This window comes from Rhodanobacter sp. C03 (genome assembly GCF_002001175.1).
Classification (GTDB): Bacteria; Pseudomonadota; Gammaproteobacteria; order Xanthomonadales; family Rhodanobacteraceae; genus Rhodanobacter.
On the sequence record NZ_MUNT01000005.1, the window covers coordinates 171,809 to 283,916 of the forward strand.

At 64.0% G+C, this 112,108-nt stretch carries 114 protein-coding genes and 1 pseudogene (2 of these 115 cut by a window edge); 54 read left to right on the forward strand and 61 right to left on the reverse strand.

Features of this window, described 5'->3' with window-relative positions; genetic code table 11:
- The 8 genes from B0E48_RS07575 to efp form a co-directional block, all read right to left on the reverse strand.
- Nucleotides 1-499, reverse strand: partial view of a DUF1294 domain-containing protein gene (locus B0E48_RS07575; protein WP_077517494.1) — the 5' portion only. Its footprint begins 86 nt before the window's first position; 499 of the gene's 585 nt are visible here — the first part of the coding sequence; the start codon lies at nt 497-499; its stop codon lies off the left edge, out of view.
- Between the two features lie 29 nt (nt 500-528).
- On the reverse strand, nt 529-1,476 hold the full coding sequence (folE2, locus tag B0E48_RS07580; protein ID WP_077517496.1) for a GTP cyclohydrolase FolE2: 948 nt from the start codon (nt 1,474-1,476) through the stop codon (nt 529-531).
- A 108-nt stretch (nt 1,477-1,584) separates the two neighbouring features.
- On the reverse strand, nt 1,585-2,439 hold the full coding sequence (locus tag B0E48_RS07585) for a phytoene synthase (protein WP_077517498.1): 855 nt from the start codon (nt 2,437-2,439) through the stop codon (nt 1,585-1,587).
- Entirely contained in the window at nt 2,436-3,116 is a 681-nt protein-coding gene (gene gph, locus B0E48_RS07590) for a phosphoglycolate phosphatase (RefSeq protein ID WP_077517499.1), read from the reverse strand. Before gph ends, B0E48_RS07585 begins: the two co-directional genes overlap by 4 nt.
- Nucleotides 3,113-3,820, reverse strand: a complete 708-nt coding sequence (gene ubiG, locus B0E48_RS07595) for a bifunctional 2-polyprenyl-6-hydroxyphenol methylase/3-demethylubiquinol 3-O-methyltransferase UbiG (protein ID WP_077517501.1) — start codon at nt 3,818-3,820, stop codon at nt 3,113-3,115. The genes gph and ubiG overlap by 4 nt, the downstream gene beginning before the upstream one ends.
- 28 nt (nt 3,821-3,848) lie before the next feature.
- Nucleotides 3,849-4,103 (reverse strand): YciI family protein, encoded by a 255-nt coding sequence (locus B0E48_RS07600; RefSeq protein ID WP_077517503.1) that lies wholly within the window; start codon nt 4,101-4,103, stop codon nt 3,849-3,851.
- 12 nt (nt 4,104-4,115) lie between these two features.
- Complete coding sequence (locus tag B0E48_RS07605) at nt 4,116-5,447, reverse strand: TRZ/ATZ family hydrolase (RefSeq protein ID WP_077517505.1); 1,332 nt, start codon at nt 5,445-5,447, stop codon at nt 4,116-4,118.
- A 167-nt stretch (nt 5,448-5,614) separates the two neighbouring features.
- A complete protein-coding gene (efp, locus tag B0E48_RS07610) occupies nt 5,615-6,193 on the reverse strand; it encodes an elongation factor P (protein ID WP_077517506.1) in 579 nt (192 codons plus the stop codon).
- A gap of 89 nt (nt 6,194-6,282) precedes the next feature.
- On the opposite strand from efp, the gene epmB reads away from it, so the two are divergent.
- Together epmB and B0E48_RS07620 are read left to right on the forward strand one after the other, a co-directional pair.
- Nucleotides 6,283-7,293 carry an EF-P beta-lysylation protein EpmB gene (gene epmB, locus B0E48_RS07615; RefSeq protein WP_077517508.1) on the forward strand — a complete coding sequence of 337 codons (1,011 nt, stop codon included), beginning with the start codon at nt 6,283-6,285 and terminating at the stop codon, nt 7,291-7,293.
- Between the two features lie 134 nt (nt 7,294-7,427).
- A complete protein-coding gene (locus B0E48_RS07620; protein WP_077517510.1) occupies nt 7,428-9,470 on the forward strand; it encodes a bifunctional diguanylate cyclase/phosphodiesterase in 2,043 nt (680 codons plus the stop codon).
- Nucleotides 9,471-9,568: 98 nt separating this feature from the next.
- On the opposite strand, the gene rplS is transcribed toward B0E48_RS07620, so the two are convergent.
- The 5 genes from rplS to ffh all read right to left on the reverse strand — a co-directional run bounded on the left by rplS (nt 9,569) and on the right by ffh (nt 13,165).
- Complete coding sequence (rplS, locus tag B0E48_RS07625) at nt 9,569-9,973, reverse strand: 50S ribosomal protein L19 (RefSeq protein WP_077517512.1); 405 nt, start codon at nt 9,971-9,973, stop codon at nt 9,569-9,571.
- A 44-nt stretch (nt 9,974-10,017) separates the two neighbouring features.
- The gene (gene trmD / locus B0E48_RS07630; RefSeq protein ID WP_077517514.1) at nt 10,018-10,791 is read right to left on the reverse strand and encodes a tRNA (guanosine(37)-N1)-methyltransferase TrmD; all 774 of its coding nucleotides are present in this window, start codon (nt 10,789-10,791) and stop codon (nt 10,018-10,020) included.
- A gap of 35 nt (nt 10,792-10,826) precedes the next feature.
- The gene (rimM, locus tag B0E48_RS07635; protein WP_077517516.1) at nt 10,827-11,348 is read right to left on the reverse strand and encodes a ribosome maturation factor RimM; all 522 of its coding nucleotides are present in this window, start codon (nt 11,346-11,348) and stop codon (nt 10,827-10,829) included.
- Nucleotides 11,349-11,359: 11 nt separating this feature from the next.
- Nucleotides 11,360-11,614, reverse strand: a complete 255-nt coding sequence (gene rpsP / locus B0E48_RS07640; protein WP_077444504.1) for a 30S ribosomal protein S16 — start codon at nt 11,612-11,614, stop codon at nt 11,360-11,362.
- Nucleotides 11,615-11,776: 162 nt separating this feature from the next.
- A complete protein-coding gene (ffh, locus tag B0E48_RS07645) occupies nt 11,777-13,165 on the reverse strand; it encodes a signal recognition particle protein (protein ID WP_077517518.1) in 1,389 nt (462 codons plus the stop codon).
- A 96-nt stretch (nt 13,166-13,261) separates the two neighbouring features.
- Between ffh and ccsA the strand changes: the two genes are divergently transcribed.
- Entirely contained in the window at nt 13,262-14,059 is a 798-nt protein-coding gene (gene ccsA, locus B0E48_RS07650; protein ID WP_077517520.1) for a cytochrome c biogenesis protein CcsA, read from the forward strand.
- A gap of 1 nt (nt 14,060) precedes the next feature.
- The gene (gene purU, locus B0E48_RS07655; protein ID WP_077517522.1) at nt 14,061-14,915 is read left to right on the forward strand and encodes a formyltetrahydrofolate deformylase; all 855 of its coding nucleotides are present in this window, start codon (nt 14,061-14,063) and stop codon (nt 14,913-14,915) included.
- A gap of 8 nt (nt 14,916-14,923) precedes the next feature.
- Here the strand turns inward: purU and radA are convergent, their stop codons facing one another.
- The 7 genes from radA to B0E48_RS07690 all read right to left on the reverse strand — a co-directional run bounded on the left by radA (nt 14,924) and on the right by B0E48_RS07690 (nt 20,966).
- Nucleotides 14,924-16,309: a DNA repair protein RadA gene (gene radA, locus B0E48_RS07660; protein WP_077517524.1), complete on the reverse strand. Its 1,386-nt coding sequence runs from the start codon at nt 16,307-16,309 to the stop codon at nt 14,924-14,926.
- 85 nt (nt 16,310-16,394) lie between these two features.
- Nucleotides 16,395-17,483 carry an alanine racemase gene (gene alr / locus B0E48_RS07665; RefSeq protein ID WP_077517526.1) on the reverse strand — a complete coding sequence of 363 codons (1,089 nt, stop codon included), beginning with the start codon at nt 17,481-17,483 and terminating at the stop codon, nt 16,395-16,397.
- A gap of 19 nt (nt 17,484-17,502) precedes the next feature.
- The gene (locus B0E48_RS07670) at nt 17,503-18,897 is read right to left on the reverse strand and encodes a replicative DNA helicase (protein ID WP_077517528.1); all 1,395 of its coding nucleotides are present in this window, start codon (nt 18,895-18,897) and stop codon (nt 17,503-17,505) included.
- 302 nt (nt 18,898-19,199) lie between these two features.
- Nucleotides 19,200-19,658, reverse strand: a complete 459-nt coding sequence (rplI, locus tag B0E48_RS07675) for a 50S ribosomal protein L9 (RefSeq protein WP_077517530.1) — start codon at nt 19,656-19,658, stop codon at nt 19,200-19,202.
- A gap of 134 nt (nt 19,659-19,792) precedes the next feature.
- On the reverse strand, nt 19,793-20,023 hold the full coding sequence (gene rpsR, locus B0E48_RS07680; RefSeq protein WP_007081973.1) for a 30S ribosomal protein S18: 231 nt from the start codon (nt 20,021-20,023) through the stop codon (nt 19,793-19,795).
- Nucleotides 20,024-20,035: 12 nt separating this feature from the next.
- The gene (gene rpsF / locus B0E48_RS07685) at nt 20,036-20,485 is read right to left on the reverse strand and encodes a 30S ribosomal protein S6 (RefSeq protein ID WP_077517532.1); all 450 of its coding nucleotides are present in this window, start codon (nt 20,483-20,485) and stop codon (nt 20,036-20,038) included.
- 154 nt (nt 20,486-20,639) lie between these two features.
- On the reverse strand, nt 20,640-20,966 hold the full coding sequence (locus B0E48_RS07690) for an iron-sulfur cluster assembly accessory protein (RefSeq protein WP_077517534.1): 327 nt from the start codon (nt 20,964-20,966) through the stop codon (nt 20,640-20,642).
- A gap of 156 nt (nt 20,967-21,122) precedes the next feature.
- Here B0E48_RS07690 and asnS point away from each other — a divergent pair, with 156 nt between their 5' ends.
- From asnS to B0E48_RS07725, 7 genes are all read left to right on the forward strand, one after another.
- Nucleotides 21,123-22,523: an asparagine--tRNA ligase gene (asnS, locus tag B0E48_RS07695; RefSeq protein ID WP_077517669.1), complete on the forward strand. Its 1,401-nt coding sequence runs from the start codon at nt 21,123-21,125 to the stop codon at nt 22,521-22,523.
- Between the two features lie 14 nt (nt 22,524-22,537).
- Nucleotides 22,538-23,383, forward strand: coding sequence for a MalM family protein (locus B0E48_RS07700; RefSeq protein ID WP_077517536.1), 846 nt, complete (start codon nt 22,538-22,540; stop codon nt 23,381-23,383).
- Nucleotides 23,380-23,694 (forward strand): hypothetical protein, encoded by a 315-nt coding sequence (locus B0E48_RS07705; protein WP_077517537.1) that lies wholly within the window; start codon nt 23,380-23,382, stop codon nt 23,692-23,694. The genes B0E48_RS07700 and B0E48_RS07705 overlap by 4 nt, the downstream gene beginning before the upstream one ends.
- Before the next feature lie 19 nt (nt 23,695-23,713).
- The gene (locus tag B0E48_RS07710; RefSeq protein WP_077517539.1) at nt 23,714-24,505 is read left to right on the forward strand and encodes an SDR family NAD(P)-dependent oxidoreductase; all 792 of its coding nucleotides are present in this window, start codon (nt 23,714-23,716) and stop codon (nt 24,503-24,505) included.
- Between the two features lie 60 nt (nt 24,506-24,565).
- Entirely contained in the window at nt 24,566-26,032 is a 1,467-nt protein-coding gene (locus tag B0E48_RS07715; protein WP_077517540.1) for an aldehyde dehydrogenase, read from the forward strand.
- Nucleotides 26,033-26,100: 68 nt separating this feature from the next.
- Nucleotides 26,101-26,769: a carbonate dehydratase gene (can, locus tag B0E48_RS07720; protein WP_077517542.1), complete on the forward strand. Its 669-nt coding sequence runs from the start codon at nt 26,101-26,103 to the stop codon at nt 26,767-26,769.
- Nucleotides 26,766-27,194 carry a Rid family hydrolase gene (locus B0E48_RS07725; RefSeq protein ID WP_077517544.1) on the forward strand — a complete coding sequence of 143 codons (429 nt, stop codon included), beginning with the start codon at nt 26,766-26,768 and terminating at the stop codon, nt 27,192-27,194. The genes can and B0E48_RS07725 overlap by 4 nt, the downstream gene beginning before the upstream one ends.
- A 97-nt stretch (nt 27,195-27,291) precedes the next feature.
- Here B0E48_RS07725 and B0E48_RS07730 read toward each other — a convergent pair whose 3' ends face one another.
- The 4 genes from B0E48_RS07730 to B0E48_RS07745 all read right to left on the reverse strand — a co-directional run bounded on the left by B0E48_RS07730 (nt 27,292) and on the right by B0E48_RS07745 (nt 31,321).
- Complete coding sequence (locus B0E48_RS07730) at nt 27,292-27,546, reverse strand: hypothetical protein (RefSeq protein WP_217317868.1); 255 nt, start codon at nt 27,544-27,546, stop codon at nt 27,292-27,294.
- Between the two features lie 188 nt (nt 27,547-27,734).
- Nucleotides 27,735-28,514, reverse strand: a complete 780-nt coding sequence (gene hutG / locus B0E48_RS07735; protein WP_077517671.1) for an N-formylglutamate deformylase — start codon at nt 28,512-28,514, stop codon at nt 27,735-27,737.
- A gap of 30 nt (nt 28,515-28,544) precedes the next feature.
- Nucleotides 28,545-29,891 (reverse strand): glutathione-disulfide reductase, encoded by a 1,347-nt coding sequence (gorA, locus tag B0E48_RS07740; RefSeq protein ID WP_077517546.1) that lies wholly within the window; start codon nt 29,889-29,891, stop codon nt 28,545-28,547.
- A 98-nt stretch (nt 29,892-29,989) separates the two neighbouring features.
- The gene (locus tag B0E48_RS07745; RefSeq protein WP_254423892.1) at nt 29,990-31,321 is read right to left on the reverse strand and encodes an FAD-dependent oxidoreductase; all 1,332 of its coding nucleotides are present in this window, start codon (nt 31,319-31,321) and stop codon (nt 29,990-29,992) included.
- Nucleotides 31,322-31,356: 35 nt separating this feature from the next.
- Here B0E48_RS07745 and B0E48_RS07750 point away from each other — a divergent pair, with 35 nt between their 5' ends.
- The 3 genes from B0E48_RS07750 (at nt 31,357) to B0E48_RS07760 (ending at nt 33,644) form a co-directional block, all read left to right on the forward strand.
- Nucleotides 31,357-31,743, forward strand: a complete 387-nt coding sequence (locus B0E48_RS07750) for a BlaI/MecI/CopY family transcriptional regulator (protein WP_077517548.1) — start codon at nt 31,357-31,359, stop codon at nt 31,741-31,743.
- Between the two features lie 2 nt (nt 31,744-31,745).
- Nucleotides 31,746-32,981 carry a M56 family metallopeptidase gene (locus B0E48_RS07755; protein ID WP_077517550.1) on the forward strand — a complete coding sequence of 412 codons (1,236 nt, stop codon included), beginning with the start codon at nt 31,746-31,748 and terminating at the stop codon, nt 32,979-32,981.
- An 87-nt stretch (nt 32,982-33,068) separates the two neighbouring features.
- The gene (locus B0E48_RS07760) at nt 33,069-33,644 is read left to right on the forward strand and encodes a C40 family peptidase (RefSeq protein ID WP_139350198.1); all 576 of its coding nucleotides are present in this window, start codon (nt 33,069-33,071) and stop codon (nt 33,642-33,644) included.
- 113 nt (nt 33,645-33,757) lie between these two features.
- Here the strand turns inward: B0E48_RS07760 and B0E48_RS07765 are convergent, their stop codons facing one another.
- The 3 genes from B0E48_RS07765 to B0E48_RS07775 all read right to left on the reverse strand — a co-directional run bounded on the left by B0E48_RS07765 (nt 33,758) and on the right by B0E48_RS07775 (nt 35,985).
- Nucleotides 33,758-34,243 carry a peptidylprolyl isomerase gene (locus B0E48_RS07765; protein ID WP_077517552.1) on the reverse strand — a complete coding sequence of 162 codons (486 nt, stop codon included), beginning with the start codon at nt 34,241-34,243 and terminating at the stop codon, nt 33,758-33,760.
- A gap of 97 nt (nt 34,244-34,340) precedes the next feature.
- On the reverse strand, nt 34,341-34,874 hold the full coding sequence (locus B0E48_RS07770) for a DUF2335 domain-containing protein (RefSeq protein ID WP_077517554.1): 534 nt from the start codon (nt 34,872-34,874) through the stop codon (nt 34,341-34,343).
- A gap of 232 nt (nt 34,875-35,106) precedes the next feature.
- Nucleotides 35,107-35,985, reverse strand: a complete 879-nt coding sequence (locus tag B0E48_RS07775; protein ID WP_139350199.1) for an IS1 family transposase — start codon at nt 35,983-35,985, stop codon at nt 35,107-35,109.
- Nucleotides 35,986-36,129: 144 nt separating this feature from the next.
- On the opposite strand from B0E48_RS07775, the gene B0E48_RS07780 reads away from it, so the two are divergent.
- Nucleotides 36,130-36,942, forward strand: coding sequence for a hypothetical protein (locus tag B0E48_RS07780; RefSeq protein ID WP_139350200.1), 813 nt, complete (start codon nt 36,130-36,132; stop codon nt 36,940-36,942).
- Nucleotides 36,943-37,569: 627 nt separating this feature from the next.
- Here the strand turns inward: B0E48_RS07780 and B0E48_RS07790 are convergent.
- The gene (locus tag B0E48_RS07790; protein ID WP_077517560.1) at nt 37,570-38,790 is read right to left on the reverse strand and encodes an MFS transporter; all 1,221 of its coding nucleotides are present in this window, start codon (nt 38,788-38,790) and stop codon (nt 37,570-37,572) included.
- 138 nt (nt 38,791-38,928) lie between these two features.
- Here B0E48_RS07790 and B0E48_RS07795 point away from each other — a divergent pair, with 138 nt between their 5' ends.
- Together B0E48_RS07795 and B0E48_RS07800 are read left to right on the forward strand one after the other, a co-directional pair.
- Nucleotides 38,929-39,585 (forward strand): class I SAM-dependent methyltransferase, encoded by a 657-nt coding sequence (locus tag B0E48_RS07795; protein WP_077517562.1) that lies wholly within the window; start codon nt 38,929-38,931, stop codon nt 39,583-39,585.
- Nucleotides 39,586-39,749: 164 nt separating this feature from the next.
- Nucleotides 39,750-41,084 carry a DEAD/DEAH box helicase gene (locus tag B0E48_RS07800; RefSeq protein WP_077517564.1) on the forward strand — a complete coding sequence of 445 codons (1,335 nt, stop codon included), beginning with the start codon at nt 39,750-39,752 and terminating at the stop codon, nt 41,082-41,084.
- A gap of 110 nt (nt 41,085-41,194) precedes the next feature.
- On the opposite strand, the gene fghA is transcribed toward B0E48_RS07800, so the two are convergent.
- Nucleotides 41,195-42,043 carry an S-formylglutathione hydrolase gene (fghA, locus tag B0E48_RS07805; RefSeq protein ID WP_077517566.1) on the reverse strand — a complete coding sequence of 283 codons (849 nt, stop codon included), beginning with the start codon at nt 42,041-42,043 and terminating at the stop codon, nt 41,195-41,197.
- Nucleotides 42,044-42,185: 142 nt separating this feature from the next.
- Here fghA and B0E48_RS07810 point away from each other — a divergent pair, with 142 nt between their 5' ends.
- Both B0E48_RS07810 and B0E48_RS07815 read left to right on the forward strand, forming a co-directional pair.
- Nucleotides 42,186-44,144: a DEAD/DEAH box helicase gene (locus tag B0E48_RS07810; RefSeq protein WP_077517568.1), complete on the forward strand. Its 1,959-nt coding sequence runs from the start codon at nt 42,186-42,188 to the stop codon at nt 44,142-44,144.
- A gap of 126 nt (nt 44,145-44,270) precedes the next feature.
- Nucleotides 44,271-45,053 carry a class III extradiol ring-cleavage dioxygenase gene (locus B0E48_RS07815; protein ID WP_077517674.1) on the forward strand — a complete coding sequence of 261 codons (783 nt, stop codon included), beginning with the start codon at nt 44,271-44,273 and terminating at the stop codon, nt 45,051-45,053.
- A gap of 43 nt (nt 45,054-45,096) precedes the next feature.
- Here B0E48_RS07815 and B0E48_RS07820 read toward each other — a convergent pair whose 3' ends face one another.
- Together B0E48_RS07820 and B0E48_RS07825 are read right to left on the reverse strand one after the other, a co-directional pair.
- Entirely contained in the window at nt 45,097-45,483 is a 387-nt protein-coding gene (locus tag B0E48_RS07820) for a YkgJ family cysteine cluster protein (protein WP_077517570.1), read from the reverse strand.
- Nucleotides 45,484-45,583: 100 nt separating this feature from the next.
- On the reverse strand, nt 45,584-46,453 hold the full coding sequence (locus B0E48_RS07825; RefSeq protein WP_077517675.1) for a neutral zinc metallopeptidase: 870 nt from the start codon (nt 46,451-46,453) through the stop codon (nt 45,584-45,586).
- Nucleotides 46,454-46,575: 122 nt separating this feature from the next.
- On the opposite strand from B0E48_RS07825, the gene B0E48_RS07830 reads away from it, so the two are divergent.
- Complete coding sequence (locus B0E48_RS07830; RefSeq protein WP_077517572.1) at nt 46,576-46,968, forward strand: MAPEG family protein; 393 nt, start codon at nt 46,576-46,578, stop codon at nt 46,966-46,968.
- 5 nt (nt 46,969-46,973) lie between these two features.
- Here the strand turns inward: B0E48_RS07830 and B0E48_RS07835 are convergent, their stop codons facing one another.
- Entirely contained in the window at nt 46,974-47,750 is a 777-nt protein-coding gene (locus B0E48_RS07835) for a class I SAM-dependent methyltransferase (protein ID WP_077517574.1), read from the reverse strand.
- Between the two features lie 205 nt (nt 47,751-47,955).
- Between B0E48_RS07835 and B0E48_RS07840 the strand changes: the two genes are divergently transcribed.
- Nucleotides 47,956-48,795, forward strand: coding sequence for a type II CAAX endopeptidase family protein (locus B0E48_RS07840; RefSeq protein ID WP_254423893.1), 840 nt, complete (start codon nt 47,956-47,958; stop codon nt 48,793-48,795).
- On the opposite strand, the gene B0E48_RS07845 is transcribed toward B0E48_RS07840, so the two are convergent.
- The 8 genes from B0E48_RS07845 to B0E48_RS07880 all read right to left on the reverse strand — a co-directional run bounded on the left by B0E48_RS07845 (nt 48,770) and on the right by B0E48_RS07880 (nt 53,562).
- Entirely contained in the window at nt 48,770-49,372 is a 603-nt protein-coding gene (locus B0E48_RS07845; protein ID WP_077517576.1) for a Maf family protein, read from the reverse strand. The genes B0E48_RS07840 and B0E48_RS07845 overlap by 26 nt on opposite strands.
- Nucleotides 49,373-49,411: 39 nt before the next feature.
- Complete coding sequence (locus B0E48_RS07850) at nt 49,412-49,861, reverse strand: GNAT family N-acetyltransferase (RefSeq protein ID WP_077517578.1); 450 nt, start codon at nt 49,859-49,861, stop codon at nt 49,412-49,414.
- 30 nt (nt 49,862-49,891) lie between these two features.
- Entirely contained in the window at nt 49,892-50,362 is a 471-nt protein-coding gene (rlmH, locus tag B0E48_RS07855; protein WP_077517580.1) for a 23S rRNA (pseudouridine(1915)-N(3))-methyltransferase RlmH, read from the reverse strand.
- Nucleotides 50,363-50,376: 14 nt separating this feature from the next.
- Nucleotides 50,377-50,763, reverse strand: a complete 387-nt coding sequence (rsfS, locus tag B0E48_RS07860; protein WP_077517582.1) for a ribosome silencing factor — start codon at nt 50,761-50,763, stop codon at nt 50,377-50,379.
- Between the two features lie 85 nt (nt 50,764-50,848).
- Entirely contained in the window at nt 50,849-51,931 is a 1,083-nt protein-coding gene (locus B0E48_RS07865; RefSeq protein WP_077517584.1) for a nitronate monooxygenase, read from the reverse strand.
- A gap of 126 nt (nt 51,932-52,057) precedes the next feature.
- The gene (locus B0E48_RS07870; RefSeq protein ID WP_077517586.1) at nt 52,058-52,339 is read right to left on the reverse strand and encodes a pentapeptide MXKDX repeat protein; all 282 of its coding nucleotides are present in this window, start codon (nt 52,337-52,339) and stop codon (nt 52,058-52,060) included.
- Between the two features lie 114 nt (nt 52,340-52,453).
- Complete coding sequence (locus tag B0E48_RS07875; RefSeq protein ID WP_077517588.1) at nt 52,454-53,155, reverse strand: DUF1345 domain-containing protein; 702 nt, start codon at nt 53,153-53,155, stop codon at nt 52,454-52,456.
- A gap of 131 nt (nt 53,156-53,286) precedes the next feature.
- A complete protein-coding gene (locus B0E48_RS07880) occupies nt 53,287-53,562 on the reverse strand; it encodes a GNAT family N-acetyltransferase (protein WP_077517590.1) in 276 nt (91 codons plus the stop codon).
- A 151-nt stretch (nt 53,563-53,713) separates the two neighbouring features.
- Here B0E48_RS07880 and B0E48_RS07885 point away from each other — a divergent pair, with 151 nt between their 5' ends.
- Nucleotides 53,714-54,139 (forward strand): OsmC family protein, encoded by a 426-nt coding sequence (locus tag B0E48_RS07885; protein WP_077517591.1) that lies wholly within the window; start codon nt 53,714-53,716, stop codon nt 54,137-54,139.
- 16 nt (nt 54,140-54,155) lie between these two features.
- On the opposite strand, the gene B0E48_RS07890 is transcribed toward B0E48_RS07885, so the two are convergent.
- Nucleotides 54,156-55,253: a 3-deoxy-7-phosphoheptulonate synthase gene (locus B0E48_RS07890; RefSeq protein WP_077517592.1), complete on the reverse strand. Its 1,098-nt coding sequence runs from the start codon at nt 55,251-55,253 to the stop codon at nt 54,156-54,158.
- A gap of 239 nt (nt 55,254-55,492) precedes the next feature.
- Between B0E48_RS07890 and B0E48_RS07895 the strand changes: the two genes are divergently transcribed.
- The 7 genes from B0E48_RS07895 (at nt 55,493) to B0E48_RS07925 (ending at nt 64,640) form a co-directional block, all read left to right on the forward strand.
- Complete coding sequence (locus B0E48_RS07895) at nt 55,493-56,416, forward strand: oxygenase MpaB family protein (RefSeq protein WP_077517594.1); 924 nt, start codon at nt 55,493-55,495, stop codon at nt 56,414-56,416.
- Nucleotides 56,417-56,494: 78 nt separating this feature from the next.
- Nucleotides 56,495-58,366, forward strand: a complete 1,872-nt coding sequence (locus B0E48_RS07900) for a 3'-5' exonuclease (RefSeq protein WP_217317871.1) — start codon at nt 56,495-56,497, stop codon at nt 58,364-58,366.
- Nucleotides 58,367-58,417: 51 nt separating this feature from the next.
- Nucleotides 58,418-59,992 carry an FAD-dependent monooxygenase gene (locus tag B0E48_RS07905; protein WP_077517596.1) on the forward strand — a complete coding sequence of 525 codons (1,575 nt, stop codon included), beginning with the start codon at nt 58,418-58,420 and terminating at the stop codon, nt 59,990-59,992.
- A gap of 330 nt (nt 59,993-60,322) precedes the next feature.
- Nucleotides 60,323-62,476: a TonB-dependent siderophore receptor gene (locus tag B0E48_RS07910; RefSeq protein ID WP_139350201.1), complete on the forward strand. Its 2,154-nt coding sequence runs from the start codon at nt 60,323-60,325 to the stop codon at nt 62,474-62,476.
- Between the two features lie 10 nt (nt 62,477-62,486).
- On the forward strand, nt 62,487-62,783 hold the full coding sequence (locus tag B0E48_RS07915) for a hypothetical protein (protein WP_077517600.1): 297 nt from the start codon (nt 62,487-62,489) through the stop codon (nt 62,781-62,783).
- The gene (locus B0E48_RS07920; protein ID WP_077517601.1) at nt 62,783-63,046 is read left to right on the forward strand and encodes a hypothetical protein; all 264 of its coding nucleotides are present in this window, start codon (nt 62,783-62,785) and stop codon (nt 63,044-63,046) included. Before B0E48_RS07915 ends, B0E48_RS07920 begins: the two co-directional genes overlap by 1 nt.
- Nucleotides 63,047-63,056: 10 nt before the next feature.
- Nucleotides 63,057-64,640 (forward strand): PepSY-associated TM helix domain-containing protein, encoded by a 1,584-nt coding sequence (locus B0E48_RS07925; RefSeq protein WP_077517602.1) that lies wholly within the window; start codon nt 63,057-63,059, stop codon nt 64,638-64,640.
- Nucleotides 64,641-64,664: 24 nt separating this feature from the next.
- Here B0E48_RS07925 and nadD read toward each other — a convergent pair whose 3' ends face one another.
- From nadD to B0E48_RS07965, 8 genes are all read right to left on the reverse strand, one after another.
- Nucleotides 64,665-65,297, reverse strand: a complete 633-nt coding sequence (gene nadD / locus B0E48_RS07930) for a nicotinate-nucleotide adenylyltransferase (RefSeq protein ID WP_083743672.1) — start codon at nt 65,295-65,297, stop codon at nt 64,665-64,667.
- On the reverse strand, nt 65,294-66,304 hold the full coding sequence (holA, locus tag B0E48_RS07935) for a DNA polymerase III subunit delta (protein ID WP_083743673.1): 1,011 nt from the start codon (nt 66,302-66,304) through the stop codon (nt 65,294-65,296). The genes nadD and holA overlap by 4 nt, the downstream gene beginning before the upstream one ends.
- A complete protein-coding gene (gene lptE, locus B0E48_RS07940; RefSeq protein ID WP_077517604.1) occupies nt 66,304-66,852 on the reverse strand; it encodes an LPS assembly lipoprotein LptE in 549 nt (182 codons plus the stop codon). The genes holA and lptE overlap by 1 nt, the downstream gene beginning before the upstream one ends.
- Nucleotides 66,853-66,857: 5 nt before the next feature.
- Complete coding sequence (gene leuS, locus B0E48_RS07945) at nt 66,858-69,632, reverse strand: leucine--tRNA ligase (RefSeq protein WP_077517605.1); 2,775 nt, start codon at nt 69,630-69,632, stop codon at nt 66,858-66,860.
- Between the two features lie 103 nt (nt 69,633-69,735).
- On the reverse strand, nt 69,736-70,359 hold the full coding sequence (locus B0E48_RS07950) for a PqiC family protein (protein ID WP_077517606.1): 624 nt from the start codon (nt 70,357-70,359) through the stop codon (nt 69,736-69,738).
- Complete coding sequence (locus B0E48_RS07955) at nt 70,356-72,068, reverse strand: MlaD family protein (RefSeq protein WP_077517607.1); 1,713 nt, start codon at nt 72,066-72,068, stop codon at nt 70,356-70,358. The genes B0E48_RS07950 and B0E48_RS07955 overlap by 4 nt, the downstream gene beginning before the upstream one ends.
- Nucleotides 72,061-72,702, reverse strand: a complete 642-nt coding sequence (locus B0E48_RS07960; protein ID WP_077517608.1) for a paraquat-inducible protein A — start codon at nt 72,700-72,702, stop codon at nt 72,061-72,063. Before B0E48_RS07960 ends, B0E48_RS07955 begins: the two co-directional genes overlap by 8 nt.
- Entirely contained in the window at nt 72,699-73,316 is a 618-nt protein-coding gene (locus B0E48_RS07965; protein WP_077517609.1) for a paraquat-inducible protein A, read from the reverse strand. Before B0E48_RS07965 ends, B0E48_RS07960 begins: the two co-directional genes overlap by 4 nt.
- Nucleotides 73,317-73,443: 127 nt before the next feature.
- Here B0E48_RS07965 and trxA point away from each other — a divergent pair, with 127 nt between their 5' ends.
- A complete protein-coding gene (gene trxA, locus B0E48_RS07970) occupies nt 73,444-74,313 on the forward strand; it encodes a thioredoxin (protein ID WP_077517610.1) in 870 nt (289 codons plus the stop codon).
- Nucleotides 74,314-74,454: 141 nt separating this feature from the next.
- The gene (locus B0E48_RS07975; RefSeq protein ID WP_077517611.1) at nt 74,455-74,907 is read left to right on the forward strand and encodes a DUF4442 domain-containing protein; all 453 of its coding nucleotides are present in this window, start codon (nt 74,455-74,457) and stop codon (nt 74,905-74,907) included.
- A 4-nt stretch (nt 74,908-74,911) separates the two neighbouring features.
- On the opposite strand, the gene B0E48_RS07980 is transcribed toward B0E48_RS07975, so the two are convergent.
- The 3 genes from B0E48_RS07980 to B0E48_RS07990 form a co-directional block, all read right to left on the reverse strand.
- The gene (locus B0E48_RS07980) at nt 74,912-75,577 is read right to left on the reverse strand and encodes a hypothetical protein (protein ID WP_254423894.1); all 666 of its coding nucleotides are present in this window, start codon (nt 75,575-75,577) and stop codon (nt 74,912-74,914) included.
- Between the two features lie 2 nt (nt 75,578-75,579).
- On the reverse strand, nt 75,580-76,107 hold the full coding sequence (locus B0E48_RS07985; RefSeq protein WP_077517613.1) for a sigma-70 family RNA polymerase sigma factor: 528 nt from the start codon (nt 76,105-76,107) through the stop codon (nt 75,580-75,582).
- 133 nt (nt 76,108-76,240) lie between these two features.
- Nucleotides 76,241-76,606, reverse strand: a complete 366-nt coding sequence (locus tag B0E48_RS07990) for a VOC family protein (protein ID WP_077517614.1) — start codon at nt 76,604-76,606, stop codon at nt 76,241-76,243.
- Nucleotides 76,607-76,869: 263 nt separating this feature from the next.
- Between B0E48_RS07990 and B0E48_RS07995 the strand changes: the two genes are divergently transcribed.
- The 6 genes from B0E48_RS07995 to rapA all read left to right on the forward strand — a co-directional run bounded on the left by B0E48_RS07995 (nt 76,870) and on the right by rapA (nt 88,098).
- A complete protein-coding gene (locus tag B0E48_RS07995; protein WP_077517615.1) occupies nt 76,870-77,547 on the forward strand; it encodes a DUF502 domain-containing protein in 678 nt (225 codons plus the stop codon).
- Nucleotides 77,544-79,379: a M14 family metallopeptidase gene (locus B0E48_RS08000; RefSeq protein ID WP_077517616.1), complete on the forward strand. Its 1,836-nt coding sequence runs from the start codon at nt 77,544-77,546 to the stop codon at nt 79,377-79,379. Before B0E48_RS07995 ends, B0E48_RS08000 begins: the two co-directional genes overlap by 4 nt.
- A 140-nt stretch (nt 79,380-79,519) precedes the next feature.
- Nucleotides 79,520-81,664 carry a M13 family metallopeptidase gene (locus tag B0E48_RS08005; RefSeq protein WP_077517617.1) on the forward strand — a complete coding sequence of 715 codons (2,145 nt, stop codon included), beginning with the start codon at nt 79,520-79,522 and terminating at the stop codon, nt 81,662-81,664.
- Between the two features lie 388 nt (nt 81,665-82,052).
- Nucleotides 82,053-84,401, forward strand: a complete 2,349-nt coding sequence (locus B0E48_RS08010) for a catecholate siderophore receptor Fiu (protein WP_077517618.1) — start codon at nt 82,053-82,055, stop codon at nt 84,399-84,401.
- Between the two features lie 53 nt (nt 84,402-84,454).
- Complete coding sequence (locus tag B0E48_RS08015; RefSeq protein WP_077517619.1) at nt 84,455-85,135, forward strand: Fe2+-dependent dioxygenase; 681 nt, start codon at nt 84,455-84,457, stop codon at nt 85,133-85,135.
- A 122-nt stretch (nt 85,136-85,257) separates the two neighbouring features.
- A complete protein-coding gene (rapA, locus tag B0E48_RS08020; RefSeq protein WP_077517620.1) occupies nt 85,258-88,098 on the forward strand; it encodes an RNA polymerase-associated protein RapA in 2,841 nt (946 codons plus the stop codon).
- A gap of 49 nt (nt 88,099-88,147) precedes the next feature.
- On the opposite strand, the gene B0E48_RS08025 is transcribed toward rapA, so the two are convergent.
- From B0E48_RS08025 to B0E48_RS08045, 5 genes and pseudogenes are all read right to left on the reverse strand, one after another.
- Nucleotides 88,148-89,515, reverse strand: a complete 1,368-nt coding sequence (locus B0E48_RS08025; protein WP_077517621.1) for an amino acid permease — start codon at nt 89,513-89,515, stop codon at nt 88,148-88,150.
- A gap of 26 nt (nt 89,516-89,541) precedes the next feature.
- Nucleotides 89,542-90,159, reverse strand: coding sequence for a rhomboid family intramembrane serine protease (locus B0E48_RS08030; RefSeq protein ID WP_077517622.1), 618 nt, complete (start codon nt 90,157-90,159; stop codon nt 89,542-89,544).
- Between the two features lie 189 nt (nt 90,160-90,348).
- Nucleotides 90,349-90,777 (reverse strand): annotated as a pseudogene (locus tag B0E48_RS08035) (C40 family peptidase); the annotation flags it as partial.
- Between the two features lie 770 nt (nt 90,778-91,547).
- On the reverse strand, nt 91,548-92,243 hold the full coding sequence (locus B0E48_RS08040) for a YggS family pyridoxal phosphate-dependent enzyme (RefSeq protein WP_077517623.1): 696 nt from the start codon (nt 92,241-92,243) through the stop codon (nt 91,548-91,550).
- A gap of 14 nt (nt 92,244-92,257) precedes the next feature.
- A complete protein-coding gene (locus B0E48_RS08045) occupies nt 92,258-93,682 on the reverse strand; it encodes a M20 family metallopeptidase (protein WP_077517624.1) in 1,425 nt (474 codons plus the stop codon).
- Between the two features lie 230 nt (nt 93,683-93,912).
- Here B0E48_RS08045 and B0E48_RS08050 point away from each other — a divergent pair, with 230 nt between their 5' ends.
- From B0E48_RS08050 to B0E48_RS08110, 13 genes are all read left to right on the forward strand, one after another.
- Nucleotides 93,913-94,275, forward strand: coding sequence for a ComEA family DNA-binding protein (locus tag B0E48_RS08050; RefSeq protein ID WP_077517625.1), 363 nt, complete (start codon nt 93,913-93,915; stop codon nt 94,273-94,275).
- A 105-nt stretch (nt 94,276-94,380) separates the two neighbouring features.
- Nucleotides 94,381-94,854: an SET domain-containing protein gene (locus tag B0E48_RS08055; RefSeq protein WP_077517626.1), complete on the forward strand. Its 474-nt coding sequence runs from the start codon at nt 94,381-94,383 to the stop codon at nt 94,852-94,854.
- A 5-nt stretch (nt 94,855-94,859) separates the two neighbouring features.
- Nucleotides 94,860-95,399 carry a GNAT family N-acetyltransferase gene (locus B0E48_RS08060; RefSeq protein ID WP_077517627.1) on the forward strand — a complete coding sequence of 180 codons (540 nt, stop codon included), beginning with the start codon at nt 94,860-94,862 and terminating at the stop codon, nt 95,397-95,399.
- Between the two features lie 303 nt (nt 95,400-95,702).
- Nucleotides 95,703-96,392, forward strand: coding sequence for a response regulator (locus B0E48_RS08065; protein WP_077517628.1), 690 nt, complete (start codon nt 95,703-95,705; stop codon nt 96,390-96,392).
- Nucleotides 96,389-97,789 (forward strand): sensor histidine kinase, encoded by a 1,401-nt coding sequence (locus tag B0E48_RS08070; protein ID WP_077517629.1) that lies wholly within the window; start codon nt 96,389-96,391, stop codon nt 97,787-97,789. Before B0E48_RS08065 ends, B0E48_RS08070 begins: the two co-directional genes overlap by 4 nt.
- A gap of 198 nt (nt 97,790-97,987) precedes the next feature.
- Nucleotides 97,988-99,427 carry a TolC family protein gene (locus tag B0E48_RS08075; protein ID WP_139350202.1) on the forward strand — a complete coding sequence of 480 codons (1,440 nt, stop codon included), beginning with the start codon at nt 97,988-97,990 and terminating at the stop codon, nt 99,425-99,427.
- Entirely contained in the window at nt 99,427-100,557 is a 1,131-nt protein-coding gene (locus B0E48_RS08080; protein WP_077517631.1) for an ABC transporter permease, read from the forward strand. The genes B0E48_RS08075 and B0E48_RS08080 overlap by 1 nt, the downstream gene beginning before the upstream one ends.
- A gap of 5 nt (nt 100,558-100,562) precedes the next feature.
- The gene (locus B0E48_RS08085; RefSeq protein ID WP_077517632.1) at nt 100,563-101,315 is read left to right on the forward strand and encodes an ABC transporter ATP-binding protein; all 753 of its coding nucleotides are present in this window, start codon (nt 100,563-100,565) and stop codon (nt 101,313-101,315) included.
- Nucleotides 101,312-102,283: a biotin/lipoyl-binding protein gene (locus B0E48_RS08090; RefSeq protein WP_077517633.1), complete on the forward strand. Its 972-nt coding sequence runs from the start codon at nt 101,312-101,314 to the stop codon at nt 102,281-102,283. Before B0E48_RS08085 ends, B0E48_RS08090 begins: the two co-directional genes overlap by 4 nt.
- Before the next feature lie 83 nt (nt 102,284-102,366).
- The gene (locus B0E48_RS08095; RefSeq protein WP_077517634.1) at nt 102,367-103,203 is read left to right on the forward strand and encodes an alpha/beta fold hydrolase; all 837 of its coding nucleotides are present in this window, start codon (nt 102,367-102,369) and stop codon (nt 103,201-103,203) included.
- Nucleotides 103,203-103,583, forward strand: a complete 381-nt coding sequence (locus B0E48_RS08100) for an EamA family transporter (protein WP_077517635.1) — start codon at nt 103,203-103,205, stop codon at nt 103,581-103,583. The genes B0E48_RS08095 and B0E48_RS08100 overlap by 1 nt, the downstream gene beginning before the upstream one ends.
- The gene (locus tag B0E48_RS08105; protein WP_077517636.1) at nt 103,580-103,987 is read left to right on the forward strand and encodes an EamA family transporter; all 408 of its coding nucleotides are present in this window, start codon (nt 103,580-103,582) and stop codon (nt 103,985-103,987) included. Before B0E48_RS08100 ends, B0E48_RS08105 begins: the two co-directional genes overlap by 4 nt.
- A 20-nt stretch (nt 103,988-104,007) precedes the next feature.
- Nucleotides 104,008-105,219, forward strand: coding sequence for a DegT/DnrJ/EryC1/StrS family aminotransferase (locus tag B0E48_RS08110; RefSeq protein ID WP_077517637.1), 1,212 nt, complete (start codon nt 104,008-104,010; stop codon nt 105,217-105,219).
- A 1-nt stretch (nt 105,220) separates the two neighbouring features.
- Here the strand turns inward: B0E48_RS08110 and B0E48_RS08115 are convergent, their stop codons facing one another.
- Together B0E48_RS08115 and B0E48_RS08120 are read right to left on the reverse strand one after the other, a co-directional pair.
- Nucleotides 105,221-106,102 (reverse strand): arginase family protein, encoded by an 882-nt coding sequence (locus B0E48_RS08115; protein WP_077517638.1) that lies wholly within the window; start codon nt 106,100-106,102, stop codon nt 105,221-105,223.
- A complete protein-coding gene (locus B0E48_RS08120; protein WP_077517639.1) occupies nt 106,095-107,165 on the reverse strand; it encodes a GNAT family N-acetyltransferase in 1,071 nt (356 codons plus the stop codon). The genes B0E48_RS08115 and B0E48_RS08120 overlap by 8 nt, the downstream gene beginning before the upstream one ends.
- 68 nt (nt 107,166-107,233) lie before the next feature.
- On the opposite strand from B0E48_RS08120, the gene B0E48_RS08125 reads away from it, so the two are divergent.
- Nucleotides 107,234-107,506 carry a phosphopantetheine-binding protein gene (locus tag B0E48_RS08125; protein WP_077517640.1) on the forward strand — a complete coding sequence of 91 codons (273 nt, stop codon included), beginning with the start codon at nt 107,234-107,236 and terminating at the stop codon, nt 107,504-107,506.
- Nucleotides 107,506-108,738 carry a beta-ketoacyl-[acyl-carrier-protein] synthase family protein gene (locus B0E48_RS08130; RefSeq protein WP_077517641.1) on the forward strand — a complete coding sequence of 411 codons (1,233 nt, stop codon included), beginning with the start codon at nt 107,506-107,508 and terminating at the stop codon, nt 108,736-108,738. The genes B0E48_RS08125 and B0E48_RS08130 overlap by 1 nt, the downstream gene beginning before the upstream one ends.
- Nucleotides 108,739-108,824: 86 nt before the next feature.
- Here the strand turns inward: B0E48_RS08130 and B0E48_RS08135 are convergent, their stop codons facing one another.
- On the reverse strand, nt 108,825-110,225 hold the full coding sequence (locus tag B0E48_RS08135) for an aminotransferase class III-fold pyridoxal phosphate-dependent enzyme (RefSeq protein WP_077517642.1): 1,401 nt from the start codon (nt 110,223-110,225) through the stop codon (nt 108,825-108,827).
- A gap of 55 nt (nt 110,226-110,280) precedes the next feature.
- Nucleotides 110,281-110,982: an MtnX-like HAD-IB family phosphatase gene (locus tag B0E48_RS08140; protein WP_077517643.1), complete on the reverse strand. Its 702-nt coding sequence runs from the start codon at nt 110,980-110,982 to the stop codon at nt 110,281-110,283.
- Nucleotides 110,983-111,122: 140 nt separating this feature from the next.
- On the opposite strand from B0E48_RS08140, the gene B0E48_RS08145 reads away from it, so the two are divergent.
- Together B0E48_RS08145 and B0E48_RS08150 are read left to right on the forward strand one after the other, a co-directional pair.
- Nucleotides 111,123-111,920, forward strand: coding sequence for a MipA/OmpV family protein (locus B0E48_RS08145; protein ID WP_077517644.1), 798 nt, complete (start codon nt 111,123-111,125; stop codon nt 111,918-111,920).
- A 102-nt stretch (nt 111,921-112,022) separates the two neighbouring features.
- Nucleotides 112,023-112,108 carry the 5' portion of a hypothetical protein gene (locus B0E48_RS08150; RefSeq protein ID WP_077517645.1) on the forward strand. It continues 529 nt past the right edge of the window, so only the first 86 of its 615 coding nucleotides appear in the window; it begins with the start codon at nt 112,023-112,025; its stop codon lies off the right edge, out of view.

Genomic DNA, 112,108 nt, shown 5'->3' on the forward strand with positions numbered 1-112,108 from the left:
TATGCCGAAGATGCTTTTGTGCCAGCCACGCTCCGGGCCAACCCCCAAGCAAAGCCAGTACCTGCAAAGTGTTTTCCGGTGTTCGCCAGCGACCTGCCGCTGCTGCCTGCTTGTCGTGACGATAGACCAGGAAGGTCACACAGCTGAGCAGGATGTAGCCCGCGATCACGAACCACGGCAACGTGACCCTCCATACTGCCCATGCCAGCAGCAAGCCGAACGCCACCAGCGCGACCTCGGCAAATCCCATGCGTGAACTCGTTGATATCGCGGAACGCGACTTTCTCATCCTGGCAAAGGCCACCACGCCAGCCACGAGTCTCCCGCGATCATCCGGCTTCAGCGCATAAGTGAGGATGTCGCCGACTTTGGGCCGATGCAGGCGGTTCGTCGCGAAATGCTTGATATGCAGAAAGATGCGCTGCTCCGTACCGTGCGTGACGACAAAGCCGTAACCACGCGAGTCGTCCCATTCGACGACTCTCCCTTGCTGCCGCATAAAGCCCCCGAAAGTCCGATCAATTCGAACTATACGGAAGAGCCGTAGCCGCCTTCCACACCCTTGCTGGCGTACGCCACTGCGTCGTGCGGGTGCAGGCTTTCCTGGTGTTCGACGCGGATATGGAAATCGCTCAGAGCAGCGTCCGCATCGAGCGCTTTCTGGATACGCCGGGCTGCATCCTCGCAGAACATCAGGTTGCCGCCGTTGGCTAGCGCGAAGGCCTGTTCGTCCTCGCGCTTCACCGCCGTCTGCACCGGCGTGCCGAGTGCATGTTCGACGCGATCGATCAGACCGATCAGATGAAAGGCAGCGCCCGCGACGGGACGCGTGCGCAGACGCGCCACGCTGCGCTGGGCGTGCGGCGTGGCGACGATGCCGTGCTCGCTGCCGAGCCACGCCAGCACGGCGGCATGGTCGACCGGCTTGCCAGCAACAAAGTCGTTGGCGAACTGGTCCTGGATCAGCTGGCGCGACAACGCGGCCGAGGCGGGACAGGTGGAGGAATAAACCACTTCGGTACCGAATTCGAGCAGGAACTCCTCGCCAGTCAGGCTCGCCTCAATGCACACCGGATAGGCGCGCCAGCCGCTGTTGGCACTGCGCAGGGCCGGGCGACGCACCAGTTGCTCGAAATGGATGCTGAGACAGGCGCGATCGGACAGATCCTTGTGCGAATCGAGGAAGCCGCGCAGCAGCGCGTGCAGTGAATCGGCCGTGAGCACTTGCGTGCTCAGCGCCTGTTCGACCTGCAGATACAGCCGTGACATGTGGATGCCGCGCTTGTCCGGCCGGTTCAGATTGACGAAGGCACCGACCCGCGCGCTGGCCCGCTGCACCTCACCATCGCCCGCATCGAACAGCACCGGCACCTGGATATCGGCCATGCCGACCCAGTCCAGCGCGCCGGCAAGATGCGGCTGCGCGTGCACGGCAACGTCGGGGAGCAGGCGAGCGGTATTTTCCTGGTTTGGCATCGTTGGATCCTGACATCGGCGAACATGTCGCCGCGAAGCAGACAATCTTGGGGCAGCTAGGCTACCGCGCAATAGTGGCGTGGCGGAAACGCTGCGTCTTGAGACGAATTACACCACCTGCCGGCGCCATGCACGGGCAGCCTGCCACGCCTGCAACGTGGTAGCCAACCCGGTGCGCGGCTGTCCCGTCTGCAACACGGCCAGTGCATCGTCAGTGAGTGCCGCGCGCCGTGCCAATTGGTTGCCATGCCGCGATTCCAGCGCGCGAAAGACGCTGAGCGGCCCGGCCAGGGTAGCCGAGTCGCGCCAGCTGACCAGCAGATCGTCCAGTTGTGCCTTGACCGCCTGTTGCCGCGCTTGACTGGGGGCGCGCAGTTGCGTGCGACTCAGGCTGTGCCGCGCCAGCCGCGCCATCGGCAGCGGCAGACGGTCGCGCTCGGCATCCTGCTCCAGTCGCAGCAGCGCGTACAGCAGGTGATTGAGCGTGGCGACCCGCGCTGCCCGCACCGGTGACGCCTCGTTGCCGTACCACCAGGCGGTTTCCAGTGTGGCCAGCGCACCATGCAGTGGCATCGCGGCAGCGAGCTGGGCGGGGAAATCCGCGGCGGTGCCCTGTTCCAGCTGGGCCATCGCGGCCAGCACCGGCGCCAGCCAGAGATCGCTGGCGATGGCGTGCGCACGTTCGTCGTCGAACAGCACCTGGGTCAACGGATGGCGTCCGCCGCTGGCCGCTGCGCCACTCAGCTCCTCGGCCCACCAGTTGAGTTTGGCTACCGCCACCTGCGGTTCGCGGATGCCGTAGGCGGCGCCGAGCAGCTCTTGCTCCAGCGCGGCCAGCGCGACGTGTCCGGGATAGCGCCGGCCATCGACGAATACCAGCGCGATGCGCTGCTGCGGCTGCACCGCCAGCCACTTGTCGATGAAGCCTTGCAGTACAGCGCTTTGTTCGACCAGCTCGATCATGCGGCGACCGGTTGCAGTTGCAGCAGATCGGCCAGCTCGGCCGGATGATCGAGCACCGCGTCGGCACCCCAGGTATGCGGATCGCCACCGTCGAGATAACCCCAGCTCACGGCGACCGTATACAAGCCGGCGGCCGCACCGGCCTGGATGTCGCGGCGGTCGTCGCCGACGAACAGGCAACGTGCCGGTTCCACGCCGGCGCGTTCGCAAGCCAGCAACACCGGCGCGGGGTCGGGCTTCTTCACCGGCAGCGTATCGCCGGACACCACGGCGCTGGCGCGGTTGGCCCAACCGATACGGCTGACCAGCTCGTCGGTGAGAAACGCCGCCTTGTTGGTGACGATGCCCCAGCGCAGGCCTTGCGCTTCGATGCGTGCGAGCAAGTCGTCGATGCCATCGAACGCGCTGGTCTGCTGCGCCATCACCTGCTGGTACAACTCCAGATAGCGCGGCATCAGCAGCTCCAGCGCGGGCTCGCCACGTTCGGCAAACGCGCAGCGCAGAACCGCCCGCGCGCCGCGCGAAACCACCTCGCGCACCGGTGCATACGGTGGCGGTGGCACACCCTCTTCCACGCACTGCGCGACCAGCGCCGCATAAAGATCCGGCGCGCTATCGAGCAAGGTGCCATCCAGATCGAACAGCACGCCCTGGATATTCTTTGGTACCGACTTCATGCTGGCTTGTATGCACTGAGCAGGTAATTGACCGCAGTGAAGCGGCTGAGCCACGCCTTGCGCTGCAACGGGTTGTAGCCGAGGCCAGAGACGTCCTCCAGCTCCAGCCCGGCCTGCCGCAGCAGCCGACCGAGTTCGGACGGCTTCAGGAATTGTGCGTAGTGATGGGTGCCACGCGGCAGCATGCGCATGACGTATTCGGCACCGAGGATGGCTGCGCCGAATGCAGCCGGCGTGCGATTCAGAGTGGACATGAATAGCCGGCCGCCGGGCTTCAACATGGCCGCCAGATCATGCACCAGCGCCACCGGGTCAGGCACGTGCTCGATCAGCTCCATGCAACACACCGCGTCGAAGCTCGCCGGTTCGGCAGCAGCCAGATCCGCCGAGGATTGCACGCGGTAGTCCACGTTGAGATTCGACTCGTGCAGGTGCAAGCGGGCCACGTCGATCACCTTCTGCCCCAGGTCGATGCCGGTGACCTTCGCGCCAGCGCGCGCCAGCGCCTCGCTCAACAGGCCGCCGCCGCAACCGACATCGGCCACGCGGGCGCTACGCAGATCGACGCGAGCTGCGATATAAGCCGCACGCACTGGATTGAGGTCGTGCAGCGGACGCGATTCACCGTCCGGATCCCACCAGCGCGCAGCCAGCTGGTCGAAACGGGCGATTTCCTCGGGACTGACATTGGCGGTCTGTGACATGGTTATGTACTCAAGAAGTGCCGACAGCCTAACTGGCCTGCCATTCGCGGACGGTGATCTCCCAACCGCCACTGATCGACGCCGGATCGCGCTGCACGATGGCGATCGCCTCGTCCAGATCGTTCGCGCGCAGCAGATACGCACCACCGGATCCGTCACCGAACGGCCCGTTCATTGCATTGCGACCCTGGGCGCGCAGTTCGGCAAGAAAATCTCGGTGCGCCGATACCACGGTCGGGTCGACATGCGGCTTGCGCAGCAGGATGACGAGATAGCGGTTCACGAGTTCTCCGGATCAGCCCGCGACGATGCGTTCGCGCCAGGCGCGGGTCCGAGCAAGGATGGCGTCGGTGTCCATGTCGATCAGCACGCGCTCGGCCAGCTTGCGCTTGCCGGCGATCCACACGTCGCTGACCTGATGGCGACCCGTGGCGTAAACCAGCTGCGAGATGACATGAAACATCGGCTGGGTTTCCAGATCGCTCAGCCGCACGGCCGCGAAGTCGGCCTGCTTGCCGATCTCGATCGAGCCGATCTTCGCTTCCAGCCCGATCGCCTTCGCGCCGTTGAACGTTGCGGCACGCAACGCAAACGCCGCATCGAACGCTGCCGCGTCACCGGCCACGGCTTTCGCCAGCAGCGCGGCGGTACGCATCTCGCCGAACATGTCCAGATCGTTGTTCGACGCACAGCCATCGGTGCCAAGCGCCACATTGACGCCGGCCTGACGCAGCTTTTCCGCCGGGCAGAAACCGGAGGCCAGCTTCAGATTCGATTCCGGGCAATGCACCACCGACACGCCGGCCTCGGCACAGGCGGCGATCTCGCCGTCGGTCAGCTGGGTCATGTGCACCGCAATCAGACGGTCGTTGACCAGGCCGAGTTTCTGCAGGCGCTGGAACGGACGCAATCCGCTCTTCTTCTTTTCTTCCTCGACCTCATGCGCGGTCTCATGCGTATGCAGGTGCACCGGAATATCGAGCTGGTCGGCCAGCATGCGGATGCGCTCAAAGCTCTCGTCCGAAACCGTATACGGCGCATGCGGCGCGAACGCGGTGCTGACCAGGCCATCGCCGCGGAAGCTGTCGTGCACTTCGCCTGCCCGCTCGAAGTATTCGTCCTGACTCCTGGCCCATGCCGTGGGAAACTCGATCACCGGCAAACCGACCACGGCACGGAAGCCGAGCTTGCGGTAGGTGGCGCCGATCACGTCGGGGAAGAAATAGTTCTCGTTGGCGCAGGTGGTGCCACCGCGCAGCATCTCGGCCACCGCCAGCTCGACGCCGTCACGCACGAACTCCGGCCCGATCACCTTCGCCTCGGCCGGCCAGATGTGCTGCTGCAGCCACACCATCAGCGGCAGGTCATCGGCCAAGCCGCGCAGCAGGGTCATCGGGTTGTGCGTATGCGCATTGACCAGACCCGGGATCAGCGCGTGCTCACCCAACTCAATCCGCTCGCGCGGTACGTAGGCGGCGCGTGCCTCGGCAATCGGCAGCAGCGCGACGATGCGATCGCCCTGCACCACCACGGCGTGGTCCTCCAGCACGACGGCGTGCGGCTCGACCGGCACCACCCAGCGGGCCTCGATCATCAGGTCGACTGGCTGCGGTGTCGTCGGACTCATCATCAACTCGCTCTGTCAGTTTGGGTACGACCAGTTCGTATACGGCCGGTTTGTATACGTCATGGGGCGGTACCTTGCGGTGGCCGCCCCATGCTTTGGTTCGTCATTCCGGTTTCACCAGGATGACCGCTGGCAAACGTGCGAGCGAAGCTCGCGCGCCAGACTCGTCATTTCACGCGGCTGTCGTAATCGCCGGTGCGGGTATCGACCTTGATGATTTCGTCCTGATTGACGAACAGCGGCACGCGCACCACGGCACCGGTCTCCAGCGTGGCCGGCTTGCCACCGCCACCCGAGGTATCGCCGCGTACGCCCGGATCGGTCTCGGTGATCTTCAACTCGACGAACTTCGGCGCCTGCACGGCGATGATCCCGCCATTGAACAGTGTGACCACGCACTCTTCCTCACCCTTGAGCCACTTCCACGTGTCGCCCATGGCCGCCAGGGAAGCCGGCACCATCTCGAACGTCTCCATGTTCATGAAGTGCCAGACGCGATCCTTGCCGATGCCGTCGATAAACGAAAGCTGCATGTCGGTATCGGTGGCATCGGCTTCCTCGAAGGAGTCGCTGGACTTCAGCGTCTGCTCGGTGGTGCGGCCGTCCTTCAGGTTGCGGATGCGGATGCGGGTGAACGCCTGGCCCTTGCCCGGCTTGACGAAGTCCGCTTCGGTGATGAGCCACGGATCACCGTTATGAAGGATCTTCTTACCCGTTTTGACGTCATTGAGGCCAAGGGTCGCCATGCGCTATCTGCTCCGGAGTCAATTTCGCCCAAGAGGGCGGCTAAAATGGATATCTGTCACGGGCTTCAGCGCCCGCTCCAAGGCCCATCATGATAACCGCAAGCCCCCATTCCCGCCTATCGTCGCCTGCTCCCGGCTGGCGCGAGCTATGGCGGGATGCCATCACCGATGCCGGCGAGCTGCTGCAGGCGGTGGGCTTGGGTGACCGCACCGATCTGCTGCCGACCGACGATGCTGGCTTCGCTTTGCGGGTTCCGCGTGGATTTGTCGCACGAATGCGCCATAACGACCCGACCGATCCGCTGCTGCTGCAGGTGCTTCCGCAGCGGGCCGAGCACGACCAGGTCGAAGGTTTCACGATGGACGCGGTGGGTGACCTGGCGTCCAAGGCCGGGCACGGCATCCTGCACAAATACGACGGTCGCGCGCTGCTGATCGCCAGCGGCAGCTGTGCGGTGAACTGCCGCTATTGTTTCCGCCGGCATTTCCCCTACGGCGAGGAAATCGCCGCCGCATCGCAGTGGCGCGATGCCCTGGCCCATGTAAGGGCCGACCCGTCGATCCGCGAACTGATCCTGTCCGGCGGTGATCCACTGGCGTTGGCCACGCACAAACTCGAGGAGCTGACCCGCGGCCTGGCCGATCTGCCCCAAGTGATCCGCCTGCGCATCCATACACGCCTGCCGGTGGTGCTGCCCGAGCGGATCGACGACGCCTTCGTCGCGTGGCTGGCCGCGCTGCCACTGCAGAAAGTGGTGGTGCTGCATGTCAATCACGCCAATGAACTGGATGCCAGTGTCGATGCCGCCTGCGCCCGTCTGCGTGATGCCGGCGCCAGCCTGCTCAACCAGTCGGTGCTGCTGCGTGGAGTCAATGACAATGCCGGTGCATTGGTCGATTTGTCCGAACGGCTGTTTGCGGGCGGCGTGCTGCCCTACTACCTGCATCAGCTCGACCGGGTACAAGGCACAGCTCATTTCGAGGTGGATGACGCCCGCGCGCTGGCGCTGATGGACGCATTGCGCGCGCGATTGCCAGGCTATCTGGTGCCTCGGCTGGTGCGCGAAATGCGCGGGGATGCCTCCAAGCGGCCACTGTGAACTAGGTCAATGGTCACTGTTATGCGGCTTTCCGCTGGCGGCCACTGACGGAATCCGTTACAAACATCGATGGTGAACGCCCCTGCAGGTCGCTTCGCCCAGCCCGCGGTGATCAACGGACAGCTCAACGCCCCATGAAAAAAGATTACGTCATCAAGATTCTCTTCGTCGAAAGCTCGCTCGAGGAGGCGGAACAGATCATCAGCCTGCTGCGCAATACCGGTATCGCGGTACGGCCGGCACGCGCCACCCAGGTCGAACAACTGCGGGCAGCAGTGAACGAACTGGAGCCTGACATTGTGATGTTCGATCCGGCGGTCACCACCATCACCATCGACGAAGTGGTGATGGTGCTCGAGGCCTACGGCCGTGACTACGCCCTGCTGGGCCTCGTCCAGACCATCGACAACCAGAGCGTGGCGGACCTGTTCGTGCATGGTGCCCGCGGCGTCGCCGCACGCAGCCAGCCGAAGCAGCTGGTTGCGGTGCTGCAGCGTGAATTCGAATCGTTGCAGACTCGCCGCCAGGTGCGCTGGCTGCACACGGCGCTGCGCGAGACGGAACGGCGCTGCGATGCCTTGCTCGACTCCTCCACCGATGCGATTGCCTATGTCCATGAAGGCATGCATGTGCGCGCCAACCACGCCTACCTGGAAACCTTCGGCTACGAGAGTTTCGACGACCTGCTGGGACTGCCGTTGCTGGACATGATCGATGCAGCCAATGCCGATGAGATGAAGGCCCTCCTCAAGGGGCAGGCCCATCAAGGCAAGTTCCCCGCCCAGCTCACGCTGCGTGCGCGTCGTGCCGACGACAGCCGCTTTGATGCCACGGTGGAATTTGCCCCAGCTACCTTCGAAGGCGAGCGTTGCCTGCAGATCGTGTTCCGCAGACAGATGATCGACCCCGCCGTGCTGGAACAGCTTCAGCGAGATCCAGTCACCGGGCTGTACAACCGCTCACATATGCTGGTCTGTATCGATGACGCGGTGACCGCGGCAGCCAAGGGCAAGAATGGTCAGTCCCTGTTGTTGATCGAACCCGATAACTGGGCGTCACTGGTCGCCGGCATTGGCCTGAGCAAGGCTGATGAGCTGCTGGCCGCCTTTGCCGGCCGCATCCGCATGCTGCTGGGCACCGACGATATCGCCGGCATGCTCGCCGAGCACACCTTCGGCGTGGCGCTGGATTCACGACCTGATGAAACGATCAGGGAATGGATCACCAAACTTCAGCACAGCATCAGCAGCGATATCTTTGATGCCGGCGCGCGCTCGATCACCGTCACCGCCAGCATCGGTGGCAGCATGCTGGGCGAAAAGAATGCGAATGCCGAAACGCTGCTCAACCAGGCCAGCCATGCCTTGCGCACCGCACAAAGCCTCGGCGGCAGCAAGGTGGAACTGCACGACCCGGCCGCGCGCGAAAAGGCCGACGAGGAACGCGACCGCTACTGGCTTGACCTGCTGCAGAAGGGCCTGACCCAGGACGACTTCGTGCTCTATCACCAGCAGACCATCAGCCTGCAGGATGCCGAGGGCGAATACTCGGAAATTCTGCTGCGCATGAATGGTCCGCAAGGCGAAGTGCTGCCTGGCTTCTTCATGCCGATCGCCGAAAAACACAACCTCACTGGTGCGATCGACCGCTGGGTACTCGACCGTGCCATCAGTGCGCTGCAGGCACGCGAAAGTCAGGGCCAGCCGACCACGTTCTTCATCAAGCTCACCGCCGCCTCGCTGCAGGACGACACCCTGCTGCCATGGCTGGACGGGCGACTCAAGCAGGCAGCACTCAAGCACGGCCAGCTCGTGCTGGAGATGACCGAGAGCAAGGTGATGACTCTGCTGCGTCCGGCACAGGAGTTCGTCAAGGGCTGGAAGAAGCTGGGTGGTCGTTTCGCACTCGAGCAGTTCGGCTCGGGCCTGAACTCGTTCCAGATGCTCACCCACATCGACGCCGACTACCTGAAGATCGACCGCAGCTACATGGCCGAACTCCCACGGCATCCGGAAAGCCAGAAGAAGGTCGCCGAGATCTGCCAGCAGGCGCGCGAACTGAAGCGCCAGACCATCGCCGAATGGGTCGAGGACGCTACCAGCACGTCGCTGCTGTTCGCCTGCGGCGTGGACTTCGTGCAGGGCAACTTCCTGCAGCCGCCGCAACCGCTGGAATAAACAGCGGACCTGTTTAACCTCATTGCCGACAGGCCGGCATAAAGAAGCCCGCGGAGCGATCCGCGGGCTTCTTCGTTGCAACCCACTGGCGGCGAGAATTACTCGGCGGCGGCAGCGGCGGCAGCGGCCTTCGCACTGGCCTTGGCGGCAGCGGCAGCGGCGACGTCTTCCTTGATGCGGGCAGCCTTGCCTTCCAGGCCACGCAGGTAATACAGCTTGGCGCCACGCACCTTGCCCTTGCGCTTCACCGTCAGCGAATCGATCGCCTGACTATGCGCCTGGAACACGCGCTCCACGCCGGTGCCATGTGAAATCTTGCGCACGGTGAAGGCCGAATGCAGGCCGCGGCTGCGCTTGGCGATGACAATGCCCTCGAACGCCTGCACGCGCTCGCGGTTGCCTTCCTTCACCTTGACGTTGACCACAACGGTGTCGCCGGGGCTGAATTCCGGCAACTGGCGGGTGATCTGCTCGGATTCGAACTGTTCAATGATCTTGTTCATGGCGCACCTGTCGGTTCACTTTAGCGATATCAATGCTGCGGTCGTCATTCGGCCGCATCGTCTTGCCGCAACCGCTCCTGTTGAGCATGTTCACGGCGGAATTCATCCAGCAAGGCCCGGGATTTCGCATCCAGCCCATGCTGTGACAACAAGTCCGGGCGACGCAACCAGGTTCGTCCCAGCGATTGCTTGAGGCGCCAGCGGGCGATCGCCGCATGGTCACCGGACAGCAACACCTCCGGTACATCACCCAGCGCATCGTGCACCGGTTTTCCATAATGCGGACAATCCAGCAGGCCATCCGAGAATGAATCCTGCTCGGCCGACTGCGCGTCGTTCAACGCACCGTCCTGCAAGCGTCCCACTGCATCGATGATCACCGCAGCGGCCAGCTCACCGCCGGACAGCACATAATCGCCGATGGAAAGCTCCTCGTCGACCTCGTGAGCCAGCAGACGCTCGTCCACACCTTCGTAACGTCCGCAGAGCAAGGCGATGCGCGGCCGTTTCGCCAGCGCTTCCACCCGTCCCTGCGTCAGCCGCGCTCCCTGCGGACTGAGATAAATCAGATGCACCGGTTCCGGTACGGCGTCACGCATGGCCTCCAGGGTCGTGCGCAACGGTTCAATCATCATCACCATGCCGGGACCGCCGCCATACGAGCTGCTGTCCACGCTGCGGTGCTTGTCGGTGGCGTAGTCGCGCGGATTCCAGGTTTCCACCTGCAGCAACTCGCGTTGCTGCGCGCGTCCCACCACACCGACAGCAGCACACTGGCGCACGAAGTCGGGAAACAAGGTGACTACGTCGATGCGCATGAATCCTCAACCCTTTGTCGCGATGCGATGCAACGTCAGAATTCAGGATCCCAGTCCACCACCATGCGCCCTGCGGACAAGTCCACCGAACGCACATACGAACCCTGGATGAAAGGAATCAGCCGCTCGCGCTCGCCGTCCCTCACTACCACGACGTCGTTGGCACCGGTGGCGAACAGGTGACTGACCCGCCCCAGCTTCACGTCTTCCGTGGTGACGACCTCAACTCCTTCGAGATCGACCCAGTAATACTCATCCTTCGCGGGAGGGGGCAACTGGTCACGGGTGACATATATGTCATGGCCGATCAACGCTGCCGCCTGTTCCCGGTCGTCCACACCGGGCAATTGGGCCACCATGCCCTTACCCTGCGTACGACCCTTCGCTCCCGAGATCTGCGTCTCCACACCCGGCGCTGCAGTGAGCAGCCACGGCTGGTAGTCGAAGATCCGCATGCGTGGCTCAGCCCAGGATTCGATCTTGAGCCAACCCTGCACACCGTACAGCCCGACGATGCGCCCGATCAGGACGCGCCGACTGGCTGCTGCAGCACTCATAAGTGCCGTACTCAGGCAGCCTGCTGCTTGCCGGCTTCCTTCACCAGCGCGGCGACCTTGTCGGTCAGCTGGGCGCCCTTGCTGACCCATTCCTTGACGCGCTCGACGTTCAGCTCAAGGCGCTTGTCCTTGCCCGAAGCAACCGGGTTGTAGTAACCGATGTTCTCGATGTTGCGGCCGTCGCGCTTGCTGCGCTGATCGGTCACGACGACGTGGTAGAACGGACGGCCCTTGGCGCCACCGCGCGAAAGACGAATCTTGACCATGGTAAAACTCCAGAATTGCCGAATGAGCGGCAGGCACACGAGAGACGTGCGCGGTAAACGGGGCATTTTAGCGGTTTTTCGGAAAAAGGGAATAGGGAATGGGCTTCGAGGGCTTTTGCAGACTCATTGCGATGCATGATCGGCCCAGCATTCCCGGATCGATCAGCGCGGCGGCGGCAAACCGCCCATGCCACCCATGCCGCCCATACCCTTCATGGCACCGCGCATCTGCCGCATCAGCCCCTTGCTGCCACCCTTGGACAGCTTGGACATCATCTTTTCCATCTGCATGTACTGCTTGAGCAGGCGGTTGACGTCAGCCGGCTGGGTGCCAGAACCGCGCGCCACGCGGGCACGGCGTGAACCGTTCAGCAGATCCGGGTGACGGCGTTCTTTCTTGGTCATCGAGTTGATTATCGCGACCATCCGGTTCATCTCACCGTCGTTGACTTTCGACTTGACGCTGTCCGGCAGGTTGCCCATACCCGGCAGCTTGTCCATCAGGCCGGCCAGACCGCCCATATTGCCCATCTGCTCCAGCTGGTCCTTCATGTCGTTCAGGTCGAAGCGCTTGCCTTTCATCACCTTCTGGGCGAGTTTCTGCGCCTTCTCCTGATCGACCTTGCGCTCGACTTCCTCGACCAGCGACAGCACGTCGCCCATGCCGAGGATGCGTTGCGCCAGGCGATCCGGGTGGAACGGCTCCAGCGCGTCGGTCTTCTCGCCAGCGCCGAGGAACTTGATCGGCTTGCCGGTGACATAACGCACCGACAATGCGGCACCGCCGCGGGCGTCACCGTCGGTCTTGGTCAGGATCACGCCGGTCAGCGGCAACGCCTCGCTGAATGCCTTGGCGGTGTTAGCGGCGTCCTGGCCGGTCATCGAGTCGACCACGAACAGGGTTTCGACCGGCGTGATCGCGGCGTGCAAGGCCTTGATCTCGGCCATCATCGCCTCGTCCACGTGCAGACGGCCGGCGGTATCGACGATCAGCACATCGATCACTTCACGACGCGCCGCAGCCACCGCCGCCTTGGCGATGGCGACCGGATCCTGGCCTGCCTCGGACGGGAAGAACTTCACCCCGACCTGCTCGGCCAGCGTGCGCAATTGCTCGATCGCCGCCGGACGATAGACGTCGCAGCTGACCACCATCACCTTTTTCTTCTTGCGCTCGGTCAGCAGGCGCGCCAGCTTGGCCACCGTGGTGGTCTTGCCGGCGCCCTGCAGGCCGGCCATCAGCACCACCGCAGGCGGCGTCTGCGCCAGATTCAATTCGGTGTTGGCCGTGCCCATCACCACGGTCAGCTCGTCGCTGACCACCTTGACCAGCGCCTGACCCGGCGACAGGCTCTTCATGACGTCCTGGCCGACTGCGCGCACCTTGATCCGCTGGATCAGCGCCTGCACCACCGGCAGCGCGACGTCCGCTTCCAGCAGCGCGATGCGCACTTCGCGCAACGACTCGCGGATGTTCTCCTCGGTCAGCCGGCCGCGGCCGCGCAGGCGATTGACAGTGGTGGAAAGACGTTGGCTGAGCGACTCGAACATGACGGAACCGGCAAACAGGAAAGTCCCTGATTATAGCGGACGGATCGGCCTGCTCCGCATGCACGGCCGCCGGAGCCTGTGCGACACTTCAAGGCTATGGCCATCCACGTCTTTGCCCTGCTCGCCATCGTGCTTTATCTTGCCGCCGCCGCAGGGCTGGCACGGCCGCTGCTGAGTGGCGGCCAACCGCTGAACCGACTGGCGCTGGGCGTGGCCGGCGGCGCCGTATTGATCCACGCCGGGATCCTGCTCGGCATGCACAGAGGCGCGCTGGATCTGCATTTCTTCGCCGCGCTGTCGCTGGTCGCGTTCGTGGTATCGACACTGACCCTGCTGGTGAATCTTTCGCGCCCGGTCGCCGCACTCGGTGTGATCGTATTTCCGCTGACCGCCTTGCTAATCGCGGTGGACAGTTTCCTGGCACCGCCCACGCTGCCGCTGACGATGGACTGGCAGATCAAGCTGCATGTCACCGTGGCGCTGATCGCGTTCAGCGTGCTGTCGATCGCAACCGTGCTGGCGATCCTGCTGGCGGTGCAGGAACGCGCGTTGCGCCATCGCCAGTTCGGTCCGTGGCTGCGCGCGCTGCCGCCACTGACGCTGACCGAAACCTTGCTGTTCCGGCTGATCGGTGCCGGATTCCTGTTGCTGACACTGACCCTGATCACCGGCGCACTATTCGTCGACAACCTGTTCGGCCAGCATCTGGCGCACAAGACGATCCTGTCGATCGTGGCGTGGCTGGTGTTCGGTGTGCTGCTGTACGGCCGCTGGCGGCATGGCTGGCGCGGCCAGCAGGCGGTGAACCTGACCCTGATCGGCATGGCGGTGCTACTGCTCGCCTTCTTCGGCACCAAGGCGGTACTGGAACTGATCCTGCACCGCACCGCCTGACATGACCACGACCGAATTCGTACTGACGCTGTCGTGCCCGGATCGCCCGGGCATCTTCGCGGCAGTCTCAGGCCACCTCGCTGCGCGCGGCGACAACGTGCTGGAAGCGCAGCAGTTCGGCGACACCGAAACCGGGCGCTTCTTCATGCGCCTGGTCTTCCAGCCGCTGCCGTCCGAGATGATGCTGGTCCGCCGGCAGGCGGATTTCAGCGTCATCGCCGGCCCATTCGACATGCAGTGGCAGTTGCGTGACCGCAACGAGCGCCATCGTGTACTGCTGCTGGTGTCGAAATTCGACCACTGCCTGGTCGACGTGCTTTATCGCTGGCGCATCGGTGAACTGCCGATGGAGATTTCCGGCATCGTCGCCAACCATCCCCGCGAAACCTATCGGCACCTCGATTTCGACGACATCCCGTTCCATTACCTGCCGGCCGATGCGGCCAGCAAGGATGCCGAGCTGTGGGCGTTGATCCAGCAAAGCCGCACCGACCTGATCGTGCTCGCCCGCTACATGCAGGTGTTGTCCAGCACCTTGGCGGCGAAGCTGGCCGGGCGCTGCATCAATATCCACCACTCCTTCCTGCCCGGCTTCAAGGGTGCCCGGCCCTACCATCAGGCACACCGGCGTGGGGTCAAGCTGATCGGCGCGACCACTCATTTCGTCACCGCCGCGCTGGATGAAGGGCCGATCATCGAGCAGGACATCGAGCGCGTCAGTCACCATCACACCCCCGAAGACATGATCCGCATCGGCCGCGACATCGAGCGGCGCGTGCTGGCGCGCACCCTGCGGCTCTATCTGGACGATCGCATCCTGCTCAACGGCAACAAGACCGTGGTGTTCAGCTCGTAAGCCAACCCTCAGCGACAGGCATCGATCGCCTCGGCCAGTCGCTCCACCCCGATCACCTCCATCTCGCCGACCTTGCCCTTCTTTGGCGCATTCGCCTTCGGCACGATCGCGCGGCGGAAGCCATGATGCGCGGCCTCCTTCAGACGCTCCTCGCCATTCGGTACCGGGCGAATCTCGCCGGACAGGCCAACCTCGCCGAACGCCACGGTGTGTTCCGGCAACGGCCGGTCACGCAGCGACGACAACACCGCCAGCAGCACCGGCAGATCGACCGCCGTCTCCTGCACGCGGATGCCGCCGACCACGTTGACGAACACGTCCTGGTCGTACGCCGCCACGCCGCCATGCCGGTGCAGCACGGCCAGCAGCATGGCCAGCCGGTTCTGTTCCAGCCCGAGGGTGACGCGGCGCGGATTGCCCAGCGAGGACTGATCCACCAGCGCCTGCACTTCGACCAGCAACGGGCGGGTGCCTTCGCGCGTCACCATCACCGCGCTGCCCGAGGTGGGACCGCTGTGCGAGGACAGGAAGATCGCCGAGGGATTCGGCACTTCGCGCAGGCCCTTGTCGGACATCGCGAACACTCCCAGTTCGTTCACCGCGCCGAAGCGGTTCTTGAACGCACGCAGGATGCGGAAGCGGCTGCCGGATTCGCCCTCGAAATACAGCACCGCATCGACCATGTGCTCGAGCACGCGCGGGCCGGCGATGCCGCCCTCCTTGGTGACATGACCGACCAGGAACACCGAGGTGCCGGTTTCCTTCGCGAAACGGGTGAGCTTGGCGGCGGACTCACGCACCTGGCTTACCGAACCGGGCGCCGCGGCGAGCAACTCGGTCCAGATCGTCTGGATCGAATCGATCACCAGCACGCGCGGCCGCGAGGCCATCGCCTGTTCGAGGATGCGTTCGATGCAGGTTTCGGCCAGCGCCTGCAACGGCTCCAATGGAAGGCCCAGCCGTTGTGCGCGCGACGCCACCTGCGACAGCGACTCTTCACCGGTGACATACACGCTGGGCAGATGCGCGCCCAGCGTGCCGAGCATCTGCAACAGCAAGGTCGACTTGCCGATACCGGGATCGCCGCCGATCAGCACCACCGAGCCTTGCACCAGACCACCACCGAGTACCCGATCCAGCTCGCCGATGCCGGTCAGCGTGCGCGCCTCGGTGGTCAACGCCACTTCGGTCAGCGGCGTGATGCGCGCCACACCGGCGGCGTTGCCCGCGTAGCTGGAACGCTGCGCGCCGACGGACGACATGGCTGCTGACGCCGGCGTCAGCACGATCGCGCTGAGCGTGTTCCACACCCCGCATTCGACACATTGCCCCTGCCACTTGTTGTGCTCGGCGCCGCACTCGGTGCAGACGTAGGCGGTCTTGGCTTTGGCCATGCGGGTTTCCGGCTGGATGGTAATGATGCAGGCAGCTTAGCTTGCGCCCATCGCAAACCACGAGACGCCGTGGCGTCAGATGCTGTCAGCTTTCGTCTTCGACGAACAGCACACGGCGGGTCATGCCACAGGTGAGGTCATAGGAGATCGTGCCGGCTTGCGCGGCGATGATTTCCACCGGCAGTTGCGGCCCCCACAGGGTGACGCGATCGCCCACCTTCGCCTGCGGCGCATCGCGCAGGTCCAGCGTAATCAGGTCCATCGAGACGCGACCGATCAACGCCACGCGCTGCTCGCCGACCAGTACCGGCGTGCCGGCTGCAGCACTGCGCGGATAGCCATCGCCGTAACCGACTGCAGCCACGCCGACCAGCATGTCTTCCGGACAGGTCCATATGCCGTTGTAGCCGATGCGCTCGCCCTTGCTGATCCGGTTAATCGCGATCAACCGCGTGCCCAGCGTCATTGCTGGACGAAAGCCGAGGTCGGCACCGCTTTTCCCTTCGACCACCGACAGACCGTAAAGCAGGCCACCGGTGCGCACCCAATCGCCGCGTGCATCCGGCCAGCCGAGTACAGCGGCGGAGTTGGACAGCGAACGCGGGCCACTGAACGTCTTGGTCGCCTCGACAAAGCAGGCGATCTGCTCCGCCGTCTGCTCACCTTCGAACACTTCGGATTCGGAAAAATGCGTGAGCAGGCCGATCTCGGGGTCGATGCCGGGCATCGCAGAAAGCCGCGCATGCACGTCGGTCACGCGCTCCGGTGCAAAGCCCAGTCGATGCATGCCGCTGTCGACCTTCAGCCAGACACGCAGACGACCCCTTGCCGGCGAGGCCTGCGCCAGCCATTGCAACTGCGCCTCGTGATGAATCGCCGCATCCAGTTGCAGTCGCTGCATCTCGACCAGATCGCTGGCATTGTCCGGGCCGGACAGCACCACGATGCGCTGTCGGTGCCCGGCCGCACGCAGACGCAAACCATCACCGAGCGCGGCCACCGCAAACGCCTCGGCCTCGTCATCGAGCGCGCGGGCAACCCGCTCCAGTCCGTGGCCGTAGGCATCAGCCTTGACCACTGCCATCACCTTCGCCGGTGCAGCGAGCGCCTTCAGCCGCGCCAGGTTGTGGCGCAGCGCACCGAGATGGATGGTGGCGACGGTGGTACGGCTCATCGTGAGCGGGAACCCGGCATCAATCGAACGACCCGACGAAGGAATCCGGCGCGTAGTTCTCGAACTTGGTGTAGTGGCCGAGGAAGGTCAGCTTGCAGGTGTCGGTGGGGCCGTTGCGCTGCTTGCCGATGATGATTTCGGCCATGCCCTTGTCCGGCGATTCCTTGTTGTAGTAGTCGTCGCGGTAGATGAACATGATCACGTCGGCATCCTGCTCGATCGCGCCGGACTCGCGCAGATCGGACATCATCGGGCGCTTGTCGGCACGCTGTTCCAGCGAACGGTTCAACTGCGAGAGGGCGATCACCGGCACGTTCAACTCCTTGGCGAGGCCTTTGAGTGAACGCGAAATTTCTGAAATTTCGGTGGCGCGATTCTCCTTGTTGCCGGGCACCTGCATCAACTGCAGGTAATCGATCACGATCAGACCCAGGCCGCCGTGCTCGCGGTGCAGCCGGCGCGAACGCGAACGCAGCTCCACCGGCGACAGGCTGGGCGTGTCGTCGATGAAGATCTTCGCCTCGGACAGGATCGAGATCGCGTTGGAGACGCGCGGCCAGTCCTCCTCCTGCAGGTCGCCGTTGCGCAGGTGCTGCTGGTGGATGCGGCCGACCGAGGAGATCAGACGGAACGCCAGCTGCGAGGCGGACATTTCCATCGAGAACACCACCACCGCCTTCTTGCTGCGGATCGCGGCGGTCTCGGCGATGTTCAGTGCGAACGCGGTCTTGCCCATTGATGGACGCGCCGCCACGATGATCAGGTCCGACGGCTGCAGGCCGGAAGTCAGGTTGTCCAGGTCGGTGAAGCCGGTGGTGATGCCGGTGAGCTGGCCACGATTCTGGTAACGCTCGTGCAGCAGGCGGAACGCATCCTTCACCGCCTCGCGCATCGAGACCGAATCCTTCTTGCCACGCGCACCGGATTCGGCGATGTGGAACACGCGCTGTTCGGCACTTTCCAGCACCTCCTGCACGCTCTTGCCTTCGGGCCGGTAGCCGTCCTCGGTGATCGAGGTGCCGGCATCGATCAGCTGGCGCATCACCGACTTCTCGCGCACGATCTCCGCATACGCGGCGATATTGGCCGCGCTCGGCGTGCTGTTGGCCAGTTCGATCAGATAGCTGGCACCACCGACCATCTCGGCCAGACCGTTGCTCTCGAACCAGTCGCCCAGGGTCACCGCATCACACGGCATGCCCTTGTTCGCCAGCTCGTTGATCGCGCGCCAGATCAGGCGGTGATCCTTGCGGTAGAAGTCAGCCTCGGCCAGCCGGTCGGCCACCTTGTCCAGCGCATCCGGCGCCAGCATCAGGCCGCCGAGGACGGCCTGTTCGGCATCGATGGAATGCGGCGGTACCCGGAGCGCCTCGATGGCAGAGGACGAGGATTTGCGTTCGGGCACGAAGGACATCGACTTACCTCACGGAGGGTTACCTCACGGAGAATGACTCCATGAAAGCGGGCAGCGCACCGACGTCGGTCGGGCGACTGCACCGATAACCATCATACGCGGCAGCATCTCACCCGCCGAGACAATAACTCTGTGGATAAGCTGTGGGTTGCTGGGGATAAAACGGGGCAAGGGGAACAGGGGCGAAAGCACCGCGTTGCTTCTTGCTGTCCCCGTGCCCCGTTCCCAGTGCTTCCGCATCACCAAAACAAACGGGCGCCTCGCGGCGCCCGTCGGTTTCCATCACGTGGATGGCGTATGGCTTATTTGTCGCTCTTGTCGCTGACCACGATCACCTTGACGCTGGTGTGTACGTCGGCATGCAAGTGGATCGCCACGTCGAATTCACCGGTGTGACGCAGCGGGCCTTCACCCAGGATCACTTCGCCCTTGTGGACGGTGTGACCGGCGGCAGCCAGCGCTTCGGCGATATCACGCGGACCCACCGAGCCGAACAGCTTGCCTTCCGCACTGGAATGCGCGGAGATCGTCACGGCAGCACCGTCGAGCTTGGTCTTGCGTGCCTCGGCATCGGCCAGTGCGGTGTTGGCCTTGGCTTCGTATTCGGCACGACGCTGTTCGAACGCAGCCAGGTTGGCGGCATTGACGCGTACGGCCTTGCCCTGCGGCAGGAGGAAATTGCGGCCGTAGCCCGGCTTCACGTTGACCTTGTCGCCAAGCGTGCCGAGGTTGCGGACTTTCTGCAGAAGAATGAGTTCCATGTTGATTCCTTTTCGTTAGCGCCGGTGTGGCCCGACGCAGCCAGAGGACGGTTGTCCGAAGGATGTCCGAGATTTCGCCCAGCCAGGCCGGGCGAAACCACTGACCGCAACCCCAAGGCTGCGGTCAGTCACGATCAGACGTCGTGGTTGTCGGTGTACGGCAGCAGCGAGAGGAAGCGTGCGCGCTTGATCGCGGTGGCCAGCTGACGCTGATAACGCGCCTTGGTACCGGTGATGCGGCTCGGCACGATCTTGCCGTTCTCGGTGACGTACTGACGCAGGGTGTTGAGATCCTTGTAGTCGATCTCCTTCACGTCTTCGGCAGTGAAGCGGCAGAACTTGCGGCGGCGGAAAAACTTGGACATGGTCTGGATTCCTTATCGGTCGTCGCTGTCGCGATCGTTGTCGCGGTCGTCGCGGTCACGCCCACGCGGGCGGCCCTCGCCTTCACCGTCGCTGTCATCGTCGTCGCGGCGACGCGAGGACTTGGCGTCATCCTTTTCCTTGGACTTCAGGATGAAGGACGGCTCGGTGTCGGCTTCGTCACGGCGCACAACCAGGTGGCGCAGCACGGCGTCGTTGAAGCGGAAACCCGACTCCAGCTCGTTCAGCGCGTTCTGGCTCACTTCGATATTGAGCAGCACGTAATGTGCCTTGGCCAGGTTCACGATCGGATAGGCCAGCTGACGACGGCCCCAATCTTCCAGACGGTGGATCTTGCCGCCGTCGGTCTCGATCAGCGCCTTGTAGCGCTCGAGCATCGCCGGAACCTGCTCGCTCTGGTCAGGGTGGACCATGAACACAACTTCGTAATGACGCAGGGTCATTGTGGTTTGACTCCTTGTGGATGCGGCCTTGCGGCCTCGCAGCCTCCCGCCGATGCGGTGAGGCAAGTGCCCATCCATGACCTTTCGGGCATGGACAGAAGCGGAATTGTAGGATGCCACAAGGGTTTAACGCAAGTGACTGAAAAGCAAAGGCTCAGCCGACCGTAAAACTCTCGCCGCAGCCGCATTCGCCGGTGGCATTGGGATTGTGGAACACGAAGCTGGCGTTGAGGCCCTGGCGCTGGAAGTCGATGACGGTGCCCTCGACCAGGGCCAGGTTCTTGTCATTGACGATCAACGGCACGCCGTCCACGTCGACCAGCCGGTCGCCCTCACCGACTGCCTCGGCCAGATCCACCACATAGGCGAACCCGGAGCAACCGGTGCGCTTGACGCCGAAGCGCACGCCGGCCGCCGCCGGAGTGGCTGCCAGGAAGTGGCGCATGCGCTCGTTGGCGGCAGGGGTGATGCTGATGCTCATGGTGGGTGGATCCAACCTCAGTTAATGGCCTGGAAAGTCGCAGCCCAGGCAACAGCTACATTATCATGGAGGTCTTGCGCGTATGTTTTTACTGCGCGCGTCCTTCATCAACGACTCATGCGTCGATATGCGGCGCCCCAGCAGGAGTTTCAATTCATGGCAGTGGCAAGTGTGAAGCAGGCTTTATCCGGCAAGATCGAAGCCGGCAGCACGGTGACCGTGCGCGGCTGGGTGCGCACGCGCCGCGATTCCAAGGCTGGCCTGTCCTTCGTCAATGTCACCGACGGCTCCTGCTTCGACCCGATCCAGGCGGTGGTGCCGGCCACGCTGGGCAACTACCACAGTGAAGTCCTGCATCTCACCGCCGGTGCCGGCGTGATCGTCTCGGGAACCCTGGTGCCGTCGCAGGGCAAGGGCCAGAGCTTCGAGCTGCAGGCGGACGAGGTGATCGTCACCGGTCTGGTCGACGATCCGGAAACCTACCCGATCCAGCCCAAGCAGCACTCGATGGAATTTCTGCGCGAGGTCGCCCATCTGCGTCCGCGCACCAACCTGTTCGGCGCGGTGACGCGCGTGCGCCACACGATGATGACGGCGATCCATCGTCATCTGACCGAGCAGGGGTTTTTCTGGATCAACACGCCGATCATCACCACCTCGGACGCCGAGGGTGCCGGCGACATGTTCCGCTTGTCCACCCTGGACCTGGCCAACCTTCCGCGCGACGACAAGGGCAAGATCGACTTCCGCAAGGATTTCTTCGGCCGCGAGGCCTTCCTAACCGTGTCCGGCCAGCTCAACGTCGAGGCGTACTGCCTGGCGATGAGCAAGGTCTATACGTTCGGCCCGACCTTCCGCGCGGAGAACTCCAACACGCCGCGCCATCTGGCCGAGTTCTGGATGGTCGAGCCGGAGATCGCGTTCGCCGATCTCACTGCGGATGCCGATTGCGCCGAAGGTTTCCTCAAGGCGATTTTCAAGGCGGTGCTGGACGAGCGTGCCGACGACATGGCGTTCTTCGCCGAGCGCGTGCAGCCGGATGCGATCAGCCGGATGGAGGCGTTCATTGCCCAGCCGTTCGAGCGCATCGACTACACCGACGCGATCGAGATCCTGAAGAAGTCGGGCCAGAAGTTCGACTACCCGGTCGCCTGGGGCATCGACCTGCAGACCGAACACGAACGCTACCTGGCCGAGAAACATATCGGCCGCCCCGTGGTCGTAATGAACTACCCCGAGGCGATCAAGGCGTTCTACATGCGCTTGAACGATGATGAGAAGACCGTTGCCGCGATGGACGTGCTGGCCCCGGGCATCGGCGAGATCATCGGCGGCAGCCAGCGTGAGGAACGGCTGGACTACCTCGATCGCCGCATGATCCAGTTCGGTCTCGATCCCGCTTCCTATGGCTGGTACCGTGACCTGCGCCGGTATGGCACGGTGCCGCATGCCGGTTTCGGCCTCGGCTTCGAGCGCCTGCTGGTCTACGTCTGCGGCCTTTCCAACATCCGCGATGCCATCCCCTACCCGCGTGCCGCTGGAACGGCCGAATTCTGAGTACCCCGCCTGTCATGTCGCATCGATTTCCCACCATCCTCGCCGCACTGGCTTTCAGCGTGCTGCTGGGTGGCTGTCACACCGCCAAGGTACTGATCCCGCCGAACCTGCGGCCGCCCGAGGAAGACAACGGCAAGGCACTGAAACTGGCCCAGCAGCAGTTGCTGCAGGCCTCGCCATGCTGCAGCAGCTTCGCGGACTTCTCCTACAGCAGCATGCTGCCGTGGCAGCCGCAGAAGTTCGTCCTCGGCAGTGGCAGCATGGTCGCCAACCTCAATGGCGCGCACAGTTATTACCTTGCATTCCGCCTGCCGAGCGACGTCAAGCTGCCGTACCAGGTGGCCTTGAAATCGGAATTGAATGGTCGCTGGCTGCATGCCAGTTACCTATTCGCGCCCACCATCGTGCTGCTGGACGAAGGCTTCCAGCCGATTCGCTCCGACGACATCGAGTTGTGCGAACACATGGGCTGGAGCGATGAAACCACCGGCGCCTTCGGCAGCATCAAGATCGACAGCGACAAGGCGCGCTACCTGCTGGTCTACAGCTCGGCGGCGCAGCAATCGGGCAAGACCTACTGGGAACAGTCACCTGCGTCGATCTCCAACACGACCGCAGCGACGCTCCAGATGAACTCCGCGGGCAGCTTCAGCATTCCGCACGGCCCGGATGGCACGCTGTGGGTCGGCATGATGAACAAGACCTACGCCAAGGCCGTCGACAGCGCGATCTGCAAGAAAGCAGCCAAAGGTGATGGCGTGCTCAATACGCTGCGCACCGCGCTGCCGCTGCCCTGGAGCAGCAGCAATACCAGCAGCGGCAGCAGCAATGGCAGCAGCGCCAGCGGCAGTCACCCGTGATCACTCTGTATCTCGCGCTGCTGGCCGCCGGCATCGGTCTGTTCGTGCTGTCCTACGTGGCCCAGTTCCGGCTCGCGGCCCTGTTGCGCCAACGCTACCCGCAGCAATGGAAGATCATTGCCGAGCCCGAACAGGGCAAGACCACGGCATTTCGTATCTGGATTCGCATGCAGCATGTGTTGCGTTCACCTGCACTGCCTGCACTGGGCGATGCGACCATCAACCGCTGGCAACAGGTGTGGCGTTACAGCCCGTGGCTGGGCTGGGTGTGCTGGCTCGCCGCCTTGGCGATGCGTCTGCTGCTGCGCTGAAATCCGACCGGAGAATCCCATGCAACTGGATCTGAGTGGGCGCCATGCGCTGGTCTGCGGTGCGTCGCAAGGCATCGGCCACGCCAGCGCGATCGAACTGGCGGAGCTGGGGGCCAACGTCACCCTGCTGGCGCGCTCGGTCGACGCGCTGCAGACGATAGCCGCGGGTCTGCCGCGGCCCCATGCCGGCCAGCGGCACGACTGGCGCAGCGTCGACATGCTGGACATCACCAGTCTGCAGGCGGTGGCCAGCGAGATCGCCGCCGATCAACCCGTTCAGATCCTGATCAACAACACCGGCGGACCACCTGGCGGCCCGGCACATACGGCGACGGCGGCCGCGTTCGAGACGGCATTCCGCCAGCATCTGCTCGCCGGCCAGACCCTGCTGCAGACGCTGCTGCCCGGCATGCGCGCCAGTGGCTACGGGCGCATCGTCAACGTGATTTCCACCTCGGTGAAAGAGCCGATCGTCGGCCTCGGCGTCTCCAACACGGTGCGCGCCGCGGTCGCCGGCTGGGCCAAGACGCTGTCCGCGGAACTGGCTGCTGACGGTATCACCGTCAACAATGTGCTGCCCGGTTATACCCGCACCCAGCGTCTCGCTGGCCTGCTGGCCGCGCAAGCCGCGGCCAGCGGCCGCAACGAGGACGAGGTCGCCCAAGGCATGCTGGCCACCGTTCCGGCGCGCCGCTTCGGCGAAGCGAGCGAAATCGCGGCGGTGATCGCGTTCCTGTGCACGCCGGCGGCAGCCTATGTCAACGGCGTCAGCATTGCGGTGGATGGCGGCCGGACACGGGCGCTGAGTTGAGGGGGCAGTCGCTCGCACAAGCCAGTGCATTTGCAGCACGCTGGTTTTAAGCTTGCGCGGATGTCTATTCCGCGCCTAGCCAATCTGATCGATGGTCGTCTGCAGGTGCCGCAGCACGACGCCTGGCTGAATGTGCATGAGCCCGCCACCGGTGCGGTGTTCGCACACTGCCCCGATTCCTCTTCCGCCGATGTCGAGATCGCCGTCGCGGCGGCCAGCCGCGCTGCCGCCAGCTGGGCGAACACGCCGGTCGAGCAGCGCGCACAGCGGCTGCAGCGACTGGCCGATCTGATCGAGGCGCGACTGGAAGAATTCGCGCTGCTGGAATCACGCGACAGCGGCAAGCCACTCGCCCTCGCGCGCGCACTCGACATCCCGCGCGCGATCAGCAACCTGCGCCACTTCGCCGCCGCGGTCATGACCTGGGGCAGCGAATCGCACGCGATGGCCACCGGCACCACGGACACCGGCGCGATCAACTACACCTTGCGCCAGCCGCTCGGCGTGGTGGGCTGCATCAGTCCGTGGAACCTGCCGCTGTACCTGTTCACCTGGAAGATCGCCCCCGCGTTGGCCACTGGCAACACGGTGGTGGCCAAGCCATCGGAAGTGACGCCGTGCACCGCCGCCCTGCTCGGCGAACTGAGCATCGAGGCGGGTTTTCCGCCCGGCGTGTTGAACATCGTGCAGGGCCGCGGCCCGAGCGTGGGCCACGCGATCGTGGAACATCCGCGGGTGAAGGCGGTTTCCTTCACCGGCAGCACCGCCACCGGCACGCAGATCGCCCGCGCTGCCGCACCGCAGTTCAAGAAAGTGTCGCTGGAGATGGGTGGCAAGAATCCGGCGATCGTATTCGCCGATGCCGATCTTTCCGAGGCGAACCTGGACACTGTCGTGCGCTCAGGCTTCGCCAACCAGGGCGAGATCTGCCTGTGCGGCTCGCGACTGCTGGTGCAACGCTCGATTTACGAGACCTTCCGCGCACGTTATCTCGCGCGGGTGCAGGCGCTACGGGTCGGCGATCCGTCGGATGCTGGCAGCAATCTCGGTGCGATGGTTTCCCAGATGCATTACGACAAGGTGCTCGGCTGCATCGAACAGGCTCGTGCTGAAGGCGGCCACGTGCTGTGTGGCGGCCACGCGATCCATTTATCGGGCCGCTGTGCCGATGGCTGGTTCATCGCACCCACGGTGATCGAAGGCCTGCCGTCCGCGGCGCAGACCAACCAGCAGGAAATCTTCGGCCCGGTGGTCAGCCTGATTCCGTTCGAGGACGAGGCCGAAGCATTGGCGATCGCCAACAACAGCCACTACGGCCTTGCCGCTTCGCTGTGGACGCAGGACCTGTCACGCGCGCACCGATTCGCCGCTCAGCTCGAGTTCGGCATCGTCTGGATCAACTGCTGGCTGTTGCGCGATCTGCGCACACCGTTCGGTGGCACCAAGCAATCCGGACTCGGCCGCGAAGGCGGCAGTGATGCGCTGCACTTCTTCACCGAGCCGAAAAATATCTGCATCCGCTATTGATCAGGTGTTACCAATCAGATGCTTTTGATCCACCCCGCGGCGCAAGCCGCACCGAAGAGTACACAACCGTGACCAGTCCCCTGCAAGAACTGCTCGATGGCAACCGTCGCTGGTCCGCTGCCAGACATGCGGAAGATCCGCACTTCTTCGAACACCTGGCAAAGCAGCAATCGCCGAAATATCTGTGGATCGGCTGTTCCGACTCACGCGTGCCCGCGACCCAGATCGTCGACCTGCCACCAGGCGAGATCTTCGTGCAGCGCAATGTGGCGAACGTGGTCTCGCACAGCGACCTCAACTGCCTCAGTGCGATCCAGTTCGCGGTGGACATCCTCAAGGTCGAACACATCATCATCGTCGGCCATTACGGCTGCGGCGGCATCCAGGCGGTGCTGGACGAGCGCCGGCTCGGCCTGGTCGACAACTGGTTGCGGCATGTCGGCGATGTGGCGGAGAAACATTCCTCGCTGCTCGCCTCCATGGACTTGATGTCGCTGCGCAATACCCGCCTGTGTGAACTCAATGCGATCGAACAAGTGACCAATACCTGCCGCACCACGGTGGTGATGGACGCTTGGGAACGCGGCCAGAAACTCGCGGTACATGCGTGGTGCTACAGCCTCGACAATGGTCATATGCACGATCTGAACATGCACGTCGACTCGCGCACGGCGCTGGAGCCGGCTTACGAAAACGCCCTGCAGCGATTGACGCGGCTGCCGGCAGTGCGCGCATGAGCGGAGTCATTCGTACCGATGCCGCACCGGCGCCAGTCGGCGCCTACCCGCACGCGCGACGCGTCGGCGACCTGTTGTTCCTGTCCGGCGTCGGCCCGCGTCAGCCCGGCAGCAACACGATTCCCGGCAACGTGCACGATGCAGCCGGCCAGTTGGTCGAATACGACTTCGAGGCGCAATGCCGACAGGTCTTCACCAATGTACGCGCGGTGCTGGAGGCCAGCGGCGGCGCCTGGACCGACCTGGTCGACATCACCGTGTTCCTGACCGACATGCAGCGGGACTTCGCTAGCTACAACCGTTTGTACGCGGAGTATTTCGCCGGTGTCGACGCCTGTCGCACCACGCTGGGTATCACGGCATTGCCGACGCCGATCGCGATCGAACTGAAATGTGTGGCAGCGTTGACCGCGTCGACACGCTGAGCGTCCACTACAACAAACCGCGACCACGGATCAGCCATGAAAAAACCCCGCCGGCGATGCCGACGGGGTTTTTGATTCACAACAGCCGGGCCGACTATCAGCCCGCGGTGCTGGCAGCAGCCGGAGCAGCAGCCTTCTTGTGGCTCTTGTGCTTCTTGTGGTGAGTCGTGGTGGTGGCAGCCTTCGGCGCATCGGCCTTCATCGCATCAGCCGGAGCAGCTGCGGGAGCAGCGGCCGGAGCGCTCTGCTGGGTCGCTGCCGCTGCCTGCGGGGCAGCAGCCTGAGCCAGTACAGAACCGGAAAGAGCCACGCCCGCCACGAGCAGGGAAGCGATCGCAAGTTTACGCATCATGATGTTGAGCCTCGGATCATTGGATATCGCGAACCCGGCCGGAACCCGGCAACTCGGGTGGCGCGACGAGCCAACAATAGCAGCAGGAAGGACGTACGACGACTGAACGGAACACGGTATTTTCACGGCAACCGGATCGCTGGTTCTTGACATTCATTCGCGCCGATTTCACGCGCATAAACTTGCGATTACTGCAGGCTGACCTGCAGCAATTGAGCGATCAGTTCCTGCACCACCGTCGCCCGATCTTCGTCGTAGTCAAAGCTCTCCTCGTCCATGTAATTGAGCTGGGCGAGTTCCAGCTGCACTGCCTGCACACCCGCGGCGGGGTTGCCGTATTGACGGGTGATGTAGCCACCCTTGAAGCGGCCGTTGACGGCAAAACTGAAGCGCGACTGTGATTCCAGGCACGCCTGCAGTCGTCCCTGCAATGGCGCGTCGCAGCTTGCTCCAGAGACCGTGCCGAGATTGAAGTCCGGCAGCTGGCCGTCGAACAGCATCGGTACCCGGCTGCGGATGGAGTGACCTTCCCACAGCACCACGCGGCCATGCTCGGCATGCAGTCTCGCAAGTTCGTGCGTTATGGCCTGATGGTAGGGCTGCCAGTAATCGTTTATCCGCTGTTGAACTTCGGCGGCATCGGGCGAACCACCGTCCAGATACAGCGGCTCGCCATTGAAGCCGATGGTGGATACCAGGCCGGTTTCGCGCTGCCCCGGATACAGCGCATGGCCATCGGCCGGCCGGTTCAGATCGATCACATAACGCGAGGCCAGCGGCTTCAGCACGCTGGCGCCCAGCGCTTCGGCCAGCGGCCCGTACAAACGCCCCACATGCCAGTCGGTGTCCGGCGAGCGGCGTGCGGCCGGATGCATGCGCGCGGCGATGTCGTCGGGAATGAAGCTGCCGTCGTGCGGCAGGCTGATCAACAGCGGTACGCGACCGCGCTGCAAGGTGAAATTGGCCATGCGCGTCATTCTACTGGCGCCGGCGCGCGTTCACCCCATCAGCACCAGTTCTTCCGCCGACGTCGGATGGATTGCCACGGTCGCCTCCAGGTCGCGCTTGTGCAGGCCGAGCTTCAAAGCCACCGCGAAACCCTGCAGCATTTCATCGATACCGGGGCCCAGCGCATGGATGCCAACCACCCGCTCCTCGGTGCCCACGCAGACCAGTTTCATCACACTCTGCTCGCGCCGACCGGCGAGGGCCCACTGCATCGGCGTGAACCGGCTGCAATGGACGGTCACCTGCCCCCCATACTGACGACGGGCCTGCGCCTCGGTCAGCCCGACCATGCCTAGCGGCGGCTCGGCAAAGACCACACTGGGGATGTTCTCGTAATCCAGCTGCGCATCCGGCTGACCGCCGAACAGCCGATCCGCCAGCCGCCGGCCGGCGGCGACCGCTACCGGCGTCAACGCCTTGCGCGCGGTGACATCACCTACCGCATGGATGCCCGTAACGTTGGTGTCCTGCCGCACATTGGTCCGCACATGGCCGTGATCGTCGACTTGCACACCGGCTGCGTCGAGTCCCAATGCCTCGGTGTTGGGCACGCGGCCCACCGCCCACAGCAACGCATCGTAGGGACCGTGCGAACCAGCCGACGCATCGTCCAGCATGATGCCATCAGGCGTGCGGTGCGCGGCCTGGACTGCACTGTGATGGCTGAGGCGTATGCCCTGCACTTCCATCTGCTGCGTCAAGGCCTGCACCAGCTCCTCGTCAAAACCTTCCAGCAAGCGCTCATGCGCCAGCACCTCCACTTCGCTGCCGAGCGCACGCAGCAAGCCGGCGAATTCCACCGCCACATAGCCACCGCCCACGATCGCGATACGACGAGGCGGTGCCTCCAGCACAAACACGTCGTCCGAGACCATGCCCAGCTCGAAACCCGGGAGTGCCAGCCGACGTGGCCGTGCACCGGTGGCGATCACGATCTGCGCCGCCTGCAGTCGGCTGCCATCAGCCAGCTCGATCACATCCGTCGCTACAAAGCGTCCGGCCTGCCGCAACAGTTGCACGCCAGCTTCCTGCAGACGTTGTGCATAACGTTGATCGATCGCGTCGATGTAGCGCTGGCGCAAGCCGCGGAAGTGCTCCCAGTCGAGCGGTCCCGGCTGCGAGGCAAAACCGAATTCGACGGCGAGCAGCTGTGACTGCGCCAGCTGCGCAGCAAACCACAACGCCTTCTTCGGCACGCAGCCGCGGTGCACACACGTGCCGCCCAACGCACCAGGGTCGAGCAGGGCTACGCGGGCACCATGCTGCGCGGCGCGGAAAGCGGTCGCCAGGCCCGCGGAACCAGCGCCCAGCACGATCAGGTCATGGCTTGCGGTCATCGCTTCGCCCTCGATAGTTCGGGCGAAGCTAGCAGCTAACCGCTGAAATCGCCGTCAAACGATCAGGCGGATATGCACCAGCCACAGCTAGACGTTGTCTACAGTCCGAAGCGCGCCGGCGCATAAGGCGTCGCGTCGATCGGCGAAGCCGAGCCGCCCAGCATCGACGCAACCAGCTCGCCGGTCGCCGTCGACATGCTTACACCGAGCATGCCGTGCGCTGTCGCCAGCAGCAGGTTCGACCAGCGTGTGCTGGGGCCGATGATCGGCACTTCATCCACGCTCATCGGTCGCCAACCCCACCATTCCTCCAACAACTCCGGACCTTCCGGTTCGTGCAAGCCGGTCGCCGCGCCACGCCGCAACGCATCCAGCCGGGCCCGATTGAGCCCTTCGCTGTAACCGGAAAACTCCATGGTGCTGCCCAGTCGATAACCGTCGGCCCAGGTGGTTACGCATACCGCGGCTTCGCGCAATGCCAGTGCATGCCGCGGCGCCAATGCGGGTCGACTATAGGTCAACGAATAGCCCTTGCCCGGCTGCATCGGCAGACGCAGGTCCAGCTTTTTTGCCAACAATGGCGACCAGGCACCGAGCGCCAGCAGTACGCGCTCACCTTCGAAGGTGCCGCGGCTACTGTGCACCTGCGTGATACGACCGTCGGCGGTTCCGAAGTCTTCAATCCGCGTAGCCGTCTCGATGACTCCACCAAGCTCGGTCACGCGCCGTGCCAGTTCGGCCGCATAACGATCCGGCCGCAACCGCGCATCGCCGGGATGAAACAGGCCGCCGCATACGCCAGGCTTCAGCGCGGGCTCCATCGCCTCCACTTCGTCGCCACGCAGGCGTTGCACGTCGATGCCTAGACGCTCCAGTACAGCGACATGATCACGTTGATCGGCCGCCTGCTTTTGTACCGAGCGGTAGACGTACAACGTGCCCGCTTCGCTGAATTCGCAATCCAGCGGCTCGTCGCGCACCAGCTCGGCCAGCAGCTGACGTGAACGCTGCAGGATCGCCGCCCGCGCCGTGGTCGCGCTGGCAAAGTCACGCCAATTGCAGTGCCGCGCAAAGCCCAGCAACCAGCGCAGCCGCGGCCCGTCGAAACGCGGATTGAGATACAGCGGCGCATCCGCCGTCAGCATCGAGCGCAGTGCCAGGCCGATCATGCCGGGCATCGCCAGCGGTGCTGCGTGACTGGGCGTGATCGTGCCGCAGTTGCCGTGCGAGCTGCCGCAACCGGGTGTGCCCTGTTCAAGCACCCGCACGCCGGCACCGGCCTTGAGCAGATACAGCGCACACGCCAGGCCGATGACACCGCCGCCGAGGATCAACACATCACTGCGCGAAGCATTCATCCATTCATTGTAGCGGCCGAGCGTGCCGTACCAAGCCACTTGCATCGCATAAATTACGCGCGTAATCTTCATTACGACTACACGTGTAATCCATCCAGGGAACAGCCATGTCGAATCCGCCAGTCACCATCAGCGATGCCGAAAGCCGGGTGATGGAAGTGCTGTGGCAGCAGGCACCACAGACTTCCGAAGACATCGTCGCCGCCCTGCTGGAACCCACGGGCTGGCATGAGAAAACCATCAAGACCCTGCTCAACCGCCTGCTCGGCAAGGGCGCAATCGGCGCCGAAAAGGATGGCCGGCGCTATCTGTATTCGCCGCTGCTGCGGCGCGAGGAGTGGCAACAACAGGAAAGCCGCAGTCTGCTCGACCGCGTATTCGGCGGCAAGCTGACACCACTGCTGACGCACTTCAGCCAGCACGAAAAACTGAGCGCGAAAGAGATCGCCGAGTTGCGCAAATTGATCGATGCAATCGACCGGAAGGGGCACTGACCATGTTCGTCATGCTGCTGTACGTCACCTTCGGGCTGCTTCTGGTGCTGACATTGCGCTGGCTGGCACGACAGTGGTTCGGCGCCGGGCCGGCATTCACGTTGTGGCTGTTGCCGCCACTGTTGGCGATGCTGCCGTGGCTACCGACGCTGCCATCCGCATGGGCCGTCACACCGACCCTGCTGGTGCTGCCCACCACGCCAAGCTTCGTCGCGCAGGTCATGCCGGCCTCCTCGAGGCTACCCTGGCCATTGCTGCTATGGCTGGCCGGCACGGTCTGCTGTCTGCTGCGACTGACATTCCACTACGGCCGATTGCGGCGGCAGAGCTGCCGACTGCCCGCTGCGATGTGCCACACCCTGCAACGAGATTTGCACGGTCTGGACCCGCTCCGACTGCGGCTGCACCCGGCCGGGCCGGCCGTACTGTGGGCACCGCGCAGCCTGGTGCTGTTGCCGGCGAGTTTTCTCGAACGCTTCGATGCCGACGAACGGCGGCTGGTGCTGCAACACGAATACATGCACCTGCGTCGTGGCGACGCGCTGTGGAGCCTGCTCGCGGAGCTTGCGGTCGCGCTGTTGTGGTTCCACCCGCTGGCGTGGCTGGCGTTGCCGCGGCTAAGGCTGGATCAGGAACTGGCTTGCGACGAACGCGTGCTGCGCCAGTCACCGCAGGATGAGACGAAGTACGCCTACACCCTGCTGCACAGCACCGGCATGGATGCCACGCCGGTACTCATCCCCTGGCTTGACCAGCCACAACTGAAGGAGCGATTGAACATGATCCAGCGTCATCGTCCCGGCGCCTTGCGTCGCCGTATCGGGTTTGTCGGCTTGACTGCATTGATCGCAGCGAGCGCCTTCGTGGCGCAGGCCGCCGTGCATACCAAGCCCGACCACCCGGCCTCCACCGATCTGAGCTTCAACACGAACATCAATCCACGCTATCCGGCAGATGCCATCAAGAATCATCAGCAAGGTACGGTCATCCTCGACGTGCTCGTAGGCACCGATGGCAAGCCGCGCGAAGTCAAGGTGAACCCCGCTACCCAGGCAGCGCCCAGCCTGATCAAGGCGGCCAGCGATGTGGCCATGCAGTGGCGGTTCAATCCAGCGACAAAGAACGGCAAACGGATCCAGAGCTATGCGCGGGTGCCGATCAACTTCAGCCTGACCGAAACGCCCACCGAAACGCCTGTACCGGCGACTGCGCCGCCGAAGTCGCCGGTTTCGTCATAGTCATCATATGACTCGTCCAATTTCTGAGGACTTTCTTCCAACCCATTGATTTGATAACCTCGGCGCGACTCACGCCGAGGTTGTTCCATGCACCTGGAATCCGTTGCCAGCTTCGCGTCAACGTCATCACCATGGCGCACCGTGCGCCAGTCACTGTTGGCGACCACGTTCCTGCTGTTGGCCGCCTGTGCCAGCAGCTCGCATCGGCGCGAACCGACATTCACCGATTCGCATTCCTCGCTGGCCGATCTGCCGGCCCGTGCACCTTCGGCCGCCAGCGCTGGTGCCGCAAACGATGTGTTGTTCCGCGCCATGGCCCTGGTCGGCACGCCTTACCACTGGGGCGGCAATACACCGGCCGGTGGTTTCGACTGCAGCGGGCTGGTCGATTACATCTATCGACAGGCAACCGACATCTTGCTGCCGCACAGCTCACGAGAAATGGCCGCGATGAGCGGCCGCAAGGTGTCGCGGATGACCGAGCTGGCCAGTGGCGACCTCGTGTTCTTCGGCAGCCGCGCAGGCATCAGCCATGTCGGCGTGTACGTGGGCAAGGGCCGCTTCGTGCATGCGCCGAACAGCGGCGGCACGGTGCGGCTGGACGATATCGACGGACCGTACTGGCGCGACCATTTCGAATACGGCAAACGACTGCTGGATTGAAATCAACGGTAATGAGGCAAAGCTGCCTTCACCCAACTCTCCGTGCAGCGGCGCGGCGAAACTACAACAACGGCGCCTGCAGGCGCCGTTGTTGTTTACGCATGTACTCAAACTCAGTGCGCTTCGGCACCCGGCGGATGCGCGTGACCATGCTGGATCTCTTCCTCGGTGGCATCGCGAACGTCGTTGATGACGACGTCAAAATTCAGCGTCTTGCCGGCCATCGGGTGGTTCAGATCCACGTCGATCGCGCTCATGCCGACCTTGTGCACCGTCACCGCGCGCTGGCTACCGTCCTTCAGCTTCAGCACGGTGACAATGCCCGGCTTGAGGCGATTCGCCTGTGGGAAATACTTTTTCGACATGCGCTGGATCTGGTCTTCCTGGCGCTCGCCATAACCATCGGCCGCCGCCACCTCGGCCTGCAGCGTCTCGCCGGCCTCATGGCCTTCCAGCGCCGCTTCCAGACCCGGGATCAGCTGGCCGTGGCCGAGCAGGACCCACAGCTGCTCGTCGCGATCATGCGAACTCTCGATCTTTTCACCGTCCACCGTCAGCGTGTAGTGGATCGCGATGACCTTGTCCTTGCCAGCCTTCATTGCCTGTCTCTCTGGAGAAATAAAAGAACCGATTCTATCAGCGCATCCCGATCATGGCCGCGCCTTCTCGAAATCCGGTAGTGTCTCAGTTTGAAATCTAGCCTTTTCTACTTCTTGTTTTAGGCTTCTTAGGCGTGGAAGGCTTAGGTTGTTCTGCCTTTTCCTCTTTGGCACCATAGTGCCGCGCGAGGATGAAGGCGCCTCCGAATACGGTGATGGCGCCTCCCCCGAACCCGGCGGCAGCTCCTGGCGATCCCAGATAGGCAATGATGCAAGTTGTGATCATCGCAGCAACAAACGAACACATGGCGAACTTTTGTCCGCGCGGGATCGCGTCAACATCGGTTTTCATACAATGATGCCGAATCTGCTGCTCGGCCTGAGCCATCTCTATGATCTTCAGCGCGGACCCGGGACTGACTTCCTCGTACGCCGCCAAACTTTCTGGGGAAGGTAGCGGTCCAGAATGCGACTTAACCTGAAGGATGTACTGCTGTACTGCCTTATAGATTTGGGGCTGACTTGCTTGGAGCCGCTGGACTTCAGGTGGCAGAGGAACAGGAGGATGCGCACTCGCTTGCATTGGCGAGTCCGCTTCCTCGTTTGACCTTGATTCTTCGTCCTTGTTCATCGAACGATCTTAACGCAAAGCGCAAGTCGTTTCCGACTGCTTGCCAATCGGAGGCCTGATCGCCATGCCAATAGTTCTTGGTCAGGCATTTTGTATCTGGATACAGTTCTAGAATGCTCGTGAAACCGTACCAGAAGTACGTTTTTCTTGGATTCTTCACTGTCTCTTCCTTCTGGACTTAAATCACCAGATGATGATAGCTCCATAGTAGACACGTTTTCCGTGTCTAAGTTCAAGCACAAGTTGGTTTTTTCTTGTACGGGCCACGAGCCTTGGCGGCCGGATCTGGCACCAGCGCCGCAATCTCTGCCAGTGACCATACATGGTCAGACACGCCAGCTTCCATCGCAGGCGTGACGCGAAGCGTCTTGTGGATCCGGCCGAAGTTGTAGTGCATGAAGTGCAGCGCAACCGCGTGCATGTGATTGTCCACTTTCTTGCTGAAAGCATTAGAAAGACGCGTAAAGCGGCGCATGGACATGCGCATGGTCAGGTTCTGGCGCTCGACATAGCTTGTCGAGATATGGGCTGGATTCGGCTCGCCTTCAATGCGCACGGTCTTGGTGCCGATATGCTCGCTCGGGCTGTACTTGCGCTCTGGCGAGGATGGGCCTTCACCGTAGACCTTCACGAGCATGGCGTAGTCGATATCCGAACCAAATGCCCGCTCTACCGCATCCACGTAGACCTTGTGGCCGTCCGTGGTGAGCTGGATGCGGTTAGAGAGACGTCCCGCCAGATCAGCGATAAAGGCGTTTGCAGCGGCAGCGCCACGATCACCAACCATCCATGAAGCAATGATCTTGGTATCGGCGCAAATGGCCGTCCACGTCCACACATCACCGACGCCGAACTCACCTTCGCGCTCAGCCGGGACGTTCTTCTGCTTGGCACCGACGAACGACCAGATTTCGTCGCACTGGACGCGCTTGCACGGCAGGTTGCGCAGGGTGCTGTCCTGGTACTCGGCGCAGGCCGAGCCTACGTCTACCAGCAGCTTCGTCACGGTATTAATGGAGCAGTCCGCTAAGCGGGAAGCCGCACGTAGGCTCATGCCTTCGACGAGGAAGCCGAGGATTTTGGCGCGTTCTGCAATGGACATGCGGTTCATAGTTCAGCCTCTTAAACTGAACTATATGCCAGAGTAATGTTAAATGCAACTGTTTGTTTACGTAATTTGCCTTTTTATAGTTGCACATGTCTGCGGATGATGTATTCTTGCCTCACGCAGACTTGTCGAAGTCGGGAGCTGACCATGGAAAGCACAACTACGGTCTTGCCACAGAGTGACGACCGGGCCACAACTCAAGGACGGTCTACCGTTCAATTTCCATATTCCGATCTTGACGCGGCCATTGAAGTCGTGCGTGGCGTTCACAATGCCGGAGGAACGGCATGCGATTCGGATCAATTGGCTGCGGAAATGAAGATGGAAGCCAAGGGTGGCGGCTTCCGGATGCGTATCACTGGGGCGCAGACCTTCGGACTGATTGTGTATGAACGCGGAGGGCGCATATCCCTGACGGATCTCGGACGCCAAATTATTGATTCCGCCACTGAGCGGCAGGCGCGCGTGAGTGCGTTTCTGACAGTCGAGCTATACGCCAAGGTCTACGAGCAATTCAAGGGCGGCCCATTGCCCCCACAGGCAGGGCTGGAGCGTGCGATAGGCACTCTCGGGGTGGGGGCAAAAGTAAGAGATCGAGCGCGGCAGGTTTTGCTTCGAAGCGCAAAACAGGGCGGATTCTTCGAAGCCGCTGCCGATCGCCTTGTAAAACCAAGCATCAAAACTGATACCGGCATTAGCCAAGGCCAATTGGACGAGAAAGACAATCGAGACAAGGGCAGAAGTGGTGGTGGTGGCGGCAATGATGACGAGTTGCATCCTCTCATCCGCGGTCTTCTTCAAACACTGCCAGCGCCAGGGGGAGTGTGGGGTGTTAGTGACCGGCTAGATTGGCTAAATATGGCCAATAGCATCTTGAAAATGATCTACAAGTCTGGCCCGAATGCTGGTGATATCAACATTACGATTGCCCAGAAGGAAGGGGGCGGAACGAACGGGTAGAAATGAAAAACCCCGCAGCGCGCCAACGCTAACGGGGTCTAAATTTGGCATGGTGGTGAAGGCACCCCTCTGCCACCTACAGCTTGTCGGTTAGGACACCAAAAGCATACGTTCTTTTGGGGCTGTAGGCAACTATTGCCTTCCAATCCTCTTAGGAGAATTGGCTATGGAATCTTTCCATCGCAAGCCCAAGAGCGTATTTGTGCGCGCTTACGTGAGGTTCCGTTTCGGACGGATCGAGAACGTAATCCAGCACTTCCGCTCGCATCCGGGTCAGTTATCGTTCGCTTTTAACTGACGGCTTCACAGGAGCGCCAGCTTTCGCTGGCGCTCCCTTATTCCAGCGTGTCGCAGCGGCATGTTGCGCAAGCTTTACGCGATCTTCCGCTGAGAGAGCATCCATTCTAGATTTTCCACCCTTCATTCCACCCTTACTGCTCGCCACTTTCCTAGCGGATGTCTTCTCAGAAGTCGGAAGCGCCGCTTCACCCGTAGCTACATCAAGGATGAATTTCGCTAACTGGTTGGGATCGCGCGGGCGCTTAGGATTAGGCATGGCTACAGTATGAAGCCGCATGCCTGACCGCTCAAGGAATCGGCGAGCAGCCTAGATTTCAAACTGAGACACTACCCGAAATCCAGCCCGCGCGCTTCCGGCCCCAGCCACACCAGCAAGGCCAGGATCAGCGCGACCACAGCGATCCACAACGACATCGCAAAGGCATAGTCGCCGCCGTGCCAATGCGCGATCCAGGTCTGCGCTGTAGCCGTGCCGGCCGCCAGCAGGTTGCCCATCTGATAGGCAAAGCCCGGCAAGGTGGCGCGCATGGAGCTCGGCGAGAGTTCGTTGAGATGCGTCGGCACCACGCCCCATGCACCCTGCACCATCACTTGGATCAGGAACGCACCGAGGCCAAGCAGCAGCAACGAGCCGCCGTACGTCCATAGCGGGATCACCGGAATCGCGAGCAGCGCGGCAATGATCATCGCCTTGCGTCGACCGATCCGCTCCGACAGCGTGCCGAAGAACAAGCCGCCGGCCAGCGCGCCGAGATTGAGCAGCGCAACCAGCATGAACGCCGCACCCGAGCTGGTATCCAGGTGCAGGTTCACTTCCTCGAAGGTGTGGTACATGTCCTGCGAGCCGTGGCTGAACATGTTGAAGGCCGCCATCAGCAGCATCAGATAGATCGCCAGCTTCCAGTGGCCGCGCATGGATTCAAGCACGCCAACCTTCCGGTGCTGCGCCTGGCCGCTCTGCCACACCGGCGACTCCGGCACACTGCGACGGATGTACAGCACCAACAAGGCCGGTACCGCGCCCACCACGAAAAGCCCACGCCAGCCGATGTGATCGAACAACAGCCAGTTGGCCAGCGCGGCGAGGAAAAATCCGCAGGGATAGCCGCTCTGCAGCAGGCCGGAGATCAGTCCACGCGACTTGGCCGGTATCGATTCCATCGCCAGCGACGCGCCGATGCCCCACTCGCCACCCATCGCGATACCGAACAGGAAGCGCAACACCAGCAGCATGGTGAGTGAGGTCGAGAACGCGGTGGCCAGCTCGAACAACGAGAACAGGATCACATCCAGCATCAGGATCGGGCGCCGCCCGTAGCGATCAGCCAGCCGGCCGAACAGCAAGGCGCCGATCGGCCGCGCCGCCAGGGTCAGGAACAGACCGTAGGTGACCTTGGCATTGTCGACCCCGAACTCTTTCGACACCGCGACGATGACGAAGGTGAGCAGGAAGTAGTCGAAGGCATCCAGCGTCCAGCCGAGGAAACTTGCCAGCACGGTATGCCGCTGGGTGGTATCGAGTTCACGCAAGGGTGCAAGCAGTGACATCAAGAGTTCCTTGAGCTGGACTGGCAAAGCGTCACTATCGTATGCCCGGCGTGCTCAAAAGATGCAACCCGCAGGCATGACATGCGGGCATCCAATGACCTAGGCTGACTGTCTGCATCGTCGACATGTGGAACCCGGATGGATCGAACCACGTGCGCACGGATCGCCAGTCTGTATGACGGCCGGCTGCAGCGCGGCTATGTCATGGGCAAGCTGACCAACGATCCGGTCTACGCCGCCACGGTCGCGGCAATTGCCGGCACGCAGTTGCCGTTGCTCGATCTTGGCTGCGGGATCGGCCTGCTCGGACAGTATCTGAGCGCGCAAGGCCATCGACTGCCCTACGTCGGACTTGATCACGACGAACGCAAGATCGTGGCCGGACAACGGGCGGCACAACGCGCCGGACTGGATGCCATGATGACCTTGCGCCATGCCGACGCAGCCGAACTTCCCGCGCTGCACGGCCACGTCGCCTTGCTCGACATGCTGCACTACCTGCCGGCCAAGCGGCAGCCTGCGCTGCTGCAGGCAGCGATCCGGCACCTGGCACCACAAGGCTGCCTGATCATCCGCAATGTGCTGCGCGAACCGAACTGGCGTTTCCACGCGACCCGGATCGAGGAGTTTTTCCTGCGTGCCTCCGGCTGGATTCCCGGTGGGGCGCAACACTATCCGACTGCCGATGAACTACGTGACCCGCTGGAAAACGCCGGGCTTGATGTACGCATCGAACCGCTGCGTGGGCGTACCCCGTTCAACAGCTACCTGCTCGTGGCACGGCCGCATTGCTGAGGGTGTTTCGCCATTCCATTCAGTTTGGTGACCATCGCACAAGCACTACACCGCAGGATCAGCTATACTTGGCGGCGCAGTCGTTCTGACTGCTGCGACACAAGTCGCCCTTTCCCTTAGTCTGCAACACGGTATGAACACTCCGGGTTGCTCAGGAGTGTTACATGTCCTTCGATTCGCTGGGCCTTGCGCCCGCGTTGTTGCGTGCGCTTGCCGATTACGGCTACACCCAGGCCACCCCGATCCAGGCTGCCGCGATTCCACCGGCACTGGCAGGTCACGACCTGCTCGCCGCGGCGCAGACCGGCACCGGCAAAACCGCTGCGTTCGCGCTGCCGCTGCTGCAAAAACTTTCCACCAGTGGCCAGACCATGACGCGCCGTCCGCGCGCCCTGGTATTGACCCCAACCCGCGAGCTGGCTGCCCAGGTGCATGAAAACCTGCGCGATTACGGCAAGCACATGCAGGTCAGCGCCACCACCATCTTCGGCGGCGTCAGCATGGGCCCGCAGATCAACGTGCTGCGCCGCGGCGTCGACATCGTCATCGCCACCCCGGGCCGGCTGATCGATCACATGCAGCAGCGCACGCTGGATTTGTCGGCCGTGGAAACGCTGATCCTGGATGAAGCGGACCGCATGTTGGACATGGGCTTCCTGCCCGCACTGAAGCGCATCCTGCAGTCGGTGCCGAAGAAGCGCCAGACGCTGCTGTTCTCCGCCACGTTTGCACCGGCGATCAAGACGCTGGCGATGGAGTTCATGCACAACCCGAAAGAGATCTCGGTTTCGGCGCCGAACACCGTCACCACCCTGGTCAGCCATCAGGTGCACCCGGTCGATGCCTCGCGCAAGCGCGACCTGCTGCTGCACCTGCTGTCGGCCGACAGCCGCCGGCAGTCGCTGGTATTCAGCCGCACCAAGCATGGCGCCGACAAGCTGGTGACCTTCCTCAACGCCTCCGGCCTGCGCAGCGCCGCGATCCACGGCAACAAGAGCCAGAACGCGCGTACCCGCGCACTCAGCGACTTCAAGAGCGGCCGCATCACCGTACTGGTGGCCACCGATATCGCTGCGCGTGGCATCGACATCGAGCAGTTGCCGATCGTGATCAACTTCGACCTGCCGTCAGTCGCTGAAGACTATGTCCATCGCATCGGCCGCACCGGCCGCGCCGGCATGGAAGGCCTGGCCGTATCGCTGGTCAGCCACGACGAATCCGGCCTGCTGTTCGACATCCGCAAACTGCTCAAGCAGGACATTGCAATCACGCCGATCGCCGGTTACGAGCCTTCGGCACCGCTGCGACTGGATGCCGGTGCACCGCGCCCGAAGCAAGGCGGCGGTGGCGGTGGCGGGCAACGTCAATCGCGCGCACCGCGCCAGGGCAAGCCTGCTGGTTCGGCTCGGCCGAATGGCTACGCGCCGCAAGGCCGTGGCGAGCACGCCGCCGGCAACCAGCGTCGTCGCTCGAATTCGCGTCCGGCCGCCAAGGCCTGAGTCCACAGGCCGCCATGTAGGAGCGACGTCAGTCGCCAGGCTCTCCCGTTTCAGCTTCAGCAAAAAGCGTCGCGGCTGAAGCCGCTCCTACATTTGCTTTCGGATTGCCGCTACAGCAATCCGAGTGCCGTGGCGTGATGGCGCAGGTGATCGTCGATGAAACTGGCGATGAACCAGTAGCTGTGGTCGTAGCCGGCATGTCGGCGTAGCAGCAATGACTGGCCTGCTTCGGCACAGGCCTGGTCGAACAGTTCGGGCTTCAGCTGGACCTCCAGAAACTGATCGGCCTCACCCTGATCGATCAGGATCGTGCCGGGAAAGGTTTGTCGCCGCACCAGTGCACAAGCGTCGTAACCGGTCCAGGTGTCCTGGTCGGCACCGAGGTAGCGCGGCAGCGCCTTGCGTCCCCACGGCACCTCACTCGGCGCCACGATTGGCGCGAACGCTGATACCGAGCGGTAACGCGAGGGATGTTTCAAGGCGATCGTCAACGCGCCATGGCCGCCCATCGAATGACCGCAAATGCCGCTGCGCGAGACATCCACCGCAAAGTGGGTGGCGAGCAGTGCCGGCAATTCATCCACCACGTAGCTGTGCATGCGAAAACGTGACGACCACGGCGCTTCGGTGGCATCAACATAGAAGCCGGCGCCCTCACCGAACTCCCAGTCACCGGTGGCGCCGTCGATACCGGTGCCGCGTGGGCTGGTATCGGACATCACCAGTACCAGGCCAAGTTCGGCGGCCAGCCGCTGTGCACCGGCCTTGATCGTGGCGGTTTCCTCGCTGCAGGTCAGCCCGGCCAGGAAATACAGCACCGGGCAGCGTTGCTGCACGGCTTGCGGCGGCTGATACACGGCAACACGCATCGGGCCGCCGCAAGCGTCCGACTGGTGCCGGTAAAAGCCCTGGATGCCGCCATGCAGCCGCTGTTCGGAAATCGTCTCAAACATACCCATCGTCCTTACATCCACCATTCCAGCATAACCACGCATCTGCCCTTCACGTTCAGCCAATACCGCAACGCGCAAGGCCGCAGACTGATAGAATGCACGACTTGCGCGTCGCATTCCCGATGCCGCTTCCCGTTTCGAGGTTCCCATGTCATCCCCCGCTTCCGACAACGCCCCGGTTCCGTCCGGCTTCGGCGCACTCGCGCTGCACCCCGACGTTTTGCGCGTACTGTCCGACGTCGGCTACGAATCGCCTTCGCCGATCCAGGCCGCCACCATCCCGCCGCTGCTCGAAGGCCGCGACGTACTCGGCCAGGCGCAGACCGGCACCGGCAAGACCGCCGCGTTCGCGCTGCCGATCCTGTCGCGGATCAGCCCGCGCGCCGGCAAGCCGCAGGCACTCGTGCTGGCGCCCACGCGCGAACTGGCGATCCAGGTCGCCGAGGCCTTCCAGCGCTACGCCGCACACATCCCCGGTTTCCAGGTGCTGCCGATCTACGGTGGCCAGAGCTACGGCCCGCAGCTGCACTCACTGAAGCGCGGTGTGCATGTGGTGGTCGGCACGCCCGGCCGCGTGATCGATCACATGGACAAGGGCACGCTGGATCTGTCCGAGCTGAAATATCTGGTGCTCGACGAAGCCGACGAGATGCTGCGCATGGGCTTCATCGACGATGTCGAGAAGGTACTGCAGGCGACTCCGCCGGAACGCCAGGTCGCGCTGTTCTCGGCGACGATGCCCAGCGTGATCCGCAAGATCGCCCAGCGCCACTTGAAGGATCCGGTCGAGGTCACGATCAAGTCCTCCACCAGCACCGCGCCGAACATCCGCCAGCGCTACTGGTTCGTCAGCGGCATGCACAAGCTCGATGCCTTGACGCGCATCCTCGAAGCCGAACCATTCGACGCGATGATCATCTTTGCGCGCACCAAGCAGGCCACCGAAGAACTGGCCGGCAAGCTGCAGGCGCGCGGCCTCGCTGCCGCCGCGATCAACGGCGACATCGCCCAGCCGCAACGCGAGCGCGTGATCCAGCAGCTGAAGGACGGCAAGCTCGACATCCTGGTCGCCACTGACGTGGCCGCGCGCGGCCTCGATGTGGAACGGATCAGCCACGTATTCAATTACGACATCCCGTACGACACCGAAAGCTACGTGCATCGCATCGGCCGCACCGGCCGCGCCGGTCGCGCCGGCGACGCGATCCTGTTCGTCAGCCCGCGCGAGCGCGGCATGCTGAACGCGATCGAGCGCGCCACCCGCCAGCCGATCGAGCAGATGCAGCTGCCGTCGGTCGACGTCGTCAATGACGTGCGCATCGGCAAGTTCAAGCAGCGCATCAGCGACATGCTGGCGCAGGGCAACCTGGGCCAGTTCCAGCAGCTGATCGAACAGTACGAGCAGGAACACAACGTGCCGGCGCTCGAGATCGCTGCCGCACTGGCACGCATCGCACAGGGCGACCAGCCGCTGCTGCTGGCACCGCCGCCGAAGCGCGAAAAATACGAACCCGCCTCACGTGAGCGTGTCGAGCGCGCGGCACCGCGCGAACGTACCAGCAGCGAGCGCCGTCCGTCGTCCGACCGCGAGGGCGCGGCGAGTCGCCCCGTCCGTGAGCACAAACCACGCGAACACAGCGCGCATGAGCGTGCCGGACACGAGCAGGCACCACCGCGCGAATTCGGCCATCGTCCGGCACGCGCGCATGCCACCGAGGAAGGCAAGCGTACCTACCGCATCGAGGTTGGCCACGAGCACGGCGTAAAGCCGGGCAACATCGTCGGCGCGATCGCCAATGAAGCTGGACTGGAAAGCCAGTTCATCGGCCGCCTCAGCATCCGCGACCACTACAGCCTGATCGACTTGCCCGATGGCATGCCAAAGGAAGTGTTCGAGCACCTCAAGAAAGTATGGGTGGTACAGCAGCAGCTGCGCATCCACGAGTGGGACGGCACCGACACCGACGCCGGCCATGCGGCGCCGGCGCACAAGCCGGGTGGCTTCAAGAAGCCCGGTGGATTCAAGCCGGGCGGCTTCAAACCCGGCGCTCCCAAGCTCGGTGGTTTCAAACCGCGGCACGCTGGCGGAAAACCGCCGCACAAGTGATTCGCAAAACACTCGGCCGGGTCGCCTGATCGTTTCGATCGGGCGACAGCGTGTTTCCAGCGAGGTCTGATGGAAAATACATTGGCGCCCATACTTCATGGGCAACCTTTGCCAATGGACGACGCCATGACCAGCCTGCCCAGTCTGTACATCTCGCACGGTTCACCGATGACCGCGCTGCAACCCGGCCTGACCGGCGAACGGCTGGCCGAGCTGGCCGCCGTGCTGCCGCGGCCAAAGGCGATCGTGATGGCCAGCGCCCACTGGCTGTCACGGCGGCCGCAGGTCGGCAGTGCGACCAGACCCGAGACGATCCACGATTTCGGCGGCTTTCCCGCACCGCTGTATCAGCTGCGCTATCCGGCGCCGGGGCATTCCGCCTTGGCCGACCGCGTCATGCAGCTGCTGGATCATGCGGGCCTTGCGCCCATCGCCGATCCCGACCGCGGCCTGGATCACGGCGCCTGGGTGCCGCTGCGCTTGCTGTATCCGGCAGCGGACATTCCGGTGGTACCGGTCTCGATCCAGCCCGAACTCGGCCCTGCGCACCAGTACGCGCTGGGACAGGCGCTGGCACCGCTGCGCGACGAGGGCGTGCTGGTGATCGGTTCGGGCAGCATCACCCACAACCTGCACGATCTCCGCGCCGGCTACAGCGACGAGCGGCAGGCGCCGTACGTAAAACCATTTATCGACTGGATCGAACAGAAGCTCGCCGCTGGCGACATCGACGCGCTGCTCGACTATCGCCACCAGGCGCCATTCGCCGAACGCGCGCATCCCACCGACGAACATCTGTTGCCGCTCTTCGTGGCGTTGGGTGCGGCCGGTGCGAAAGCCCACGCACAACGGATCGACGCAGGCATCGACATGGGCCTGCTGGCGATGGACATCTATCGGTTCGATTGAGCGGAAGCTTCGCGGCTGAAGCCGCTCCTACAGGGGGCGAGCTTCAAGCGATCTGCGGCAACGGCGGCGTGTCGGTATCGAATGGCTCGAGCCAGTCCTGCGGCGTCAGCACCGGCAGCCCATGCGCGAGGCGTCCCTTGTCGCATTGCAGACTGATCGTGCCGAACTCCCACGACGGCTGCACTTCTCGGCATACCGACGGCCGCCGTGCGTAGATACCACAATGCGCCGCCACACCTATGGTTCCCTGCAGAGCCACGCAGCGTGGATGCGCGGCATCGGTGCCGAGCATCGCCAACCGGTGCGGATCAAGTTTCTCGGTGAGCTCCGGTGGTACGCATCCACCGAGCGATGCATCCGCCTCCGACCAGTGGAATGACACGCGGAAGAAGGCACAACAGGCACCGCAACGCAGACAGGGGTGTTTCATCAAGCTGACCATGGCGCACCCCGAGGCACGCAGCCTGCGGAGTCTAGGGCGTAAAAGGCCTGCCATGTGGCAGGCCTTTCTTCACAAACGCCGAATCGTCCTACGGCTCGCCGGCAAACGTGTCGCACTGGGCCATGTTGCCGCTGCTGAAACCGGTCTTGAACCACTTCACCCTTTGCGCGGAGGTGCCATGAGTGAACGAGTCCGGGACGACCGTGCCGCGCGCCTCCTTTTGCAGGGTGTCGTCACCGATCTGGCTGGCGGCATTGAGTGCCGATTCCACGTCGCCTGCCTGCAGCCATTGCAGCCGTTGCTGGCTGCGGTTGGCCCACACGCCGGCAAAGCAGTCTGCCTGCAGTTCCTGCCGCACCGACAAGCCATCTGCGCCGTCCATGGGTTGCCCCTGCCGCTGCAACTGCTGCACCTTGTCGAACACACCGGTCAGCTTCTGCACGTGGTGGCCGACTTCATGTGCGATCACATAGGCGCGGGCGAAATCGCCGGAGGCATGGAAACGATCCTGCAGTTCCTGAAAGAACGCGACATCCAGATACACCTTCTGGTCGCCCGGGCAATAAAACGGTCCGACTGCAGTCGAAGCAGCACCGCAGGCGGTATTCACACCACCGCTGAACAACTCAAGCTTGGGATCGACGTAAGTATTGCCATTCGCCGCGAAAATATCGCCCCAGGTCTTTTCGGTCGAACCGAGGATCTTTTTGACGAACAACTCCTGTTGGGGGTCGACCTGCGCGGGCACGCCTGTCTGGGTCGGTGCAGAAGATTGACCGCCGCCCTGGTCCAGCAGTGCCAGCGGATTCTTGAAGAAAACCCAACCAAGAATGGCGAGCACGATGAGACCGCCTATTCCCATGCGGCCACCGCCACCACCAAAGCCCCGACCTCCGCCGCCACCGCCGCCGCTATCGACCTCGACGTTGTCGCTGGTTTCGCCTTTCTGCCAATCCATATGCCCCTCGCTACTGATTGACGCACCGGACCCGGTGCCGCACAGCGACGATAGCGCCTTGTCCGGCATCACGCCACGCATGTGCTGCGGCTACAGTAGGCGATCTTTCCCGAGGATCCACCATGACCCATCTGCCTGCCCTGGTTACCCTGCTCACCGTCCTGTTGCTGTTTGGCACCATGTGGGCCGTGGGCCGCGCCCGCGGCAAGTACGGCATCAAGGCGCCGGCAATCAGTGGCGATCCGGCGTTCGAGCGCGCTTACCGGGTGCAGATGAATACGCTGGAAAGCACGGTGATGTTCCTGCCCACGCTGTGGCTGGCGGCAAACTACGGTTTCAGCGGCTGGGCCGGCGTGGCCGGACTGGTCTGGATCGTCGGACGCGTCTGGTATGCGTTGACTTACCTGCAGGACGCCGGCAAGCGCGGCCCGGGTTTCGCGGTCGGCATGCTCAGCTGGGCCGCGACCCTGCTGATGGCCGGCGTCGGTGTCTTTCGCGTGCTGATGCTCGGCTGACGCCGTCAGGCAAGCAAGCCAGGCGTCAGCGCGCTCAACACCCATACACGGTGAGGCACCGCCATCGGCTCGGTCGCATGTCGGGCTGTCAGCATGGTAGCCAGTTCGCTGTCGAAACGTTGCACCCTGGCCCTGTCCAGCACCGCGCCGATGGCGGCACTGGCGCGAATGCGGCCGCGCCAGTCCACATGGCTGTACGGCACATCGAGGTCGAATGAATACGTGCGCAGACCGGTGAAGCCGGCCTCGGCCACGTCCTTCAACCATGCCGGATACAGGCCGCTGCCGCTGTGCATGGTCCAGCCCGGGTTGCAGGTCAGGATCAGCCGTTCGGTGTCCTGCACCAGGTTGCCGTTCAACGGCAGCCAGTCGAAATGCGCAATCACCAGTCGACCGCCAGGCTTCAGCCAGCTACGCGCGAGCGCCGCCGTGCGCTGCCGATCGAACCAGTGCCAGCATTGACCCGCGGTGATCACGTCAAACGAGGCTGCGGCGAAGTCGGCATTCTCGACGCGAGCACGCACCTGCTTCACTTGTACGCCCGCCGCGCGATCGAGTTCCGCAGCCTCTGCCAGCAGCGAAGCGGAATGATCCAGCGCGGTCAGCTCGCAACCGCGCACGGCCAGTCCGCGGGCGACGGTCCCGGTGCCGCTGCCCAGGTCCAACACGAGGTTGCCCGGCTGCACCGTACCGTCGGCAAACAACCGCTCGAAGAAGGCATCAGGAAACCCGGCGCGATGGCGCGCGTAATCACTGGCAGTCCTGCCAAAATCGATAGCCATCGATGTCCCCTGACCCGCTCGGTATCCGGATGTTACCGCGATTTCTTGCGGCCGCAAGTCACCGATGGATACGGCGATTACAACGACGACCATGCCGATCGACCGATTGCGCCGATCGCCGGCAGGCAACTAGTTTGTGTGCGTTGAACGTCGCACGAGTCGTCCGGGCAAATCGTCTGCGCGACTGTCCAGGATCAGCTTCACCATGGATGCCATGTACACCCAAACTTCCCTGTTGCCGTCTGCCACACCACCGGTGCCGCTGATGCCGCCGCTCGTCCGCGCGCCCAGCCTGTGGAGCGCACTGGGATTGATCGCACTGTATTTCCTGCTGCAGGCCGTCGGCAGCGCCCTGATCGCACTGGTAATGGGCCTGATGACCGGTTTCGTCCATTTGCAGCAAGGCGTGGCTCATGCCGGTGACGGAATCCGCGCCATGCTGGAACAACCCGGTACGCAGGCGTTGCTGGTGATACTCACGCTGGGCCTGGCTGCGGCATGGATCCTGCTGCTGACACAGCGTCGCTGGTCGCATCTGTGGTCGCTGGCACAACCACCGGGTTTCGGTTTCGTGCGCCCGGCACGCTCACGGTTCCTGCTGCTGGCGGTCGCGATCGGACTGGCTGCACCATTGCTCGGCGGATGGCTGACCCAGTTGCTGGCGCATGGACACGTGGTGACCCAGGACATCCAGCAACTCGGCGCCGGCACCCCGTTGGCGTGGCGCCTTCCACTGGTGCTGGTCGTGGTGAGCTTGGGGCCGGTGGTGGAGGAACTGTTGTTCCGCGGCGTGTTGCTGTCGGCACTGCTGTGCCGCTGGCAGCCGGCCTGGGCGGTGGCGATCAGTTCGCTGACGTTCGCCCTGGTGCACCTGCCCGGGCTGCAGTGGCAATGGTTCGCGTTGCCTGACCTGGTGTTGCTGGCACTGGCGCTGGCATGGCTGCGGCTGCACTCGGGTTCGATCTGGCCAGCGGTGCTGGCGCATGGCATCAACAATTTGCTGGCCGTGGCGGGTTGGTTTATCGCGGCCAATCTGCACGGTTGAGGCTCATGCCCGCGGTCGCATCGAAATCGCGCAGCAGGCGCGCGGTTTCGAATACCGGCAGTCCCATCACACCGGAATAGCTGCCCTGCAGATGCTCGACCAAGGCCGCACCGCATCCCTGGATCGCATACGCGCCAGCCTTGCCGAACGGCTCGCCAGTGGCCACATAAGCAGCGATGGTCGATTCGTCCAGTGGCGCGAAGCGCACCTGCGATAGGCACACCGCACACTGCTCGCGTGCGGCGCTGACCAGCCACACCACCGAGATCACCGCATGCGTGCGCCCGGACAGTCGCCGCAGCATCGCGGCAGCATCCTCTGCATCGTGCGGCTTGCCGAACACTTCATCGTCCAGCACCACCTCGGTATCCGCACCGAGCACGACAGCATCACTGGCGTGAGCCATACCGGCCAGTCCGGCATGCGCTTTGTCACGCGCTACCCGGCTCACGTACGCCTGCGGCGATTCGTCCGGCGCACGCTGCTCCGCCACTTCGACATCGAGTACCACGAAATCGACACCGATCTGTTCCAGCAACTGGCGGCGGCGCGGCGACTGCGAAGCGAGATGAAGCATGCGAATTCCGATCGATCATGAAGCTGCCAGCGTAACGGCTTACAGCGTGAGGCTGTACTCGCAGAACTGCCGCTCGCGCTGCCAGCCCAGCGATTCGTACAGCGCCTGCGCCGGCGCATTGTCCAGCGCGGTCGACAGCGACAGGCTGGCCGCGCCCAGCGCCCGTGCATGTTCCGTCGCCGCCGTGAGCAGCGCCGCCGCCACGCCCTGCCGGCGCGCCGATGGCACCACAAACAGGTCGTTGAGCAGCCACGTGCGCACCGTGCGCACCGAGGAAAACAGCGGATAGAGCTGGGTGAAGCCGAGTCCGCCCCCGTGTTCGTCGCGCGCCAGCAGGATCAGCGACTCATGGTGGCGGAAGCGTTCCGCCAGAAAATCGTGCGCTCGCGCCAGGTCCGCCGACTGGCCATAGAACTGGCGATAACCGTCGAACAGCGGTGCCAGCGTATCGAGGTCGAGGATCGTGGCCTGACGGATCTGGAAGGACATGACGAATGAGTTCCTTGGGCAGGACAGTGATCAGGCTCGATGATAGGGATGTCCGGCCATGATCGTGGTAGCACGATACAACTGCTCGGCCAGTACCAGCCGCACCAGCATGTGCGGCAGGGTCAGCGAGCCGAGTGACCAGCGCTGGTCGGCACGCGCCAACACGTCGGCTGCGTGGCCGTCCGGCCCACCGATCAGGAACGCCAAATCGCGTCCGGCCATGCGCCAGCGCGCCAGTTGTTCGGCCAGCTCCTCGCTGGCCCAGGTCTTGCCGCGCCCATCAAGCGCAACCACGTGGCTGTCATGCGGCAGGGCAGCGAGTATCGCCGCACCCTCGTCCTGGATCGCCCGCGCATCGTCGCGACCCTTGCCGCGAATGCCGGGTTTCAGTTCGACCAGTTCCAGCGGCAACTCATGCGAGAGCCGCTTGCGGTATTCGGCAAAGCCTTCGGCGACCCAGCCGGGCATGCGTTCGCCGACAGCGATCAGGCGTGCGCGCATGCCGAAGATTCAGCTCAGCCGGCTTGCATGGTATCGACTTCGTGCCCGTGGTCGCCCACCGTCCACAACCGCTCGAGACCATAGAACTCGCGGATGCGCGGCAGCATCACATGGACGATCACGTCGCCCAGGTCGACCAGTACCCATTCGCCTTCCACTTCGCCTTCCACGCCCAGCGGCATCACACCGGCCTTCTTGGCGAACCGGGCGACTTCGTCGGCAATGGATTTGACGTGGCGTGCCGAGGTGCCGGAGGCGATGACCAGCAGGTCGGCGATGGAGGTCTTGCCGCGAACGTCGATCTCGCGAACGTCCTTGGCTTTCAATTCTTCCAGCGCGTCGATGACGGACTTGCGCAGGGTGGCCGTGGTGACGGCCTTGTTCGTACGGGCAGTACTCAAGAGGAGGAGCCTCAATGCGTGATCGCAGCGCAAAATGCCGCGGACGCAGTATAACCGCCTGCCGGCGAGGGTGCTTTGGACACGCTCAGGGTGCCTGCAACCGTCTGGCCAGCCGGTATTCGTGCATCAGGCGCGCCACCAGCTCGGCGGCCGGCTGCGGCCGCACCAGACCAGCGGCCTGCCCGCACCATTCGGACAGCAGATCGCCGCGCCCGGCGGCCGCAGCGGCCCGGCGCAACGGCGCAGTCAGCGCATTCAGCACCGGATACGGCAGTCCCTGTGCGGCGTGCGGCATGGCTTCGACGAAGCGGTTACGCAGGCCCCGGGCGGCGCGCCCTGAGAAACCCCGGATGGTGGTGACCCGGTGTTCCTCGACCCGAGGCAGATCCTGCTTCCACGCCTCGGCCGCCGAAGATTCCGGGCAAGTGAGGAAGGCGGTACCGAGTTGGCTGGCCGCCGCACCGAGGATTTCCGCCGCCAGCATGCCGCGGCCATCCATGATGCCGCCAGCGGCGATCACCGGAACATCCCACCCACAAGCCGCCAACGCACGCACGGTGAGCGGCAACAACGCAAACAGGCCGATCATGGCGTCCTCGGCCTCATGCAGGAAGGTGCCACGATGGCCACCGGCCTCGGCGCCCTGCACGCAGACGGCATCCGCGCCGCCTTCGGCCCAGGCGCGCGCTTCGGCCACCGTGGTGGCAGTACCGATCACGTAAATGTCGCGCTGCTGCAGCTCGCGCAACTGCGCCGGGCTGATCACACCGAACGCAAAGCTCGCTACCGCCGGGCGAGCCTCGCACAGGGCGGCGAACTGATCGGAGAAACGTGGCGCCCAGCGCACCGGCAGGCTGGTACGAACATCGAGACCTTCCTGCACCATCAGCGCATCGAGCTGCTCGCGCGCCTTCGCCACTGCCGCCATGTCGGCATCGAATTCATCCGGCAGCACGAAGAGACCGATCGCGTAAGGCCGGTCGCCAAGTGCACGTATCTGCGCCGCTTGCTCGAGGATAGCCTGCGGCTCCAGATAACCGGCACCCAGCGACCCAAGTCCGCCCGCATTCGATACCGCTGCCACCAAAGCCGGTGGTGTCGAGCCGGACATCGGCGCCTGGATCAGCGGATGCTCGATGCCGAGACGCCGAACGAATGAACTATTCATGCCAGGCGACCTGCAGCGGAATCATCGCCAAGTATGCACCTACGCCAGCAGCGCCGAAACTCACGGCACAAACCCGCGGGAGTCTCGTATAGGTGACACTCCCGCGAAAGCCATCCGGCTTGCTGCTTAGCCGCCAGTGCTGGTCGAGCTCGCAGGAGTTTTCATCATCGAGTCGTGCTTCATCGAATCATGCTTCATGGAGTCGTGCTTCATCGAATCGTGCGACATGGAGTCGTGCTTCATGGAGTCGCCCTTCATCGAATCGCCCTTCATGGAGTCATGCTTCATCGAGTCGTGCGACATCGCAGTGCTGGAGCTGGCGGGCATGGCGTCCTGCGCGAACACTGGAGCCGTGGCAAAACCGCAGGTCATGGCGGCAACGAGAAGGGTGGCAAGGCGTGCGTTCATCGGAAGTTCCTGGCAAGAAAGGGATGAAGACGTTCATGCCGTCTCCATCGTTTCATTCGCCGCTCGTCTATCGACGGTTACATCGTCCACACACCCTGCACTATCAATGCCGGCCTAGCCGCCCAGCCCAGCCACGATGTTCACCGTGATCGCGATGATGAACACGTTGAAGAAGAACGCGATCACGCTCTGCAGCAAGGCCACGCGGCGCAGGTAACGGCTAGTGATCTGCACGTCGGAAACCTGGAACGTCATGCCGATCACGATCGCGAAATAGGCAAAGTCCCAGTAATCCGGTTCCGCCGTGTCGGGAAAATCCAGCCCGGAGTGCTTCTCGCCAAAATCGCCGTAGAAGCCGTGCGCATAATGGATCGCGAACATGGTGTTGAGAAACAGCCAGCTCAGCACCACGCTGAGCGCGCCAACCACCACGGCCAGCGCGCCACCGCCCTTGGCCGCATGCAGCTCGTTGCTCAAGGCCACCAGCACTACCGACGACAGCACGATGCCGCTCCACAGGACACCCCAGCGCCCGGTGTCCTGTGCGCGTGCCTGGGTGCGCATGCTCGTCGGCGAGGCCCGGTTGAACATCCGCGCCAGAATGCCCAGAAACACCAGGGCAGCCAGATCGAAGCCAAGCAGGATCGACATGGCCGGACGCAACCCGCTGGCCACCAGCACGCCACTGGTGACGACGAAGATCGCCAACGACACAATCGTCCGCGGGCGGGTTTGCATGAAATGCAACGGTCGCCAGCGGCGTTTCCTGGCCTTCACCGCGACATTCACATCATCCGGCGACGCAGGGTTGTTCATGCATGCCACCGTGTCGACGCAACGCTCGGCGGCACGGCCATGCTGACTATCAATGGATCATCACGCTGAATCACGGAACCTCCGGCACGACCGGCGCAACGGCCAGCGATGCGGCGATGATAGCGGGAGTTTCACCGGCACAAATCCTGATACTCCGGATGCCGCGTGATCCATACCGAGGCATACGAACAGGCCGGCACCACCTTCCAGCCTTCGGCGCGCGCCGCGTCCATGGCTGCCTGCACGAGTGCAGACGCAATACCGCGCCCACCCACTTCAGCAGGCACCCCGGTGTGAGTGATCGTCAATGCACCAGCCACCAGCGTGTAATCGAGTTCGCAATACACACCCTCCACCACCGTTTCGAAGCGATGCGCGGCGCGATCGTGATGAATGGCAAACGGCATGCAAGCACCCATCCGGACGGGATCAGCGCCCAGCATACGGCCTGCTGGTGGTAATCGGAGGTGAAGCGGAAACTTTGATCCCTTCGCGCGATCTGCATGAACGGGTCGCCACACTGATCGCTTGCCCACCACCGCCCCACAGGAGAGCCCCATGAAGAAATCCGCATCTGCCCATTGGTCCGGCGGCATCAAGGACGGCCAAGGCAGCATCTCGACCGAAACCGGCGCGCTGCGCGAGGCGCCGTACGGCTTCAAGTCACGCTTCGAGGACGGCCCCGGTACCAATCCGGAGGAATTGATCGCGGCGGCCCACGCCGGCTGCTATTCGATGGCGCTGTCGCTCGGATTGGGCAACGCCGGGTTCACCGCCGACAGCATCGATACCAAGGCCGTGGTGACGCTGGACAAGGACGGCGACGGCTTCTCGATCACCACGGTGGATCTCAGTTGCCGGGCCAAGATCCCAGGCATCGATACAGCCACTTTTGACCAGATCGCACAGGCAACCAAGCAAGCCTGCCCGGTCTCCAAGGTGTTGAAGGCGACGATCACGCTGGATGCCCGCCTGGACGGCTGATCCTCACTGCGGAAGCTCAGGTACCTGCGCTCGCGATGCGACGTGACGACATCGCGGCAGCGTCGGCTTGGCGACGTTGCCGCACCGCTTGTGCCAGCCGTTCCAGTACCTGGACGGAGCACTCCCAGCCAATGCAGCCATCGGTAATGCTCTGGCCATAGCGCAGCGTCTGCCCGGCCTGCAGTTCCTGGCGCCCGGCGAGCAGGTGGCTCTCTATCATTACGCCGAGGATGCGTCGCTCGCCGTCGGCGATCCGCGTAGCGATGTCCTCGACCACATGTGGCTGGTTCTCGGGCTGCTTGCCGCTGTTGGCGTGACTGACATCGATCATCACTCGGCCCGGCAACCCGGCGCGGCCGATCGCCGCACACGCTGCATCGACGCTGGCCGCATCGTAGTTTGGTGTCTTGCCGCCACGCAGGATCACGTGACAGTCGCCGTTACCGTTGGTGGCGGCGATCGCCGCCTGGCCATCCTTGGTGACCGCCATGAAATGATGCGGCTGCGCGGCGGCCTGCACGGCATCCACCGCGATCTTCACGTTGCCGTCGGTGCCGTTCTTGAAGCCGATCGGGCACGACAATCCGGAGGCCAGCTCGCGGTGCACCTGGCTTTCGGTGGTGCGCGCACCGATCGCGCCCCAGGCGACCAGATCGGCGATGTATTGCGGCGTGATCATGTCGAGAAACTCGCAGCCGGCCGGCACACCCAGCGCATTGATGTCGCGCAGCAGGCCGCGTGCCACCCGCAAGCCCTTGTCGATCTGGAAGCTGCCATCCAGGTCGGGATCGTTGATCAGCCCCTTCCAGCCCACGGTAGTCCGCGGCTTCTCGAAGTACACCCGCATCACGATCTCCAGCGCATCGCCGAACTCACCACGCAGTGGCGCCAGCCGGGCGGCGTACTCCAGTGCGGCAACGGTATCGTGGATCGAGCACGGCCCGATCACCACCGCGAGCCGGTCGTCGGTGCCGCTGAGAATGCCGTGCAACGCCTGCCGCGAGGCATCCACGGTGGCAGCCCCCTGGTCGTCGACCCCGCAATCGCGCATGACTTCGGCCGGCGTGCTGAGGCGGGTGATGGCGCGGATGCGCAGGTCATCGGTGGTGTGCATGGCGGCTCTCCTGATGGGGTTGTCAGTGGCGGCCATAAAAAAACCGCCAGTGGTGCTGGCGGTCTGGTGTGGGATGTGTTGATCAGTTCAAGTTGATCGCGCCCGCGCCGCCGCCGTTGGCTTCGGATAGCCGTAAAACCAGAAATACAGGCGGGCGGTGGCGGAATGCATGATCACATACATAACACAATGGACATCCGAAGCAAATTTCCAGAACCAGCATGGCGATAAACTGCGGCATGCCCTCGCCCCTCTACCTGCTGACCCGGCCTGCCCGCGAACCGATCCGTCGCTGGGTTCTCAGCGCCTTTCCACGCTCCAACACGGGCAGTCTCGACTATGACCACCCTCAGGGTGATCCGGGCCTGTTCGGGCCGAACAGCGCCACCTGGCGCGTGCACTCGGACTTCCCCGGCATGCTGGCCGGCGGCCTCGCTGCGCTGACCTTGCAGACCCTGCATCCGCTGGCATTGGCCGGCGTCTGGGATCATTCCAATTTCCGCGGCGACCTGCTCGGTCGGCTGCGGCGCACCACCGCGTTCGTGGGCGGCACCACCTATGCGCCGCGCACGCAGGCCGATGCGCTGATCGAACACGTGCGGCAGATCCACACGCATATCACCGGCCACGGCGAGGATGGACGCCCGTATGCCGCGGACGATCCAGCGCTGCTCACCTGGGTGCATGTCACCGAGGCGTACAGCTTCCTGCAGGGCTATCGCCGCTACAGCCATGTGGCATTGCCGGGTGACGCAGCCGACCGTTATTACGACGAGGTGCGGCGGATCGCCGAGGCACTCGGTGCACACGCGGTGCCCGCTTCGGAACAGGCCGTCAACGACTATTTCCAGCGGATCCGACCCGAACTGGTCTATACCAAACGCTCGCGCGTGGTGCTCGAACTGCTGGCGCAGGTGCGCCTGCCAATACCCGCTGCTGGCCTGTCACGCGACATGTTTCTGCACGCCGGTGCAGCCCTGCTGCCGGACTGGGCGACTGAACTGCTCGGCCGCACACCACGGCAGCAGCGCCAGGCACGACTGGCGGCCCGTGCGCTGTGGACTGTCGCGCCAGTCTTTCGCGCCGCATTGAAGGATGGCATCGCCAGCCGCGCCTGCCGGCGCATGGACATGCCAGCGGAGCAGTTGCAGCACTGGGCGTAGAGCCATGGCGACCGGTGTGGCATTGACAGCCCCACGCTATCGGCTAACGTCCCATGGACACGTCAGTCAGGGGCGCCTGTGGCAACACTCATTCCGACCCGCAACAGCTGCCTGCCGCGCATGACCGGCGGCGAGAAACGCGTTTCCGAACGGCTGGAGCAAAAACTCGAAGACGACTACCTGCTGTGGTACGACGTGCCCGTCGGACTGAAACAACGCCATCCGGACTTCGTGGTGTTCCATCCGCGCCGCGGCCTGCTGGTGCTGGAGGTGAAGGACTGGAAGGCCGACACCATCCGCCATGCCGACAGCACCCAGTTCACCCTGGTCACCGATCGCGGCCTGGTCAAGGAGGCCAACCCGCTGTTGCAGGCACGCGCCTATGCGCTGGAAATCGGCGTGGTGCTGGAGCGCGATCCGGCGCTGCGCCACTCGCAAGGCTCGCGCCATGCCGGCAAGCTGATCATGCCGTGGGCGTGGGGCGTGGTGCTGGCCAATATCACCCGCAAACAATTCGACGAAGGCGCGCTGGGCGAAGTGCTGCCCGAGCATCTGGTGATCTGCCGCGACGAGCTGTACGAGACAGTCGACGCCGAAGCGTTCCAGGAACGGCTGTGGGCAATGTTCCCGCAGGTGTTCCCGGTGACGCTCACGCTGCCGCAGATCGACCGTGTGCGCTGGCACCTGTTCCCCGAGTTGCGAGTGGAGCCGGGCAGTGGCCAGTTCGGCCTGTTCGGTCCCACCGCTGCAGCGGTACGCCCACTGGAAATTCCCGACCTGATCAAGGTGATGGACTCGCAGCAGGAGCAACTGGCGCGTTCGCTCGGCGACGAGCACCGGATCATCCACGGCGTCGCCGGCTCCGGCAAGACGATGATCCTCGGCTTCCGCGCGATGCAGCTGGCACGCGAACTGGGCAAACCCATCCTGGTGCTCTGCTACAACAAGACCCTGGCCGCAAGGCTCGAACAGCTGATCGGCGAGCGCGGGCTCAGCGAGAAAGTACAGGTCTACAACTTCCACAAATGGTGCCGCAAGATGCTGGTGGCCTATAACGAACCGCTGCCGCCAGGCAACGGTAAAGCGTTCTTCGAGGCGTTGCCGCCGGCAGTGATCGCAGGCGTGGATCGCGGCCAGATTCCGCGCTTCCAGTACGGCGCCGTGCTGATCGACGAAGGCCACGACTTCGAACCGGACTGGTACAAGCTGATCGTGCAGATGATCGATCCGGCCACCAATTCGCTGCTAGTGCTGTACGACGACGCGCAGAACATCTACGGCAATGCCGACCGCCGCAAGATCAGCTGGAAGAGCCTGGGCGTGCAGGCGCAGGGCCGTACCACCATTCTCAAGCTCAACTACCGCAACACACTGGAGATCCTCTCGGTCGCGCGCGGCTTCGCCCATGAACTCCTCGAATCGCGCGGCGACGATGACGACGGCGTGCCGCTGATCGCACCGGAAAGCGCCGGCCGTCGTGGCGCCCTGCCCGAACTGGTGCGCACCGACTCCGCCGGCGCCCAGCTCGATGTGCTGATCGCCCGACTGCGCGACGAGCACGCGCACGGCCGGCCGTATTCCGACATGGCCGTGTTGTTCCGCAACCAGTGGGAAGGCGAGAAGCTGCATGAGGCACTGCAACGCACCAGCATTCCCAGTCGGCTTGCCGACAGCACCGGCAAGCACACGCTGTTCGTGGTCGAGGACAGCGTGAAGCTGGTCACCATGCATTCCAGCAAAGGCCTGGAATTCCCGTTCGTGATCATCCCCGGCCTCGGCTCGCTGCCCAAGCCCGGTCAGACTGAGGCCGATGAAGCGCGTCTGCTCTACGTCGCGATGACCCGCGCCACGGAGCATTTGCTGCTGATCCATCACGATGATTCGGTCTTCAGCAAACGCATCCGCGATTCGATCAATGAGGTGCAGGGGCAGCTGGAGCGTGGTGCGTAAATCCATCTCCAGCTGGGATGATTTGGCTCGCTTCAGGAGCACACTTGCGCCATGCAATCTTCATCGACAGGTGTCCATGACACGCAGGTACTGATCGCGGGCGCCGGTCCCACCGGGCTGGTACTGGCGCTGTGGCTGACCCGGATCGGCGTCAGCGTGCGCATCATCGACAAGACCGCCGAAGCGGGAACCACCTCGCGTGCGCTGGCCGTGCAATCGCGCACACTGGAGTTCTACCGGCAGCTCGGCATCGCTGATGCAGTCGTCGACGGTGGCGTCACGATTGCCGGCATCAATCTGTGGGTCAGGGGTCGCAAGGCCGCACGGGTGCCTTTCCGACAGATCGGCGAAGGGCTGAGTTCGTTTCCCTCGGCGCTGGTGTTTCCTCAGGATGCCCACGAGCGCTTGCTGATCGAACGGCTGCAGACGCTGGGCGTGGCCGTTGAGCGCCAGACCGAGCTGCTGTGCTTCGAGCAAACCGGCAATGGTGTACGCGCCACGCTGCGACAATCCGATGGCACCGAAGTGAGCTGCCGTGCTGCCTATCTTGCCGGTTGCGATGGCGCGCGTTCGATCGTGCGCGAGGTCCTTGGCATCACCTTTCCCGGGGGGACCTATACGCAGCGCTTCTACGTCGCTGACGTGGATGCCGAGGGCCCGGTCACCGATCATGAACTGCACATCGACCTCGACGATGCCGATTTCCTCGCGGTCTTTCCACTCAGGGGAAACGGTCGCATACGCCTCGTTGGCACCGTGCGCGAACCCGCCGATGAAAACAGCGAGCTGGCGTTCGACGACGTCAGCCCGCGCGCTATCACACAACTCCAGCTCGTCATTGCGAAGGTGAACTGGTTCTCGACCTACCACGTGCACCACCGGGTCGCGCCCTCCTTTAGGCAAGGGCGCGCGTTCCTGCTGGGCGATGCCGCGCATATCCACAGCCCCGCCGGTGGCCAGGGCATGAACACCGGCATCGGCGACGCGGTGAACCTGGCGTGGAAACTCGCCGCCGTATTGAACCACCAGGCTGCCGACAGCGTGCTCGACACCTACGAAGCCGAACGCATCCGCTTTGCCCGACGACTGGTAGCCACCACGGATCGCGGATTCACCCTGGCCACCAGCGACGGTGCGCTCGCGCGGCAGGTGCGCACAAGGCTGATTCCTTTGATCGCGCCATGGCTGTTCCGATGGCCCACGCTGCGCCGATTCCTGTTCCGCACGATGTCGCAGATCGGCATCGACTATCGGCACAGCGCACTGAGTGCAGGCAGGGCTGGCGCCGTGCATGGCGGCGATCGATTGCCATGGGTGCGCACGGCAACGGCACACGACAATTTCGACCCGCTCACATCGCTGACGTGGCAAGTGCATGTCTACGGCGAAGCAAGCGCGGAGCTGACAGCGACCTGCGCCGAGCATCAGCTTCCGCTGCACGTCTTTGCCTGGAACGCCGATATGCCACGCGCTGGCCTCAAGCGCCATGCGTTCTATCTGATCCGGCCGGATGGCTACATCGCGCTTGCCGCTGGTGGTGACGGCTCGCGGCAACTACGCGATTACCTGGCCCGTTACAGCGACAACGTATCCATCTCCCCGGCCACGACCGCCGGCAATAGGTAATCCGGCTCGCACCGATCGCAAGCAGTTTGCGCATACGACCCAGCGAGCTTGCGCCGCAAGACGTACTCGCGGGCGGGATTGCCGATCGGTCAATCCATCTATATAATGAGAATCATTCTCACTTGGAGCGCAGTCTGCTCGGGGACTCGGTTTGCACCGACGACCAGCGACACCCAGTGCGGAAACACGATCCTCCCGCGACGAAGGCCCGGTCAGTCTTTCAACTACGACCGGCGACGACAGGAGCGGATCAGTCCGATCCACACAAGTTTGTCCACAGGGCTCCCGATGTCACCATTCCGCTGTCCGTCCGTTTCGCGCGATGTCGCCATGCACCGCCTTTTCGCACTGCCGCAGGCGATCCGCACGGCCTTGTGCGGCTTGCCGCTGCTGGTGGCGCTAGCCGTGCCGGCATATGCCGCCGATACGGCGACAACCAGCGACGCCAGCACGAACGCGCCACAGAAAACCGCGACCACGCTCGGCGGCGTGCAGGTGACGGCGCCGATCGCCAAGGACAGCAATACGGTCACCAAGACCGATACCCCGATCATCGCGATTCCGCAGTCGGTGTCGGTGATCACCGATGAGCAGATGCGCGAACGCGGCATCCACGGCATCGAGGAAGCCGTGTGGTACACCGCCGGCGCGCAGGGCGGCGGTTACGGCAGCGACTCACGCAGCGACTGGCTGCTGGTGCGCGGCTTTACGCCTGCCATGTATCTGGATGGCCTCGCGCTGGCCAACGGCTCGGGCACCAGCATCACCCGCATCGAGCCGTATGGACTGCAGCAACTGGAAGTGCTCAAAGGCCCTTCGTCGGTGGTGTATGGCGCGATGCCGCCGGGCGGCATGGTCAACATGATCAGCAAACAGCCGACCGATCAACCACTGCATGAAGTGGAAGCCCAGGTCGGCAGCTTCGATCTGCGCCAGCTGGCGTTCGATTTCGGTGGCCCGCTGAATGACTCCGGCACCTTGCTCTATCGACTTACCGGCCTGGCTCGCAACAGCGACACCTCGACCCAGTACATCAAGGATGATCGCTACTACCTCGCACCGGCGCTGACCTGGAAACCCAGCAACTCGACATCGCTGACCCTGCTCTCGCGCTTCCAGAAGGCCAACACTGCATCCGGCGCCGGTTTTCTGCCCGCCGACGGCACCTTGCTACCGAACCCGAACGGCAAGATTCCAGCCGACCGCTTCACCGGTGAGCCGGGCCAGAACGATTACAACAAGACGCTCGCCTCGATCGGCTACGCGTTCCATCACGACTTCGCCAGCGGCGTGGCGTTCAACCAGAACCTGCGTTATGGCATCGCCAACGTCGACAACAATGGCGCCAACGTCGGCGCGTTCGGCCTGCTCGCCGATCAGCGCACCTTGCTACGCTATTATTTCCCGAACGAGGATCACACCAAGACTTTCGGCGTCGACAACAACCTGCAATACGACTTCGACACCGGCAGCCTGCAGCACACCGTGCTGGCCGGGCTCGATTACCGTCGTTCGAAGGATGACTACGCCTCCGCGTTCGATTTCAACGCGCCCCCGCTGGATATATTCGACCCGGTCTACGGCAGCCCGGTGACGATTCCCGCCTACACCAGCCGTACCGTGCAAACCCAGACGCAATTGGGCGTATATCTGGAGGACCAGATCAAACTCGGCCGCTGGGGCATCATCATCGGCGGTCGCCAGGATCACGTGAAAACCGATACCGACAACCTGATCGGCAACGTCGGCACGGCGACCCAGACCGACAGCGCGTTTTCCGGCCGTGTCGGCGTCAACTACCTGTTCGACAGCGGACTGGCGCCGTACGTCTCGTACTCGCACTCGTTCCAGCCGACCGTCGGCACCGGTTTCGCCGGCAACGCGTTCAAGCCCACCACCGGTGACCAGTACGAGGCCGGCATCAAGTACCAGCCGGTTGGCGGGAATGGGCTGCTCACGCTGGCCACCTATCAGATCACCCAGCAGAACTCGCTGACGATCGATCCCAATCACACGTTGTTCCAGGTGCAACAGGGTGAAACACGTTTGCGCGGTCTGGAGCTGGAGGGTCGCTGGAACTTCAATCGCAACCTCACCGTCTACGGCGATTACACCTACAGCAACTCGAGAGTGACCCAGACCACTGACCTGCCATCACTCGGCAAGCAGATCGCCTTGCTGCCGAAACAGCAGGCCTCGCTGGGCCTCGACTACACCATCGTGGACGGGGCACTGGCTGGCCTCGGCTTCGGTGGCGGCATGCGCTATGTCGGCGTCCATTACGGCGACATCTACAATCAGTGGAAGACGCCGGAATACACGCTGTTCGATGCCGCCGTGCATTACGACGTGGCTGGCTGGCGGCTGCAGTTGAACGCCAGCAACCTGTTCAACAAGGAATATGTCTCGGTCTGCAACAGCGCCGTCTGGTGCTACTACGGCTACCAGCGCAACGTTACCCTCAGCGCGCGTTACCGCTGGTAAGGTCGCTGGTATGAATCTGCTGTTGAGCAGCCTGGCCCTCGCGCTGACAGCCTTCTCCGCCGTCGTGTTGTATGCCGCATCGCCGCACTGCATGTGGCAGGCCTGTCGTCGCTGGCGGCGACAAGCGCCTGTGTCAGGCGGGCTGTGCGCGATGCTGGCGCTGGCCGTGTGGATCATCGCACTGGGTGTCGCCGTCGGGCTGTGCGCGATGCTGGCCACATGGATGCTGGCTCTGATCTCACTTCCGTACCTGGCCCTGCTCAGCGGCACGCCGAGTGCCGATGCCACCGTCGCGGAGAACGATTGATGTGGGGACGTGCCAGCGCCGGCGTGTTGCCGGGTTTCTTCGTGGCGGCAGCACTGCTGGGGCTGGTCTGCTGGATGCTGCCCGGGTCATGGGAACAGACGCTGGTGCCGGGCCTCATCGCATTCTTTCCGATCTGGATCGGCGTGATCTGCGCAAGCTTCCTGTTTTCCAGCGGCCAGCGCGCCTGGAGCTGGCTGAGCGCGCTGGCCTTGCTGGGATTCGGCCTGCTGTGGCTCCTGCAAACGCTCGACCGCGTCCGCTGAGGTTGATCGCATGAAACTGAAATCAACCACCATGCGCACCTTCACCACGCTGCACTCCTGGGTGGGCCTGGTTGCTGGCTTCGCGCTGTTCGTAGCGTTCTATGCCGGCGCGATCACGGTGTTCCAGCACGCCTTGCAGCAGTGGGCGACACCGCACGCCGTCGATGCCCGCAACGGCACGCTGGATGACGCCCAGCGCCTGCTCGACAGCATGCTGGCGCAGCACCCGGAAGCCCGCGATCACCTCGGCATGACCTTCCCCGGTTACGAGTTGACCCAGGCTACGGCATACTGGCAGGACAGCCATGGCACCTGGCTGTTTGCCACCCAGGACAATCTGGCCGGCAGTCCGACTCCGCTGGTGGCCGCGCTGCCCGAGCTCGTCAACGAACTGCATTACTCGCTGGGCATCCCGCCGGTCGGCACCTGGCTGATGGGCATCGTCAGCCTGCTGTACGGCGTGGCCCTGGTATCCGGACTGGTGATCCATCTGCCGCGACTGACGAAAGATTTGTTCGCGCTGCGTCCCGGTCGCAACCTCAAGCGCTTCTGGCAAGACGCGCACAACGTGATCGGCGTGCTGAGCCTGCCGTTCCATCTCATGTTCGCAGTCACCGGCGCTGTGCTGTGCCTGCTGTTTGCGCTGATGCTGGCGTTGAACCCGCTGATTTACCACGGCAAGCTGATGGCGGCATCGTCCGCTGCGATGAATACGGCGCCCGTGCTGCAGCAAGCCGATATCGCCAAACCGCTCAGCCCGCTGGCGCTGTGGCATGCACGCTCGATCGCGGTGGCGCGCAGCCAGGGCCTCGCCGATTTCCAGCCGGCCTATCTCAAGCTTGCCCATGCCGACGACGCCCATGCGGTGGTCGAAATCACCGGTACCTCACCGCGCGCACTGGGCGGCGGTGCCGTGGCGCTCGATGCCACCACCGGTGCCTTGCTCAGTGCCCAGTTGCCTGGCGCCCGCGATGCCAACCACGCCACGCTGGCGGCGACGTATGCGTTGCACTTCGGCGATTACGGCAAAATCACCATCAAGTGGCTGTATTTCCTGTTGGGGCTGGGCGGCGCGTTTCTGTTCTATTCCGGCAATCTGTTGTGGATCGAATCGCGCCGCAAGCGCCGACAGCCGGCACAGGGCCGTGCGCAGATCGCCATGGCCCGAGCCACTGTCGGCATCTGCATCGGCGTGTGCGTCGCCATCTCCGCCGCCTTCGTCGCCGCACAACTGCTGCCGTTGCTGTCCGCACGCTTCGACTGGAACGTAGGCACCGGTGAACGCTGGGTCTGTTTCGTCAGCTGGGCGCTGTGCGCGTTGTGGGCAGCATGGCGTCCGCCGGTGCATGTTGCACACGAGCTACTGTGGTTGGCGGCCATCGTCACCGCCTTGATTCCGGTTGCCCATGGCGTCGCCAGCGGCTGGTGGTTCTGGCGCAGTGCGGCGGCTGGGCATGGCGCGTTGTTCGGCATCGATATCGGTGCGCTCGCGTTGGCCATCGGCTTCGCCGCGATGGCGCGTGCCACCGCGCGCCGTGGTCGCCATGGTGAGCCGAACAGTGTCTGGGCGAATACGTCGGCCACTGCGCGCTGACTGGTGCACCGGCACCGCACACGTCTAGCGCCGATAGGGGGCCAGCAGGGCGGATTCATCGAACAGCCCCGCCGGCAGCAGATAACGCGGATCACGTCCGGCAGCGAGCAGCTCGCGAATGCGCGTAGCGGAAATTTCCAGCGGGGTCACCACCAGCTCGATGAGCTTGCCGGCAGAAAGCCCTTGCGAGGCAGACGCGTCGGCCGTGCGACGGTCAGCCACCTCGCGTTCCAATTCGTCCGGCAACGTGGCGTCCACGCCCGGCCGGCTCAATACGCCGATGTGCGCGACATCGAACAGCTCGCGCCAGCGATGCCATGTCGCCAGATTCGCAAATGCATCCGCACCGATCAGCAGCACCAGCGGGCGATCGCCCTGCTCGGCCCGCAGCTCGATCAAGGTATCGATCGTGTACGACGGGCCTTCACGTTCCAGCTCGCGCGTGTCAAGCATGAGGCGGGACTGGCCTTGCAGCGCGGCGCGCAGCATCGCCACACGCTGTTGTGCCGAAGCAGTCGGTGGCGGTCGATGTGGTGGCACGCTCGCCGGCATCAGGCGTACATCGGCGTCGAGCAGTTCGGAGGCTTCCCACGCCACGCTCAAATGACCCAGGTGCACCGGATCGAAGGTGCCCCCGAAAATCGCGAGCGGTTTCACGCCAGCGCCTTGGCCACGCGCGGTTCGGCGATCGCGGCGATCAGCCGTTCGGCTTCCTGCCACGGATTGCCGCTCTCGCGGCCTTTGACCATGCGGTCGATACGCGAGGCACGTGCGAGGCATTGCAGCCAGTGCTCGCGCGGCGCACGGCGCAGCGCCTGGCGGAACAAAGTCTCGCGTGCCTGCCACAGGTGTTCGGCACGGAACTGGGCGGCAAGGTCGTGCGCGTTGGCGAGGCGCAAGGCCAGTTGCAATTGATTTACCAGCCAGCCCATCAGAGCGAGCAGTTCGTCGCCCTCGGAACGCAGCCCGGCGAGGATGCGCAGCGCGCGCGGGCCATCGCCAACAAACGCGGCATCGGTGAGCTTGAACACGTCGTAGCGGGCGCTGTCGGCGACCAGGTTTTCCATCTCGATGGCGTCGATGCGGCCCTCTCCATGCAACACGGCGAGCTTGTCGATTTCCTGCGCGGCGGCGAGCAGGTTGCCTTCGACGCGCTCGGCCAGCAGGGCGACGGCGTCGAGCGTGGCGGACAGTCCGCGCGAGGCCAGCCGCGCACCGATCCACGCACTCCACTCGTTCGGCCGCGGCGCGTTGAACACCACCATCGTGCCGCTGGCGTCGAGCTTCTTGCTCCACGCGCCATCGTGCTTGTTGCTCCACTCCATCGCGGTAATCAGCAGAGTGACATCCGGCGGCGGATCGGCACAGAACGCGTTGATCGCCTTGGCACCCTCGGTACCCGGGCGACCAGTAGGCAGGCGCAGGTCGATCAGCCGGCGGGTGGCGAACAGCGACATGCCGGCGGCGGAACGCGCCAGATCGTCCCAGTCGAAATGCTGGGTGACGTCAATCACCTCGCGTTCGCTGTAGCCGAGTTTCTTCGCCTGTGCGCGCAACGCATCAGCGGCCTCCAGTACCAGCAACTCCTCGCCGGCGAGCAGGTATACCGGCGCCAGGCGGTCAGCCGCCAACGCTTTCTGCCACTGACCGGAACTGAGCGGCATCAGTGCGTGCTGGCGGCGCTCGCCGGTACGGCCAGCCCGTGCTTGCCGGCCGCCTGCAGGCGGAACAGGATTGCCTGCACCATGTCGTCGTTGAGGCTGTGCTGGATCTGCTCGACCTGGGAGGCGTTGCCGACCGTGTTGGCCGCGTCGTAACTGTATTCGCGCGACATGTTGATGGTTTGCGGGGGTACCAGCGACTGGCCGTCATGACCGGTCACATCGAATTTCACCTGGTAATGCACCGAGTACTCGGTGATGCGCACGTAGCCGCCATTGCTCAGCGAGTCGGTGCCGAATGCCGCCATCGGCACATGCAGCTCGGCTATGCCGGGGCCGCTATTGTCCTCGACGGTGACGCCTGAAGTCTCCAGCGCACGGGAAAGCATGCGTGGGAATTCGCCACCGCCGCTGACAGTGAGATGGATGCGCTGGAGCGACGGCGGCAGCGCCGCGCTCTGGCGCAGATGGAAACCGCAGGCGGTCACGGCAAGCACCGACATCAGCAGCAGCGTAGCTTGAAACAGGCAGCGCGCTTTCATGAAGCTCATGGATTTCATCCTGCGACGATGTTGACGATCTTGCCGGGAACCACGATGACCTTGCGCACACTCATGCCTTCCAGGAAATGCACCACCTGCGGCTGCGCGCGCGCGGCGGCCTCGGCTTCTTCCTTCGAGGCATTCGCGGCCAGTTCGATGGTAGCGCGCAACTTGCCGTTGATCTGCACTGCCAGCTTAAGCGTGTCGCGCACCAGCGCGGCCGGGTCGGCCTTCGGCCACGGCTGATCCTCCAGCACGGTCTCGGCGTGGCCCAGCACCTGCCACAACGCATGGCTGATGTGCGGCACCACCGGATTGAGCAGCAGTACCATCGCTTCCAGCGTCTCATGCCGTACCGCGCGACCCTGCTCGCTCTGGTCGCCGAATTTGCCCAACGCGTTGAGCAGTTCCATCAGCGCGGCGATCGCGGTGTTGAATGCATGGCGCCGGCCGAAATCGTCGCTGACCTTCTGGATCGTCTCGTGCAGTTGGCGACGCAAGGTCTTCTGGCCCGGATCCAGCGCCGCCGGATCGGTGACCGGATGATCCGGATTCGCCGCATGCGTGGTCACTTCGCGCCACAACCGCTTGAGGAAGCGCGCCATGCCTTCGACGCCGGCTTCGCTCCATTCCAGCGACTGTTCCGGCGGCGCGGCGAACATCGAAAACAGCCGCACGGTGTCGGCGCCGTACTTGCCGACCATGGTCTGCGGGTCGATGCCGTTGTTCTTCGACTTCGACATCTTCTCGGTGCCACCGATCTGCACCGGCTGGCCGTCCGTCTTCAGCGTCGCGCCGATCACGCGGGCCTTGTCGTCACGCTGGATCTCGACCGCGGCCGGGTTGATCCAGTCCTTCGAGCCGTCGGCATTGTCGCGGTAGAACGTCTCGGCGATCACCATGCCCTGGCACAGCAGGTTCTGCGCCGGCTCGTCCGAGTGCACCATGCCCGCGTCGCGCAACAGCTTGTGATAGAAGCGGAAGTACAGCAGATGCATGATCGCGTGTTCGATGCCGCCGACGTACTGGTCGACCGGCAGCCAGTAGTTGGCGCGCTCGTCGATCTGCGCGTTCGCGCCGGGGCTGGTGTAGCGCGCGTAGTACCAGCTCGACTCCATGAAGGTGTCGAACGTGTCGGTCTCGCGCTCGGCCGGTCCGCCGCACTGCGGGCAGGTGGTCTTGCGCCATTCCGGATCGGCCTTGATCGGCGACTGCACGCCGCTGAATGCCACATCCTCGGGCAACACCACCGGCAGCTGGTCTTCCGGTACCGGCACCGCTTCGCACTTGGGGCAATAGATCACCGGGATCGGACAGCCCCAGTAGCGCTGGCGGCTGACGCCCCAGTCGCGCAGGCGCCAGTTGACCCGGCGCGAACCGCTGCCGTCGCGCTCGAATCGCGTCGCCAGTGCGTCCAGCGCCTGGCCGAAATCCATGCCGTCGTATTCGCCGGAATTGACCAGCACGCCGCGCGGTGTCCAGGCAGCGTCCTCGAGTATGCGCCGCTCGAATTCCTCGACCACGCGCAGCGGCGCCGAGATGTCCTGCGCGTTGCTGTCGCGCCCTTGCAAAGCCGCCCGCATCGGATCGATGCCCACGCCATGCGACAGGTCGTGCTCGATCTCGTTCAACGCGTCGATCACCGACGGATCGACGATCACCATCCTGATCGGCAGGCTGTATTTCTGCGCGAACTCCCAGTCGCGCTGGTCATGCGCCGGCACCGCCATCACCGCGCCGGTGCCGTAACCCATCAGCACGAAATTGGCGACCCACACCGGGACCGGCTCGCCGCTGACCGGATGGATCGCGCGCAGGCCAGTGTCCATGCCGCGCTTGTCCTGGGTTTCCAGCTCGGCTTCGGAGACACCACCGTGTTTCAGTTCGGCGATGAAAGCGGCAAGCTTTTCGTCATCCTGCGCGGCCTTCAACGCCAGCGGATGTTCCGCGGCGATCGACAGGAAAGTCACGCCCATCAGCGTATCGGGGCGAGTGGTGAACACGCTAAGCGCTTCGCGGTTGCCCTCCATGCCCTCCAGCTTGAACTGGATCTCCAGTCCCTCGCTGCGACCCAGCCAGTTGCGCTGCATGGTCTTGACCGCGTCGGGCCAGCCCGGCAGGGTATCCAAACCACTCAGCAGTTCCGGCGCGTAGTCGGTGATCTTCAGGAACCACTGCGGGATCTCGCGCTTCTCCACGATGGCGCCGGAGCGCCAGCCGCGACCATCGACGACCTGCTCGTTGGCCAGCACGGTCTGGTCGATCGGATCCCAGTTCACCACCGAATTCTTGCGGTACGCCATGCCCTTCTTCAGCAGGCGGGTGAACATCAGCTGTTCCCAGCGGTAATAGTCCGGCTTGCAGGTGGCGAATTCGCGGGTCCAGTCGATCGCGTAGCCCAGCGACCTCAGCTGGCTGCGCATGTGGTCGATGTTGGCGTAGGTCCACTTCGCCGGTGCGGTATTGTTCTTGATCGCCGCGTTCTCGGCAGGCAGGCCGAACGCGTCCCAGCCCATCGGCTGCAGCACGTTCTTGCCCTGCATGCGCTGGTAGCGGCTGATCACGTCGCCGATGGTGTAGTTGCGTACGTGGCCCATGTGCAGCGCACCGGACGGGTACGGCAGCATCGACAGGCAGAAAAACTTCGGCCGGGAGTCATCCTCCGTCACCTCGTACGCGTGCCGGGCATTCCAGTAACCCTGCGCAGCGGCTTCCACCGCCTGCGGGCGGTAACCCTGTTCGGCCGCGTCGCCCGGTTCGGAAGAGTTCGGGTCTTGAATGTCCTGCATGATTTCCGGTGCCATGGTGCGGTTTGCGCAGCCAGATTGGAGCTGGCCGCAGAGAACTGGTCAGACTAGCCCAGCACGGGCCGGGCGCCAAGCCTGCCGCGGCTTATCCGGCCGGGCACGCGGCGCCCTGGCCGTTGCCAAGCGCCCGCGCCGCGCTGGCAATCTGCGCCGCCAGCTGGCCGATCGCGCGCTGGTGTCCCTGCACCAGCGCCGCATAGCCCGGCCCCACGGTTTCGTTGATACGACTGCTGCAGGCTAGTGCGCCGGCATGGGCGCCATGCAGCAGCCGCACGCTCCAACTGCCCTCGATCAGGGCATAGCCGCCGGGCTGCGAGTCGAAGCGACGCAGGTCCAGCTTGATCCGCAGCAGCGGCTGCTCGTTGCCGGGCAGGCCGCTGACGTCCTGGCTGTGCAGTTCTCGCGCGAGATCGCCCGACAGCGCGCTGCGCACCTCGTCACCGAGTGGAGCGATCCAGCGCTCGCTGTTGAGCATGGCCACCGCCTGACCGCCCTCGCGCACCACCAGCTGCGGTTGGTCGACCTGGGCCGGGATGCCGACCGGCAACAATTCGAACGGCAGCGACGGCGTTGCCGACTGCGCCATCAGCCCACCGGCCGGCTCGCCGACCGGTGCAACAAGCGTGTAGTAATGCAGCGGCGCCGAAGCGCAGGCTGTGAGAGCCAGCACAGCACCGAGGCCCAACAGACGCATTCCGATACGGATCATGGCGGATTCCCTTGCGACGGTGGGGTGGTCGATGCCGGCGGCGCGGTTATCGCGGCCGCTGGCGTATCGACAGGTTTGGCATCGGGGCGGCGTCCACGGATCAGCGCCTCCGGATGACCGCTCAGATAATCGGTCAGCACGCGCAGCGACCGCGCCATGCGCTGCAGTTCCCCCAGCGTGCTGCCCAGGTTCTGCTGCAGCGGCGAGTCGCCGGACAGCGCCTCGTTGGCGGTGCCCATGGTCTTTTGCACGCCCTTCAAGGTGTTCTTGAATTCCGGCAGGGTCTGGCCGTTGACCTGTTTCATCGTGGCGTTGAGCCCGGCCAGGGTCTGGTCGAGGTTCTTGCCGATGCTCTCGAACGGGATCTTGTCGAGCTTGTCGACGATATCGGCCAGTTGCTCCTGCAGCTTGTCGAAGCTGCCGGGCACGGTTGGGATCATCAGCGGCTTGGCATTCGGATCGAAGTCCACCTTCGGCGTCTTCGGCACGAAATCCAGCGCCACATACAGCTGGCCAGTCAGCAGATTGCCGCTGCGTGCCTGCGCACGCAGACCATGCTCGACCAGGCGTCCCATCAACTGCGACAGGTCCGGATTCTCGCCGCGCGCCTTGGCCAGCGCCTCCAGCTTGTCATAGGCATTGCCCAGGCGCTGCGGATAGACCACCGCCCCCACCACCACCGGGAAGCGCTGCGCCTTTTCGTCGTAATCCAGCTTGATCGAGACCACCTTGCCGATGTTGATGCCGAGGAACTCCACCGGCGCGTCCACCGCCAGCCCGCGCACAGACTGCTCGAAGCGCATGCGGATGTAATGCGGCTCGCCATCCGGCGGCGCCATCGCGCTGGCCTGGTCGCCGAACAATGTGTACTCGGTTTCTTCCGGCGCCGGCGTGCTGTCATGCGGGCCAGCCGGATCCTGGAACGCCAGGCCACCGGCCAGCACGGACGCCAGCGACTGCGTATTGACTTTCAGCCCGCTCGCGCCGACCGACACATCGATGCCGCTGGCATTCCAGAAGCGCGTGGCGGTGGTGACGAACTTGTCATTGGGACCGTCCACGAAGATCTGCAACGAGACGCCCTTGCCGCTCGAATCCAGCTGGTAGGACACCACCCGGCCCACCTGGATACGCCGGTAATACACCGGCGAGCCGATATCCAGCGAACCAAGGTCGTCACTGTGCAGCACGAAGCTGCGCCCGGGCGCGCCATGGTTCACCGCCGGCGGCGTCTCCAGCCCCTTGAACTCGTCCGCCGGCGCGTTCGAATCACCCACGTCGACGCCGATGAAGGCACCAGACAGCAAGGTATCGATGCCCGACACGCCGCCCAGTCCGATCCGCGGCCGCACCACCCAGTAGCGTGTGCCCTGGGTGGCGAAGCTCTCGGCACTCTTTTCCAGCGCCACCTTGACCAGCACATGGCTGTGATCGCCGCTGAGATGAATCTTGTTGACCCGGCCGATCACCACGTTCTTGTATTTCACCGGCGTCTTGCCGGCGTCCAGGCCCTCGGCACTCTGGAAGCTGATGGTGATGGTCGGGCCGGCCTGCAGCCAGCTGTTGACCACCAGCGAAAGGCCGACCAGTGCGGCCAGCGCCGGCACCAGCCAGATCAGCGAGGCATTGAAACGACGATGCCGCACCACCGGTCGCGGCAGTTCGCTGCCGTCCGGGCCATCCTGTTCAGTGCGGCGGTCGTCAGTCATCACTATCCCTGCCATCCCAGATCAACCGGGGGTCAAAACTCATCGAGGCCAGCATGGTCAGCACCACGGTCAGGCCGAAAAAAATCACACCGGGCAGCGGCTCGACCAGGCTCAGCAGGCCGAAGCGCACCAGGGCCGTCAACAGCGCCACCACGAACACATCCAGCATCGACCAGTAGCCGATGAACTCGACCAGCCGATAGAGTTTTGCACGCTGCGGCCGTGCCCAGCCGCTACCGCGCTGGCTGCTCAGCAGCAGCGTGCCTAGCGAAAGGAATTTCAGCACCGGCACCACGATGCTGGCGGTGAACACGATGATCGCCAGATCCGGCGATCCCTTGACCCACAGCTCCACCACGCCGCTGATGATGGTGTTGTCGTCGATGTCGTTCAAGCTGGCCGTGCGCATGATCGGCAGCACATTGGCCGGGATGTACAGCAGGAACGCAGCGATCATCAATGCCCACGTGCGCATGTAACTGTATGGCTTGCGCCGGTGCAGTACGGAACCGCAGCGCGGGCACGCCAGCTCGTCGGCGACATCAACGCGAGCGGGCGTGTCTGCGGAAATCACCAGCTTGCACACATGGCAACCGATCAGGCCGAGGTCGGCGGCACGTGGGAACGCACTCATGCCGGACCCTCCGGCGTGAGTTCCCACAACTGGCGCAGGTCGACGCCGGCAAAGATGGTGATCAGCAAGGTCAGCGCTGCGTAGGCATAGATGCCCGGATCCGCCACCACGTCGAAGTAGAGATGCGCCTTGACGATCGCCACCAGCGCACCGAGCACGAACACCTCGCTCATCGTCCACGGTTGCAGGTAGTGCAAGGTCACCATCATCGGCACGAAACCCGGTGCGCGGCGGCCAAGGCGGCCAAACCACAGCAGCCATCCGAGCAGAAACATCTTGAGCAGCGGAAAAAAGAACAGCGTGCCGGCAGCCAGCACCGCAACCACCTGTGCCTGCTGCTGCCACATCACGATGATCGTGCCCCACAGCGTGGCACCACTGAGCTGGCCATTCAGTCCGAGGGTGACGATCGGCCACATGTTCGCCTGCACGAACACGATCATCGCCGTCATAACCAACGCCAGCATGACATTCACGCTCAACCCGTGATGCCGTTCCAGCACCGCATGGCAGCACGCACATTGCGCCACGTCGCCACGCGCCAGCGGTCGCCGGCGATAGACCGTGTCGCAGTGCTCGCAGATCAGCAGCGCTTCGGATGAGGTCGTACCCATAGGCTCGCGGTCGGGTTCCGGCGTGACGATCCGTGGATTCTCGCAAATCTATCGTGAACGCGCTGCACCGCTTGATATGCTGGTGATTGCCCTGATCTGAACCGCATCCGCCGAACTGGAGTTTCCCGTGACTGATGCCACTGCTGCCCCCGCCCATGTCTTCGACGTGGAACAGCAAAGTTTCGAAGCCGATGTGCTGCAGGCATCCCTGACCACGCCCGTGCTGGTGGATTTCTGGGCGACCTGGTGCGAGCCGTGCAAGACCCTCGGGCCGATGCTGGAAAAGCTGGCCGCCGAGTACAACGGCGCGTTCCGGCTGGGCAAGGTCGATGTGGATACGCAGCAGGAACTGGCCGGCATGTTCGGCATCAAGAGCATCCCGACCGTGGTGCTGGTGAAGGACGGCCAGGTGCTCGACGGTTTCGCTGGCGCGTTGCCGGAAGGCCAGTTGCGCGAATTCCTGTCGCGCCATGTGCAGCCGCTGGAAGCGCCCGCCGAGGCGGGCGGAGCCGAGATCGTGCCGGAAACGCCCGAACAGGCGATCGACCGCCTGCAGCAGGCGATCGCCGCCGAACCGGGCAAGCCCGACTTGAAACTCGATCTGGCGCTGGCACTGATGCGCGCCGGCCAGGTGGACGCCGCTGCCGCGGAGCTGGCTGCGCTGCCGGCCAATCTCGCCACCGACGCACGCGCCGTGCGCCTGCGCAGCGAACTGGAACTGGCCCATGCGCTGAAAGACGCCCCCGCGAAGGCACAGTTGCAGCAGCGCGTGCAGGCCGACGCCAACGATTGGGCCGCGCATGACCAGCTCGGCGTACGGCTATTGCTGGAAGGCGACGCCGAGGCCGGGCTCGAGCAGTTCCTGATGATCCTGCAGAAAGCCCGCGACTGGAACGACGGCCAGGCGAAGAAGCGCCTGCTCGCCGCGTTCGCCACGCTCGACGATGCTGAGCTGGTCAGCCGCTACCGTCGCAAGATGGCTTCGCTGCTGTTCTGAATATGGCTACACAGCGGCTCCTGCCAGATCCAGATCATGTGGGAGCGGCTTCAGCCGCGATGCCTTTTTGATCCTGCAAGAGCATCGCGGCTGAAGCCGCTCCTACAGCCGCCTCTACAGAAAACCGGATTCCAAAGCATCATGCGTGCATCCACCTTCCGCCGCCTGCTCAACCTGTGGCCGCCGTTCCTGTGCAATTCCATCCGCGTGCAATCGATCAGCGCCGACTGGAGCGAGGCGAAGGTGGTGCTGCGGCTGCGCCCATGGAACCACAACTACGTACGCACCCAGTTCGGCGGCAACCTGTTCGCGATGACCGATCCGTTCTGGATGCTGCTGGTGATGCACCAGCTCGGCGACGACTACTACGTGTGGGACAAGGCCGGCGCGATCGACTTCGTCGCGCCGGGCCGCGAGGATGTCTACGCGCACTTCAATCTGGAAAGCAGCGTCGTTGACGAATTGCGTGCAGCGGCGGCCGGTGGCGAGAAAGTGCTGCGCTGGTTCGAGACCGAGGTGGTCACCGCGAGCGGCGAAGTGATCGCCCGCGTGCGCAAGCAGATCTACGTGCGGCTGAAACCGAAGGCGCGCTGAGCGCTCATTCGCTCTCGAAGCGCTTGAGCTCGGCCAGTACGGACTCGGCCTTCTGCACGCTGCGGCCGGCAAAGTTGTTCTCCAGCCAGCGCCGGTGACCCGCCCAGCGGATCAGGCCATACGCCAATCCAACCACGCCCAGCGAAATGACGCCGCAAAGCACCATCCACAGCACCAGCCCCGGGGCTCTGCTCCACCAGTCGGCGTAACCCATCCGATCCCAGTCGTACTGGATCAGCATGAGCATGACCGGAATCCAGATCAGACTCCCCAGCACAGCGAACACCGGAGCCTCCACTTTGATCCGCCATGCGCGCAGCGTCGCCAGCCGACGCTGGATCACCAGCACCGGCGCCGCATAGTCGATACCCTGTACCAGGGATAGCACCCGCGCCGAGAACACGATCGTCAGGATGCCGAACACCTGGACAGCGATGCCGCAGGCCATCGCTTGCCATATGCGCGTATGCGTACTCCAGAACGCGACTCCCCACAGCATCACCCCGATGCCCAGAGCAATCTGCGCCCCCTGCCCCCACACCAGTGGCCGCAGACCGCGGCGCAGGCGATCCAGCCTGGTATCCCTGAATATCTGCACGTTCAACGCGTGCTGCTGCTCCAGTCGATGATCGAGCGCCTGCCAAGCCAGCTTCATCTCATCCAGTTCCATGCTCATGCTCCCATGGTTGCCGCCGCGGTCATCTGCCCGCGCAGCTTTTGCTTGATGCGACCGATCTTGGTCGCCACGTTGGTTTCGCTGATGCCGAGGATCTCGGCGATCTCGATGTAGCTGCGGTCTTCCAGGTACAGCAGGATCAGCGCGCGATTGAGCGGATCGAGCTGGCCGATGAAGGCGTACAGCGCGGTCAGCCGCTCGTCCTGTTCGGGTATCGCCTCGCCGCCGCCGACGGTTTCCAGGTGATGCGCCTCCAGCGGCTCGAAACGATCCGCCTCCGACCGGCGCTCGCGCCGCGCCTGCGAGATCGCCACGTTCAGCGCGATGCGATACATCCAGGTGGAAAACTTCGCCCGTGCCGCGTCATAGCCAGCGAACGAACGCCACAGCTGCGCACTGATCTCCTGCACCAGATCATCGCGATCGGCCGCATTGCGGCTGTACAGGCCAGCCACCTTGAACACGATCCGGCGATGTTCGTGCAGCAACGACTCGAAGCGTTGCTGGTGTTGCCTGGCAGTCATGGACGTCGTTTCCCCTCCGTTCCACCCATGATTCGCAGGGTACGGAAAAAAATCACAGGACGCGTCCACGCACCCGGCCAGGCATGCTTAGCCCACAGCACACGGGATCGACACGGAAGAGCTCGCGAAGCGCCTACGGAATGTTCTGCGCCACCCGCCAGAGCACGCCACTGGGATCGAACAGCGTGAAGTCACGCATGCCCCAGGGCTGGTCAGTCGGCTCGCCCACTTCCACGCCGAAACGCGCAGGCACACCGGCCGCCAGCACGTGGACATGCCAGTCATCGACGTTCTCGACCAGCAGATGCATCTGGAAATTCCTGATGAACGCCGGCTCATTGAACGCTTGCAGCAGAAAACTCGTCTCCCCATGGCGGACGTAGGCAAGACCATCTTCCGACCACGGCACCTCGAAGCCGAGCGCCAGATAGAACTGCTCGGACAACGCAAAATCGAGCGCCGGCACGAACGCCTTGATTTCGACTGCCGTGAGATTCATCGCAGGCCTCGGCACACACCCGGATCGGGAAGTCGAACCTTACGACAAAACTGCGCGATACCATCGCGGACGCTGGCGGCTTGTTCGGGCTGATCACTGAGCATGCGCAGGTCAATCGCCTCTTGTTCGTCATTCCGGCCTTCGCTGGAAGGACGACGGCGCGAGGGTAACCTCGCGCCGGAACCTTGCACCCAAGCCGCAGCACAACCACCACCCTCCCCTACAATGCGAAATCCCCTAAACCAAATCCACCGGATTACCCCATGCGCCCGCTGCGCTTCAAACGCTATCTGCTGACCGGCCTGCTCACCTTCATTCCATTATGGGTGACTTGGGCCGTCTTCAAACTGGTACTGGGCACGCTGGCCGATATCGGCGCACCGCTGGTCAATGCGTTCCTCGGCGCGCTGGCCTTGGTGGCACCCCGTGCCGCAGCCACACTTGGCACTCAATCGCTGACCTTCATCGTCGCGCTGCTGATCACGCTCGGTGCGCTTTACCTGCTCGGCTGGATAGCCACCCGGGTGATCGGCCAGCGTTTCATCAATGCGTTCGACGGCCTGCTCGCACGCATCCCGGTAGTGCAGACGATCTACGGCGGCACCAAGAAACTGATGGCGGTGCTGCAGAACAAGCCGTCCGGCGTGCAACGGGTGGTGCTGGTGGAGTTTCCGCGCCGTGGCATGAAGGTGGTCGGCTTCGTCACCCGGGTGATGACCGAGGACGGCAGCGGCCGCGAGATGGCGGCGGTGTTCATCCCGACTACGCCGAACCCCACCGGCGGCTATCTCGTCGTGCTCCCACTGGACGAGCTGACCCCGACCGACTGGACGATGGACCAGGCGATGGCCTTCATCATCTCCGGTGGCGCGGTGGCGCCCGATACCCTGCCTGCCTCGCCCCCGACGCTACGGCATGACAGCGCCGGAGAACAGGCATGAGTCTGCGTCACGTCCTGCTGGCCGCCCTGCTCGGGGTTGCCGCCATAACCGCACACGCCGCCGATCCGACTGCCACCGACTGGACCACACCGGCCGAGGCGGCGCAGTTCCGCACCACGCCGAGCTATGCCGATACCTTGGTCTACCTGAAACGGCTGCAGCAGGCGGCACCGGGCGTCATTCGCCTGGGAACCTACGGCACCACGCCGGAAGGGCGACCGATGACGGTAGTAATCGCCAGCGGCGACGGCACGTTCGATCCTGTCGCTGCACGCAAGGCCGGCAAGCCGATCGTGCTGCTGCAGGCCGGCATCCATCCGGGTGAGATCGAGGGCAAGGACGCCGGCCTGATGCTGCTGCGCGATATCGCGATCACCCACAAGTACCCGCACGTGCTCGATCATCTGGTGCTGGTCTATGTCCCGGTGTTCAGCGTGGACGGCCATGCGAACTCGTCGCCGTATCACCGCATCAACCAGAACGGCCCGGACAGCATGGGCTTCCGCGGCCAGTCGCAATACCTCAACCTCAACCGCGATTACGTGAAAGCCGACGCGCCGGAGATGCTGGCGTGGCTAAAGCTGTGGCAGCGCTGGTTGCCGGATTTCCTGATCGACGTGCATACCACCGACGGTGCCGACTACCAGTACGACCTGACCTGGTACACCGAGGATCCGCACAAGCTCGATCCGGTGGTGAGTGCATGGCAGCACGACATGATCGTCAACCATGCGATACCTGCGTATGAAAAGCGCGGCCACCTCGCCTCGATCTATCTGGAATTCAAGGATGGCCGCGATCCGCGCAAAGGGATTGAGAATTTCGGTTCCGGCCAGCGCTTTTCCACCGGCTACGCGGCGCTGCAGAACCGCCCCGCCCTGCTGATCGAAACGCACATGCTGAAGCCGTACGCGAACCGCGTGCATGCCGTGTACGACCTGGTCGAGCTGATGTTGGAGCAGATCAACCAGCATCCGGCCACGCTGCTCGCCACCACCGCGAAAGCCGATGCCGACACCGTCGCCCGCGCCCGCGATGCGCAAGCACGCGTGCCGCTGACCTTCAAGCCGGATCCGCAATCGACGAAGTTCGAGCTCAAGGGCTATGCGTTCTCACTCAGCCACAGCGACATTTCCAACAGCACATGGATCCAGTACGACCCGAGCCAGCCGAAAACGTACAGCATCGACAACTGGAACGGCCTGCTGCCGGGTCTGTCGATCACCCCACCGACGGCGTATGTGGTGCCGGCGCAGTGGACGACCATCATCGACAAGCTCGATGCACACGGCATCCAGTACCGCCGCATCGATCAGCCGCTGACGATCCGCGCCGAGGGCTATCAGCTCGACCATCCGCAGTGGGCCAGCAAGCCGTTCGAAGGCCATTTGATGCTGCGTGACTTCGACCTGCATGCCGTATCACGCGAGGTGGTGCTGCCGGCCGGCTCGGTAATCGTGCCGCTGGACCAGCGCGCCGCCAACGTGGCGATCAACCTGTTCGAACCGCAGGCACCCGACTCGCTGCTGCGCTGGGGATATCTCGACGCGATCTTCGAGGCCAAGGAGTACGCCGAGCCGCGCGTGCTGGAAAAGCTGGCGCGCGAGATGCTGGCGAAGAACCCTGCACTCAAGACCGAGTTCGAGCAGAAGCTGCACGACGATCCGGCCTTCGCCGCCAACAGCCAGGCACGCCTCGACTTCTTCTTTCTGCGCTCGCCGTGGTACGCCGCCCAGCAGGTCGGTGCCTACCCCGTCCTGCGGCTGGATGCCGCTCAGCTGCAAAACCTGCCATCAGGCCATGCGCAGGCCGGTACCACCCGCACCCCCTGACCTTTGACACTGTCTGCTCCGTGACGTTTGACCTAGCGTGAACAGGCATGACTGCGCTTTGGGGGAGATCCGACAGCGCGCGGCCCATGAACAACCACCGTAACCGCCCACTGGGCGGCATGACTCATAGAGGGATATCCATGACCAAGCAGTATCTGAAGCCCCTGGCCCTGGCGGTAAGCCTGGCCCTGACCTTGACTGCCTGCGGCAAGAGCGAACAGGCCGCCGCCCCGGCGCCGGCCCCCGCCAGCACCGCTGCTGCCGCCAGCACGGCCCCGGCAGCGGCCAGCACCAGCGCCGCCGTCAATGCCACCAAGAGCATCTTCGACGTCAGCGAGCTGGATCCGACCATCAACGCCTGCCAGGACTTCAACGGCTTCGTCAACGCCAAGTGGGTCGCCGCCAACCCGATCCCCGAAGACCGCACCCGCTGGGGCGCCTTCGACCAGCTGGCCGATGCCAGCCTGAATACGCAGCACGACATCGTCGATGCCGCCTCCAAGAATGCAGCACAGGCACAGGCCGGCTCGATCGAGCAGAAGATCGGCTACCTGTACCAGTCGGGTATGGACGACGCGGCCATCGAGAAGGCTGGCTTCGACCCGATCAAGCCGAAGCTGGACGCCATCGCCGGCCTGAAGAGCCCCAGCGACGTCGCCGACTACATCACCAAGAGCTACGCCGAGGGTGACGGCCAGGTGTTCCAGTTCGGCGCCGGCGCTGACTTCCAGCACGCCGACATGCAGATCGCCTACGCCAACGAGGGCGGCCTGGGCCTGCCGACCAAGGACTACTACAGCGACGCGAAGTACAAGGACATCCGCGATGCCTACGTCGCGCATATCGCGAAGTCGCTCGAGCTGACCGGCGTATCCGAAGCTGATGCGAAGACCCAGGCCGATGACGTGCTGAAGTTCGAAACCGCGCTGGCCGCCGCCTCGCTGTCGCCGGTCGAGTCGCGCGATCCAAAGACCCAATACCACTTCGTCAGCGTCAAGGACGCCGACAAGGCCACGCCGCACTTCAGCTGGGACAAGTTCTTCACCGCCCAGGGCGTGACCATCGACAAGGGCTTCTCGCTGTCGCAGCCGAAGTTCTTTGCCGAGTTCGACAAGCTGCTGGCCAACGCGCCGATCAGCCAGTGGCAGGCCTATCTGCGCTTCCACACCATCGACGACGCTTCGAACTATCTGAGCAAGAATTTCCAGGACAACAAGTTCGACTTCTACGGCAAGACCCTGGCCGGCCAGCCGCAGCAGAAGCCGCGCTGGAAGCGCGTGCTCGGTGCAGTCAACGGCTCGATGGGCGAGGCGCTGGGCGAGTTGTACGTGGCCAAGGTGTTCACGCCCGAGGCGAAGGCACGTGCGCAGGAGCTGGTCGACAACGTGCGCAATGCACTGAAGGCCCGCATCCAGAATCTCGACTGGATGAGCGACGCCACCAAGGCCAAGGCGATCGACAAGTGGAATACCTTCCTGCCGAAGATCGGCTATCCAGACAAGTGGCGTGACTGGTCGGGCCTGAACGTCACCCCCGACAACTACTACGCGAACGTCGAGGCCGCCGGCAAGTTCAACTACGACTACGACATCGCCAAGATCGGCAAGCCGACCGACCGCAAGGAATGGGGCATGACCCCGCAGACGGTCAACGCGTATTACAACCCGACCGACAACACGATCAACTTCCCGGCCGCGATCCTGCAGCCGCCGTTCTTCGATGCCAAGGCGGACGACGCGATCAACTACGGCGGCATCGGCGCGGTGATCGGCCACGAGGCCAGCCACGGCTTCGACGACGAAGGCAGCCAGTTCGACGGTGCAGGCAACCAGAAGAACTGGTGGACCAAGGACGACCGCACCAAGTTCGACGCCCGCACGCAGAAGCTGGTGGACCAGTTCGACGCCTACTCGCCGATCAAGGACAAGCCGGACCTGCACGTCAACGGCAAGCTGACGCTGGGCGAGAACATTGCCGACCTGGGCGGCATGAACGTAGCGTATGACGCCCTGCAGGCCGCGCTGAAGGCACACCCCGAGGAAGCCGACAAGAAGATCGACGGCTATACCGAGGACCAGCGCTTCTTCCTGAACTGGGCACGCGTGTGGCGTGGCAACGTGCGTGAAAAGCAGGCGGTGCTCTACCTCAACACCGACCCGCATGCCCCGGCCTCGCTGCGTGCCATGGCCGCGCCGTCGAACATGCCAGCGTTCGCCAGCGCGTTCCAGTGCAAGGTTGGCGACGCGATGGTGCGTCCGGACGACAAGCAGGTGAAGATCTGGTAAGTCGCCAGCATCGAATGCCGCAGATCATTGCGGCATGAAAACCGGGGCCCCGCACGCAAGTGCGGGGCCCTTTTCGTTGCAGGGTGCGGATCGAGGCCAGGTTCCGCTCATTCATACATACATGCGCCTAACAAAGGTATTGCAAATCATTCTCATTAAAAATATCGTATGCAACTACTCCAGCCAGTACACATGACGAACGCGCGGCAACACGCGTCGTCAACCCGGATCACCAACTACCACGGCCCGCACGGCCCTCGCAGCCAGTTGTTGCGATTGCCTCCTGCTGACCTGAACAACCTGCATCCAGCCATTGCGAAACAACTGCATTCGCCAGACCCGCCAGGCCCTGTCGACCAGCGACGCACCATTCATCACCGGAATCCCCATGGCTTTCATCCGTAGCCGCAAACATACAGCCTCCCCCTGCAAGTCATTCTCGACGACATCCGGTATGGTGACGGCGGCCACCCTGTTCACTGGCCTGGCCCTGGCCCTTCCCGCTGCTGCCACTGACCTGTCGTCAACCGCCGCCACCGATGCACAGGTCGCCCAGGCGAAGAGCCTGCCCGCCGTCAAGGTGGAGGCGAACTCCAGCAACGACTATCGCGTCGACCAGCTGTCCTCGCCGAAATTCACCCAGCCGTTGCTCGATACCACGCAAACCATCAGCGTGATCAGCAAGGAGCTGATCCAGCAGCAAGGCGCCACCACGTTGACCGAGGCGCTGCGCAACAGCCCCGGGGTGGGCACGTTCTACGCCGGTGAAAACGGCACCACCTCGACCGGCGACGCGATCTACATGCGCGGCTTCGATACCTCGAACAGCATCTTCGTCGACGGCGTGCGCGATCTGGGCTCGATCTCGCGCGACGTGTTCAACATCGAACAGATCGAAGTGACCAAGGGCCCGGCCAGCACCGACAACGGGCGCACCGCGCCGACCGGCTCGATCAACCTGGTAAGCAAGCAGCCGACCCTGCATGACAGCCTCTCGGCCTCGGTCTCCTACGGCAGCGGCGACCACAAGCGCAGTACCGCGGACTGGAACCAAAGCATCGGCAGCAACGCCGCCTTCCGCCTCAACGTGATGGGTCAGGACAGTGGCGTACCGGGCCGCGACGCGGTCGAGAACAACCGCTGGGGCGTGGCGCCGACATTGGCGTTCGGCCTGGGCACGGCCACCCGCGTGTATCTGGATTACCTGCACGTCAAGCAGAACAACATACCTGACGGTGGCGTGCCCACCATTGGCTTGCCCGGCTACAGCAGCCCGGACCCGACGCGCCCGCAGATCGGCAGCGCCGCGATGGTCGATTCCAGCAATTTCTACGGCACCGATGCCGACCACGATCGCGTCAACGCCGACATGTTCACCGCGCGCATCGAACACGACTTCTCGCCGGACGTCGCCTTGCACAACACCTTGCGCTGGGGCCGCACGCACGAGGATTACCTGCTCACCTCGTTCATGGCCAGCGCGGCCAATCTGCTGACGCCTAACATCAACGACCCGTCGACCTGGACGCTCGCGCGCAGCAACCCGACGTTCAAGGATCAGACCAACCGCATCCTGACCAACCAGACCAACCTCACCGTCAACTTCGATACCGGTGCGATCACCCACAACCTAAGTGCCGGCATCGAGCTGACCAGCGAGCGACTGAACACCGTGGGGCTGGCCACCAGCCCGCTCGGCACGTTGTGGCCGGCAGCCAATCTGTACGACCCCAATCCGAACGTGGCGAACCCGGCCTACGGCCCGAACGGAACCTACAGTGCAGGCAAGACCAATACTGCGGCAGCCTATCTGTTCGACACCTTGAAGTTCGGCGAGCACTGGCAGGTCAATGCCGGCGTGCGGCTGGACAACTACACGACCGACTTCACCAGCGTGGTGACCTGCGGCACGTCCAAGAGCGCCCCGGCCTGCGGCAGCCTGCGGCTCGGCAGCCCGGTGTCTGGCGTCGACACCAGCCAGTCTGACAACCTGCTCAACTACAAGCTCGGCGTGCTGTACAAACCGGTCGCCAACGGCAGCATCTACGCCAACTTTGCCGTGTCCGCGCAGCCACCGGGCGGCAGCAGCCTGTCGCTCAGTTCAGCCGCCAACAGCGCCGACAACCCGATCTTCGCCCCGGAAAAGGCACGCACCACCGAAGTCGGTACGAAGTGGGATTTGCTCAGTGATCGACTGCTGCTGACCGGGGCGATCTATCGCACCATCGTTAGCAATGACGTCGTGCAGGATCCGGTCGATCTGCTGTACTACCAGATCGGCAGGAAGCGCGTGCAGGGCATCGAGTTGAGCGCGGTCGGCAAACTTACCGACAACTGGGCGGTGAGTGCCGGCTACACCACGATGAACGCAAGCGTGGCCAATGGCCCGAATGTCTCCCAGGACGGTTCCAGCGATCTGGCCTATACGCCCAAGAGCGCCTTCACCGCATGGACCACCTACCACTTGCCGTTCAACCTGACGATCGGTGGGGGCGCCCGCTATTCGGGCGAGATGAAGCGCGGTACCGACAGCGCAATCGGCACGCCGGCGTTCACCGATGCGTACTGGGTGTTCGACGCAATGGCCAGCTACCCGGTCAGCAAGCAATTCGAGCTGCAGTTGAATCTGTACAACCTGTTCGACAAGAGCTATGTCGCGGCGATCAACAAGAGCGGTTACCGTTACACGCCGGGCGCACCACGTTCGGCGATGATTACCGCCAACTTCCGCTTCTGATACCTGCACTCCTTCCCTTCGCCTGCACGAGAAGGGACATCCAGGAACCCGTCATGCTGCTGCATATTCCCGACGTCCTCAGCCGCGAACAGCTCAGCCATATGCGCGTGGCACTGGATGCGACCGACTGGACCGACGGACGCGAAACCGTCGGTGCGCAAGGCGCCAGGGTGAAGCGCAACCAGCAGCTGCCGGATACCTCGCCACTGCGACAGCAACTGGGTCAGACCGTACTGTCGGCGCTGGCGAAACATCCGCTCTATCACGCGGCAACGTTGCCGCTGCGCACCTTGCCACCGCGCTTCAACCGTTATGAAGGTGGCAGCCACTACGGCTTCCATGTCGACGGCGCGGTGATGGCGTTGCCCGGCGATGCCGGCCAGCTGCGCAGCGACATCTCCTGCACGCTGTTCCTCAGCGAGCCGGACGACTACGACGGCGGCGAGCTGATTGTCAGCGACACCTACGGCGAACACGAGGTGAAGCTGCCAGCAGGTGATCTGATCGTCTACCCGTCCAGCAGCCTGCACCGGGTCGCACCGGTGACGCGCGGAGCACGCCTGGCTTCGTTCTTCTGGGTACAGAGCCTGATCCGCGACGACGGCCGGCGCCAGCTGCTGTTCGAACTGGATGCCTCGATCCAGGCCCTGACCCAGTCCGGCGCCGATGCCGCTGCGCTGCTGCGACTGACCGGCGTCTATCACAACCTGCTGCGCCAGTGGGCTGAAACCTGAGTCCGGACGGCCATAACTGCGGCCATCCCGGCTGACCTCGCATTACCCGCCTGCAACCAGCTGTTCCCAGCGCGTGCCGCTGAGCGGATAATCGTCGACCCTTGATGCAACACGGCTGTGCAATGTTCGTACCTGGTCAACGCTGGATCTCCTCTGCCGAACCCGAGCTCGGCCTCGGCACCGTGCTGCGCGTCGAAGGGCGCGGTGTGCAGGTGCTGTTTGCCAAGGCCGGCGTGCTGCGCCCCTACGCGGTCGACTCGGCGCCGCTGCTGCGCGCCGAATTCCGCGCTGGCCAGCGCGTGGCCGGCAAGGGCATCGCGTTCCTGGTCGAGCGCGTCGAGATCCGCGAAGAGCTGTTGATCTATCGCGGCGAGGGCCGCGAACTGCACGAAGGCCAGCTCGACGACGAGCAGAGCGTCAGCCAGGCCGACGACCGCCTGATCGGCGGCCGCACCGATGCGGTCGCGCAGTTCGAACTGCGTCTGGAAGGCCTCAAGCGGCGTGCCGAAGCGCGCCGCTCGCCGATGTGGGGTCTCGGTGCCGCGCGGATCGGGCTGGTACCGCATCAGCTGCGTGTAGCCGGCATCGCTTCCGCACGCCGACCGCCGCGCGTACTGCTGGCTGACGAAGTCGGCCTCGGCAAAACCATCGAGGCGGGCATGATCATCGGCCGCCAGCTCGCCACCGGCCGCGCTTCGCGCGTGCTGCTGCTGTTGCCCGACACGCTGGTGTACCAGTGGTTCGTCGAGCTGCTGCGCCGCTTCAACCTCAGCTTCGCGATCTACGACGAGGAACGCTGCGAGGCGCTGGAGCAGTCCGGCGACGATAGCAACCCGTTCGAGGACGAGCAGCTGGTGATCGCCGACTTCGGCTTTCTCGAGAACTCGCCGAAACACGCGCAGCAATTGCTCGAAGCGCCGTGGGATCTGCTGGTGGTCGACGAGGCGCACCACCTGGCCTGGTCGCCCGAGGTCGCCAGTCCGCGCTACACGATGGTTGAACGACTCGCCGCCGCGATTCCCGGCGTGATCCTGCTCACCGCCACGCCGGAACAGCTCGGCCGCAGCGGCCACTTCGCCCGTCTGCGCCTGCTCGATCCGCAGCGCTACCACGATCTGGACGGCTATCTGGCCGAGGCCGACGCCTATCAGGCGCTGTCGAAGATTGCCGATCGACTGCTCGACGGCAACGCGCTCGACGATGCCCAGCGCGCCACCCTCGCCGAAGCCTTCCACGGCGACGCGGCTCTCACCGCACAACTGGCCGGATCGACCAAGCCGGCGAACGCGCGCGAACTGCTCGCCGCGCTGATCGACCGCCACGGCACCGGCCGCGCGATGTTCCGCAACAACCGCGCCGGCGTCGGCGGCTTCCCCAAGCGCCTGCCCGAATGGCATCTGCTCGATGCCGACACGCTTGAAGAGAACACCCGCCAGTCGCTGCTGGCCGAATTCCATGCCGACATCCAGCAGCCGCCGGCCTTGATCGAAGTCGACTACAGCGCCGATCCGCGCATCGACACCCTGATCGCCCTGCTCGATAAGCACCCGCAGGACAAATTCCTGCTGATCTGCCGCAGCCAGGCCAAGGTGCTGGCACTGGAAGATGTGCTGCGCACGCGCAGCGGCGTCGGCGTGGCGCGTTTCCACGAAGGCCTCGGCATCGTGCAGCGCGACCGCAATGCCGCATATTTTGCCCAACCCGATGGCGCGCGCCTGTTGCTGTGCTCCGAGATCGGTTCGGAGGGGCGCAACTTCCAGTTTGCACACCGCTTGATCCTGTGGGATCTGCCGCTGGATCCAGATCTGCTCGAACAACGCATCGGCCGGCTCGACCGGATCGGTCAGAAGCACGACATCAATATCCATATCCTGGCTGTCGCCGACAGCGCGCAGCATGTGCTTGCCCGTTGGTACGACGAGGGCGTCAATGCATTCCGCATGAGTCCGGCCGACGGCCGCGAACTGCTGCGCCGCTATGGCGAGCCGTTGGCCCGACTGGCCGACGAACATGCGCGCGGCGACGACAACCGCGACCAGGAACTCGACGTGCTGCTGGCCGAGACCGCCGCCAGTCACGAGCAGATGGCCGAACTGATCCGCGGCGGTCGCGATCACCTGCTGGAGCTGGCAGCCAGCCGCGACCTGCACGCCGACGAACTGCAGCAGGCGTTTGCCCGCGAGGATTTCGACCCGGGCCGCGATGCGTTCGTGCAGCGCCTGCTGGAAGCGTTCGGTATCCACGCCGAGGAGCTCGGCGGCCAGGTGCTGCTGCTCGATCCGCAATACCTGTCCACCGATGCCCTGCCCGGCTTTGCCGAAGGCCCGCAGTCGGTGACGTTCGCGCGCGACGTGGCTTTGTCGCGCGAAGAGCTGCCATTGCTGCGGCTGGATCACCCGCTGGTCGCCGGCGCGATGGATCTGGCGCTGTCCGGCGAACAAGGCAATGCGGCCTTCATGGTCGACGACGTGCTACCGCCGCGTACCGCGCTGCTGCAAGCGGTCTATGTACTCGAATGCGTGGCCGACCGCCGACTGGACGCCGAACGCTTCCTGCCGACCCTGCCGATCGTGGTCACCGTCGATACCCGCTTGGCCGAGCGTGCCGATTTCGCGCCGAGCGAGATCGCTTTGCGCAAGGCCAGCGACCGCAATATCGAAGTGGTGCGCTACCGCAAGTTCCTCGGCAAGCTGGTGCCGCCGATGCTGGAGCGTGCCGAGACACTCGCTGCTGTACGCGGACAAACCAGCATCGACGAGGCATTGTCCCTCGCTACCGAAACGCTGGATGCCGAACTGTCGCGCCTGCTCGCCTTGCGGGCGGTGAACCCGTCGGTCAGTGAAGCCGAAATCGCCGCCGTCGCCGGTGAGCGCACGGCCCTGCTGATGGCGTTGCCGCAATCCCGCCTGCGGCTGGACGCAGTGCGCTTCGTGGTCAGCCCGGACTTTCTCGCGCTGCGCTGAGCAACCAAGATTTCGACGACAGCCGGCCTCACCCCCGGCTGTCGCGTGATCAGCCGACGGCTACATCCTGCGTTGCGAGTATGCGGCGGTCGACGCCAAACAGCTTGTAGGCGACTGTCAGCAGCAGCACCCACGCCACGCCCACATACAGCGCCACCCGGGTATCGGCGCTGTAGCCGAGCATGACCAGCACGAAGGCGAGAAACGCCAGGCAGACCACGCTGCTCAATGGAAACCAGCGCAGGCGGAACGCCAGCGGCACGAGCTGGCGACGGCGGAAGCGCCAGTGCGCGATCAGCACCATGCCCCAGGTCCACACAGTGTTGAACGCAAGGATCGACATCATCATGCCGAAGATGCGCCCGGGCACCAGGTAGTTCATCAGCACGCCCAGCATCAGGAACACCAGGGTCACCAGCACGCCGCGCACCGGCACGCCATGCGCGCTCAGGTGCCGCATGGCGTGCGGCGCCTGCCCCTTCGTCGCCAGGCTGTGCAGCATGCGGCTGCCGCTGAACGTGGTGGAGTTGAAGCTCGACAGCGCCGCGGTGATCACCACGAAGTTGATCAACCCGGCCGCCTGTGGAATGCCGAGCTTGGCGAAGGTGGTGACGAAGGGGCTGCCCTGCGTGCCCAGCTCGTTCCACGGATAGATCGCCATGATCACGAACAGCGCGCCGACATAGAAGATCAGGATGCGCCAGATCACCGAGTTGACTGCGCGCGGAATCGTGCGCTCGGGATGCGCAGCCTCGGCCGCGGCCATACCGATCGTCTCGATGCCACCGAACGAGAACACCAGGACCGGCAGCGCCAGCACCATGCCGGTCACCCCGTTAGGAAACCAGCCGCCATGCGTCCACAGGTTCGATATCCCCAGCGGGTGGCCACCATTGCCCCAGCCCAGCCAGATGATCGCGGCGCCGCCGGCGATCATGAGTACCACCGTCAGCACCTTGATCAGTGCGAACCAGAATTCCATCTCGCCGTAAACCTTCACCGCCAGCAGGTTCAGGCCACCGATCATCGCCACGCTGCCGAACGCCCATATCCATTGCGGCAGATCGGGAAACCACGCCTTCATGTAGATGCCCACCGCCGTGCTCTCGGCGATGCCCACGCCCATCATCAGGATCCAGTAGTTCCAGCCGGTGAGGTAACCGGCGAACGGCCCGAGGTACTTGTGCGCGTAGGCGGCGAAGGAACCCGCAATGGGCTCGTGTGCGGCCATCTCGCCCAGCGCGCGCATGATGATGAAGATCATCGCGCCGCCGAACAGATAGGCAAACAGTACCGACGGCCCAGCCAGCTTGATCGTGCTGGCCGAACCGAGGAACAGGCCGGCGCCGATGCACATGCCCAGCGCCATGAAGGTGATGTGGCGCGGGCTCAGTTGGCGTTGCAGGGTTTCAGACATGGTTTCCGCTCATGGATGGAGATGGGTCAGCGCATCAGGCGCCGCTTCGGTTTGAGCGGCAGCCGCCCACGCCAGTATTCGATCAGCACGATGCCGCCCAGCATGCCGCCAAGGTGCGCGAAATGGGCCACACCGGGCTCGATCCCCGTCACGCCCATGGTCAACTCGACGATCGCATAGCCGGTCACGAACAGCCACGCCGGCATCGGAATCGGCAGGAACATCAGCATCACTTTCTCATGCGGATACATCATGCCGAATGCCAGCAGCAGGCCGAAGATCGCGCCGGAGGCGCCGAGCGTGGGTCCGGGTTCCGCCGGCGGGAAAAACCACAGCACCGCCAGTTGCAGCAGCGAGGCGACGATCGCGCAGACGAAATAATAGAGAGTGAACTCACGCGCCCCCAGCGTGCGCTCGATCGCGCCGCCAAACATGTACAACGCGATCATGTTGAACAGGATGTGGGTCACCCCACCATGCAGGAACGCGCTGGTAACGATCTGCCACACCTCGAACAGGCCACTGCCGAGCGGCCACAACGCGAAATACTGCAGGATGGGGTCGCCCATCACCTGCTGCAGCAGGAACACGGCGACGTTCGCGATCAGCAGGTTGCGCGTGACGGGCGGCAGGTCAAAGGGCATCGGGCTGTTTCCGGGAGATCAGTGGCAGGGCAGGATGGATGAGGCGCAGGCATCGGCGCAACTGCGGCACGGCTACGCTGACCTGCATGGCGCTCGATCGTTCACTCACCGACGATGCCGGGACATACCGCGACGAACGAAAAAGCCGCCTCGCGGCGGCTTCTGCAGACACGGGCGGCAACCACCGGATCAACCGTTGTGCGCCACCTGTGCGATCGCTTCCGGACGCTTGGCGCCGGCAAAGCGCTTGGCCCAGTAGGCATCGTTGAGGCTGGAGATCTCCACCGACTTGCCGGTGGTCGGCGAGTGGATGAAGCGGCCCTCGGAAATGTAAATGCCGACATGCGAGATGTTCCGCTTGCCGTGGGTACGGAAGAACACCAGGTCGCCCGGCTTCATGTCGGCACGCTTGACCTTGAAACCGGACAGGAACTGCGAAGCGGAATTGGTCGGCAGCTGGACACCTGTCGCATGGGCGAACACGTAGCGGACGAAACCGCTGCAGTCGAAGCCCGTCGAGGGGTCGCTACCACCACGCACATAACGGATATCGCGCAGCTTCATCGCCAGGGTGATCAGCGCCTTGCGCAGATCGGTGACGTCGTCGCCAGCGGCCGCATCGGTGGCCTGCTCGTTCGTGCCGGTCTGTTCACTCATCGCGACATTGCGGGTCGCGGCGCTCGGATTAGCCGCGACCAACACGCCGAAATAGGTGGGTTCGGTGGACTGCACCAGCATCCGGGGCGAATCGAATGCCGGCGCCTGGTTCAGCCAGGTTGGCGTGGTATCGGCGGAAACCGCGGCGCCGGCCATAGCCAAGGGACGAGCCTGCAGTAGATCGGCGCGCTTGATCTCGACGACCGCTACCGTATTCGCGATGGTTGGCGTATCGATGTCGGCGATCGTGCTGCGGGATGCGGCGGAATGGGTGTGGCTGACGTGGTGTGTCGCTTTGGCGAGCTTGCCATGCACCGGCTTGTGATGTGCCGGCTTGCTGTGTGTCTGCTTGGACTGCGCCTGCTTCGCATGGGCCGGCTTGGCGTGCGTCTTGCTGGTGGCGGCCTGCACGGGTATGGCAACAAGCAACGCGGCAGCGAGCACAGACAAGGCGGTCAATCGGTTGATTGGCATGCGGGAAAAATCCCCTGGAGTGCATCAGGATTAGCCGCCTGCAAAGCTGACGACGTGACGATTGAGTGAAGTTAGCAAGAAGGCATAGACCGTATGTTCGATTGAAGTTAACTAAACCCTGTCGTTCCGAAACAGATATTCGCCGCACGATTAGATATAATCGTTTGATTTTGAAAATAAAATATAGAAGTCTCGTCGTGAGAAAGAATCTCATGCCCTGTTTCTGTGATGCACATCACCAAACCGGGCGTCCATGATCAGGAACGGAAACCAAAGACGGCCGTGCCGATCCGGACTTCGGTGGCGCCTGCGGCAATCGCCAGTGGAAAATCGCCGCTCATCCCCATGGAAAGTCTTGGTAGATCATGACCTTGCGTCATGGCCTCATCGCGTAGCTCGCGCAACAGGTTGAAACAGCCACGCACCTCGGCTGGCTCGCTGGAATGGGTCGCCAAGGTCATCAAACCGCGCGTCCGCAACGTGTCATAGCGGCGCAAGCTGTCGAGAAAGGCCGGCAGCTGTTCAGGGGGCAGCCCGTATTTGCTGGGTTCGTGCGAGGTCTTCACCTGCACCAGCACATCGATCGCACGACCTTCCTGCTGCAAGCGCCGATCCAGCGCCTCGGCCAGTTCCAGCCGGTCCAGCGACTGCACCTCGCTGGCCAGCCGAGCCACGTCCCTGGCCTTGTTGGTCTGCAGGTGACCGATCATCACCCAGTCGATGCCGCAGTCGGCCAGCGGCGCCGCCTTGTCGCGGATCTCCTGCACCTTGTTCTCGCCGAAGCGGTGCAGGCCCAATCCGACCGCCAGCCGAATCAACTCCGGACCGAACGTCTTGCTGACCGGCAGGATCTTTACTGATGCCGGATCGCGGCCAGCCTCGCGGCAGGCATCATCGACGCGCCGGCGGATCTGTGCCCAGTTGGCGGCCAGCCAGGCCGTATCCGTGCTCATGCGCCGACCATGGGTCAGGCCTTGGTGCTCTGCTGGTGATGTCGTGCCACCACTTCAGCCACCACCATGCTGACCTTCTTGCCGGTAGGAATGTGCAGGAACTCGTTCGGGCCATGCGCGTTGGAATGCGGACCAAGCACGCCGGTGATCAGGAACTGCGCCTTCGGGAATTTCTCGCCCAGCATGCCCATGAACGGAATGCTGCCACCCTCGCCCATGTAGGTCGCTGGCGCGCCGAAGTAATGCTGCGAGGCGTCGGCAACGGCCTGCTCCAGCCACGGCGACAGCTGCGGCGCGTTCCAGCCGCTGCCGTCTTTCTCCAGCGCGAAGGTGACCTTGGCGCCGTACGGCGGATCCTTTTCCAGCAGCTGTTTGAGGAATTCGCCAGCCTTGGCCCCGTTCAACGTCGGTGGCACACGCAGGCTCAGCTTCACCGACGTCTGCGGGCGCAATACATTGCCAGCACTGTCCAGCGGCGGCATGCCGCCGATCCCGGTCACCGCCAGCTGCGGGCGCCAGGTCCGGTTGAGCACCAGCTCGGCCAAATCATGGGTGACCGGCTGCATGCCCTCGACCCACGGAAACTTGTCGTAGATATCGTCGCCCAGCACCTCGGCCGAGAGCTTGGCCTGTTCGACGCGCTGCGCCGGGATCTCGACGTACAGTTCCTTCGGCTTGATCTGGCCGGTGACCGAATCCTCCAGCCGCGACAGCAGCTCGCGCAAGATGCGGAAGCTCGACGGCACTACGCCGGAAGCGTCGCCCGAATGCACGCCCTCTTCCAGCACCTGCACGGTGAGGTTGCCGCCAGTCATGCCACGCAGCGAGGTAGTCAGCCACAGCTGGTCGTAGTTGCCGCAGCCGGAGTCCAGGCACACCACCAGCGACGGGCTGCCGATGCGCGCGGCCAGGTGGTCGACGTAATAAGGAAGGTCATAGCTGCCGGATTCCTCGCAGGCCTCGATCATCACCACGCAACGCGCGTGCGGAATTCCTTGCTCATGCAGCGCAAGCAACGCCGCGAGCGAGCCGAAGATCGCGTAGCCATCGTCGGCACCACCACGACCGTACAGCTTGTCACCCTTGATCACCGGCGTCCACGGACCGAGCCCATCGGCCCAGCCAGTCATCTCCGGCTGCTTGTCCAGATGACCGTACAGCATCACGGTGTCATCGCCCTGACCGGGCACTTCGATATAGATGAGCGGCGTGCGCCCTTCCAGCCGCACTACTTCCAGCGTGGCCCCCGGCAGCGCCGCCAGCTTGGAGCGTGCCCAGGTCTCCATCAGCCTGACCGCCGCATCCATATAACCGTGCTCGACCCACTTCGCATCGAACATCGGCGACTTGTTGGGAATACGAATGTATTCGACCAGCTGCGGCACGATTTCATCGTCCCACAGGCCACTGACAAAACGGGAAAGACGGGCAGTATCCATGCTCAAACTCCAGGGGCGATCAGACCGCCATTGTATCAGCGCCATCCAGCCACACTGGCGTTGACGCCGACACCCCATCAGTCGATTCCCACAGCTGACCGCAACGCTTGCGCACAGCCTCGCTATGGCGTTGCCGACTGTGTATCCACCTGCTTGCGCGCCACAGTGCAGCTGCGGCACCCGGATGCCGCTTCGGCGCTCACGCGCCATCACACCCAGGGAGAAAGGCCATGTTCCACAAACTTGCCGCGCTTGCCCTTGCATTGACGCTCGCCCTGCCGGGCCTGACGTTTGCCGCCACCGCCGTCAACATCAACAAGGCCGACGCGGCCACCATTGCCAGTTCACTGGATGGCATCGGCCAGTCCAAAGCAGAGGCGATCGTCGCCTGGCGCGATGCCCACGGACCGTTCAAAAGTGCCGACGACCTGGCCCAGGTCAAGGGTATTGGCCCGGCGACCCTGGAGCGCAATCGCGCTGCCATCCTGCTTACCGACACCACGGCCCATGCCGCTACCACGGCGGACAAGCCGGCCAAGAGCCGGCATCGGAGCAAAAAGACCGCTGTCGAGGAAGCCGCTGCTGCTGAATGACTTTGGAGAGCCCTCCCACGGACGGGAGCCTGGCGGCGCGATCCATGGCGGGTCGCGCCGCTTGCGCTACACTCGCGCGCCCTTCCTGCCATCGTCGCATCAATCATGATCCTGCCGCGTTACCACATTGCCGCTTCCGCCATTCACGGCGCCGGCAAGGGGCTGTTTCTCGATGAAACCGTGGCGGCTGGGCGCATCATCACCGCGCCGGATGGCATCAATCAGACCTTCCGCCATGCCGACATCGCCGCGTCGCCCGAGCTCAGCGCACAGATCCATGCCAGCGCGCGCTGGTTTGAGGACCGTTACACGCTGTCACCCGACTGGCCGGACGAGTGCTATATCAATCACAGTTTCACGCCGAACGGGCTGTGGCATCTGGGTTTCGTGTTTGCGTTGACCGAGCTCCCGCCTGGCACCGAGATCACCGTGGACTACCGGCACTTGCTACCACCCGGCGAAGCCGAGGATTTTGCCGATTCGGTCACAGGTGAGACAATCACCGGGTTGTCCTGGCAAGAGAGTCTCGCCAGCAGTACTCACGCACTGGCCGTATTGCTGGGCGCCACCTACCGTTGATTGTGATGTTTGATATTCCAACTCTTGAAACGGCGCGCCTGCGCCTGACCGCGCTGACCGAACAGCATTTCAACGATTACGCCGCCATGCTGGCCGACCCGGACAGCACACGCTGGATCGGTGACGGCCAGCCGCTGGACCGTACCAATGCCTGGCGCTCGCTGGCGATGCTGCTGGGTCACTGGCAATTGCGCGGCTGTGGCATGTGGGCGCTGGAGCTGAAGTCCACTGGCGAATTCATCGGCCGCGCTGGTCTGATGTACCCCGATGGCTGGCCGGATCTGGAGCTGGGCTGGATGCTGAAGCCGGAACACCGCCACCACGGTTATGCCACCGAAGCCGGTGATGCCGTACTCGATTTTGCCTGGAATCAGCTGCAAGCCAAGCGCGTGATCAGCCTGGTGCGGATCGGCAACGAAGCCTCCGACCGGGTGGCCGAGCGCCTCGGCGGCGAGCATATCGAGGACATGGATTTCTACGGCAGCCACAGCCACGTGTTTGCCTACTATCCGCCGCAGCGCGAACACCGGCGCGCATACGCCTGACCCGCTGGCGCAAGTCACCCTTCGTCAGCTGCCACGCGGCACCGCAGCGTCGCCCGATCCACCGGGCAATGCCACATCCCGCTCACCGCATTCAGGTTGTCGCCGGTCAGCTCCAGCGCGACCGGTGCTTGAACGTCACCTGTGCGCCGCCGGAACTACGACAGACGCAAACTTGTCTGGAACTGCACAACACCCGAGAATCTGCAGGCATGTTCTGCCCGCATCCGGCAACGTCCTGCATCTGGCCACATCGCGCACGTCATACTTGCTGTTCCGTGGCCCACGTCCCCAGGAGTTTCTCACATGCGCATCCTGCTGGCCGAGGACGATCCCTCCATCGCCGAAGGCATCTGCGCGTCGCTGCGGCATGGTGGCCATGCGGTGGATCACGTGGCCAGCGGCAACCTCGCCGATGCGGCGCTACGCGATCACGAATACGACCTGCTGGTGCTGGATCTGGGCCTGCCGTCGCTCGACGGCAGTGAAGTGCTGCGGCGCCTGCGCAGCCGTGGCACGGGCTTGCCGGTGCTGGTGGTTACCGCGCGCGACGGCCTGCCCGAACGTATCCGCATTCTCGACTTGGGCGCCGACGACTACCTGGTGAAGCCTTTTGCCCTAGCCGAATTCGAGGCGCGCGTGCGTGCGCTGCTACGCCGCGCCAGCAGCCAGGGCAAGCCGGAATTGCTGCTTGGACGATTGCGGCTGGATCTGCCCGGCCATCGCGCCTGGATCGATCAGGCACCCCTGGAACTGACCGCGCGCGAGTTCGGGCTGCTGGAGGCATTGGCGCTGCGAGCCGACCGCGTCACCAGCCGAGCGCAACTGATCGAGGCACTGTGCGACTGGGACCAGGAGCTGACCGACAACGGACTGGACATCGCAATCCACCGGCTGCGACGCAAGCTGCAAGGCAGCGGCACTGGCGTGCGTACCATCCGTGGCCTGGGTTATCTGCTGGAAGAGGCTGAAGAACCCGCGAGCAATCCGGCATGAGCCCACCGCATATACGCCGTCGGCGTCCCAGCCTGCGCCGGCGCCTGCTGATTTTCCTGCTGATTCCAATGGCCGCCTTGCTGTTGCTGGACGCAGGGCTGACCTACGGCGTAGCCCTGGGCTATGCCAACAAAGTGCATGACCGCGATCTCAGCGACGATGCCTTGACGCTGGCGAAGATGCTCGGCAACGACCAGCTCGGCAGCACGCTCACGCCGCAGGCGCGGTTCCTGCTCGAATACGATCCGGACGGCCACAGCTATTTCAGCGTGATAAGCACCAGGCATGGCCTGCTCGCCGGCAACGGGCGCCTGCCGCAACTGTCGCAGGCACCCACGCTGGGCGCCGCACCCGTGCTGTACGACACGTTGCTGGACAAACATGCGCTGCGCGCCGCCAGCGTGCACATGGTTGCCAGCCATGATCCCAACGACAGTCTGATCATCACCGTCGCCGAAACCCTGCGCGACCGGCACGTACAGGCGCGGGAAATTCTGCTGCTGGCAACCTTGATGCAGACCTTGCTGCTGGTCAGTGTGCTGTCGCTGGTCTGGTTCGGGGTCAGCCGCGGCCTGCGCGTACTCGACCCGTTGACGGCCCGGCTGGCCGCACGCACGCATGAGCTGACGCCGATCAACGGCCCCGATGTGCCGCAGGAAATCCAGCCGTTGACGCGCACCATCGACGCGCTGTTCGGCCGCCTGCGCGGCATGCTGGCCCTGCACGACCGCTTCATCGCTGATGCGGCACACCAGTTGCGCACGCCGCTGGCCGGATTGAGCCTGCATGTCGACCGCGCGTTGGCCGACCCGCAGCCGGAGACAGTGACCGATGCACTCATGCATATCCAGCGGCTCACTCATCGCGCCGCGCGGACAACCTCGCAATTGCTGTCGCTGGCCCGCGCACAGGCGTCACCGCCGGACAACGAGGAGTGCACGCGGCTCGATCTGGGCCGCCTGATTCCCGAAGCAGTGTCGCTACGCGTGCATGACGCGCTCGTCGCCGGCGTGGATCTGGGTTATCAGGCGCCTGCCACCAGACAGACATTGTGCATCCTCGGCGACGCGGCCAGCGTGCAGGATCTGCTGGACAACCTGATCGACAACAGCGTGCGCTATGGCGGCCGCGGCAGCAGCGTCACCGTCGCCCTGCAGGCACGACCCGATGGCGGCGCCAGCCTCAGTGTCGAGGACAACGGCCCCGGCGTGGCACCCGAGCTGCTGCCTCGCCTGAGCGAACGCTTTTTCCGCGCTGCCGGCAACGGCGAGGAAGGCAGCGGGCTGGGTCTGGCGATCGTCCAGCGCATTGCCGAACGGCATCACGCCGAGGTGATCTACCGGTCCGGTGAGGAATGCGGCCTGTGCGTCGAAGTGCACTTCCCGCCGATGACGTGACATGAGGCCACGCGGCCATACTCACTGCACTCTGCCTGTACGTTTGAACGAGGCCCTATTGCGATCCTGCGCTTCCCGTTCACAATAGTCGGTGACGCCACTGTGGCAACGATCAACGATGACCGCCACGGATACCGACTGGACGCAGCAGCGTCATGTCATCGCCATGGAACCATGCATACCGTGCCATCCCGACTCATGAGCAAGGCAACCGCCAGCAGCCTGTTGTGTGGCTGTCTGATCGGTGCCCTGCTCGCCGGCTGCGCCTCGCCGGTGCCCAAGCTGACACCGCCGGTGCCAACGCAGTGGCAACATGCGCTCGCCTCGGATCCGGCCAAGCCAACCGACCTGCATGGCTGGTGGCATGCCTTCGATGATTCCGAACTCGACGCGCTGGTCGAACGTGCGCTGACCGACAATCTCGATGTGGCACAGGCGGTCGAGCGGCTCCGCGCAGTGCGCGCGCTGCACGATCGTGCTGATGCGCGTTACCTGCCAGCGCTGACCGCGAGCACCAATGATGTAATCGATCCGGACGCAAACGCGTCGTACTTCCTGGTCGGCTTCGACGCCACTTGGGAATTCGGACTGTTCGGGCGAGCCGAAGGCAACCGGCGCGAATCGCGGGGTGCGCTGGATGCCGGCATTGCCGACCTGCGCACCGCCCAGGTATCGCTGGTTGCCGAAGTCGTTCGCGAGTGGATCGAGCTGCGTACCGCGCAGCAACAGGATCAATTGCTGTCGCAGATCAGTCGGAGGCGCCAGCATGAATGGCAGTTGCTGCAAATACGCCAGCGGCTGCAGCTGGTGGCGCCCAACGTGGTAGATCAGGCGCAGGCAGCGTTTGCACAATCCGTGGCCGCCCAAGGCATACCACGGCAGGCCATCAACGCCTGCGCGCAGCAGCTGGCCGTGCTGCTCGGTCAAAACCACCCCGACCCGGCGTGGCTGCAACCCGGCAAGCCACCCGAACTGGGTGCTTGGCAGCTCGACAGCGCCCCGGCCGACCTGCTGCGCACGCGCCCCGAGATTGCCCGCGCCGAAGCCGATGTATTGCAGGCCGCCGGCGCACAGGCACTAGCCCATGCCGATCTGTTTCCCAGTATTGGTCTCGGTGGATCGATCGACTGGTCCACCGACATCAACAACAACAAGAAGCATCCCAGCACCCCCAATGCCATCGACTCACTGGGCCCGGTGATCAGTATCCCGTTGTTCGACTGGGGTATCCGGCTGGCCGCCAAGCACGCCAAGGATCACGAGTTGAAGGCCAGCGTGCTGGCTTACCGGCAGGCCGTGTTGCAAGGCGTGGCCGAGGTGGAAACCGCGCTCGGCAGCGTGCAGCAGCAACAGCAACGCGAACAGCACAGCCTGCTCGCATGGCAGGCGCTGCAACGCGTCGACCAGACCGTGCAGACCCGGGTCGGCCTGCAGCTGGGCAGTCCGCTCGATCGCGCCGAGAGCCAGATCGCCGCCGATCAGGCCGCGCTCGAACTGGCCGATGCCCGCGCCGGACACAACCTGGCCTATGTGGCCTTGTTCAAGGCACTCGGCGGCGCGCCGTTGCCGTCGGCCGCCCAGTTGGAGGTGTCGCCCGAGGCGTCACCCGAAGCCCGCACGGACGAGGTTCACCGCTGATGGTGGCCCTCGCGCGCAAGACGCTGATCTACGAATGGCGGCGTTTTCTGCCCGCGATGCTGGCGGTGGGTTTCGCCGGCCTGCTGCAACTGCTGCAGATCGCGCTGGTACTGGGCATCTTCGGCAGCACCAGCCTGTACATCACCGGTTCGTCGGCCGATGTGTGGATCGGTTATCCGGGCACCCAGAGCGTAGGCTCGGGCCGCACGATCGACGCCGACGTGGAATCGCATGTGCTGATGGATCCGGCGGTGCAGCGGGTCGAGCCGTACATCTGGGTCGACGGAGACTGGCGCGGTCCCGCCGAAACCGGCGGCGTCTCGGTGTTCGTTTCCGGCATCGACCCCAGCGCGGACGGCCTGATGTTCTCCAAAGCGCTGCCAGCCGACCTGCGCGCGCGACTAGCGGAGCCGGATGCGGTCGTCGTCGACCGCTCGGTGCTGGACCAGCTCGGTGTCGAGCTCGGCCAGACCGCCACCATCAACGGTCATCCGGTGCGCGTGGTCGGCATCAGCAGCGGGCTGCGGGCCCTGGGCGGTGTCAACGTGCTGTGCTCGCTGGATACTGCGCGACGACTGGATGACGACCCGGCCGATGCCGGTCCGACCTACCTGGTCGCCAGGTTGCGCGACCCGAGTCAGGCCGAAGCCGTCGCCGCGCGCCTGCGCGGCGACACCGCGTTCGGTCCGTACACCACCTGGAGCGCCAAGGATTTCGCAAAGATCTCGGTACGCTACTGGCTGTTCGATACCGGCGCCGGCGCCGGCGTGCTGTTCCTGGCCGGCATCGTGTTTCTGGTCGGCGCGGTGATCACCAGCCAGACCCTGATTGCCGCGGTCAACGGCTCGGTGCGCGAGTACGCCACGCTCAATGCGCTCGGCGTAGGCGTGGGCGCCTTGCGCAAGGTGGTGCTGGAACAGGCGTTCTGGGTCGGCGCGCTGGGCCTGCTCGGTGCTGGCGCACTCGGCGTCGTGCTGATGCTGCTGGCGCGCAGTCAGGATGTACCGGTGGTCTTGAATGTGCCGGCGGCACTCGCCTGTATCCTGCTGGTGATGGGCTTGGCCGCGGTTTCCGGACTGGCCGCGATGCGCAGCCTGCGCCGTGCTGACCCTGCCACGTTGCTGAGGTAGCCGCGATGCTGACTGCCACTTCAGCGACACCAACATCTGCGCCCGCCCTGCTCGCTGAGGGCGTCAGCAAGGCCTTTGTCTCCGGCCAGCAGCGCACGCAGGTACTTGATGGTCTCTCGCTGAGCCTCAATGCCGGCGAACTGACTCTGATCTCCGGCCCCTCCGGCTGCGGCAAGAGCACCCTGCTGGCGATTCTCAGCGGCCTGCAGAAGGTCGACAGCGGTCGCGTGCATGCGCTCGGCAGCGAGCTCGGCCTGCTCGACTTGCGCGCGCTGGAACGCTTCCGCCTGCAGCACACCGGCTTCGTGTTCCAGGGCTTCAATCTGTTTCCCGCGCTGAGCGCATTCGAACAGGTCGAGTTGCCGCTGAACCACATGGGTCTGTCACGCGTCGAGGCGCGTCGGCGTGCGCAGGAATCGCTGGAGGAAGTCGGCCTGGCGCACCGCATGCGCCTGCGACCATCCGAGCTGTCCGGTGGCGAGAAGCAGCGTGTCGCCATCGCCCGTGCACTGGCCAAGGAACCGGAACTGCTGTTTGCCGACGAACCCACCAGCGCGCTGGATGCCGCCAACGGCCAGATGATCATCGACATCCTGCACCGGATCGCGCGCGCCCACGGCACCACCGTGCTGTGCGTCAGTCACGATCCGCGCTTGGTCGTCCACGCCGACCGCGTCCTGGCGATGGAAGACGGCCGCATACTCAGCGACCGGCGCCCCCACGCGCCGGACGCGTCAGACCACGGAACCCCATCATGAAGTCGCCCGTACCTTTCCCGCCACGGCGTCCACTGGCCTTGCGACTGATCCGCCCCGGTTGCATGGCCGTGGCGATGTCCTGCCTGCTGGCTGCCTGCTCGAAACCCGCCGATGCGCCCACCAGTGCCGCTGCCAAGCCGGCCGCCGCGTATGCTGCGGTGGCCCGCGGCCGGATCGACATCGAAGGTGGCCTGCTGAACCTGTCGATGCCACGCGACGGCACCCTCGCCACGGTCGCCGTGCACGAAGGTGACCACGTCAAGCAGGGGCAATTGCTGGCCACGCTGGATACCCAGCCGGCCAAACTGGCGGTGGATGCCGCGCAGGCACAGCTCGAGCAGGCACAGGCGCAACTGAAGTTGCTGGCCATCAAGCAGGCCGCTGCCGGGCAGCGCGCCAAACGACTGGCTGCCGCCGTCGCTGCCGGCGCCGGCGACGGCCAGAGCGCCGACGACGCACGCGAAGCCGCCGCCCAGCTCGATGCCGAACAGCAGGCCGATCGCGCTGCGCAGGACATGGCCAGTCAGAAACTGGACGAAGCCCGCTACGAGCTGAGGCAGCGCAGCCTGCTCGCGCCATTCGACGCCGAGGTGGTTCGCGTGCTGGCGCAGCCCGGCGCCAGCGTGTCGCCATCATCCGGCCCACTGTTCACCCTGTTGCCACAGAAACCGCGGATCGTACGCGCCGAACTCAATGAGAGCTTCGTCGGCGTGATCCAGCCGGGCATGCATGCCGAAGTCGTCGCCGACAGCGGTCGCGACAACGCCCGGTGGAGTGCGCATGTGCTGCGCATCGGGAATGTCTACGGGCCGGCCACGCTGGAAAACGACCCGCAGGTGCGCGCCAATGCGCGCACGGTGGAATGCGTGCTGGCATTCGACCAGCCGCAGGAATTGCGTATCGGACAGCGTGTGCTCGTCCGCTTCGGCGCCGCCTCGACACCGGCTCCAACCACCTCGAAAGACTGAGGAAACCGCCATCTGCGACCCTTTACGGTAGCAAGGACCGCCGTCGATCAATCGATGGCGGCCTATCCGTACAGGGCAACCGCGTGATCCAGCAAACTGATTTCTTCTTCGAGGGCGGGCGCAGCGGCGTACTGCTGATCCACGGCCTGACCGGCACGCCGATGGAAATGCGGTTGCTCGGCAAGGGCCTGAACCGCGCCGGCTTCACCGTGCACGGCATGCAGCTGGCTGGCCATTGCGGCAACGTTGAAGATTTGCTCGCCACCGACTGGCACGACTGGTACGCCAGCGTGGAAAAAGCCGCCGACGAGATGCTCGACAAGGTCGATCACCTGTTCGTCGGCGGCCTGTCGATGGGCGCGCTGCTGGCGCTGAAACTGGCCGCGGATCGGCCGCAGCAGGTTGCTGGCGTCGGCGTCTACGGCGCCACTTTCCGTTACGACGGCTGGAGCATTCCATGGGCGGCGAAACTGTCGTTCATGCTGCCGCTGCTGAAAAAGCTCGGCATCGGCCGCAACCGCAGCTTCATGGAGCAGCCGCCCTACGGTATTCGCGACGAACGCCTGCGTGCACAGGTCAGCACCGCGATGCTCAGCGGCGACAGCGCTGCCGCCGGCCTGCCCGGCAACCCTTGGTATTCGCTGGCCGAGATGTATGGCCTGGCCGCCGAAGTACGCAGCCAGCTGCCGCAGGTGATTGCACCGTGCCTGGTTGCGCACGCCAGCGAGGATGACGTCGCCAGCCTGAAGAATGCCGAACTGGTGATGCGCGAAGTCAGCGCGCCGGCCGAGCTGCTGCTGCTCAAGGACAGTTACCACATGATCACGATCGACAAGGAACGCCGCACCCTGATCGATCGCTCGGCCGCATTCTTCGACAACATCGCCGCGTCGAACAGCACGCAGCGCGTCGCGGCCTGATGATGTCGGTGGCGGGTTCCATCTCTCCGCTGGTGGCGGGCCTGTGGTTGCTCAACATCGTGCTCGATACCGGCGGCCAGCTGGCCTTCAAGGCCGCCGCGGGTGACGAGGGGGCCGGCGACGGCCTGGCACGCTGGAAGCACATGGCATCACGACCGTGGCTGTGGCTCGGCGTCGCCAGCTACGTGATCGAGTTCCTGGTGTGGATCGCGTTCCTGTCGCTGATCCCGCTGTCCGAAGGCGTGCTGCTGGGTTCGATCAATATCGTCGCGATCATGGTCGCTGGACGTTTCCTGTTCGGTGAGAAACTGACCCGGCTGCGCGTCGCCGGCATCCTGCTGGTGACGCTCGGCGTGGTGATCGTGGGAGTCGGCGGATGAAGCGCTTCTACCTGATCGGCTTCCTGCTGCTGATGGGTTTCGACACCCTCGCGCAGATCAGTTTCAAATACGCCGGCACCCAGGCGCTCCCCGTCGCGGCCAGCCTCGAATGGGTGTTGCGCGTGTTCAGCCAGCCGTGGGTCTACGGCGCGGTGATCGGCTACGTCGGCGCGTTCTTCACCTGGATGGCGCTGCTCAAGCACGCGCCGATCGGCCCCGCCTTCGCCGCCTCGCATCTGGAAGTGGTATCGGTGATGCTGTTGTCGATATGGCTGTTCGACGAACAGCTCAACACGGCGCGCGTGCTGGGCGCGATCGCGATCATCGCCGGCATCGTCTGCCTTGGCATGGCCGAGAGTCGCGAACACGTGCCCGAAGCCGAGCCCGCTCCAGCCGAAGCCTGAGCACCGGTTAAGCTGCGCGCATGCTGCCCCGTCGCCATCACGAACTGCCACCTACCGCCGGCCTGCCACTCAGGTTCGCCGACTTGCGACCGGGCGCGGCGACTCTGGCTGCCGACATCGCGGCGCAGCTGTGCGTACCACCGCTGCAACTGGAATGCTCCGGCACCGCCTCACTGTTGATCGCGCTGACGGCGCTTCGTGAGCTGCAGCCGCAACGTCGGCGCGTCGTGGTGCCTGCCTACACCTGTCCGCTGGTAGCGATCGCCGTGCAGCAGGCCGGGCTCGAATTGCAGTTGTGCGACTTGCGCGCCAGCCACTACGACATGGATCCGGCCGCGCTGCGCGCGGCCTGCGACGAACGCACGCTGGCGATCGTCCCCACCCATCTGGGCGGCCGTGTAGCCGCCGTCGACGATGCGCTGGCGGTGGCCAACAACGTGGGTGCCTATGTGATCGAGGATGCCGCGCAGGCGCTCGGTGCACGCCGCGCGGGCGTCAGCGTTGGGCTCGCTGGCGACATCGGTTTCTTCAGTCTGGCTGCTGGCAAGGGGCTGTCGATCTACGAAGGCGGCCTGCTGCTGGCGCGCGATCCGAAACTGCAGGAACAGCTCGCGCGCACCGCCGCGCGCATCGTGCCGCACAGTCTCGGCTGGGAATGGAAACGCAGCATCGAACTGCTCGGCTACGCCGCGTTGTACCGACCACGCGGTTTGCGGCTGGCGTATGGCAACCCCCTGCGCCGTGCCCTGCGTCACGGCGATCCGGTGGCCGCGGTGGGCGACGATTTCCCGTTGACGATACCGCTGCACCGCGTCGGTCGCTGGCGCCAGGCAGTCGGCGCACATGCCGCCACGCGTCTGCCAGCATTCCTCGATCAGCTGTCGGCGCAGGCGCAACGCCGCCTGCCACGATTGCGCCTGATCGACGGCATCGAGGTGCTCGATGATCCAGATGGCGCACATGGCAGCTGGCCGTTCCTGCTGCTGATGCTGCCCGACCAGCAGCGGCGCGATGCCGCGCTGGCGCAGCTGTGGTCATCCGGCCTGGGCGTCAGCCGTCTATTCATCCACGCGCTGCCCGACTACGCCTATCTCGCCGGCGTGGTGCCCGCGCAACATGTGCCTAACGCGCGCGACTTCGCTGCACGCAGCCTCAGCATCAGCAACAGCCTGTGGATGACTGACGAGGACTTCGAGACGATCTGCCGCGCGCTCGAAGCGGTGCTGGCCTGAGTCAGCCTGACCTTGCTGAAATCGCCGTGAGCAACTGCAAGTTCAACGCATGCTGCTGCGCCTGCCAGCCGGCCAGTTGCGCCGGATCGATTTCGGGCTGCTCGTCCATCGCCGACAGCCGGCGTTTCCACCAGCTCTGGTAGCGGTAATGCGAGACCTCGCCGTTGATGTCGCTGCCGACCAGGCCGTGGCGGAGGCTGTCGATCAAGGCCAGCGCATGATCGGTCAGCAGTCGGCCCTGATCCCAGTTGGTATGCGCCACCTCGGGTGAGAACGCATCCTTGTCGATCGACAAATAGCTCGGCGCCGTCTGGTTGCGCTGCACTTCGACGAACGCATCGACCATCGCCTCTGGCGTGTCGAAACCACGGAACGCATGCGCCAGCCCTAGCCGGCGCGACCAGCCGGTATCCACGCCGATGCTCCAGTAACTCAGCTTGCCGCGACGCAACGGCGTGAGGTAGTTCTCCCACGCATGACCAGCGCCGATATCGGCCGAGGTGATGCCGAGCACATGCACATGACTGACCTGCGGCAGCATCGCTACCCGACGCACCCACGAACCGCAATGCACGCCGAACGGAAAGCGCATGTTGTCCGGATGGTTGTCCAGCACCACGACCTGCATCGGCGTGCGCGGCTGCAGGCGTTCAATCAGCGGCCAGCTCAAATGATGGAAGTCGCCGCTACCCATGAACACGGTGCCGTATTCAGCCGGCAGCAACTCGTCCAGCATCGTGCGGAAACGCCGCATCGTCGCCAGAGAGCAGCCGAAGCGGATCGATTCCTGCCAGTGCGCCAGCGGCAACACCAGCCGGTCAGCCAGCGGCCCGACCGACTGGTCGATGTCGAGTACGACGGGCCGGTTCGCCAGGTTATTCATCGGTAGCCTCCGTGGCCGCCTGCCAGCTGCGATCACTTTCGAAATGACTGCCGAGTCGGCGCAGCAACGCGCGCAGCAGCGGATTGCGGGCATATACCGCGTGTCGGGTAAAGGTCATGCTGGCACCGAGGAAGGATTTGACTTCGGGATCGGTCCAGCCGGCCACGTAATGGCTCAAGCCATGCTGCTGCGCGTAGTCGAGATTGTGCATCCAGCTGACGAAGTACAGGTTGTGCTCGCGCGCCTGCGGATAGGCGAAGCCGACGTACTTGTCGATCAGCTTGCCGCCATGTTCGTAGCAGAGGTTCCATCCGATCATATGCCCGGCATGCCGGTAGACGAATACCACGCCGTTGCTGCCACCCTCCTGCAGTACCTCGCGGAAGAACGCTGCGCTCAAACGGTCGAAGTGGACCTCGCTCTGCGCGTACACGTTGTCGAACAGCGTATAGAACTCGGCCAAATTCGCCGCATCGTTGAAACGCGCATCACCGGTGGGTACTGCCTCGATCTCGAGATCGGCACGCGAACGCAGCTTGCGCCGGATATTTTTCCGCCGGCCGGACGACAGCCGCGCGAGATACTCGTCGCCCGAGGCGAAGTCGATCGGCACCCAAGCCAGCGCCTGCCCTTCCAGCAACACATAGCCTTCACGTTCACAGGCCCGAGCGAATTCGCGCGCATACGCGTTGTCGGCATCGCTGAGCAGCGGCGAATCCTGTGCGATGTCCTTGACGATCATCAGCTTGCATTCACGCCCGTATGTCGCCTTCAGCCCCTGCGCCAATGCGGCTGGCGTCGCGCCCAACGGCAGCGGCGCGTACTCGGACACGGTAGTCCCGGCAAAGCGTGTGCGCCAGCGCAGCAGGCGCCCCCACAGGCGATACAGCGGCAAATGCGTCACCCGGCGGCGCAGCGCATCATCCGCCGTGGTCAGCAGATCAAACGGCGCCACGAAACTAGGCATGCCTTGCGGCGACAGCTGAACGGTGAAGCCGATCGGCGGCTGCGCCATGAAATGCGCCAGCAGTGCGTCCGGTTCCAGTTGTGAAATGAAAGGCATGAGTAAGCCAATTTGCCTAGACTGGTGAGTATGTAAAACTGTCGTGTGCAGCCAGGAGCCTACTCGTCATGACCGATACGACCCAGCAACAGGTTTTCGACATCATCGCCAAGCAGGCCAAGATCGACGTGGCCATCATCAAGCCCGAGTCCACCTTGAAGGATCTGGGTATCGCCTCGCTGGAGGCGATCGAACTGATCTTCGACATTGAAGAGCACTTCAACATCACCTTCCCCGACCAGCAGGGCGCGAACTTCGACAGCGATACAGTGCAGAGCTTGGTCGACGCGGTGCAGAAGGCGCTGGACGAAAAAGCCGCCGCGGGCGAAGGATCGAAGTAATGTCGACTGTTTCCATGCGTCGCGTGGTGATCACCGGCATGGGTGCGATCAGTCCGCTCGGCGTCGGTGCGGAGGCGCTGTGGCAAGGCCTGCGCGAAGGTCGCAGTGCGATCGGCCCGCTGCGCCATCCGGATGCCGAGCGCCTGCGCGTGAAGATTGCCGCGCAGGTGCCGGATAGTTTCGACCCGACCGCGAATATTGAAGAACGCACCCTGATCATGCTCGACCGCACCTCCGAATTCGCGCTGCATGCGGCACGTGAGGCGATCGCACAATCCGGGCTGGACTTCAGCCAGAACGAACTTGGCGTGCGCACGGCGGTGGTAGTCGGCACCGGCGTCGGCGGTGAAAACACCCAGGACGAACAGAGCAAGCGGCTGTACGGGGAGAACTCCCCGCGTGCGCATCCGTTGACCATCGTGCGGGTGATGACGAATGCATCGGCCAGCCAGATCAGCATCGCCTACGGCCTGCGCGGACCGACCTTTGCCGTCTCCAGCGCCTGCGCCTCGGCGAACCACGCCATCATCCAGGCGGCGCAGATGATCCGCTATGGTCTGGCCGATGTCGCCATTACCGGCGGCACTGAAGCCTGCCTGACCTATGGCGCCTTGCGCGCATGGGAAGCGATGCGCGTGCTGGCCGACGATACCTGCCGCCCCTTCAGCATCAATCGTCGCGGACTTGTGCTCGGTGAGGGTGCCGGTATCTTCGTGCTGGAATCGATGGAACACGCGCAGGCGCGCGGCGCCACCATCCTGGCCGAACTGGCCGGCGTTGGCATGACCGCGGATGCCACCGACATCGTGATGCCGAGCGCGGAAGGCTCTTCCGCGGCGATGAGCCAGGCGCTGGCCGATGCCGGCCTCGCTCCGCAAGATGTCGACTACATCAACGCCCACGGCACCGGCACGCAAGCCAACGACGTCACCGAGACCAAAGCGATCCGCCTCGCGTTCGGCACGCATGCCGATCGCCTCGCGGTGTCCTCGACCAAGTCGATGCATGGCCATGCGCTGGGCGCTTCCGGCGCGCTGGAGCTGGTGGCCGTGGTCGGCGCCTTGCGCGACAGCGTGGTGCCGCCCACTGCGAACCTGGACAAGGTCGACCCGGCCTGCGATCTGGACTATGTGCCGAACGTCGCTCGCGAGATGCCGGTGCGCGCCGCACTGACCAACTCGTTCGCGTTCGGCGGGCTCAACGCAGTACTGGCGCTCAAGCGCGCGCCGTAACGACGTTTCGCCCGGCAACAAACAAAAGAACCCGGCGAGCGATCGCCGGGTTCTTTTTGCGCGTGATGATCCACGCGCGGCCAAGCTCAGCCCTTCTTGGCTTTGGTCAGCAGCTGGTCGAGCAGCGACATCGCCAGGTCGATCTCTTCGTGCGTGATGTCCAGCGACGGCGCGAACGTGATCACGTTCTTGTACCAGCCGCCCACGTCCAGCACGAGGCCGATCTTCTTGCCGTTGTGCTCGAGGTCACCGGCCAGGCCGATGTCGACCATCTTGTCGAGCAGCTCCTTGTTCGGCGTGAAGCCGTCGTCGGTGCAGATCTCGGCGCGCAGCGCGAGGCCGAGGCCATCGACGTCGCCGATTTCCTTGTGCTTCTTCTGCAGGTCACGCAAGCCTTCGAGGAAATGCGCGCCCTTCTTCGGCACCGTGGTCTCGTAGTCCAGCTCGTAACCCATCTTGATCACTTCCAGACCCAGCGCGGTGCCGAGCGGGTTGGAGTTGAAGGTGGAATGGGTCGAGCCCGGCGGGAACACCGTCGGATTGATCAGCTCTTCGCGCGCCCACAGACCGGACAGCGGATTCAGGCCATTGGTCAGTGCCTTGCCGAACACCACGATGTCCGGCGTCACGCCGAAATTCTCGATCGACCACAGCTTGCCGGTGCGCCAGAAACCCATCTGGATTTCGTCGGACACCATCAGGATGCCGTACTTGTCGAGCACCTTCTTCAGGCCCTTGAAGAATCCCGGTGGCGGGATCACGTAACCGCCGGTACCCTGGATCGGCTCGACGTAGAACGCGGCGTATTCGCACTGGTTCGTCTTCGGGTCCCACACGCCGTTGTATTCGGTCTCGAACAGGCGCTCGAACTGGCGCACGCAGCTGTCGGAATACTCTTCCGGCGTCATGCCCTTCGGGCGACGGAACGGATACGGGAACGGCAGGAACATCGCGCGCTCGCCGAAATGGCCGAAGCGGCGGCGATAGCGATAGCTCGACGTGATCGACGAGGCGCCCAGCGTGCGGCCGTGATAACCACCCTCGAACGCGAACATCAGGCTCTTGCCGTTGCAGGCGTTGCGCACGATCTTCAGCGAATCCTCGATCGCCTGCGCACCACCGACATTGAAATGCACGCGGCCGTCGAGGCCAAACTTCTTCTTCGCATCCAGCGCCACGGTCTTGGCCAGCTCGATACGGGTCTGGTGCAGGTACTGGCTGGCGACCTGCGGCAAGCGGTCGATCTGATCCTTCAGCACGTTGTTGAGGCGCTGGTTGCCATAGCCGAAGTTGACCGCCGAGTACCACATCTGCAGATCGAGGAACGGCGTGCCGGCGGTATCGAACATGTAGCTGCCTTCGCCGTGACGGAAGATTTTCGGCGGGTCTACATAATGCACGGTGTCACCGAACGAGCTGTACTTGGCCTCGTCGGCGAGCAGCTGCGCGTCGTCGATGAAACCGGCGGCGGTCTTGTCGATTTTCATGGGGAATGATCCGGAATGATTCGGGGGTGTCGGAAGAATGTAGCGTGCGGCGCGATCAGGAAACTGCGCGCACCGGCTCGTGATGCCAATGGCTGGCCAGGCTGCCGTCGAGCAGCTTCGGCAGGAACTCCAGCGCATCCTCGAAACCAGTGATCGGCACGTAGTCGATGCCGGTCGCACGGCAATGCTCGATCAGGCGATGCTTGGCAAACACGAAATCGACGCGATCGGCGGCGCAGAAATCCGAAGCGCCGTCGCCGATCAGCAGGGTCTTCGCACCGGTCGTGCGGGCCTGCGCCACGCAGGCGCACTTGCAGGTACCGCTGCGGCAACCCTCGGCCTGGAACGGCGATGTCAGCTGCCACTGCTTCGGCGGCTCCGCCGGTGACAGGTGGTTCGCCGCCAGCGGAAGCGTATCCAGTCCGTAGCGGCCGAGAATCTTGTGGATCGCGTAATCGAGACCGTCGCTGACCACGCGGATCGGCACGTTCAGTTCGCGCGCCTTCGCCACGAAACCCGGAAACGCGTGGTCGATCCACAGCTCGCCCAGATGCGCATCGAGTTCCGCGCGAGTCATCTGCAGCAGCTCGACCTGGCCGGACATGCACTCGCGCGAGCCGATACGGCCGGCGCGCCAGTCCTGCTCCAGCACTTCCCACCCGGGACGACCGAAACGGTCGAGCAGGGAGTCGATCACGTCTTCGACAGAGATGGTGCCGTCGAAATCACACAGGATGGTCCAGCCAGACACGGACATCGGGAACTCACGCTAATAACGATACCGCACAGGGTAGAAACCCTGCCTTTCGGCGCCCTTTCCCCTTTCCTAACAAATGCTGAGCAAAAACCCACCGCTGCGCCCCCATTCAGGGCCGCAGGCCCTATGCTGCCGCCCCCATGAGTTCTACGCCCCGGCATTCCTCCCCCTTTCGTCGATCCTTGCTGCTGACCAGCCTGCTGGCATGCCTGCTGTGGGCACAGGCCAGCCTGGCCGATATCGACCCAAACATCCTGGCTGGCGGCGTCGGCATGGAATACCTGCCCAGCTGGCCCGGAGCGAAAACCTCGCGCAGCCAGCCAATACCCTACGTTGACATCGAGATCCCCAACCGGATCAGCCTGTCGACCCTGGACGGCCTCCAGGTCGACCTGCTCGGCGGCAAGGTGTTGCATGGCGGCCTCTACGGCGACTATCAGTGGGGCCGCGACAGCGATGACCTCGGCGTATTGCGCAACAAGATCGCCCCGCTATCGCCACGCCTCACCATGGGCGGCTATCTGGAATGGCAGCTCAGCAAGAATATCGATGTCGGCACCAATCTCAGCCACGACACCAGCGGCGCCGGCGCTTATCTCAATGTCTATGCCGAGTGGGATCTGCCCAAGGTATGGCTGCTGCAGCATTCCGTCGAACTGCACTGGCAGGCGATGAATGCGCACGCGATGAACCGCTTCTTCGGCATCAGTCCGGCTCAGGCCAGCGTGCTCAACGTGCCTGCCTGGCACCCTGGCACTGGCAGCCAGCTCGCCTCGCTGGAATACGACCTGTTCGTGCCGACCAGCCAGCACACCGGTTTCGCGGTGGCGCTGGTGTATGGACGACTGCTCGGCGATGCCGGTGACAGTCCCCTGGTGACGCAGTTCGGTTCGCGAACGCAGTTGTCGGAATCGCTGGCGTTTATCTATCACCTTTGAGGGTGGACGCTCGCCTGGGTCAGCGCGCCGGATGTTGCGCAGCCACGGCGGTCTGAGCGATACACTGGCGCTTGGTTCAAGTCCCCAGGCCAAGGAATCGATATGGCGAAGTCGCTCACTGCACTGGTCGCTGCATCCGCGTTCATCCTGCTGATCCCCGCTGCCCACGCCGACCAGACGATCGTGTT

Bases quoted from the DNA above. Each gene is read 5' to 3' on its own strand.
- folE2 (WP_077517496.1), bottom strand. From the start codon at position 1,476: ATGCCAAACCAGGAAAATACCGCTCGCCTGCTCCCCGACGTTGCCGTG.
- B0E48_RS07585 (WP_077517498.1), bottom strand. From the start codon at position 2,439: ATGATCGAGCTGGTCGAACAAAGCGCTGTACTGCAAGGCTTCATCGAC.
- gph (WP_077517499.1), bottom strand. From the start codon at position 3,116: ATGAAGTCGGTACCAAAGAATATCCAGGGCGTGCTGTTCGATCTGGAT.
- ubiG (WP_077517501.1), bottom strand. From the start codon at position 3,820: ATGTCACAGACCGCCAATGTCAGTCCCGAGGAAATCGCCCGTTTCGAC.
- B0E48_RS07605 (WP_077517505.1), bottom strand. From the start codon at position 5,447: ATGAGTCCGACGACACCGCAGCCAGTCGACCTGATGATCGAGGCCCGC.
- efp (WP_077517506.1), bottom strand. From the start codon at position 6,193: ATGGCGACCCTTGGCCTCAATGACGTCAAAACGGGTAAGAAGATCCTT.
- epmB (WP_077517508.1), top strand. From the start codon at position 6,283: ATGATAACCGCAAGCCCCCATTCCCGCCTATCGTCGCCTGCTCCCGGC.
- B0E48_RS07620 (WP_077517510.1), top strand. From the start codon at position 7,428: ATGAAAAAAGATTACGTCATCAAGATTCTCTTCGTCGAAAGCTCGCTC.
- rplS (WP_077517512.1), bottom strand. From the start codon at position 9,973: ATGAACAAGATCATTGAACAGTTCGAATCCGAGCAGATCACCCGCCAG.
- trmD (WP_077517514.1), bottom strand. From the start codon at position 10,791: ATGCGCATCGACGTAGTCACCTTGTTTCCCGACTTCGTGCGCCAGTGT.
- rimM (WP_077517516.1), bottom strand. From the start codon at position 11,348: ATGAGTGCTGCAGCAGCCAGTCGGCGCGTCCTGATCGGGCGCATCGTC.
- rpsP (WP_077444504.1), bottom strand. From the start codon at position 11,614: ATGGTCAAGATTCGTCTTTCGCGCGGTGGCGCCAAGGGCCGTCCGTTC.
- ffh (WP_077517518.1), bottom strand. From the start codon at position 13,165: ATGTTCGAGTCGCTCAGCCAACGTCTTTCCACCACTGTCAATCGCCTG.
- ccsA (WP_077517520.1), top strand. From the start codon at position 13,262: ATGGCCATCCACGTCTTTGCCCTGCTCGCCATCGTGCTTTATCTTGCC.
- purU (WP_077517522.1), top strand. From the start codon at position 14,061: ATGACCACGACCGAATTCGTACTGACGCTGTCGTGCCCGGATCGCCCG.
- radA (WP_077517524.1), bottom strand. From the start codon at position 16,309: ATGGCCAAAGCCAAGACCGCCTACGTCTGCACCGAGTGCGGCGCCGAG.
- alr (WP_077517526.1), bottom strand. From the start codon at position 17,483: ATGAGCCGTACCACCGTCGCCACCATCCATCTCGGTGCGCTGCGCCAC.
- B0E48_RS07670 (WP_077517528.1), bottom strand. From the start codon at position 18,897: ATGTCCTTCGTGCCCGAACGCAAATCCTCGTCCTCTGCCATCGAGGCG.
- rplI (WP_077517530.1), bottom strand. From the start codon at position 19,658: ATGGAACTCATTCTTCTGCAGAAAGTCCGCAACCTCGGCACGCTTGGC.
- rpsR (WP_007081973.1), bottom strand. From the start codon at position 20,023: ATGTCCAAGTTTTTCCGCCGCCGCAAGTTCTGCCGCTTCACTGCCGAA.
- rpsF (WP_077517532.1), bottom strand. From the start codon at position 20,485: ATGACCCTGCGTCATTACGAAGTTGTGTTCATGGTCCACCCTGACCAG.
- B0E48_RS07690 (WP_077517534.1), bottom strand. From the start codon at position 20,966: ATGAGCATCAGCATCACCCCTGCCGCCAACGAGCGCATGCGCCACTTC.
- asnS (WP_077517669.1), top strand. From the start codon at position 21,123: ATGGCAGTGGCAAGTGTGAAGCAGGCTTTATCCGGCAAGATCGAAGCC.
- B0E48_RS07700 (WP_077517536.1), top strand. From the start codon at position 22,538: ATGTCGCATCGATTTCCCACCATCCTCGCCGCACTGGCTTTCAGCGTG.
- B0E48_RS07710 (WP_077517539.1), top strand. From the start codon at position 23,714: ATGCAACTGGATCTGAGTGGGCGCCATGCGCTGGTCTGCGGTGCGTCG.
- B0E48_RS07715 (WP_077517540.1), top strand. From the start codon at position 24,566: ATGTCTATTCCGCGCCTAGCCAATCTGATCGATGGTCGTCTGCAGGTG.
- B0E48_RS07725 (WP_077517544.1), top strand. From the start codon at position 26,766: ATGAGCGGAGTCATTCGTACCGATGCCGCACCGGCGCCAGTCGGCGCC.
- B0E48_RS07730 (WP_217317868.1), bottom strand. From the start codon at position 27,546: ATGATGCGTAAACTTGCGATCGCTTCCCTGCTCGTGGCGGGCGTGGCT.
- hutG (WP_077517671.1), bottom strand. From the start codon at position 28,514: ATGGCCAATTTCACCTTGCAGCGCGGTCGCGTACCGCTGTTGATCAGC.
- gorA (WP_077517546.1), bottom strand. From the start codon at position 29,891: ATGACCGCAAGCCATGACCTGATCGTGCTGGGCGCTGGTTCCGCGGGC.
- B0E48_RS07745 (WP_254423892.1), bottom strand. From the start codon at position 31,321: ATGAAGATTACGCGCGTAATTTATGCGATGCAAGTGGCTTGGTACGGC.
- B0E48_RS07750 (WP_077517548.1), top strand. From the start codon at position 31,357: ATGTCGAATCCGCCAGTCACCATCAGCGATGCCGAAAGCCGGGTGATG.
- B0E48_RS07755 (WP_077517550.1), top strand. From the start codon at position 31,746: ATGTTCGTCATGCTGCTGTACGTCACCTTCGGGCTGCTTCTGGTGCTG.
- B0E48_RS07760 (WP_139350198.1), top strand. From the start codon at position 33,069: ATGCACCTGGAATCCGTTGCCAGCTTCGCGTCAACGTCATCACCATGG.
- B0E48_RS07765 (WP_077517552.1), bottom strand. From the start codon at position 34,243: ATGAAGGCTGGCAAGGACAAGGTCATCGCGATCCACTACACGCTGACG.
- B0E48_RS07770 (WP_077517554.1), bottom strand. From the start codon at position 34,874: ATGAACAAGGACGAAGAATCAAGGTCAAACGAGGAAGCGGACTCGCCA.
- B0E48_RS07775 (WP_139350199.1), bottom strand. From the start codon at position 35,985: ATGAACCGCATGTCCATTGCAGAACGCGCCAAAATCCTCGGCTTCCTC.
- B0E48_RS07780 (WP_139350200.1), top strand. From the start codon at position 36,130: ATGGAAAGCACAACTACGGTCTTGCCACAGAGTGACGACCGGGCCACA.
- B0E48_RS07790 (WP_077517560.1), bottom strand. From the start codon at position 38,790: ATGTCACTGCTTGCACCCTTGCGTGAACTCGATACCACCCAGCGGCAT.
- B0E48_RS07795 (WP_077517562.1), top strand. From the start codon at position 38,929: ATGGATCGAACCACGTGCGCACGGATCGCCAGTCTGTATGACGGCCGG.
- B0E48_RS07800 (WP_077517564.1), top strand. From the start codon at position 39,750: ATGTCCTTCGATTCGCTGGGCCTTGCGCCCGCGTTGTTGCGTGCGCTT.
- fghA (WP_077517566.1), bottom strand. From the start codon at position 42,043: ATGGGTATGTTTGAGACGATTTCCGAACAGCGGCTGCATGGCGGCATC.
- B0E48_RS07810 (WP_077517568.1), top strand. From the start codon at position 42,186: ATGTCATCCCCCGCTTCCGACAACGCCCCGGTTCCGTCCGGCTTCGGC.
- B0E48_RS07815 (WP_077517674.1), top strand. From the start codon at position 44,271: ATGACCAGCCTGCCCAGTCTGTACATCTCGCACGGTTCACCGATGACC.
- B0E48_RS07820 (WP_077517570.1), bottom strand. From the start codon at position 45,483: ATGAAACACCCCTGTCTGCGTTGCGGTGCCTGTTGTGCCTTCTTCCGC.
- B0E48_RS07825 (WP_077517675.1), bottom strand. From the start codon at position 46,453: ATGGATTGGCAGAAAGGCGAAACCAGCGACAACGTCGAGGTCGATAGC.
- B0E48_RS07830 (WP_077517572.1), top strand. From the start codon at position 46,576: ATGACCCATCTGCCTGCCCTGGTTACCCTGCTCACCGTCCTGTTGCTG.
- B0E48_RS07835 (WP_077517574.1), bottom strand. From the start codon at position 47,750: ATGGCTATCGATTTTGGCAGGACTGCCAGTGATTACGCGCGCCATCGC.
- B0E48_RS07840 (WP_254423893.1), top strand. From the start codon at position 47,956: ATGGATGCCATGTACACCCAAACTTCCCTGTTGCCGTCTGCCACACCA.
- B0E48_RS07845 (WP_077517576.1), bottom strand. From the start codon at position 49,372: ATGCTTCATCTCGCTTCGCAGTCGCCGCGCCGCCGCCAGTTGCTGGAA.
- B0E48_RS07850 (WP_077517578.1), bottom strand. From the start codon at position 49,861: ATGTCCTTCCAGATCCGTCAGGCCACGATCCTCGACCTCGATACGCTG.
- rlmH (WP_077517580.1), bottom strand. From the start codon at position 50,362: ATGCGCGCACGCCTGATCGCTGTCGGCGAACGCATGCCCGGCTGGGTC.
- B0E48_RS07865 (WP_077517584.1), bottom strand. From the start codon at position 51,931: ATGAATAGTTCATTCGTTCGGCGTCTCGGCATCGAGCATCCGCTGATC.
- B0E48_RS07870 (WP_077517586.1), bottom strand. From the start codon at position 52,339: ATGAACGCACGCCTTGCCACCCTTCTCGTTGCCGCCATGACCTGCGGT.
- B0E48_RS07875 (WP_077517588.1), bottom strand. From the start codon at position 53,155: ATGAACAACCCTGCGTCGCCGGATGATGTGAATGTCGCGGTGAAGGCC.
- B0E48_RS07880 (WP_077517590.1), bottom strand. From the start codon at position 53,562: ATGCCGTTTGCCATTCATCACGATCGCGCCGCGCATCGCTTCGAAACG.
- B0E48_RS07885 (WP_077517591.1), top strand. From the start codon at position 53,714: ATGAAGAAATCCGCATCTGCCCATTGGTCCGGCGGCATCAAGGACGGC.
- B0E48_RS07890 (WP_077517592.1), bottom strand. From the start codon at position 55,253: ATGCACACCACCGATGACCTGCGCATCCGCGCCATCACCCGCCTCAGC.
- B0E48_RS07895 (WP_077517594.1), top strand. From the start codon at position 55,493: ATGCCCTCGCCCCTCTACCTGCTGACCCGGCCTGCCCGCGAACCGATC.
- B0E48_RS07905 (WP_077517596.1), top strand. From the start codon at position 58,418: ATGCAATCTTCATCGACAGGTGTCCATGACACGCAGGTACTGATCGCG.
- B0E48_RS07910 (WP_139350201.1), top strand. From the start codon at position 60,323: ATGCACCGCCTTTTCGCACTGCCGCAGGCGATCCGCACGGCCTTGTGC.
- B0E48_RS07915 (WP_077517600.1), top strand. From the start codon at position 62,487: ATGAATCTGCTGTTGAGCAGCCTGGCCCTCGCGCTGACAGCCTTCTCC.
- B0E48_RS07920 (WP_077517601.1), top strand. From the start codon at position 62,783: ATGTGGGGACGTGCCAGCGCCGGCGTGTTGCCGGGTTTCTTCGTGGCG.
- B0E48_RS07925 (WP_077517602.1), top strand. From the start codon at position 63,057: ATGAAACTGAAATCAACCACCATGCGCACCTTCACCACGCTGCACTCC.
- holA (WP_083743673.1), bottom strand. From the start codon at position 66,304: ATGCCGCTCAGTTCCGGTCAGTGGCAGAAAGCGTTGGCGGCTGACCGC.
- lptE (WP_077517604.1), bottom strand. From the start codon at position 66,852: ATGAGCTTCATGAAAGCGCGCTGCCTGTTTCAAGCTACGCTGCTGCTG.
- leuS (WP_077517605.1), bottom strand. From the start codon at position 69,632: ATGCAGGACATTCAAGACCCGAACTCTTCCGAACCGGGCGACGCGGCC.
- B0E48_RS07950 (WP_077517606.1), bottom strand. From the start codon at position 70,359: ATGATCCGTATCGGAATGCGTCTGTTGGGCCTCGGTGCTGTGCTGGCT.
- B0E48_RS07955 (WP_077517607.1), bottom strand. From the start codon at position 72,068: ATGACTGACGACCGCCGCACTGAACAGGATGGCCCGGACGGCAGCGAA.
- B0E48_RS07960 (WP_077517608.1), bottom strand. From the start codon at position 72,702: ATGAGTGCGTTCCCACGTGCCGCCGACCTCGGCCTGATCGGTTGCCAT.
- B0E48_RS07965 (WP_077517609.1), bottom strand. From the start codon at position 73,316: ATGGGTACGACCTCATCCGAAGCGCTGCTGATCTGCGAGCACTGCGAC.
- B0E48_RS07975 (WP_077517611.1), top strand. From the start codon at position 74,455: ATGCGTGCATCCACCTTCCGCCGCCTGCTCAACCTGTGGCCGCCGTTC.
- B0E48_RS07980 (WP_254423894.1), bottom strand. From the start codon at position 75,577: ATGGAACTGGATGAGATGAAGCTGGCTTGGCAGGCGCTCGATCATCGA.
- B0E48_RS07985 (WP_077517613.1), bottom strand. From the start codon at position 76,107: ATGACTGCCAGGCAACACCAGCAACGCTTCGAGTCGTTGCTGCACGAA.
- B0E48_RS07990 (WP_077517614.1), bottom strand. From the start codon at position 76,606: ATGAATCTCACGGCAGTCGAAATCAAGGCGTTCGTGCCGGCGCTCGAT.
- B0E48_RS07995 (WP_077517615.1), top strand. From the start codon at position 76,870: ATGCGCCCGCTGCGCTTCAAACGCTATCTGCTGACCGGCCTGCTCACC.
- B0E48_RS08000 (WP_077517616.1), top strand. From the start codon at position 77,544: ATGAGTCTGCGTCACGTCCTGCTGGCCGCCCTGCTCGGGGTTGCCGCC.
- B0E48_RS08005 (WP_077517617.1), top strand. From the start codon at position 79,520: ATGACCAAGCAGTATCTGAAGCCCCTGGCCCTGGCGGTAAGCCTGGCC.
- B0E48_RS08010 (WP_077517618.1), top strand. From the start codon at position 82,053: ATGGCTTTCATCCGTAGCCGCAAACATACAGCCTCCCCCTGCAAGTCA.
- B0E48_RS08015 (WP_077517619.1), top strand. From the start codon at position 84,455: ATGCTGCTGCATATTCCCGACGTCCTCAGCCGCGAACAGCTCAGCCAT.
- rapA (WP_077517620.1), top strand. From the start codon at position 85,258: ATGTTCGTACCTGGTCAACGCTGGATCTCCTCTGCCGAACCCGAGCTC.
- B0E48_RS08025 (WP_077517621.1), bottom strand. From the start codon at position 89,515: ATGTCTGAAACCCTGCAACGCCAACTGAGCCCGCGCCACATCACCTTC.
- B0E48_RS08030 (WP_077517622.1), bottom strand. From the start codon at position 90,159: ATGCCCTTTGACCTGCCGCCCGTCACGCGCAACCTGCTGATCGCGAAC.
- B0E48_RS08040 (WP_077517623.1), bottom strand. From the start codon at position 92,243: ATGAGCACGGATACGGCCTGGCTGGCCGCCAACTGGGCACAGATCCGC.
- B0E48_RS08045 (WP_077517624.1), bottom strand. From the start codon at position 93,682: ATGGATACTGCCCGTCTTTCCCGTTTTGTCAGTGGCCTGTGGGACGAT.
- B0E48_RS08050 (WP_077517625.1), top strand. From the start codon at position 93,913: ATGTTCCACAAACTTGCCGCGCTTGCCCTTGCATTGACGCTCGCCCTG.
- B0E48_RS08055 (WP_077517626.1), top strand. From the start codon at position 94,381: ATGATCCTGCCGCGTTACCACATTGCCGCTTCCGCCATTCACGGCGCC.
- B0E48_RS08060 (WP_077517627.1), top strand. From the start codon at position 94,860: ATGTTTGATATTCCAACTCTTGAAACGGCGCGCCTGCGCCTGACCGCG.
- B0E48_RS08065 (WP_077517628.1), top strand. From the start codon at position 95,703: ATGCGCATCCTGCTGGCCGAGGACGATCCCTCCATCGCCGAAGGCATC.
- B0E48_RS08070 (WP_077517629.1), top strand. From the start codon at position 96,389: ATGAGCCCACCGCATATACGCCGTCGGCGTCCCAGCCTGCGCCGGCGC.
- B0E48_RS08075 (WP_139350202.1), top strand. From the start codon at position 97,988: ATGAGCAAGGCAACCGCCAGCAGCCTGTTGTGTGGCTGTCTGATCGGT.
- B0E48_RS08080 (WP_077517631.1), top strand. From the start codon at position 99,427: ATGGTGGCCCTCGCGCGCAAGACGCTGATCTACGAATGGCGGCGTTTT.
- B0E48_RS08085 (WP_077517632.1), top strand. From the start codon at position 100,563: ATGCTGACTGCCACTTCAGCGACACCAACATCTGCGCCCGCCCTGCTC.
- B0E48_RS08090 (WP_077517633.1), top strand. From the start codon at position 101,312: ATGAAGTCGCCCGTACCTTTCCCGCCACGGCGTCCACTGGCCTTGCGA.
- B0E48_RS08100 (WP_077517635.1), top strand. From the start codon at position 103,203: ATGATGTCGGTGGCGGGTTCCATCTCTCCGCTGGTGGCGGGCCTGTGG.
- B0E48_RS08105 (WP_077517636.1), top strand. From the start codon at position 103,580: ATGAAGCGCTTCTACCTGATCGGCTTCCTGCTGCTGATGGGTTTCGAC.
- B0E48_RS08110 (WP_077517637.1), top strand. From the start codon at position 104,008: ATGCTGCCCCGTCGCCATCACGAACTGCCACCTACCGCCGGCCTGCCA.
- B0E48_RS08115 (WP_077517638.1), bottom strand. From the start codon at position 106,102: ATGAATAACCTGGCGAACCGGCCCGTCGTACTCGACATCGACCAGTCG.
- B0E48_RS08120 (WP_077517639.1), bottom strand. From the start codon at position 107,165: ATGCCTTTCATTTCACAACTGGAACCGGACGCACTGCTGGCGCATTTC.
- B0E48_RS08125 (WP_077517640.1), top strand. From the start codon at position 107,234: ATGACCGATACGACCCAGCAACAGGTTTTCGACATCATCGCCAAGCAG.
- B0E48_RS08130 (WP_077517641.1), top strand. From the start codon at position 107,506: ATGTCGACTGTTTCCATGCGTCGCGTGGTGATCACCGGCATGGGTGCG.
- B0E48_RS08135 (WP_077517642.1), bottom strand. From the start codon at position 110,225: ATGAAAATCGACAAGACCGCCGCCGGTTTCATCGACGACGCGCAGCTG.
- B0E48_RS08140 (WP_077517643.1), bottom strand. From the start codon at position 110,982: ATGTCCGTGTCTGGCTGGACCATCCTGTGTGATTTCGACGGCACCATC.
- B0E48_RS08145 (WP_077517644.1), top strand. From the start codon at position 111,123: ATGAGTTCTACGCCCCGGCATTCCTCCCCCTTTCGTCGATCCTTGCTG.